A 115,343-nucleotide genomic window follows, 5' to 3' on the forward strand; every position below is an offset into this window, starting at 1 on the left:
AGCAAAACAGGTAAAAAAATCGAGTAGGGTACGGTTGTATTTGGAATCGTAAATATATGCCCCGTTACTTTTTTCCATATCATAGGTAAGGTCGAAACCATCAGCTAAAATATGTTTACTTAGCGCTTCGTTAACTTGATCTGCTGGTACTGTTAATTGGTACATAAATTTGGTTTTGATGTTTTTCAAATTTAGTTAAATGTGCCTAAAATCAAAATTTAAGCACTTTTTGTACTCATTGGAGAAAAATAGGTTTAAACTGTTTAAAGTATGATTTTGTCTAGAAATCAACAATTGCTTAAAATAATGTGGAAAACTTTTTCTCAGAAACGTTCCTAACAGCACTTTTTATTTGCGAAACGTTCAAAATAATTTGTTCGCATATTTTTTATTCATTGCCAATAGATTGAGTAAGATTAGCTCGCTCTCAGCACAGTTGAGAAGGCAGAAAAACCGTTAAGTGAGGTGTTTTTAAAAACATTGCTCGATTTTTCTTGTTCTACGCCCAAACAGTAATCAGATGAAAAATTTATACTTCATATTATTTGCGACTATTTTCTTAAGCTCGACTGTAATGGCGCAGGAGAAAAAAAATATTTATTACAATCTATTTCTTCCAGTTCCTAAAAAAGCGTTAAGGGAAATGGAAACCGACAGGCCTAATGTTACCGAGTCGCCGATAACGGTTGACGCTGGTCACTTTCAGTTTGAGAGTGATCTTTTTAGGCTAGACCGGGAAACAACAGAAAGCACTTTGAAAAATACTTATTTATTCAATCAAGCCAATTTAAAATTAGGGATAACCCATTCTACTGCTATTCAGTTAGTGGTTCAGAGTTTTGCTTATCAAACAGAAAAGTCTTTAGAGGATGGAACGATAGAACGCTCTCATGGATTTGGAGACCTTACCTTACGCATTAAACAGAATTTGATGGGAAATGATCATGGGAGCTTTGCGATTGCCATTCTGCCCTATGTTAAATTTCCAACCGCTGAGACAGAAAAAGACGAGCGCTATGAAGGCGGGCTTATTGTGCCGATGTCGCTAAAACTGCCGAGTGATTGGAAGCTGGGGATGCAGGTTGAGGCCGACCGCTTGCAGGATAGTGAGGGAAGTGGATTGCATACTCAATTGTTGCAATCATTAACCATCGGGCACAGCCTTATAAACCATGTTGATGGAATTGCGGAAACTTATTTTACTTATGATCTCAAACAACACCACTGGAATAATTTTCTCAATGCAGCGATCCAGATCGAGCTTGCAAAAGATGTAAAACTGGATGGTGGATTAAACTATGGAATTAAACAGGATGCCATGAAAAGTTACTTTCTAGGACTTTCATTTAGGCTTTAAGTAGGTGTTAATTAGCTTAATTTGCCTCAAAATCTAGTTCTAAATAGGCTCAAACGTTTCTTTTAAACTTGCTCAACATGCCATAGTGATAAAGCAAGATTCCCTTTTTTCAATTTTCCCATTTGACACTGCATAGGAATATTTCTTTGAGCCTTGTTTAACCCAATCTGCGCCTAGATCTTACGGCTTATTATTTCCTACTTCTTTCAGAAAATACATAAAAATTTTAAGTGAGGGTTACTTGCAAAAAAGTAAGCTGAGTTTTTTGCATCAGCTAAAATTAGCTAAAACTTAAATGCTTTTTCTAGGGTTCTAATTAGACTAAGAACAAACATCATCCATAATGAAAACAAAGCAGACCGGAAGCGATCCGAAATTCGCCACGAAAACTACCCCGCAGGATGCGCCTGCTCTGAATGAACTTTTTAAAGACTCAATTGCTGATTTATACTGGGCGGAGAACCACTTGGTAAAAGCACTTCCAAAAATGATATCGGCGGCAACGGCTCCTGAATTAAAAAATGCAATTGAATCGCATTTAGATGAAACCAAAACCCATGTAACAAGATTGGAGCAGGTTTTTGAGCATCTTGGTGTAAAGCCAATAGCGAAAAAATGCGATGCAATGGATGGGTTAACCAAAGAAGCAGAGGGAATTGTGGAGGAGACAGAGCCAGGTACAGCCACTCGGGATGTTGGAATTATACTGGCCTCACAAAAAGTGGAACATTATGAAATTGCAAGTTATGGCGGATTGTATCAATTGGCAACCACCTTGGGGCTTACAGAGATTGCCGACATTTTGGAACAAACCTTGGCAGAAGAGAAACTCGCAGATCGTAAGCTGACTGACATTGCAGAAAACGAGATCAACTATAAAGCAGCTGAAGAGGCTTAAATCTAAAAAAAATGGCTAAGAAAACATCAGATAAAAAAAATTCTCCCGCTCAGCAGGAAAATGATAAAACAAAAAAACTGGAATCCATCACTACAGATTCTGCCAATCAATTTATGACAACAGATCACGGGGTTAGGATTAACGACGACCAGAATTCGCTGAAGGCTGGAGATCGTGGCGCAACACTTCTTGAAGATTTTATCCTTAGGGAGAAAATTACACACTTCGATCATGAACGGATTCCCGAACGCGTGGTGCATGCAAGGGGTTCCGCTGCGCATGGTACATTTAAGGTTTATGAAGACATGTCTGAACTTACACGTGCAGCTTTTTTATGTGATCCTGGAGCAGAAACCCCAGTATTTGTTCGTTTTTCTACGGTTGCTGGCTCACGTGGCTCAAGCGATCTCGCTAGAGATGTGCGTGGTTTTGCTGTAAAATTTTATACTCAAGAAGGCAATTTTGATCTTGTAGGAAATAATATGCCAGTCTTCTTTATCCAAGATGCAGTTAAATTTCCGGATCTAATACACGCGGTAAAACCAGAGCCAGATAACGAAATGCCTCAAGCTGCATCTGCGCATGATACTTTTTGGGATTTTATATCTCAAATGCCTGAGTCTTCGCACATGGTGATGTGGGCTATGAGCGACCGTGCATTGCCGAGAAGTTATCGAATGATGGAAGGATTTGGCGTTCATACCTTTCGTTTTGTAAACAATAAGGGTGTTGCCAGCTTTGTAAAATTTCACTGGAAACCGCTTCTTGGAGTCCATTCGGTAGCTTGGGATGAAGCGCAGAACATTTCTGGTAAGGATCCCGATTTTCATAGAAGGGATCTTTGGGATGCAATCGAGGCAGGGGCTTTTCCGGAATGGGAACTCGGCGTACAAATTGTGCCTGAAGAGGATGAATTTAAATTTGAATTTGATCTGTTGGATCCTACCAAATTGATTCCTGAAGAGTTAGTGCCCGTACAGCGAATTGGAAAAATGACTCTGAATAGAAATCCAGAGAATTTTTTCTCTGAAACAGAACAGGTGGCCTTTCATGTTGGGCATGTGGTTCCGGGAATTGATTTTACCAACGACCCGCTTTTACAGGGTAGATTGTTTTCTTATACCGATACGCAACTTATTCGTCTCGGTGGGCCTAATTTTCACGAAATTCCAATTAATCGGCCTGTTGTTCCGGTGCATAATAACCAACGAGATGGTTATATGCGCCAAACGATAAATCGGGGTAAAACCAGTTATGGTCCGAATGCTATCGCAGCAAATGATCCTAAACAGGCCAAGGCAGATGAGGGTGGCTTTGTTAGCTATAATGAGCGGATAGATGCTAAAAAGATTAGGGCAAGAAGTCGGAGTTTTTTCGACCATTTTTCGCAGGCACGTCTCTTCTTCAATTCGCAAAGCGATCCCGAAAAAAATCACATTACCGATGCTCTAAGTTTCGAGCTTGGCAAGGTTAAGGCTATTGAAATCCGTGAAAGGATGCTTGCTTTGCTCTCGCAAATTGATAAGGGACTAGCTACAGAGGTTGCCTATGCGCTTGGGCTGCATATACCAAATATTGCCTTGGAGGATTTGAATAACAGCATTCCTGCAGATGCAGATAGAAGTGAATATGCATCATTAAACCCAAAAGGTAGTTTGGAAAAATCGGAAGCGCTTAGTATGGCTGGAACCATAAAAGATACCATTCAGACAAGAAAGATAGCCATTCTTGCTGCGGATGGGGTGGATGAAAAATCATTAAGTTCGGTAAAAGATATGTTGATTGCGGAAGGTGCGGTGGTGCACATCATAGCACCAAAGCTAGGGATGATAATTTCCAAAGGCAACAAACAAATTATGGCTGACGAAAGCTTTTTAACAGCTGCATCAGTACTATATGATGCTGTATATGTTCCAGGAGGAGGAAATGCCGTAGCAACACTAGAAGCAGAGGCAGATGCGATACATTTTCTTAATGAGGCATTTAAGCATTGTAAAGCTATTGCTGCGGATGAATCTGCACTTCAGGTGTTGGAATCTACCTATTTCTTCAAGAAACTTCCAGCAGAATATTCTTTGGAAACGGTTTTGCGTGAAGGTGTTTTAATCTCCTCCGATTTAAAACAACTCACTGAAACTTTTATTAAAATGATTGGAATGCACCGTTTCTGGGAACGTGAAAATCCCAGAAAGATTCCTGCATAATTTATTTATAATTTGAAATTTTGAGGTGAAGGTCCTTTTGGATAATGCAATTAAGTTGAGCCTTTATTGTGCTAAATATTTAACCATAAATGAACAATATGGACATAAGGATTAAAATCAGTTTTTATCTGTTCATATTTATGATTAAAAAAGCTTAACTTAATTTCCTTGCCACTTGGGCTTTTACTTTTCCTACTAAGATTTATGGAGAAACAAAGAGATTTAGGGATAATACCTGTTCAGTGTATCGGAAGCCAGATGGATGTGGTTGAAAAACGCATTTTCAAGGATGAAGCAGTTGCAAGAGTCAAGTTTGGAGGAATTAAAGAACGTTTGCTCGATGTTAATAACTGGGGAAAATATGCAGGAATTTCGGCTTTTCGATTAATGGATACTCATGGAATACGTGCAGAAAGATTGGCAATAAAAACAGATTTTATCCGCATTGATATCCCAGGACCAGGCACGCATGCAGGCATGGGGTATGATTGGGTTTTAATTGAGGATATTGAGGAGATTGAAAGTGAACAGGAGCGGATACTTTACATGCGGGTTAGGCCTTGTCCGCATCCCCTTTCTGGAACGCATGAAACGGCTCATTTTCTAAAACAAGATGCCACTTCAACTTTTATTGTTAGGCAATTGGGTTCTTATATTTATGCAGAGGAACATGGTAGAAATGAAATGCCCAATATTGCAGACGGAAGCTTTTATGATAAAGGTCGGAACTTTGTGGTAGGGATGGCGGCAAAATTTGGGCTATCCTACCCTCAATGGAAAAGCTTGGTTAAAGGGTTATTGGCCGATTGATGTAAATTAGGATTTTATTAGATCCATTCCAATTTCATTTCCCTGTAGTGCTGCAAATTCCAATGCACTTTGGCCACTTGTATCTAAAATTGTTCTGTCGGCGCCACTTTCCAATAATAACTTCAAAACGTCGTTTCTCCCAAACATTGCGGCAAACATCATTGCGGTTCCGCCGTTGCCATGTTGCAGATTTAGTTGAGCGCCTTGTGAAATTAAAAGTTGCACAATTTCCAAATAACCTTTAAAAGCGGCGCCCATTAGTGCTGTATTTCCACCGTTATCGGCTATGTTCAGATTAGCACCAGCATCAATCAGTAATTTGGCGGCCTCTACCTGATTGTTGTAACAGGCAATAATTAAAGCCGTATATCCTTTTTCGTCCCTATAATTTAAATCAACTTTCCGGAGAATAAGCTCCTTTAAAACTTCGATTTCGCCTTTTCTGGCTGCGGGAATGATCAGCTGATTAATATCCATAACGATACAACCCTTGTTTCGGGATTAAAGTTTTGAAGGATTTTTTTATCAGCATAAAGCCACAGTCTAACGCACATCTTTTAACAGACGATTGAATTTGCCCTTTTCCAGAAACAGCGAAGTATGCCTAAAGTATTTATCACCACCAGAAGCTATTGTTCTAATTGATGAGTCTTGAAGATGGCTCTGGTAATTATTGCGGTATTCTCTTTTAGTTCGTCCAAGCAACAATGTTTTATGCCGATTGGTACTGCGAGGCCTGCTATATCTTCGGTAAATTCCAGTAAGATATATCTTGATCCGCTAGGTGTTGTAGTTCCTTTTAGCAGCGTAAATAACTCTGTTGCGGTTTCCCTATTAGCACCAAGTTCAAAATTTCCGAATTCTTTTCTTCCAGTCGAAGTTTCTATTGTGATGTGCACAGAAAATCTGATTTCCATAACATTTCAAATTCTTAGGTTCAAAATTCCTTAAAGAAAAAATGCCGCCATTTGGCGGCATTCCCACTATTGAATCTCTATTTGTTTTGAAAATGCTCTGGATTCCTCTTTTTTTGGAATGCTAAGCTTCAGAATCCCATCTGCATAAACTGCTCTAATGTGCTCAATATCGCCACTTTCTGGCAGTGCAAATGTACGTGTGAATGCTGAATAACTGAATTCTCTTCGGTTATAGACTTTGTTTTGAGTATTGTCTGTTTGAGACTGCTCCGTAGCAATGGTCAACATCTCTCGGTCAACGGAAACCTTAAAATCCTCTTTCTTAAGGCCAGGCGCCGCAAGCTCGATGTGATATTCTTCGCTAGTTTCGGATATGTTAACTGCCGGAACGTTACTTACGCGACGGTCTGGAAAGAAAGTATCGCTAAGTACAGATTCGAAAATGTCATTAAAGCCTGGCAATAATGCATTGTTCTTTTTTTCTGGATTAAATTTAACCAATGTCATAGTGTTTTTTCCTTTTAATTTTTTGTTTTTAAATGGACTATAAATCAATTAATGTTTCTCGAGGGCTCTTATATCAACTGCCTCAGCTGTTAAATATCAACTCGTATGCCAATGGTTTTAATGCTCAATTGAGCTGGTTTTTTATGAAAAATTTTCATGTTTTATGAAAAATTTTCAGCGCTCTAACTGAAATTTTTTCAGTTATGGTTCTTCATGTCGGGTTTATATGCACAAATAATATCATACTATAGATTTAATTACGTGATAAAGTAGACTTATTAATACTACATGATTCCTAAAAATTGTAAGGTTTTTTAAACTGTATGCTAAGTCAAATGTTTATAAAGCATGTTATTTCGATTTAGATATTTGTTGTTTTGCCTTTCCATTCTATTGATGTTTATTAATGGATGTAAGAAGAGTATTTGTGGCAAAATTAAAATGGTTAGTCGCGATGTCGGCCCAATGGGTAAAACCCGAACCATCCTATATCTAGAAACTGGCGAACAGGTGGAAGTTGTTGAAACGGATCTAAATCCAGGTGATGTTTATTGCAATTAAAAAATAAATTCTGCAATCTCAATCCACACCAATCATATTCTTCTTATCAGAATTTATCAATCTTAAAAAAAAATGACTCAGAATACAAACCTAGTCAATCCAGAAAAACAAAATATTAATCTCAAAAATTTGCTTGAAAAGGTTAGGCGACTTAGGGGTTACGGAGATATGGATACCTACAAATTGGCTTTTATGAATGAAATATATACTGGACCAGATGGTCCTAAAAAAAAGCAGATCCTGTTTCAAGAATTCTCTGATCCAACAACTTATCATAAAGCAAAAAACAAATTGATATCTGAGCTAGAGGCACAAATTATAGAGTTGGAGTAATTGTTTTAGTTCAAACTTTCTTATCAATTTTCCTCCAGCTTGAGCAAATGTTTAATTATTGGAGAATAAGGTATCGCTAAATTTGATGTTCCAATTCTTGGTAGCCTTTTTGTAAGAGATAAATCGATTTAGAGTTTCAGAAAAGTAGTATATTGGTCTTTTACGCCTGATGGGTTTTTAAAATAATGACACCATGAAAAATACTAAGTACCTGATTCTTTTCCTAGCAGTAATCTTATTTGGCAGTTTCCCGCAAAATGTTTTCGCACAAACCGCAAAACTGCCTACAAAATGGACTAGAGAAGCCATGTCATCTGCTAATCCATTTCCAGATTATCCACGCCCCCAAATGGAACGCAAAGAATGGATGTCGCTAAACGGAAAATGGGACTACTTAGGCGGTGGGGATAAGGATAATGCCCTTGATCCTAAGAAACCGATAAATTTTACGGGAAAACGTGAATCGATTCTAGTTCCATATTGCCCCGAATCCGTGATTTCTGGCATTGAGCGCAAGCAGGAAATCAATATGTGGTACCGTAAAACTTTCGAGGCTCCCTTGGGCTGGAAGGGAAAGCAATTGATCATCAATTTTGAAGCGGTAGACCATGATGCGACCGTATTTGTAAACGGAAAAAAGGCTGGATCGCACTCGGGTGGATATGATTCCTTTTCTTTTGATATTACCGCTTTCTTGAAAGAAGGTAGCAATGAACTTATTGTGGCAGCACATGATCCAAACGATGGAAGAACCCCTTCTGGTAAGAATGGGCCACGAGGAGACTATACTTTCAGCTCGGGCATTTGGCAAAGCGTGTGGCTCGAACCTGTAAACGCCAGCCATATTAAAAATATTCGGTTACTACCGGATCTTGAGAACAATAGACTTAAAGTGATCGTTAATTCAGGTTCAGATGCTGTATCGGCGGTAGCTCTTGATGGAAAGAAAATTGTTTCGCAAGCACAGGGTCGGTCTGGAACCGAATTTTATTTACCCATGAGCAATCCAAAACTATGGTCTCCAGAAGAGCCATTTTTGTACGATTTAAAAATTACCCTCAAAAATAAAGACGGAAAGATTGTTGATGAAATTAGCAGTTACTTTGGGATGCGAGATATTAAACTGGGTAAAGTTGGAGGCGTAATCAGGCCCTTGCTAAATGGAAAGTTTATTATGCAGGTTGGGCTACTAGACCAAGGCTACTGGCCAGATGGTGTTCTAACTGCTCCGACAGAGGAAGCGTTAAAATCTGACATCGATTTCACTAAAAAGGCTGGTTTCAATCTGATTAGAAAGCACATGAAAACCGAACCAAAGCGCTTTTATTACTGGGCAGATCGGATGGGGATGCTTGTGTGGCAGGATATGCCAGCAATTTGGTATCAGCACGAGGATACAGCAAAAGTGCGTTCTGCTTTCCGAAAGGAACTAAAAGCAATTATGGACGACCATTATAATGCTCCATCAATTATCACTTGGGTACCTTTTAACGAAAACTGGGGTGCATTTGATGTGCCAGAAATTACAGATTGGGTGAAAAAATACGATCCCTCAAGGCTAGTTAACGGAAACTCTGGGTTCAACAACAACCCAGGCTACCAGAAAGCCGCAGGCGACCCAAAAAATGGTGACTTTGTAGATACTCATATTTATATAGGGCCATACGATGCCTCGACACCAGATCTTAAAAGAGCGGCTTCTTTGGGCGAGTTTGGAGGGGTGGGGCTTTTTGTAAGAGACCATATGTGGCCGGTAGAAAATAACGCTTATGCATACGAGCCTACCCGAACTGCACTGACAGACCGATACGTGCTTTTGATGAGCCAAGTAGAACAACTGATGAAGTATAAGGGCTTAAGTGTGGCTGTTTACACACAAACAACAGATGTTGAGCATGAGGTTAATGGTTTGCTGACTTATGACAGAGCGGTTGAAAAAATGGAGATAGAGCGGGTAAGAGAAATTAATAGAGCGGTTATTCTTGCTGGGGAAAAGCTCAAGCCCTAATCGGATTCTTCTTTTTTGATTTGCCTTTTGAGGGCTTTTGAACTGATTGATAAGGAGGAAAAAAAGAATTTTTTTACACTCTTGAATATAGAATTGCAGTCAAAATCCAAACTTCAAGATGTCTTCAGTATTTTAAAACATATTTACATCTAATGAAGATTCTTATCATCGAAGACGAGCCGGTGCTTAGACACAGCATTGCTCAATACCTTACCACTGAGGGTAATGTGTGTAGTTTGGCCTCTACTTATGCCGAATCTTTAGAAAGGCTGAATTTATACGAATACGATTGTATTCTTTTGGATTTGACCCTTCCAGATGGAGAAGGGCTCCAGCTATTAAACTATCTCAAAAGAATGAATAGGGCTGAAGGTGTAATAATCATTTCTGCGAGAAATTCTATAGATCAAAAAATAGAGGGATTAAGTCTTGGTGCGGATGATTATTTAATTAAGCCTTTTCATTTATCAGAATTGAATGCAAGGATACTGGCTGTGATGCGACGTAAAAGTGCACAAGGTGATCGCCATATCGAATTTAATGAGATTCGAATTGATATTGATGCAAAAGAAGTTACCATAAATGGTTTGGGAGTTTACATGACCAAAAAGGAATTCGACCTTTTGCTTTACTTTATTGCCAATAAGGGCAAGGTAATTTCAAAATCTGCCGCGGTAGAGCACATATGGGGAGATGATTCGGATATGGCAAACAGTTTTGATTTCATTTATACTCACATTAAAAATATAAGAAAGAAGCTCACTGATGCGGGTAGCAGAGATTATTTTCAATCAGTTTATGGTGTTGGTTACAAATTCACGAGCACATGAGGTTATTTACAAGGTATAATCGCATACTCATCATCATCAGTTTTTTTGGAATGATGATTATCGGATTTCTTTTTTACAGAATGTTGGTTTATTATCTGGATATGCAGATTGACCACGACCTAGTAGAAGAAATTATGGAAGTGAAAGAGTATTCGGATAAGAGTACCTTTTATGAACCGCACGAGTTTGAAGATTTAATTGTACAATATAAAAAAATATCGAAAGCCAATCCTTCCAGTAGCTACGCAGACACTGTATTTTATAACCCCGTAAAACACAGAACAGAAACTGCAAGATACCTTAAAACAGAACTTGAGCTAGTTGGACAACCCTATCAGATACTTGTTATTGCTTCAAAATTTGAACGACAAGAGCAGATTAGAAACATTTGCCTTATTATTCTGATACCTGTTATGATACTTTTTGCCGTGGTATTAATGGTGAATAGAATTTTACTAAAGAAAATATGGAAACCATTTGAACAGCTTTTACAAAATATTACTGCTTTTAATATCAACCATGAGCGCCCGTATGAACCTGTAGATATGCCTGTTGCAGAATTTAAACAGCTTAATCAGGTTTTGGTGGAGCTTTCTGGCAAAGTTAAATCGGATTATGACGAGATTAAGCTTTTTACCGAAAATGCTTCTCATGAGATGATGACACCCCTTGCCGTTATCAATTCTAAGCTTGATAATATGCTCCAATCTAATGTTTTGGGGAAGGAAGATGGCGAAACATTGGTCGAATTGTACAAGGCAACTTCTAGGTTAACCAAACTTAACCAATCACTTTTACTCTTGGTTAAAATAGATAATAATTTATTGCATGATGAGCAAAAGGTTAATATAAAAGCACTGATAGAAGAAAAAGCCGTTTATTTTCAAGAGCTTATTGGCGGCCGTAATCTAACCGTAGATTTAGAACTGGCGGATATCAGTATTTCTGCAAGTTTACAATTACTGGAAATGTTGATCAATAATTTATTCAGTAATGTAATTCGGCATAACTATGATGGTGGAAAAATTGAGATTAGATTGGATGCAGAGAAAATTGTGTTTTCCAATACAGGCCACAATCATGCTCTGGATCCAGAGAAAATTTTCGACCGTTTTTATAAAGACAGTGCATCAGAAGGTACTGGTTTAGGGCTTTCTATCCTAAAGCAGATCTGCAATCGCCAACATTATTTGTTAGCATATTCTTATAATCACGATCTCCATACTTTTACAATAACATTTAATAATTGAAACATTTATTATGGCAATTATAGAACCTACAAATCAAGATATCAACCAAAACGGAAAAGGTAAGAAGTATCCCAAATCAACCCGGATTTGGCATTGGATAAACTTTGTAATCATTACGGGTTCATTACTCACAGTACTAGTTAACTCAACTCTTTTTAATCGAAATCAGCGTGCTTTTGTTAAAAGCGAACTGTTGCATGCTGGTGCAACTATAAACGATAAGCAGGCAGGAGCGGTAACACATGGATTGGAAGATCAGGTATGGGGAATCCACATTTATTTCGGTTATGCCCTTGTTGCACTTTTTGTATTCAGGTTAATTGCAGAATTCTTTCTGCCGCCAGCGCAAAGAATTCTTCCAAAAATCAAAAAAGCTTATAACGCCTACTTTATTTTGAAAAAACAAAGAGAAATAGCAAAACACGAGCTTGTTGTAAAAGGGTTATATTTAATTTTTTACGTGCTTCTATCAATAATGGTGATTACAGGCTTATGCTTGGCTTTTGAAGATTATACCGGCATTCCTGAAAACATTAACCATAGCATTAAAGAAATACACGGTTTCTGTATGTATCTTATACTTGGCTTTATTATTCTCCATTTAGCAGGGGTATTTCTCGCAGAGCGTAAAGACGGAAAGGGAATTGTTTCAGATATGATTAATGGTGGAGATTTGTAATTCGAAATTAATTTGTAAATAATCGAATTAAGTTTTAATAGCGATTAAGTTGGATTCAACCATGTTTTTAAAAGAATTTAAACCCATATTAAATTTGCTAAAACAGATTAACCAGAATTGGGAACCTCAAAATTTTACTATTATAACTCATATAATTCAATAGTTATTGATATTTATCATTAAATGAGCATTTTTGCTGAAATTCTGTAGTATTAATTATATGTTTTATTATGTTTGTGCATGGAATCGCTCAATAAAGTTCAAATGTTAAATACCTTTCTTGCTAAAGTTAAGCAGTTGAGGGGTTTTGGTGATATGAATTCTTATTTCTTAGCCAGCCAATTTAAGGGTATTGATGAGAAAGTTCAGGAAAATGATGTAAATGAAATTATCACAGAATTTTCTTCTCCAGAAACATTTGATGTAGGTAAAACACATTTTATAAATGGCATTAACGCACTGCTAGCAGATATTTTACACAACTAGTGTACTTATCCTATCTATATAGAAAGCCCTTAGATTTTCGTCTAAGGGCTTTTTTGTGCTTATAATGTTTTAAAAAAATACTATAAAATTCCATTTGCGGTTTTAAATTGCAAATCGCTATACTCAACAACATTTTTGATTAGTTTCTGAGCAACCAGATTCCATTTTAATCCCGATTTTACGTAAATGTAAACCGTGCTCGGAAATCTGGGTACGCTTACCTGCAGATTTGGATTAGCTGTTAAATCATTAAGGTTGGAAAAAAATGTATAAATATTGAAATCCTTTTCACCAATTGAGTTATTGCTTATCCCTTGAGTTAAAGTTTTTCCTATTGAAACCTTTTCAGCTTTAGTTTTTCCCTTAAATTTTGAGGTCCAGTTTTGCGGGTCTTTAGGTACACAAACAATTTTACCATAGCCCTCATCTTTATTCTCATAAATAAACATGGGTACATTGCTAATTACTTTCTTAGCATCCTTAGATTGAAGAAAGCCAAGCCAAGCAATGTGAACGAATTTAGAATCTTTAAAAAAATCTCTATTAACCATAACAGCAGATTTTTTAACGTGATTTGGCGGATCAATATGCGTGGTAAAAAGCATAAGCATGCCTAGAAAGAATGATGGGATGTTCATTTTTGGTTAAAGATAATCGAGGGATATTTGATGCAAGTTATCACATAAAAACCCCTTTTTCATGCTCTGGTGGTATATTATGACACTATATAGATTATTGGGTATGTTTTATTATTTGAAGTGCATTTGTGAAAATACAGCACTGGTATCGAGACTGCGATCTTACTGTATTTCTTAAAGTTAATTTTTGAACTTTCGATTATACATCAACGTAGTTTTTTCCATTTCCTCTTGGATCAAAAGCAATAAACTGATAATTTTAAAGCTGATATCGGGCTAATTACTACTACAAGTTGTTGATTTTTTGTTTTTAAACTAAACATTATTTGCACTAAAACGTTTAAGTTATTATTAGAAAATTATTTTTCTTGTACAATTTCATTGTTTATTCTCGGTTCTTGTAGCAAGAATATCCATTGGATCATGTAATAAAGAAATCATTCAGCATCATTCTTATTGAGTAGATGCACGAGTTTAATTCTAAACTAGAAAAATGAGTATTTATGGCCATTAATTTAGGCAATTGTAATTTAATTAATGAATAAAGAATCCTTTTATACTCAACGTGATGCTTGCATGAAATTCTTGCTCACTCCTGAAGAATTTGTTGAAATATTACACGTACACGAAATGAGTCATATCAAAAAGGAGATTACATTATTAACAGCGCCAGATTCTTCTCTATCTAAGGTTGATGAAATCCATGTGGCTAAAAAGGATTTCGAATTGGCGCTTGAGATTTATAGAAATGAATTGAGTATTAGAAAATAGTCAATAGGATTCTGTAATTCTTATTTGGGAATAGTTCAATTAAATATTTTTTTTTAAAAAAGCAGCTTTAATTAGCTCTGCCCATTTTCTTTAAAACAAGATAATGAGATCTCAACGCTGCAGTAAAAGTTGTACTTTCATGATAAGGCATTCCATATTCCAGCGCAGTTTCTTTTACAATAACCGAGATTTGACCATAATGGATATGGCAAATTTTAGGGAAAAGATGATGTTCGATCTGTCTGTTAAGTCCGCCGAGAAAAAACGCCGCAAACTTGCATTGTGTGGCAAAATTAGCCGTGGTTCGCATTTGATGCTCGGCCCAGGCTTCTTCCATATTTCCATTAATGTTTGGTGAAGGGAAAATAGTGCCTTCAACAACGTGTGCAAGCTGAAAAACCAACCCCATTGTTAAGCCTTGAGCCAAATGAAGAAGCACAAAACCTATTGTAATCTGCCACCAAGCTACATCCATAATTAATAAAGGCAAGCCAATAAACATAAAGTAGTATAGTGCCTTGTAAAAGAAAAGATTGAAGTATTCAATTCTAGGATGTTTGTTTTCGCATGCGCCAACACTGGCCTGAAAAAATTTCTTATAATCTTTTCTGAAAATCCATGATAATGAAGCAAGGCTATATAGTGGAAAGGCATACCAATGCTGAAACCTTTGATGTGACTTAAGTTCATCTTCTTCCGAAATCCGAATTAAGCCAGGTGCAACTTCAATGTCCTCATCATGCCCAGGAATATTGGTATAGGTATGATGAACCACATTATGGGTTATGTTCCAAACATAAGGATTTGCCCCAACCATGTGAAACAAGAAACTGAAGAATTTATTTACAGATTTGTGTTTTGAAAAGGAATTATGAATGGCATCGTGACAAACATTAAAGCCAATAAAAGCAGAAGTAACGCCAAGTAAAATTGCTAAGCCAGTTAAAATGATCAGATTTAATGGGAGAAGTAAAATCGAAAAGTATAAACATAAAAATATAGTTAAAAACAAACTTGTTTTAAACCACATGGCAGTGTTGGCATGTGTACTTTTATTTTGATCTTTAAAATGAGCATTTACTTTCTTTCTAACTTCCGAATAGAATGTAGCTCCTGTGGAGCAAGGAAATTTTGCTTTTGACTTCATGGAATATTGGTGCTGTACTCATGTTCGCAGACCGTTAGTTCCAGGATCAGTAAGTTTATTTTACAATTACTTTGACTCGCAAGTTACACTTACAATTTTATAAACGGAAGTATTAAGATTTTGGTTTTCTCTATAAACGATTATAGCGTTATGTTTTAAGTTAGTCACCGCTAATTCATCTTTCATATATTTATAGAACTAAAGCCGAACATTTCTCGTATTTGCTGATATATAAGTACTTATTATAATTTACAATTGTAAGGTTTTACTTAACTCTACGACTAACGAGATATGAAAAAGATAAAATTATTAATCATTCCATTTTTGGCACTTGCATTAAATGCGTGTAGCCAAAATCCTTCCGCTCAAAAAAACGCCACAACTGGTAGTCGATCTGAGAATACCAAATTATATCCCGAAGCAAAGCCCAATGCTTACTGGAAAAAAATGCTTTCTGCCAATACTTACGAGATTATGGTAAACAGCGGGACAGAAACGCCATATAAAAATCCTTATTGGAATAATCATAAAAAAGGAATCTATGTAAGTGCTGCAACAGGAAAACCTCTTTTTTCTTCTGATACTAAATTTGAATCGGGAACAGGGTGGCCAAGTTTTTATCAGCCAATTGATGCAAAAGCAATTAAAGTTGTTCGTGATGCATCTGATGGAATGGTAAGAGATGAAGTAATAGAAACTAGTACAGGATTGCATTTAGGGCATGTTTTTGATGATGGACCTGAACCGACTGGAAAAAGATATTGTATGAATTCTTATGCTTTAAAGTTTATTCCCGCTAAATAATCTTAACAATTTATTATGAAAATATATAAAACATGGTTGCTTGCATTGGTTTTTTTAAGTGCATGCGCCAATGGTCAATCGACCAAAAATGAAAATGCTTTTGCAAAATTACCAGCTCCCCAAGCAGATGAAAAAGTAGCAACTTTTGCCGGAGGATGTTTTTGGAGTTTAGCGGAAGGGCTTAGCGAACTAAAAGGTGTTAATAAAGTAGTTGCAGGCTATGCAGGTGGAACAGTTAAAAACCCAACTTACGAAGAAGTTTGCTCTGATAATACAGGCCATGCAGAATCTGTTCAGGTTTATTATGATCCAAAAGTGATGACTTATGCGCAATTGGCCGAAGCTTTTTTCTACGCACATGATCCAACAACGTTAAATCGTCAAGGGCCAGATGAAGGAGAAGATTATCGTTCTGTAGCTTTTTATAGATCACCTGAAGAGCAACAAACTCTTAAAACTGTAATTGCTAAAGTTAATGCGAGTCACCATTATGGTGATCCAATTGTAACGCAGGTTGTTCCTTTTAAAGTTTTATATCCAGCAGAAAACTATCATCAAGGATATTATAAATTACATCCTAGCAGTTCATATATTCAAAGTGTATCTGCTCCAAAAGTTATGAAACTTAGAAAAAGCATGGGTAATTTAATTAAACCAGAGTTTAAAGGGAAATAGGATTGGGCTAAATAAATTATAGACCTGAGTAATAATCGTATCCTTGTTCGGCCCAATAATCTCTAGGTCGAGTATAGCTAAAAGACATGGTGCCAATTCTTTTAAGGTTTTTTATTCCATATTTTACTGGAACAATTAATCTTAATGGTGCACCATGATCATTTGAAATTGGCTGATTATTCATTTCATAGGCAAGCAAAGTTTGCGGATGAAGCACACATTCCATTTCTAGGCCAACATAATATTCTCCATTAGGCGTTTCCAAACCCATATATCGTTGCTTGGTTTGTTCGTTAAGTTTATAATGCTCTAAAAAATCACTCAGCTTTACTCCGCCCCAATGTTGAATTTGATCCCAACCTTCAACACACTTAAAATCAAATATGATTTCTGTTTTAGGGAGCGCTTTAATCTCTTCTATACTGATGTTTAAAGTTTTCTGATTTTGTAGCTTAATAGCCAACTTCCAGTTTGTTGGATCAAAATCTTCGTCATCTTCTATTCCAATTAAACTATTTACTCGAATGTTTTTTGCGGCTCTAGATTCTGGGTACGTTTTAACTAAATGATTATTGCTGAAAAAATTACGGAAGAAAAGTTCTGTTTTATTTAGCGCCCTTCTTAGCGGTGCTTTTGCATTTCCGGTAATCCCTGCAGTTTCATCAGGAGCATCTAAGAGCCATTTCCAGCCAGCAACTGCACTTCCACTCAGTGCAAAAAAAGCGCCAAAGGAAATAAAATTTCTACGTTTAATTTTCTGCTCTATAGTAAGCGGAACCTTAACTTTCTTTTGTTTATTTGTTTCCATCTTGTTCGTCGGTTTTTTCTACAGGTGAAGGTTCTGGTTTAATTTCTGTTTTGGTATTTATCACTTCGAAGCCAGAAATTACAGATCTAAAATTATTCCAGCCAGCGAGAATGACCTGAATAATGTGGATTACAAAGAAGAGGACGTATCCAATGGTTAACGTGAAATGAAGAATCCTAGCAAAATGGTAACCACCACAGAGCCAACAAAGCCAATAAAATTGAACAGGTTTATAAATGGCCAATCCGGTAAGAACAGAGCCAATTCCCATAACGATAATTGCTGTATAGGCAATTCGTTGGGCTGCATTATATTTTTTTTGGGGTGGAATTGTTTTTCGAATGTGAAGATCGTGAAGTAAGACTAGCCAAGCTTCTTTAAACGAATTCCGCTTAGGTATAAGTTCTCGCCATGCACCAGAGAAAATAGTATAAGCCAGATAAAGTAATCCATTAATAAAAAAGAACCACATAAATAAAAAGTGGTAGGCCATGCCTTCTGCCAATCTTCCAGGGATGTGAAAATAATCGTAAAACCACTGTGGGAAAAACTTAATCAGTGTAAAACCGAAAATAGAAATGCCATACGCATCGTTTGCCCAATAGATAAATAATCCGCTCCAAATCATGATGGTAAGCACAGGAAAATTAACCCAGTGTGTCCAACGCATCAGAAACGCATGTTTTTCTTTAATTATTTTCATTAGAGGCTGAATTATATTTTTATTAACGCAAAAGTTGGTTAGTTGGATTTAGCCGTTAAATTCTCACTTGCCGTGATATTTAATCTTGACGCTGCTGTTATGCGCCCTGTAGAATTGTTCTGCAAAAAAGCAATAATTTCTGAAACCTGCTCCTGCTTTGCATTTGTAACGGTGATGTTCGCAGATCCATTTGATTTCCCATTCAGATTTATGGTTTCAAACTGGCGGACAATTTGAATATGAGAAAGTGTTTTGCCCTTGTTTTCTCCCCTTAATATTTTGTTCGTTGCCATTGGACTCACCAAAGCAATAATTAAATTATATCCATCAGTTTTTTGATTGGTTTTATAGTTTAGGATTAACTTTTTTTCATCCGATTTATTTAAAGAAATTTCTAAATTATTTGTGTTAGGCTTTGCAAGCTCCGTCGAAATGCTTTTACGTAATATTTCTTCTTCTGAACCAACAAATTCTTTACTTCCGTTTACAACAATTTGAGGAGTATAAACTGTTTTTAAATTTAACCAATCTGCGTATTGGTTTTGTCTTGCAGAAAATTTCGCATCGCTGAAGGTATCTTTCCAACCTAATCTATCCCAATAATCTACATGATAAGCTAAAATGTAAATTGATTTTCCATCACTTTCTTTTTCGATTTTTGCAACAAGCGCATCTGCTGGTGGGCAACTGGAGCAACCCTCAGATGTAAATAGCTCAACGACTGCAAATCCAGTTTCTTTGGAATATATGTGATTGGGAGAAATTTTTCTATCTATATTAAAAGCTAAAGCTAAGCCAATTGCACAAATGGCAATAAGTGGCAATACCATTTTTTTGATCATGATTGTCATTTTAGGCTTAGTCGATTAAAGTTTAGAATCCTTACAGAAAATTGAAATAAATTAGAAAGAATTTTTATCGATGTTTCTTATTTGTAAAATGCTAATTACAAGATAAGTATAATTTATAAATTGGTTTGATTTTGAATTTGAAAGATGATTAATAAAAAAATAATTTTTTATGTAAGGTATTCAAATTCTTTGCGACTAAGTGGATATACAAAACTCATAAACATGAAAAATCAAATCTTAAAATCAGCAGGTAAGTTATTTCTTGCCACATTAGTTATTGCAAGTTTATCTTTTTCAACTTTCGCTTCCGTTGGCGGTCCTTTCCAGGAAAAAGATAAAATGTCGAAAATGAAATCCGACAAAATGGGTAAAAAGAAAATGGATAAGATGTCTAAAATGAAAACTGATTCAATGAAAAAAGCCAAAATGGAGAAATCTAAAATGGCAAATGACAAAATGTCTAAAAGCAAAATGTAAATTGTTTTGGCAGGAAGAACTGGTTTTTTCCTGCCAACTTTATTAGTGCCGTTTTCCTTTTATCACCTTAAATAAATGGAGCACTTGAGGGAAAAGTGCATCCATGCTTTCAGTTGCACCTTTTACTGATCCTGGAAAAGTCATCACCAAAGTTTCACCAATTAAGCCTGCAACACCTCTAGATAACATTGCGTAAGGCATTCTATCTTGGCCGTAACGCCTAGCCGTTTCCATTATTCCATCAATTGGTTTCTCAATTAATGGTAAAACGGCATCAGAAGTAACATCTCTCGGTGATAAACCTGTGCCACCTGTAAAAATTAAAAGCTGCACTTTTTCTGAAAGTAGTTTAACCTGACTTTGAATTAAATCAAAATCATCAGCAATAATTTCATAATAAATGGTTTCTATTCCAAAATATTCTAATTTAGAAACTATGGCCTTTCCTGATCTATCTTCGCCTTGTCCTGCAGAAATGGTATCCGAACAAACTACTACGCCAGCCTTCGAATCTGCATAATCTGCTTTGTTGAAATCTGTTTTACCACCCGATTTTTTTAACAATTTAACGGATTCTATTTCGACAGCTTTATCAATCGGTTTCAGCATATCGTACATGGTTAAAGCAGTAACCGCAGCGCCATGCATGGCTTCCACCTCCACACCAGTCTTATAAATTGTATGTACTTCAACAGAAATAACAATAGATAAATCCACTATTTGGTAAGTAATAGAAGTAAATTCTACAGGTAAAGGATGACAATCTGGAATAACATCACTGGTTTTTTTTACGCCTAATAATCCTGCTGCCCTTGCAAATTCAAAAACATCACCTTTCGGTACTTTTCTTTGTTGGATGGCTTCAATGGTTTCAATTTTTGATACCCGAACCGTTGCCGTAGCAATAGCGATTCTAAGTGTATTGGATTTATGCGTGATGTTAACCATATTATTTATTTTCTTTCCACTGATGTGATCCGTCTTCAAAAAGTTCTTTCCCCCAAATTGGCAACTCTGCTTTTAACCGTTCTACAACTTCTTCACAAGCATCAATTGCTGGCTTGCGGTGTGCCGATGAAGTGAAAACGAACAAGCAAATTTCTCCGGTTTTTACCGTTCCTAAAGATTGGTAAATATGCATGCAGGTTAGCGGATACTTTTCGAAAATATTTTCTCTGATTTCGTGCATTTTTTCTAATGCCAAATCTTCAAAAGCAGTATATTCTATCGCAGAAACTGATTTTCCGTCGATTTCGTCTTTTCTTACCTGACCTAAAAAAATACTGTGTCCACCAATTTCTGTTTTTGAACTGTGTTTGGCAATACTTTCAGCAATAAATGAAGGATCTATTGCGCCCTTTACAAATATATTTTTGATTTTTTTTTCGCTCATGATGCATTTGTAAAGTAGTTTTTCCAGCGGATAATGCCACCTTTCAAGCTGTAAATGTTTTTCTTTTGGCCATATTTTTCATGGAGATATTCAGCAGCCGCTAAACTTCTAATTCCATGCTGACAAAGCAAAATAATATTTTCTTCTTCAATTTCCTGATTCAGAAAACTCTCGAATATCGACATTGGCACTTGTTTATAATCTAATGGATTTAAAGCAGGAACTTCATAGGTTTCCCGAACATCTATAATTAAAGTAGAATCTTGGTTTTGTAGGTTTTGTAGTTCATCAATATCGATTTCCAATACTTGATTATGCTTTTTATCTAGAGTATTTCCGTAATTCATTTTCAAAAATTCATCTTTCCCTGCAGGTAATTTATAAGTTCTGGCAGGGGATGGAGTTATTGTTATTTCGTAAAATTGTTGATTTAAGAGGTTGTAATTTAAAATTTTGTTAACCAAGGATTCTCCAATTCCAGTAATTAATTTGATGGTTTCTGTCGCCATCATCGTTCCAATTATCCCTGGTAAAACCCCCAAAACGCCGTTTTCAGCACAATTAGAGATTTCTCCTTTATTTGGTTGAATAGGGAATAAATCGCGATAATTTGTTTTTTCGCCATTTTTATCTTCAATATTAAATATAGCCAGCTGACCTTCGAAACCTGAAACTGCTCCAAAGATTAAAGGTCTTTTGAGTAAAACACAAGCATCATTAATCAGATAGCGAGATTCAAAATTATCGGTTCCATCAATGATAAAATCATATTGCGCCAACATTTCTAAAGCATTTTCTTGCGTAATAAAATTTGGATAGATTTTAAGTTCAACTTCGGGATTTAAAGCGCTTAACCGTTGAGCTGCAACCTCAACTTTCAGTTTTCCAACATCAGTAGTCGTAAATAATATCTGCCGATGAAGATTGCTGAGAGATACAAAATCACCATCAACCAAACCAATTTTGCCAACTCCAGAAGCAACTAGATATTGCAACGCAGGACAGCCCAAGCCGCCAGCGCCTATAACCAACACTTTAGCTTTTGAGAGCTTCTGCTGAGCAACCTCTCCAAATCCCTTTAAAATTAACTGTCTGTTATATCTTTCAGTATCCATCTGTTACTATTTATCCTCCAGAAAAAGGAGGCATAATGGCAATTATTGCTTTGTTTTGAAGGATTGTATTTTCTTGAATAATTCGTTTATCAACTGCCAGTTTATATTTCATTTCACTAAGCTGTGGAAATTTATCTTCCAGGTGTTTTTTTAATCCATCCGTATCAGAAATGCCATCAAGCATGAGCCTTTTAACGGTTATAAATTCGGCTATTTTACCAAAGCTGAGTAATTCGATTTCCATTATACTAATTTACTTGAAGAATTGTGATTTTGCTCAATCCCTTCACAAACCGCCTTCCAGTTGCTTTATCGCTTGGCGTAATTAGGGCGATATTTCCTTTCTCAGTTTTTACCGGATCAGCATCAAAAGATGTCAAGATCAAAACATGATTTCCGGTTTCTGAGTTAAAAATTTCGTTCCAAGAATATACAACTTTATAGTTATCGGTTGCGGTACAAACGATGTAATATTCGCTCAATTTTTTTGGTGATTCTTCAGAAATTTGGATTTTAGAAAGCACATCCTTAAGCAGAACACCTTTAATATTTTTGATACTGCTTTTGCGTTGCTGAAGATGGTTGTAAATCACCATACTATCTAAACTAACACTTTTAAATGCTTTTAATGATTCCAAATTCACATCCAATGGCTTCGAAACTTTGCCTTCAATGATGAATTGTTTACTCTCTTGCGCCTGAACCTTTAAGCTAAAGAAAAGAATTACGATGATTAAATATTTCATGTTATGCATAAGTGAAAAGTAATTTATAAGCGGCTAATGCGAGTACACAAGCCAACACGTTTTTAAGTATAGTTTGAGGGAATTTTAATGCCCCGAAGTAGGCACCACATAAGCCACCAACAAAAGCAACAATAACATAAGCAATCATATCGCTATTAAAATTAATCCCTTTAACCAATTGTCCGCCCAAACCGGCAACGGAATTAACAAATATAAATGCTGCACTAATGGCTGCGGTTTGCTTTTGATCTGTCCATTTTAAGAGTAATAAAATTGGAGATAGGATTATGCCACCACCAATTCCGATCATGCCCGAAAGTAGGCCAATTATGCCTCCAATTAATAAGGATAAAGCAAAATTTGGGTGCTTAAAATCTTTAGAATCTGTGTTTTTAAAAAAGAAAAAACGAATTACAGGAATCAGCAACAAGGTGCCCAAAATCTTTTTATAAATATTGCTATCTATGGCCATTGTGCCACCAACGAACGAGAGTGGGATGGAGGCCAGCGAAAAAGGCCAAAACGTTTTCCATTTAAAATGCCCGCCTCTATAAAATTGGATAAATGAAACAGAAGACACAAAAAGATTTAATAATAAAGCGGTTGGCTTCATAACCAATGGCGAAATGGCAAAAATAGCCATGAGTGCTAAATAACCACTTGCACCACCATGCCCTACAGACGAATAGAGGAAGGCAACGATAAATAATAGACCGAAAAACAATAAAACTTCAGCTTGCATATGGGATTATTCGGGGATTAATAAAATGGTTACGATCTCGTCTTTTTCGAAGCGCTCAGTGTTTTCATCTAAACAGATTAAACAATTTGCGTAAGCGAAAGAGCTTAAACGGAAAGATTCCTGTGCGCTTAATGGGGTTGCAAAACCATCTTTACAGGTGCCTTTTAAAAAATGGGTTAATCCAGCTGACTTGTGGTATGCATCTGAAAGTTTTGCATTTATTTCCTTTACGGGATTATCTTTTCGAGCCATTTGATAAATTGCTGGAAGTACATAATTGTAAAAACAGCTTAATACAGATGATGGGTTTCCGGGTAATCCAAAAACAGGTTTACTGCTTTGCATCCCAAAGAAAAGTGGTTTACCGGGTTTCTGTTTTACTTTATGAAAAATCTGATCAACCCGACAAAGGCGAGAAGCCTCAAGAACGAAATCGTAATCGCCAACACTTACACCGCCAGTGAGTAAAACGACATCACTGTTTTTTAGGACATGTTCTAAAATTCCAGTCAAAATTTCAAGATCATCATCTGCGCTAATTACTTCAACTTCATAGATACCCGCTTGCTCCAATGCAGCTTTTAGTGAGTATGAATTGGATTCGTAAACCTGTCCAAAACCAAGAACTTCTCCTGGCGAACAAAGCTCTTTTCCGGTAACGATAATGGAAACACTTGGCATCGGGTAAACGGAAACTTCTGTAGTGCCAATACCAGCTAAGAAACCAATAGCCGCCGGACTTAAAAAACTGCCCTTGTGCATAGCCAAAGCATTGGTTTTAATTTCTGAACCGATTCCCCTAACATTTAGCCCGAGCTGAAGTCGATCATCTAAAATCGTTATTCTTCCATCATTTAAAGAAATCTTCTCTTGCATTACAACGGTATCGGCGCCCTCTGGAAGTGGGGCTCCAGTAAAAATTCTTGCGGTTTCTCCTTCTGCAATACTGAGAGCGGAAGAACTGCCTGCAACCATTTCTCCGTGAATTAATAGTGATAAATCTTTATCCTCGAATCGAAGCGCATAGCCATCCATAGAAGATTGTCTGATAGCTGGAATATTAGCAGTTGCAAAAATATCTTCAGCTAAAATATGTCTGTGAGCTTTTTGAATGGGTAATTTAATTGCAGTAAGTGTAGAAATATTTTTAGCAATTAAGGCTTTCGCTTCGGCTACTGTTATCATAGTTTCTTAAAAATTACCCACCAATGGTGATCATGCTTCTATTGGTCAATAATTCGGCATCTATATTTTCAAAATGTGTATGAAGTTGACCGCCAAGTTCTTTTTCTTTTGACCAAATGGAAGATTTAATCAATGGTAAAATATCTTCGCCAGCACGTAACGCAGTTAAAAGATCTGTTTCTCCTTTAGAGAATAAGCAGTTTTTAAGTTTGCCATCTGCAGTTAAACGCATGCGGTTACAAGTACTGCAAAACGGAGAAGTCATGGTGCTGATTACGGCAAAAGAGCCATCATGACCAGGAATCATAAAACTTTTAGCTGTATCATGTGGTGCTGCTTCAACAGGAAGAATGGTGTGTTCCTTTTCAATTACAGCCAAAATTTCCTCAAGCGAAAAAAGCTTATTGCTCGTCCATCGGTTTCCGCTAAAAGGCATAAACTCAATAAATCTAACTTGGATAGGATTATGTTTTGTCCAATCGATAAAATCTAAAATTTCATTATCGTTTAAACCTTTCATTACAACCATATTGAGTTTTACACCGATTTTATGTTGCAACAAAAGTTCTATATTACTTTTAACTTGATGGAAAACATCCCGTCGGGTAATCAGCATAAATTTTTCTGGCTGTAGCGTATCCAGACTGATGTTTATATTCTTAATGTTGGCCGCTTGTAAAACGGGTAACATTTCATGAATGCGTGTTCCGTTGGTAGTAATGTTTAATTCTACAGGCAGTTTGCCTAATGCTTCGATTATCTTCGCTGCATCTTTCCTAACTAGAGGTTCACCGCCAGTCAATCTAATTTTTTTTACCCCTTGAGCAACAAAAATTTCTGCCAATCGGATAATTTCATCGGTCTGCATCAATCTAGAAGCAGGCGTGAAATCATAATCCTCTTCTGGCATACAATAAAAACAGCGGAAATTGCAATTGTCCGTTAAAGAGATGCGCAAATAATCGTGTACCCTTCCAAATGAATCCTCTATCATACGCTTCCTTGCTTTTTATTGTTCTGTAAATTTAAGTAATCTGATTGAGTATCTATATCAAATTCCCCTTTTTCGAAAGGAACAGAAACAAGATCATTTGGATAAAGTTTAAGTATTTTTTTTGCTCCTTCATCACCAGTTAATGTTTTTAAATCGCCGAAATATTTTTTATCGAATAAAACTGGTGTGCCCATTATATTTTGATAAAAGCTGGCGACAATCCCTTTGCCTGATTTGTTTTTTGTGTTTATCAGTGAAGTAAATATTTCGCTTGTGATAAAAGGTTGATCGCAAACAGAAATAATAATATTTTCTATTTCATTATTGTAGTTAAGCAAAGCTGATAATCCTGCATTTATGCCAGAAGCCATTCCACTTTCCCAGTTTTCGTTATCTACAATTTGAACATTTTTATCCTTTATTTCCTGTCGGATAAAGTCTGAATTGGCTCCAATAATGACTATTATCGGATGGATTTTAGCTTCTTCAGCTTCGTCTATCACATGCGAGATTAATGTTTTTCCATTAAATTCCAACAGTTGTTTGGGTTGGCCCAATCTGGATGAATTGCCCGCTGCAAGAATAATTATTCCCGTTTCCATTAGCTTTCGAGTTTTTCTATAGCCACGTGAATCGGTGCATTTTTGTCTTTTAATGTTTTGCCAGATCTTCCTGCAAAAACGGCTCTAATTTCTGATACGATCGAAATCGCAATTTCCTCTGCAGTTTCCGCTCCGATATCAAGTCCAACGGGGCCATGAACGTGATCAAGGTTTCTGTTTTTTTCAATTTGGAGCTCATCAAACATTCTAAGTAGTTTTTTCTTAGGGCCAAGAACTCCAATATAAGGGGTTTTAATTTTCAATAATCCATCAAGCAAGGCCAAATCATAATTGTAATTGTGGCTCATTAACACAATCGATGTCCGATCATCTATTTCAATTTCCTTGAGCAATGCATCAGCTTTAGCAACCAAAATTCGATCCGCTTTTGGAAAACGTTGGAGCGTAGCATGCGTTTGTCGGCCATCAGCCACGGTAATTTGCCAGCCCAAAACCGATGCAATTTCTACAAGCGGTTGAACATCATTACCTGCTCCAGCAATAATAATTTGAATAGGTGGCGAAATAAATTCAAGAAAAGCTTCGAAGTTTTGGCCCTCTATAACATAAGTTTCAAATCTTGACATTTTAAGTTTTAATACATCAAATGCATCATTTTTTATTGAGCCTGAAACCTCATCAGCAACTTTCTCTAAATAATCCTTTTCTCTAAACATCATCACCGAGCCGGGTTGATTTTTATCATCAAGAGAAAAAAGTGTAGCAATTACGCAGTTTTCTCTTCGCCCGATGGCAGCTTTTAATAGTATAATCGGATTTAGATGATCATCCTTAAAAATAGGTTCGAACAGAATATGAACGATGCCATTGCAGCCAAGCTGAACACCAAATTTCGCATCGTCTTCATCTGTACTATCGTAGCTTACCAGACGGTTTTCTTGTTGATGGATAGCTGAAAGGGCTTTTCTAAGGGCATCGCCTTCTAAGCAACCACCACTTATTGCACCTGTTAATTGTCCATTTTCGCAAATTAACATTCTGGCTCCTGGCCGGCGATAAGAAGATCCTTCTACCTGTACAACAGTAGCGAGTGCAGTTTTTAAGCCTGCCTTTTCTGCCAGTTCGTAGCTTTTAATAATGTCCGTAATCTCTCTCATTCGGTTTGGGATGTTGTTAACCTTTTCTTAGTCGCAATTTAAATATAAAACTTACAAAAGTTTATCGAAATGGTTAGGGAATTAGATTAAAATTACAACGGATTTTAGTTTAAAATGTTTGTTCTATTGAAAACAAAGTGATTAGAAAAATTATCGAGATAAGCTTATATTCGTATATGGATGAATCTGAAAAATTGAATCGGATAATTGAGACGAGAATGAAACTGAAAGCTCGTTTTCAGGAAAAGATGGAGACTAGTCCATCAATAGCCGATGATAAACCCAAAGGAAGTGGCCCTATAAACCGACATGGGATGCCAAATTTACCAATCGGACAAACGGCTACTTATAAATGGCCGGTTTTGGATTTAGGTCGTCATCCTAAAATTCCTTTAGAAAAGTGGCGTTTGGCAATCGATGGGGCAGTAGAAAATCCTGTAAAATTAACTTGGAAGGAATTTTTAAACTTACCGCAAACTAAAGATACTTCTGATTTTCATTGTGTTACCACCTGGTCTAAACTAAATATGCATTGGAAAGGCGTAAGTCTGCTTGATCTTGCTGCACTTGTTCTTCCAAAGGAAAACGCAACCCACATAATGTGTTATGGTTATGATGGTTACAGTACAAATATTGCTTTGGAGGAAGCGCTAAAGCCAGATGTTTTATTGGTTCATACCTATGATGGGCAACCTTTGCCGATTGAACATGGTGGGCCTTTAAGAATGATTACGCCACAACTTTATGCATGGAAAGGTTCCAAGTGGATTAAAAGAATTGAATTTTTAACTGAAAACAAGATGGGTTTTTGGGAAGAACGCGGTTATTCTAATACGGCTTATCCTTGGCGAAATGACCGCTATGAAGAGTAGAGTGAATTAAATATACTGACCTTTTTCTAATAAACCGATTAGGTTAGTCTGCGTTTTTATAAACTGATCTTTGAGATCGATCATTTTATTTTTCTCTGCAATTAAGTGTTTTAGTCGTTCAATTTCCTGCGCTGATTTTTGCTTAGACTGGGTTTCAATTTTCGAAAAAGCTTTGCTATCCTCGTAATAATGAAAGAAATTATAGTTCAGGATTTCCGAAATGTTCATCAACAATTCCGTATCGATAGAAGCACTGTTTAAAATATCCTGCGTTCGAACTTTGCTTAATTTAAGTTCGTTAGCCAAAAATGAACTGGATAAATCCCGTTGTTTCATTTCTTTCCAGATCATTAAACCGATATGTACACTCATTGTTAGTTTTTTCTTTAATTCTATGAAATTAGGAAAAACAAAAGCGACTTATACTTTTTTTGTGGTAATGATAATTAGTCTAAATATATTATTGGTTCTAATTAGATTAAATATGAAAGCATTATTGTGCATGGTAATATTTGGCTCCGGAAACCAATTGGCTATCAAAGCATATCTTTTGCTCGATACAAATTATCCGTCGATTGCAAAATTTTATCTCTAAGCTTCGGGTTATAATTTGGATGTTGTTTTAAGAAATCACTTACAACCTGATACGCTTCTTTAGTTTGGTAACTTCCGAAAATGGCCGAAAGCCACGATTGCGGGAAAAAGATATCTCCTGTTTTTTGAATTTCTTCTAAAAGATTTAAGCTTTCTGGAAGATATTTTGCGGAAGTTTCTTGCCTTAAAGGATGATGGAGATACGCAAGCGCTGCGGTTACCCAAGCCTCTTTTTGGCGGTTTTTACGTTCGTGGAGGCTATAAAAGAAACTATCTCTTTCTGCAACATTTAACGATAAAGCTGGCATTAAGAAAACTAATCTATTTTTTCGATCGATATTGGTTGTGCGTTCTAACTGTTTTTTCAAAACGGTTGTAACCGTGTCTGATTTTAGTGCAATAGATAATGCCATAGAAGTATAATCATCATCAATCAGTTTTACTCCCGAAGGTGCCTGTTGTTTTTCCCAAATGGTGTAGATGTTTTTAGAGGCATCAGCGCTTAAATAAATATTCTGGTAAGTGCCAAATAGAATTTTTTTATTGTTCGGAAGCGTTTGGTTTTCCATTGATGTCCAAAGCGCTTTCTCTAAAGTTACACTGAAAGCAAGCCTATTTTTTGGCGAGGTAAATGTCCAATAAATATTTGTGATATAGCCAGTTAAAAGTCTAAGATTCATTTCGTTCTTTTCGATCCCGATGCCTTTAGTAAAAATCTTCAATAGTTCTTCGGCACTGAAAGATTTACCTGCCAAAACACTTTCGTAAGCATTAATATAAGCCGATGCCCTTTCCAATGGATTTTGCAAACGGAACACATTTTCCATCATGTTATTATCAATCGGGAACAATCCGTAACCCATTCCATCTGCATTAAAAAGGATGTAAATAGGCTTTTCTAAACCCTGTGCTAATTTTAAGTTTAGCGTTTCACCTTTAATATTTACAGGGATCGTTTTGCTAAAAGTAGGGTAGAATAATTTTATGCTGAATGCTTGTGGCCAAACTCTTTGAGCACCAATTTCAGGTTGTTGGTTTATCGATAAGCTACTTATTTTATTTCCGTTGTAGGCAATTTTGTAATCGAAAACTGGGCGACCGGGTTGATTGACCCAAACCTTATTCCACGCATAAAGATCAGTTGTGCTGTATTTGCTTAAAATAGAAATCAGATCATTCCATGTTGCGTTTTTGTAAGCGTATTTTTTCAAATATTCTCGAATACCTTTTTGAAAGTTATCTGCGCCCATTAATTGCTCCAGTTGGCGCATCATAATTGGCGCTTTATGGTAAATAATGTTGCCGTACATAGAACCTGCATCCTGAAGATTATCCAATTGCTGGCGAATTGGATTTGCGCCCTGAGTACGGTCTATTCCATAAGCTGCGGGATAATGATCTTGAAGGAATTTAAGGTCGAAGGTTTTTTTGCCCATCAATTTTTCCGTAACCTTATCGGCCATAAAATTGGCGAAAACCTCTTTCATCCAAACATCATTAAACCATTTCATCGTTACCAAATCTCCAAACCACATGTGTGCAGTTTCGTGAGAAATTAAAGTGGAACGAGAAATAAACTGATCTTTTGTTGCGCCATCATCTAGAAATAAGCTCGATGATTTATATTGAACTTCTCCGGGATGCTCCATACCTCCAAACTGAAAATCGGGAATCGCAACAAAGCCAACTTTTTGAAAAGGGAAGGGAATTCCAGTCCATTTTTCCAGAAAATTAATGGCATCGCTGTGCGCAATAAAAACTGAATCAACGCTGAGTTTAATTTTATTGGCATCAGTTTCTCTATGAAGAAACTCCATGCTTCGGTTGCCGATCTTTTGCTTTATATCAGTGTATTTCCGGCCGTAAAAGAGAAAAGATAGGTTGGTAATTTATCCGAATTGGCAAAATTGTACGTTGTACTGGCATCGCTAATAACAGAATCTTTATTGAGTCCGTTGGCCAATACTTTCCAATCTTTTGGAACGGTTAAGGTTAACAAGAAATTTGCCTTTAAATCCGGTTGATCAAAACAAGGAAATACAGTTCTGGCATGATCAGGAACAAATAAGGCGTATAAATAATCGTTATTTCTGTTTAAGGATTCGTTTCCAGCTATAAACTGAAGATCAACTTTATTGGTGGAAGGGCGGAGGTATTTTTGATCAATTATTAAATGCTCGTTTTTCCAGTTTACGGCTATTTTTGTTCCATTTATTAAAATGCTTTTTACATGTTCAGCACTTTGCTTAAAATCCAACTGCAAAGGTTGTTGAACGGAACTGAGATCAAAAGAAATCTGTTCGCTTGCCAGTATTTCTGAGTTTTTATCCGAAGGGATATTAAATTGAAGTTTGTATTGAATGTTCGAGATGATCGCACTGCGGAATGTAGCTAAATCTAAGGAAACACCAGCTTCAATAGTTATAGGTTTAGCGCTTTTTTGAGCAAATGTTGCAATGCTTAAAAATAAAATCGGGAAGAAAATTTTGAAGGATAATTTCATTTTAATTTTTAATAATGTTTTAAGGATGAAGCATTTGCATAATGGTTCCATAGCCCATCCAAATCATAATGGCAACAACCCCAGCGCCAGCAAGCGTTAACCATAACGGTTGTTTGTAAGTTGAAATAATTTTAGATCGATAAGCGGCGATAAGCATAACGCCTAATGCAATAGGTAAAATTAACCCATTTATAGCACCAACGGCCAATAAAATTTTAATCGGTTTGCCAATAAGTATAAAAATAAAGCAGGAGACCAAGATAAACACGATGATAATTTCTCTGTTGTATTTTAAAATTAAAGGGTGAAAACTTTTGATGAAAGATATAGAAGTGTAAGCCGAACCAACCACAGATGAAATTCCAGCAGCCCAAATTACAAGTCCGAATACTTTATAACCAAATTGACCGCTAGCCAATTTAAAAACAGAAGCAGCCGGGTTTGCAGGATCTAAATGTGCGCCCGTACTCACTACTCCAAGTGCCGCAATAAATAGGAGCAACCGCATTAAAGAAGCCAAACCTATTGCGCTTAATGCGCCACGATTTACCGCTGGAAGATTTTCGATTCCAGTTTGTCTGGCATCGAGTAAACGATGAGCGCCAGAAAAAGTAATGTATCCACCAACGGTCCCGCCAACTATGGTAAGCACTGCGGTAAAACTGAAATGTGTTGGGTTAACAGATCGAATTGCAGCCTCTGCCAATGGCGGATTACTGATGTAAGCAATAAAAAGGGCAAGAATTATTTTTAATAAGCCCATTGTCTTTGCGAAAGCATCCATCGCTTTGCCTGCTTCTTTATAAATAAATATTCCGATGGCTAAAATGGCGCTAATTACGGCACCTTGACCAACACTTATGCCAAATAAAACGTTTAATCCTAAACCTGCGCCAGCAATATTGCCGATGTTAAAGGCAAGTCCGCCTAAAAAAACCAGAAAGGAAAGAAAGTATCCTAATCCCGGAAAAACTTTGTTTGCAATATCTTGAGCAGGCTTATCGGCCACTGCAATAATTCGCCAGATGTTAAGTTGAGCAACAGCATCAAGGATGATAGAAAGTAAAATTACAAAAGCAAAACTTGCACCCAACTGCTCGGTGAAAACGGCTGTTTGAGTTAAAAACCCCGGACCAATGGCCGAAGAAGCCATTAAGAAAGCCGCACCGATTAATACACTCCAGTTGTATTTCTTTTTCATCGTTTTGGAGCTTTTATCTCAATCCCTTCAGCTTTTAGTTTTGCTGAAATATTCTTTGCAAAATCTACAGCGTGTGCACCATCGCCGTGTAAACAAAGCGTTTCAGCTTTGAGTGGAATCGTATTATTATTAACTGAGATCACTTGTTGTTGCTTTACCATCATTAAAACTTGGATAATGGATTCTTGCTCATTGGTTATTAAGGCATTTTCTTGGTTTCTTGGGGTTAAGGAGCCATCATCTTGATAACTCCGATCTGCAAAAACCTCTGAAGCGGTAATTATACCAATCTGTTTCGCCGCTTGAATCATTTCACTTCCAGCTAAGGCATACAAAATTAAAGTCGAGTCAAAATCATGCACTGCTTGTACAATGGCTTTTGCTAATGCGGCATCTTTTGCTGCCATATTATAAAGTGCGCCATGCGGTTTTACATGATTCAATTTTCCACTGGCGGCTTTAACAAAACCCGACAAAGCACCAATTTGGTACAACATAATTTGATAAGCCTCCTTTGGAGAAATTTTCATTTCTCTTCGTCCAAAGCCTTGAAGATCGGGCAGGCCGGGATGCGCACCAATGGCAACCCCTTTTTTAACCGCCATATTTACGGTATGTTGCATCACCTCTGGATCGCCGGCATGAAAACCGCAGGCAATATTTGCCGAAGTAATATAATCCATTAGAATATCATCATTTGGCATAGGGTAATTGCCAAATGCCTCGCCCATATCGCAGTTAAGATCTATGCTTTGCATCAAAAAAAGTTATTGTATGGTTAAAATCTAGAATTAATCGCAAGAGTAAGTCTAGCTAATTCTTTTTCTCGCTCAATATACAGGAATTCTGCCTCTTCTTTACTGATTTCTGAAAAACGAATGCTATTGCCAGGCTTTAATTGAGCACATAAAGGTAAATCTACCGAGGCAACTTGAGCAATTCGAGGGTAACCACCGGTTGTTTGGCAATCGGCCATTAATAAAACCAAATTTCCACTTCCTGTAACTTGAATTGTTCCCGGAAAAACTGCGGTACTTAATAATTCGTCTTTTTCAACTCGATTAATTTTATTTCCTTCTAAATGATATCCCATTCGATTGCTGTTTAAACCAATTGAAAAGGAATCGGAAAGAAATCCAATGATAGACTGACTATCAAACCACGTAAACTCTTTCGCTGGAAACACTCTTATCGTTTTACGATCTTGTGGCAACAATAGCGCTTTTGGGATATTCCATGATAAATATTTGATTTTATCGCCTTTTAGTTCTCTTAAAATTATACTTGAGGATTCACTTAAGTTTAGGAAACTTTTTAAATGATCTCCAGCCTTCAATGTTCTACCGCCGTAACCACCAAAACCTGCGGTTAAATAAGTGCTGTTACTTCCCAAAACTTCAGGTACGTTCCAACCACCGGCAACAGCTAAGTAAGTTCTTGCGCCATCAGGATTGTTAACTAATTTTATTACAGTTTCGGATGGAATAAAAATTGGTCGCTCTGCTTGAAGTTTTTCTCCGTTCACTGATAAAGTTGCACCATCACCAGCATAGGCAATTAAAATTTCGGTTTCTGCTTTAAATTCTGCAGCTGCATAAGTAAATTCTATAACGGCATCACTGTCCGAATTACCAACTGCCTTATTTGCAATTCGTGCCGAAAGTTGATCCATTGCGCCCGAAACGGGGATGGCTTGATCTAGATAATCCATTCGTCCAAGATCTTGAATGCTACTGAGCATACCGGGTTTTAAAATTTTGATCTCCATATTATTTCCCCAATAAATGATCAAACTCTTTCAACGTGATTGGCTTAAAAACTACTTCGTCGCCTGCTTTTAATAAGGAGGGTTGCTCGCGTTTTGCATCAAATAAAATAGCTGGTGTTTGTCCTATAATCTGCCAACCTCCCGGTGTGTCTAAAGGATACACTCCTGTTTGTTCGCCGGCAATTCCAACTGCACCAGCAGGTACAATCGCCCTTGGATGAGTTTTTCTCGGAGTTGTCAATCGATTATCCATTCCGCCCAAATAAGGAAAACCAGGAACAAAACCGATCATGTAAACTTTATAGGTTACCGAACTGTGAATTTTTATAATTTCCTCCTTACTGAGTTTTGTATGCAAGGAAACTTCGTCCAAATCAGGTCCAAAATCTCCGCCATAGTAAACAGGAATGGTGATGGTTTCTCCTTTATAATTAGATAAATCGATTTTGAATGTTTTGAGCTTATTTAAAAAAGTTGAAACTTTTTCGAAAATGCTAATGCCCTCTAAATCTGCAGAAAAGACTATAATTGGATCAAAAAAAACAGTGAGCGTAGCATAAGCCGGAACGGTTGTTTTGAAGCCTTTAAATGGGTTTTGATGTAAAATGTGATTAAAGCATCTAATTTGTTGTGCTAAAACTTCACTTATCTCCTTGCCAAAACTTAAGGTAACGGCTTGTTCACTTAAAGAATAAATCTCGAAATTTTTTATAATTAAAGGATTTGATATTTCAGCTTCCATATTATTCTATTCGAATCAGAAATTAGGATTGTTTTATGGGCATAAGATAGTCGTTATAATCTTCTTCTTTGATTAATTTTCTAAATTGCTTTTTTAGCAAAACAAAAGTAAGAGCAGGCTATCCAGCACTGCTCTTCATCATTAACTAAATTACTAAAATTAAATGCTGAAGGCCTTCTACCACCTTCAGTTTATTGTGATCTGTTATTTGAAAGAGATTAAACCGCTTTCAAGAGATTTTTTCTAATTTAAATTCGAGCGGTTATAGAATAGTCTTCCTTATTTTATAGGAATACTGAATTCTACGGTCTCTGGTGGCAAGCATTGTTTGTCGTTGCATACCATAAATTCTACACTGCCCTTTACCGGAACATTTTTGCCCTTGAGCTTAACTTTCTGTTGGAAGATTACCGAATTCTGGAAATAGCTTACATCCATTTTAAAGGTGGTTTCGAACTTGGTTATGGGTTTTGGTTCTATTGTTTTCCCAACCAATGTATATGTCTTTGATGCTGGAAAAGCAAAAGTTGTTTTTACCGGGCCACCATCTTTAACAGTCTGAGAGTAAAGGTGCCAGCCCTCATCGATAACGGCCTTGATGTAAAGAGTTGCTTCGGTTGCGCTTGTTTTTTTTGCCGCATAACTCCAGGTTACCGGTTTTAAAATCTGGCTGTAGGCATTTACGCTCAACAGTGTAGCGATGCAAAATAAGAATGTGGTTTTTTTCATTTGTGTAGTTTATGGGTTGATCTTTGTTAATGTAATCTGCTGAATGCCTGATAATCTACAAACTCGATATCTGGCGTTAAATAACCGGGTTTGATGGGTTCTATCCTCATCAAATCGGTACTTAAATACTTTTTGTTGCTATCAGAAAAGATGGTTACCACACAGCTGTCTGTGCCTAATTTTTGCTGAAGTTTTATGGCTCCGATCACATTTGCGCCTGATGAAATCCCCACAGCCAGGCCGAGCTTGCCTGCAAGTTTCTGTGCCATTAAAATAGCATCTCCATCGTTAACCTGAACAACTTCGTCCAGTTCCTTTAGTTTCACAATCTCTGGGATAAACTCATCAGAGATCCCCTGAATTCTGTGGCTGCCCACTTTATAGCCAGTTGTTAAGGTTGGCGATTCGGCAGGCTCCAAAGGATGGATTTTGATATCGGCATTTTGTTTTTTCAAGTAATTTCCTACGCCCATAATTGTTCCGCCAGTACCTACTCCGGCTACAAAGGCATCGGGACAAAGATTTTTCAACCGTAACTGCTCCCAGATTTCTTTTCCCGTAGTATGTTCGTGTGCTTCTGGATTGGCCGTATTTTCAAACTGTTTGGGCAGGAATATATTCGGATTATTTCTGGCCATCCATTCGGCAAGTTTTATGCTGCCGATAAAGCCACCTTCTTCCTTGCTCACCAGAACAATCTCAGCACCCAAGCTTTTTATAATATCAATCCGCTCCTTGCTGAGCCAGTTCGGCATGATGATTCTTACCGGATGGCCGAGCGCTTTACCAATTGCCGCAAAAGCAATTCCAGTGTTGCCGCTCGTTGCTTCCACGATTTCATCGCCAGGTTTAATCACACCTTCCGCATAGGCTTTCTTCAAAGTATAGAGCGCCATTCTGTCTTTTATACTTCCGGTTAGATTATAATGTTCGCATTTAACATAAATTTTCCCCTGCTTTCCCTGATAGTTATAAGTAAGCTCGAGCATTGGTGTATTCCCAACCAAGAGGGATAGATGCTCGAATTTTCCCTGTAGAGCAGTATTGATTTGACTGGAAGTTAAAGTTGCTATCATTGTGTTTTAAATCTTCAGACTAGGCTGATGTAAGTTGATTTATAATTTCGGTAAAACTCAGTATTATAAAGTTTTAGAGCAATAGAAGTTGTTTTTTACGTAAATTTTTTGCTTTTTTGATAATATTTTAGTTTTTATTTCGGATTTTAACTTTATAAAGAACAGTAATTATATTTTTTTTCATTCCACAGCCAATGACACACGGAGATTTAGACCAGGTAGACATAGAAATTCTGAAGCTTCTTCAGCATGATGCATCGTTTACCAATAAAGAAATTGCGCTTAAACTCCATAAATCAATCGCGACAATTCACGAAAGAATAAGGCGGTTAAAAGAGCAGGGATATATTAAAAGGATAGTGGCAATCTTGGATCGCAAAAAAATAAACCGGAATCTGATTGCATTTTCGCATGTTCTGTTAAAAGAGCACACTGCTTCCACGCTGATCAATTTCGAAACGGAGGTATCAAAGTTTAGTGAGGTGATGGAATGTTTGCAGATGACGGGGGCACACGATTTTATTCTCCGTATTGCCACTCAAGATATGGACGCCTACCACGAGTTTTTGAGAAACAAACTGGCAACTTTGCCGAACATTACAACAGTACAAAGTTATTTCGTACTTTCAGAACCGAAAAGTGAAACCGCTTATCCTTTGTAATGTTATTTTAAAATGGAATGAATTGCTATTCCAAATTCAAATGAAATCTCTAGGTGTTGAAAAATTTTATCTTAACTTTCCTTGCCGTTGCATTGTTGATTGGCAACATTTCTGCTAAAAAATCTTTTGATTTTTCAAAAAAAAAAGATACCATTTATCTGGCAGATCCAACTATATTCTTGGATCAAGGCATTTATTATTTATACGGTACGAGTAGCGAAAAGGGCTTTGAGGTTTATCAATCTACCGATTTAAAAAAGTGGACTGGACCTGTAGGGAAAAACAACGGATTTGCATTATCAAAGGGCGAAAGTTATGGCGATAAAGGCTTTTGGGCACCACAGGTTTTTAAAAATAAGGGAAAGTTTTACATGGCCTACACAGCAAACGAGCGTATTGCTATAGCCGAAAGCGATAGTCCGTTGGGCCCATTTAGGCAGAAAGAAATTAAATCTTTGCCCAGCAAGGGTTTGCAAATTGATCCATTTATATTTTATGATACAGATGGAAAAACGTACTTATATCACGTTAGATTAGGGAACGGAAACCGAATTTTTGTGGCAGAAATAAAATCCGATTTTTCTGATATTATTTCCGAAACGTTGAAGGAATGTATCACAGCAACACAGCCTTGGGAAAATACAGAAAAAACTGGCTGGCCTGTAACCGAAGGGCCAACGGTATTAAAAAAAGGAAATCTTTATTACTTGTTTTATTCTGCTAACGATTTCCGGAATCCAGATTATGCTGTAGGTTATGCCACATCTTATTCACCTTTGGGCCCATGGAAAAAATTTGAAGGCAATCCAATCATCAGCAGGAAAAATTTAGGCTATAATGGAACAGGCCATGGCGATTTCTTTGTTGATAAAAAAGGAAATCTCCAATATGTGTTTCACACGCACTATTCAAATAAACGCGTTTCACCAAGAGCCACCGCAATTATTTCTGCTAAATTTGTTAAGCAAAGCGATGGAAGTTTTGAAATGAAAGTCGATCCAACATCTATGAGATTTTTAAATAAATAACAGCTAAATTTTATGAAAAAATTATATTTCTTATTGTCTGTATTGATATTTTCATTAGGGATTACAAGAGCGCAGACTTTCAAAAATCCATTGCTTCCATCAGGAGCTGATCCATACAGTTATTATAAGGATGGCTTTTATTATTATACCAATTCTGCCGGAAATAGGGTAGAACTCTGGAAGAGTAAAACGCTTGAGGGCTTGAAAGACGCACCTCATAAAACCATTTGGAAAGCACCTTCTTCTGGTCCGTATTCCAGAAATATTTGGGCACCAGAAGTTATGTTTTTACGTGGAAAGTGGTACGCCTATTTTGCTGCGGATAATGGCAAAAACGAAAACCACAGAATGTATGTTTTAGAAAATTCATCAAAAGACCCGATGGAAGGTGAATGGGTTTTTAAAGGACAAATTAACGATTCGACAAATAAGTGGGCCATTGACGGCGATGTAGCTGAAATTAATGGAAAACTTTACATGATTTGGTCGGGATGGGAAGGTGACGTTAACGGCAAACAAGAAATTTTTATGGCTAAGCTTAAAAACCCATGGACAGTTGAAGGTGAGCGTTATAAAATATCTTCGCCGAAGTTTGAGTGGGAAAAAATTGGCGATTTGGGGAATTCTGAGCATGTTGATGTAAACGAAGGTCCTCAATTTTTGGTGCATAACAACAAGGTTTTTATTATTTATTCTGCCAGTGGCTGTTGGACAGATTTTTATGCATTGGGAATGTTATTTGCCGATTTAAAAAGTAATCTTTTAGATCCAAAATCATGGTCGAAATTTGATAAGCCAGTTTTTCAGAGATCGGTTGAAAATGGTGTCTATGCTCCAGGGCATAATTCGTTTTTTAAATCGCCAGATGGGAAAGAAGATTGGATTTTGTACCATGCTAATGATAAACCCGGGCAAGGCTGTGGTGGTTTCCGTTCGCCAAGGGCACAAAAATTTACTTGGAATGTGGATGGAACACCGAATTTTGGAATTCCTGTAAAAACAAGTCTAGAACTTGATGTACCATCAGAGAAAAATAAACTCAAATAATATTCGTTGATATTTTACCACTTGAGCTTATATTTTACTTATCTGTTGTGCATTTGCAGTAAAAAGACTAATTAAAAAGATTGCTAGTTGTTCCTCCTCGTAAAGTCGACAATACGAACGTCATTGCGAAGCTGGGTTTGTGTGAGCTGAAGCAATCTGTTGTTTTATGCAAAAAACTTCTACCAAATTCACAATTGGTCTTACTTACATTTCTTACATGGTTAATTTTGATCTGCACTAAATTTTCACCACCTAAGACATCTGAGTTAACCTTTGCTGGTTGGCTATTGGTGAGGAATCCCCTCATAGTTTTACAAATTGAATTTTACCACTTGAGCTTATATTTTAATCATATTTCTTATGGTCAATTATAATCTGCACTAAATTTTCACCACCTAAGACATCTGAGTTAACCTTAGCTGGTTGGCTATTGGTGAGGAATCCCCTCATAGTTTTACAAATTGCATTTTACGACAAGAGCTTATATTTACTTACATTTCTTATATGGTGAATTTAGATCTGCACTAAATTTTCACCACCTAAGACACTTGAGTTAACCTTAGCTGGTTGGCTATTGTTGAGAAATCCCCTCATAGTTTTACAAATTGAATTTTACCACTTGAGCTTATATTTCTTATATGGTGAATTTAGATCTGCACTAAATTTTCACCACCTAAGACACCTAAGTTAACCTTAGCTGGTTGGCTATTGGTGAGGAATTCCCTCATAGTTTTCCAACCTAACGTTATGTGTAACTTATATTTCTTATCTGGTGAATTAAAGTTAGATGCTCCAACCGTTTTACTCAAACGTTTGCGCAGTGTTATAATTTTTAAAGCAGATTGATTGCGCTAATTTTAGCTTTCGAGTATCAGATAGATATTTTTTAAACTAAGATCAACCAACAAAAACCAAAACTAAACACACAATGGAACGTAGAGATTTTATTAAAAATGGAGCAATGGCGGCGGCCGGATTTACCATCTTACCAACGGGAAGTCTTTTTGCATCAGACACAGGAAAAGTACGATTAGGTTACATTGGCGTAGGTGCAAGAGGCATGAGCCATATTTCTGAAGGCGCACTGCGTGATGATATAGAAATTGTAGCCATTTGCGATACACAGGAAAGTTCACTAAAAATTTGTAGATCATTCCTTTCGAAAAAAGGTCAGCCAGCACCGGCTGAATACACTGGAGGTGCCGATGCCTACAAAAAACTTTTAGATAGAAAAGATATCGATGCCGTAATTATTGCAACGCCTTGGCAGTTTCATAAAGACCAAGCAATTTATGCCATGAATGCTGGTAAATATGTGGGTTGTGAAGTTATCGCTGGACTTACAGTTGCTGATCATTGGGATATTGTAAATACATCAGAAAAAACTGGAATGCCTTACATGACGCTTGAAAATGTTTGCTACAGACGGGATGTTATGGCTGCGCTAAACATGGTTAGAAAAGGACTATTTGGAGAATTAATCCACTTAGAAGGTGGCTATCAACATAATTTAAGAAATGTGCTATTTAATGATGGCAAACAATATTATGGCGGTGGAGTAGAATACGGCGAAAAGGGGATCAGTGAAGCGCAATGGAGAACGCAATTTAACATCGATCGGGATGGAGATTTGTATCCAACGCATGGTGCCGGTCCGATTATGCAATATGCAGATATAAATAGAGGGAACCGTTTTACAAATTTGGTTTCTTTCAGCTCTAAAGCTCGGGGTTTATCTAAATATGTTGAGGAACAAGCGCCCGGCCATCCTAATGCCAAATTGAACTATAAAAATGGTGATGTAACGACAACGTTAATCAATTGCGCCAATGGAGAAACAGTTTTGTTAAGCCACGATACACATTTGCCAAGACCATATTCTATCGGATTTAGAGTGCAGGGAACAGACGGCATTTGGATGGATGTAAACAAATCTATCTACATTGAAAAACAAGCCAAAAATGATGATGCTTGGGAGCCAGTTAAAGAATGGTTCGATAAATATGATCATCCACTTTGGAAGAAGTACGAAAAGGAAGCTGTAGGAGCAGGACATGGCGGAATGGATTGGTTTGTATTTAATGGGTTTATCCAAGCGGTTAAGCAGAAAAAACAAACGCCTATTGATGTTTATGATTCGGTAACGATGAGCGTTATTGCACCACTTTCTACAAAATCGTTAAAGGAAGGAAACAAGCCACAAGAATTTCCTGATTTTACAAAAGGAAAGTGGAAGGATAGAAAAAATACTTTCGCTTTAGATGATAGCGGTTTTTAATCACAAAACAACGTTTTAAACCCTATTATTAATTATGGTAATCTATTTCCGAAGGTTTTTAAAATCGGAAATAGATTACGATTACAGCTCATTTTATGTTCCAAAATATTCTAAATTCTTACGGCTTGGATGCTGATCAATGTCTGATCGAACCTTTTGGTTCTGGTTTGATTAATCACACCTGGAAAGTTTCTTTGGCAGACGCCGAATACATTCTGCAAAGGATAAATAACAACGTGTTTAAAAATCCAGAGAAGATTGATGATAATCTATACCACATCAAAAAATATCTTCAGGCAACCGTACCAGAATATTTGTTTGCGGCTCCATTGGCTACATTGGATCATAAAACGGTGGTTATTAGTGATGGGGAATATTATAGAATGTTGCCTTTTGTTAAAAATTCGCACACGATAGATAACGTTACAAATTCTGATCAGGCTTACCATGCGGCCAAACAATTTGGTAAGTTTACGAGATTGCTGAATGATTTTGATCCCGAAAAACTAGGCTATACCTTGCCCGATTTTCATAACCTTTCGCTTAGGGTAGAGCAATTTAAAGAAGCTATTCAAAACGGAAATAAAGAACGGTTTAATCTCGGTAACGATGAGATTAAGGAAGTTATTCTCCACATGGATATTGCTGAAAAATATGCTCAGATCAAAAAGAAGAGGGAAATTCCGTTGAGGGTAATCCATCACGATACCAAGATCAACAACGTTTTGTTAGATGATAATGATGAGGGACTATGCGTAATTGATTTGGATACCGTGATGCCAGGCTATTTTATTAGTGATGTTGGCGATATGATGCGCACTTATTTATCTGAAGCCAATGAAGAAGAACAAGATGTAAAAAAAGTTAACATCCGTGAAGAAATTTTTACTTCCATTTACAAAGGTTACATGGAAGAAATGGATGGAATATTAACGCCAATAGAGAAGGATCTTTTTATTTACGGTGGCAAGTTTATGATTTACATGCAGGCAGTTCGGTTTTTAACAGATTTTTTAAATGGCGATGTGTATTATCAAACATCTTATCCCGATCATAATTTATCAAGAGCGAGGAACCAAATTGCTCTTTTAAAACAATATATCCGCTCTGAGCAGAATTTTAGGGAAACGATTGATGGCATGGAAATTAAAATTAACTGATTGAAACACAAGCAAAACAAACGTTTGCGTTCAGTTTGTTAAGAGTGACTGATTTGATAAGATTTTCTAATCAAACGCTCATAAAATTATAAGGGAGAAATTTATAGTATTTACCAAAGACTATTTCGCCCAAAACCTACAACCAAACAAATGAAAAAACTAACCATAATTTTATCGATGCTCGTGTTGTTTTTCTGCTTAGCAGATGCGCAACAATTGCCATCAGAATTGCAAACGCCCGAGGTGGTTTCTATAAATAGAATGCCAATGAGCGCTTCGGCTTTTGCCTTCGAAAACCGTGATCTCGCTAATAAAAAAGCAAAAGAAAAGTCTAGTTATTTTTTGTCGTTAAACGGAACCTGGAAGTTTAATTGGGTTAAAGATCCGCGTAAAAGACCAATGGATTTTTATAAAACCGATTTTAACGACGAAAAGTGGGATAACTTTAAAGTACCAGCGAACTGGGAACTTAATGGTTATGGAACACCAATCTATGTAAATCAACCTTATGAATTTGCTGGAAGGCAATTAACGGGCAATAGAATGAATCCTCCCTTTGATATTCCTGAAGACAATAATCCGGTTGGCTCTTACCGTAAGAAAATCAATATTCCAACTTCTTGGAAAAACAGGCAAATCTTTATCAGTTTGGGTGCTGTAAAATCTGCATTCTTTATTTGGGTTAATGGTAAAAAGGTTGGTTATAGCGAAGATAGTAAGCTTGCAGCGGAATTCGATATTACCAAATACGTAACACCAGGCGAAAATACAATCGCTTTGCAGGTTTATCGTTGGAGTGATGGAAGCTATTTGGAATGCCAGGATATGTGGCGAATCTCTGGAATAGAGCGTGATGTGTATTTGTATTCTACACCTAAATTGGATGTTCGTGATTTTAAAGCCATCGCTACATTAGATCCGACTTATACTAACGGAATACTTAATGTAGATCTTGCGGTTGATAATTATAAAATTGATCAACGTACCAACCATAGTCGGCCAGATAGTTTTTATGTTGCGGTTGATTTGGTAGATGCAAAGGGAACAACCGTTTGGAAGGATGCTACCGGAATGCAAAAAGTGCTTGGTAATTATAAAACCGATTTATCTTTTAAAACGCAGATTAGTAATGTAAATACATGGTCGGCAGAAATTCCATATCTCTATACTTTGTACATCACCTTGAAAGATAAAAATGAAAATATTATCGAGGTTATTCCACAGCGGATCGGTTTTCGTTCAGTCGAAATTAAAGGAAGCGATTTGTTGGTTAACGGCAAACGCATCTTTTTAAAGGGCGTAAATCGGCATGAGCACAATGCTACTCAAGGCCATACCTTAACACATGATGATATGCGGAAAGATATGGAAATGATGAAAAAGCTCAATGTAAATGCGGTACGTCACTCTCATTATCCACCAGATCCTTATTGGATGGAGCTTTGCGATGAATATGGATTATATGTGATTGATGAAGCAAATATAGAATCTCATGGCCGTTATTATAGCTTGGAAACCAGTTTTGCAAATGATAAACAATGGCGAATTCCACACTTAGAACGCATTCAAAGAATGTACGAAAGAGATAAAAACCATGCTTCGATAATTACTTGGTCTTTAGGAAATGAAGCTGGAAATGGTGTGAATTTTTATGAAGCTTATGAGTGGCTAAAGAAAAAAGATATCCGCCCTGTTCAATACGAACGTGCCGAAAATGATTTCAATACCGATATGATTGTTCCTCAATATCCAGATCCAAATTGGCTTATAAAATATTCGAAAGGTAAAAGTGAGCGACCTTTAATAATGAGTGAATATGCGCACATTATGGGCAATAGCTTGGGTAATTTTAAAGAATATTGGGATGCGATTGAAAATAATCCGAAACTTCAAGGTGGTTTTATTTGGGAATGGATTGATCAGGGAATTGATACGACAAAAAATGGAAAACGAATTTTGGCCTATGGAGGAGATTTCCCTCTATCGGGACCAGTTGACGAGAATTTCAGCGATAATAATTTCTGTGTTAAAGGTGTGGTTACAGCCTACCGTGGCTTAACGCCGATGGCAATTGAAGCGAAAAAGGTTTATCAATATGTTAAAACAGCTTATTTAGGTAATAACCAAGTGAGTATTAATAACAGTTATTTCTTTAAAGATCTTAGTAATGTGCAGTTAAACTGGCAGTTGCTAGAGGATGGAAAGGTTATTGAAAGCGGAATTTCTGCTGATTTGAAAGCTAGCCCACGCCAGAGCATAAACTTAACACTACCAATAAAAACTAAACCTAAAGTTGGCAGAGAATACTTTTTAACAATTAGATATCAACTTAAAAACGAAGAACCGTTTTTAGAAAAGGGTTATGAAGTTGCAACAGCGCAATTCGTTTATAATGGAACGGCTCCCAAATATGTTTCAGAAATTAAACCCGGACAGTTGAAAGAGGAGAAAACTACTGATCACGTTGTAATTACGGGAAAGGATTTTAGCGTTACTTTCGATTTAAAAAACGGTTTAATGAGTAGTTACAAGTTAAAAGGAGAGGAGTTACTTGCAAACGGCCCCCAACCTGGGTTTTACAGAGCGCCAACTGATAACGATATTGGTGCAGGTTTAAACACTTCTTTAAGAATGTGGCGAAATGTTTATAGCACGAGCAAACAAATTATAAACGTTTTCACTGGTTTAACTGAAAACAACAATTACAACCTAACTATTCGAGCCAAATTATTGGATGGAGATGAGGAAACCGAACAAACTTTCGATATTAAGCCAGATGGATCTATAAAGGTTGGCAATAAATTTATCGCTATAAAAGGCAAGTACAATGTATTGATGAGAATTGGAAATGATCTCCAACTGAATAAGAACTTCGGAACAATTCAATGGTATGGACGTGGGCCGGGAGAAAATTATTGGGATAGAAAGACAGCTTCATTGATTGGTACATACAAGCAAGATATTAAAGATCAGTATTTTGCCTATGCTCGTCCCCAAGAAAGTGGAAATAAGACTGATGTACGTTGGGTAAACTTTACCAATCCGAAAGGAAAAGGCATTAGGTTTGAATATGCGGATAGCCTGTTAAGCTTTTCTGCATTACCGTATACAGTTGAAGATTTAGATCCAGAGGCGGAGAAAAAACAGTATCATTCTGGTGAACTTATAGTTAGAGATAAAATTTATCTTCATGTCGATTTACTTCAACTTGGGGTGCAGGGTATAGATAGTTGGGGGTCTTTACCCCTAAAAGAATATCGAATTCCTTTTAAAAATCAAGAATACAGTTATTGGATTAAGCCACTTAAATAATAAAAAAATATCAGCCCAAATGTTAACAATGCAATGCCCCCAAAAAGTTAGACGCTTTATGGGGGCTTTTTCATTTAAGATTAAAAAGACAATGGTTCGTGGAGACACGAACCACGGCTGGGCGCCTGAATTATGAACTATTTACCCAACGCCTCGGTTCATGTCTCCACGAACAGAAATAATGAAGCTGCAGATAATGGTTCGTGGAGACACCAACCATGACTTAGCACCTGATTATTAGATATTTACCTAACGCCGTGGTTCGTGTCTCCACGAACAGAAATAATGAAGCTGCAGATAATGGTTCGTGGAGACACGAACCACGGCTGGGCGCTTGGTTATGATAAAACTATTTACCCAACGCCTCGGTTCGTGTCTCCACGAACAGAAATAATGAAGCTGCAGATAATGGTTCGTGGAAACACTAACCACGGGCTGGGCGCTTGGTTATGGATGATGAAACTATTTACCCAACGCCTCGGTTCGTGTCTCCACGAACTGAAAAAAACGTATTTTAAACTAAAAATATTAATTGTAAAACCGACAGTTAAAAATATTTGAAAAACCTATATTTAAGGACTAATCAAATTCCCATGAAACTGCGATTATTCACCATCTGCATCATCTTCTTATGCTTTAGCCAATCTTACGCAAACAAAATAATCCCTCTAACTACAATTAGTTTTGGCTTGAATAGTAAGCTGATTTACGATTTGAATGTCGGAACATATTCTGTTATCCAAGGGAAAAAAGTGATTGTTGCGGATGCATTTACTTCGTTTAAAAACCATGGTATTTTCACCAGTTCGAAAGAATATACTCAAAGACTGTATGAAAGAACCTCAATTTCAGATGAATTTGGAAAGGGCTTTAAACATGAAATTTCGATGTTGAAAAAGGGGCTTCCTACTATGAAACTTATTTTTTACACGCACCAAAAAGCTGAAGTAATAATTATTCAATTAGAGATTAAAGGACAAAATCTAGAAAGTAATTATTTAGTTCCAATGGATGCCAAATTAATGAATAGTGGCTTAGAGAAAGATTCAAGAACTTTATTTGTACCATTCGATAACGATACTTTTATAAAATACAATGCTAAAGAATTCGAAAATGATGTAGAGAATATTTCTTCAGAAGTTGGCGCTATTTACGATGATGTATCAAGAGCCGGAATAATTGCAGGTTCTATTGAGCACAAAATATGGAAATCTGCGGTAGAAACAACTCAGAAAAAGGAGAAAAGACGTTTAAAAATCTGGTCTGGATATACCTCAAAAGATGTTACGAGAGATCAGATTGAACATGCTTCTTTAAGTGGGAATAGCATTAAATCGGCAAAAATATTTTTTGGCTTATTTGCAGATTGGCGAACAGGTTTAGAAACTTATGCAAAAGCAAACCGTTTGGCAGAGCCACCAATTGTTTTCAAATGGAAAGAAGGAACACCTATTGGCTGGAACAGTTGGGGCGTTTTACAAGGAAAAATCAACTATGAAAACACAACAAAAGTAGTTGATTTTTTTGCCGATAGCCTTAAAAACTTTCGTAATGAGGGCATAGCTTATATTGATTTAGATTCTTTTTGGGATAATATGATTAAGGGAGGCTATGAGGGAGATTACACTCAGCTAAAAGCCTTTACCGATTATTGCAGGAAAAAAGGATTGAAGCCAGGTGCTTATTGGGCACCTTTTACAGATTGGGGCTTTGGTTCAGGCCCGAATAGAAGGGCAGAGGGTTCTAAATACACTTTTGGCGAAATGTGGACTAAAGTAAGGAAAGGTTATCATGATTTTGATGGTGCTAGGGCATTAGACCCAACACATCCAGGTACGAGAAAAAGAATAGATTTGGTGATTGGAAAACTTAAAGCGTTAGGTTTTAAAATGATCAAAATCGATTTCTTAGGGCATGCATCTGTAGAATCTACATCATTTTACGACCGGAAAGTGAAAACAGGTATGCAGGCCTACGCATCGGGAATGGAATATTTGCTCAAGCAGCTTAATGGTGAAATGTTGGTTTATGCCGCGATTTCCCCAAATCTGGCTTCAGGTAGATATGTGCACACAAGGAGGATTGCCTGCGATGCGTGGAAAACAATAAAAGATACTCAGTACACTTTAAACAGCGTTAATTATGGTTGGTGGCAAACGTATCTTTACGATTATATCGATGCCGATCATGTGGTTTTTGCCAAAGAAAGCTTCGGTGAAAATAAAGCTAGGCTGCTCTCGGCGGTAATTACAGGATCATTAATCCTAGGAGATGATTTTTCTATAAATGGACAATGGAAGGGAATAGCCAAGAAACTTTTAAGCAATCCAGAATTTTTGAAGATCGTTAAAAACGGAAAGGCTTTTCGTCCAGTGGATGGAAATACAGGTGATAAAACAAGCAATCTCTTTATCCGTAAAATAGGAACAAGTTATTATTTAGCTGTCTTCAATTATTCTAAAAAGGATCTGGATTTTGACACAAGCCTAAAAAGATTGAATATTACCGAAGGTAAATATCAGGCAATTGAAATATTTGATCAGAAAAAAATGGATTTTAAAAATGGCACAAAACTCAACGTTGGGAGTGAGAGCGCAAGCTTATTTAAAATCGGTGCAGTAAAATAAATTTAAAATTTATCTTTCATGCCGAACATTCCTAATAATCCGCCGGTATGAATAGCGAGTATTTTTTCATTTGCGCCAATTAAATTTTGTTTTTGGAGATCAATTATAGAAAAGAACATTTTTGCCGTATAAATAGGATCAATTAGTAATCCTGTATTTGTCGTAAATAATTTTATAAACTCGATTAACTCTGGCGTTGTTTTCGCATAGCCACCAAAATGGTAATCGAGGTGGAGTTCTAAGTGTTCTGAAAGCGGAGTGTATTTTTCAATTTCATCTTTAATAAAAGAACCACCCTTTAAAACTGGAATAATGTGAAGCTTGGATTTAAGATTATGATCCTGAATTCCTTTAAGTAATCCTGCTGCGGTAGTTCCGGTCCCGGCAACGCAGAAAATATGATCGTAATGTATAGCTAGTTCATTGATAATTTCTGAACAACCAATTGTTGCTTCTATTGATGCACCGCCCTCATCAATAAAAAAAGCCTGTTCGTCATCACCAAAATGTTTTTCGAATAAGCGTTTTTTGTCTTTATAACTTTCTCTATCCGTAAAAATAAGCTCCATACCAAAAAGGCTACAGAGCATTAACATTTCATTTTTAACAGATTCTCCACGAACAAAAGCGGTAGATTTTAATCCAGATCGAGAGGCAAAAGCTGCGGTTGCGACCAGATGATTAGAATATGCTCCGCCGAAAGTTATTAAACGAGTTTTATGCTCCTTTTGGGCTTTTAAAAGAATGTATTTGAGCTTTCGCCATTTATTTCCAGAAATATATGGATCAATTAAATCATCACGCTTCACAAATAAATTTGTAAAGGGTAGCAATTCTAATTTCTGTACAGGACTGTATATTTTTTCAAACACGTGTAAAAATAAAAAACACCTGATGATTTCAAGTGTTTTTTAAGCGTTTTTTCAGATTATAACTACTTAAAATAGATTTTCCTTACTAAATAGGGAAAAAAATTAAGTACAATTCTGACATTTGAAGTAAAATTTTTCATGGTATTATTATTAGGTATGATGAATTGTACAAATAACACGCCAAATATATTTTTTGTTCTATTTTTTAAAAAAAACTAACATTAAATTAATGTCGACATCTATTGCCCAATGCCCAATCCAATACCAGCATTAACCATACTATATTTAGCTGCGGTATAAGAGCCGTAAAATTTAAAGAAACCAAATTTTAACTGAAAACCTAAGCTTGCCCTTGCACCGTCAATATCGGTTTGTTTTACAGAAATTGGATCAACATAAGTTACGGATGTACCATTGCCAGTATCAAACTTATAAGTTCCCAAAGCCTTTAAATTTGTTTTTGAGGTTTGATAACCAACACTAGCAAAAGGTGTGAAGAAAAGGATTTTTTTAGAAATGATCGCATCAAAATTTACGCCGTTAAATTTTGCATCAATGTGCTGATCAGAATTTGAAGCATTGTTAACATTTAATGGTAAAGTATATTTGTATTGCGTAAAACCTCCTGCAATTGCAAGATCAAAAGGAATTAGTTTTTCGGTTTTTCCCATAAAAAGTGGCAATAATTCTATTTTGGCACCTACGCCAATCATAGATAAACTTCCCAGATCGTTACTTATTTTAATTTTCGGCATTGCCCTTAATGTAATATCGATGTTCTTTGGCAAACCCAATGTAGCCTGAATCTGTGCTGATGGAACCACATGAAAACCTACACCTTGTGGTAGATTAAAAAAGGTTGTTGTTGGAAGTCCACCACTTGTATAAACCTGCATTCTGCCACCTTCTTGGTCATTTCCAAAAGCTGTTGGTCCAATAGATGATGCTCCTGGAGCTGGTTTGATGTTGCTAAGTCCTAAAGCATTTACATCATAAGTTCTGGCCGATTGAGGTACAAATGCACCCGTTATCGAAACACGAACATCAAACTTTAATAAACCTTTTGATTTCGCCGTATTTGTCCATCCATCACTTAAGCCAACGCCCAATCCTTTGTAAAGTGGATCGAAATAAGCGTTTATAAGTTTTGTTGCATCAGCTGGGCCAGAAACAAACAGTCCGCCAACATCTTGTTGGGCACTTGCCTTTTTAATGTTAACAGTCAGAATTAGAGCAACTAGCGCTCCGAGTAAGTAGCATTTTCTCATGGGATATTTTTTTTAGGATGATTTACTATATCACATAAAGATAGACTGTTTTAATTAAACTAAAATCATTCCCAAAATCTTGAGCTTAAAAGTTTATTTTTGCAGTATGGAAAATTCGGTAGAATTGCAGGAATCAGAAGATCAGGAATTATATGAGCATTTAAAAATTATCGTTGATAAGGGTCAATCCTTGCTTCGGATCGATAAATTTTTAATGATTCGTGTAGAAAATGCTTCTCGTAACCGCATTCAAAATGCCATAGATGCGGGCAATGTTTTGGTAAATAAAAAACAGATAAAAGCAAGTTATAAGGTTAAGCCTTTTGATGAAATCTCTATTGTTTTACCTCATCCGCCACGCGATACTGAAGTTTACCCAGAAGATATTCCGATAGAAATTATCTACGAAGACAGCGATCTCCTTTTGGTTAACAAAACTGCAGGAATGGTTGTTCATCCGGGTTTTAACAACTATACAGGTACTTTGGTTAATGCTTTGGCATTCCATTTTGAAAAGCTACCGCAATTGCCAGGAAACGATGGGAGACCAGGTTTGGTGCATAGAATTGATAAAGATACTTCAGGTTTGTTGTTGATTAGCAAGAACGAAAAATCGATTACGCTTTTGGCTAGACAATTTTTTGATCACAGCATCACCAGAAAATACATTGCTTTGGTTTGGGGCGATATAGAAAACGATGGAACTGTTACAGGTTATATTGGCAGAAGTTTAAAAGATCGCCGTATAATGGATATTTACGATACCGAGGAAAAAGGTAAGTGGTCGGTTACGCATTATAAAGTTTTAGAACGTTTGGGTTACGTAACCTTAATCAGTTGCGAATTAGAAACCGGCCGTACGCATCAAATTAGAGCGCATATGCAACACATTGGGCACCCATTATTTAACGATGCAATGTATGGCGGTGATAAGATTTTAAAAGGAACTACGTTTAACAAATACAAACAGTTTGTAGAAAACTGTTTTGAACTGTTGCCTCGGCAGGCTTTGCATGCTCAGTCTTTAGGTTTTATTCATCCAACAACAAAAGAATACGTGCATTTCGAATCACCATTACCTCCAGATTTTAAAGCGGCCCTTACCAAATGGAGAAATTACATCGTTACATCATAAAATATGTCTCAACAGTACCTTTTATTTAACGATGAATTTCATGCAGTAGATGTGCCAATTTTAACAGCTTCTAACCGAAGTTTTAAGTTTGGTGATGGACTTTTTGAAAGCATGCGGATGATGAACAACAAACTTCAATTTGCAGATTTGCATGCCGATAGATTAGTTGCGGGAATGAAAGCGTTAAAAATTGAAGGTCATGCTTTGATGGACGATTACTTTTTGCGCCAAAAAACTGCCGATCTCGCGAAGCGGAACAAATGGAATGGAAATGTTCGCTTTCGTCTTTCTGTTTACCGCGAAGGCTCAGGTGTTTACACGCCAGAAATTAATAGGGCAGGTTATGTTTTGGAAGGAATTGCATTAAAAAGCAACCAGTACGATATAAATACTAAGGGATTGATTATTGATGTTTTCGATGAAATGACAAAGTCGGTAAACAAACTTTCCAATTTCAAAACTTCCAATGCACTACTTTATGTAATGGCTGGGATTTTTAAAAGCACCAATCGATTGGATGAAGCGATCATTTTAAATCAGCATGGTTTTCTATGTGAAAGTATAAGTGCAAATGTATTTGTAGTGTACGATAAAAAAATCTACACACCCGCTTTAACCGAAGGTTGTGTTGGTGGCGTGATGCGTACCGCCGTAATGGAACTTGCCAAGATGAATGATATTGCGGTAATAGAAGCACAAATTAATCCGGAAATTTTAAAAGAGGCCGATGAAGTTTTTATCACAAATGCTTCTCAAGGTATTCAATGGGTTATGGGTTACGGTAGAAAACGTTATTTCAACGAAATTTCGAAGTTTTTAACGGAGAAGCTTAATAGTTTTTAACAAAGATTTTTTTGAATAATTACGATTTTCTCATCGCTGGCGCACGCGTGTCGGGTGTGAGATATTAAAGTTGCATACACGACACGCGTGCACCAGAGTGGGATCCAGATTACAAATCCATAGACCAACACCATTATTTTTTGCCATTGTTGAGACTTTGTTTCCATGGTTCGTGTCTCCACGAACCATTTAATCGATGCTCTCTTTATCTAACCAATCAAGCTTTACAAGCGCACCCCTCGTAAAAAATCCTCGATAAGCATTCGTTTTTTACCTTCATATTGAATATCCAGCAGTTTAATAAATCCATCTTGGGTTGCAAACTTCAAGAAAGTTTTTCCATCCGTTAGAAAACCTCCAGATGCAATTCCAGGTTCTTTTTCTTCAAGCTCTGCTTTAAAAATTTTAAGTATTTTATCGTTTAACACCGTAAAAGATGTTGGATACGGACTTAAGCCTCTAATTAAGTTATAAACCTGTTGAGCCGAGTTATTCCAATCAATTTTGCAATCTTCTTTAAAAATTTTTGGAGCGTGTTTCAGCACATCACTTTGTGGTTGAGGTTGTTCAGAAAAATCTCCCTCAACTATTGCCGAAACTGTTTTAACCAAAAGTTTCGCACCAACGTGCATCAATTTATCATGCAAATCACCTGCAGTTTCATCATCTGCAATAGAGACGCTATCGCTTAAAATAATATCACCCGTATCAATCTCGTGTGTTAAGAAAAAAGTAGTTACTCCACTTTCTTTTTCTCCATTTATAATGGCATGGTTAATTGGTGCAGCGCCACGATATTGAGGTAATAATGAGCCGTGAAGGTTTATTGTACCTTTAGCGGGCATTGCCCATACAACTTCGGGAAGCATTCTAAAAGCGACAACAACCTGCAAATCGGCTTGATAAGATTTAAGTTCCTCAATAAATTCGGCATTCTTTAGTTTTTCTGGCTGTAAAACTGGAATTCCTTTTTCTACAGCATATTTTTTTACGGCACTTTCGCTTAATTTTTGACCACGACCAGCAGGTTTATCAGGAGCCGTAACCACCGCAACAACATCGAAATTAGCTTGTACTAAAGCATCTAAAGAAGCAACGGCAAAATCGGGCGTACCCATAAAAACTATTTTCATACAAAAGGTGTTGTGTTTCTAAAATAACGAGATTGAGCACGTTATGTTTTGCAAAATAACTAAAATTAAATCATCCTTATAGGTTAAAAAATGGTACAAGGCAAAGAAGTTGTTAAGGCGAGTGGATTGGTTTATGTAACGGATGCCATGCCAGGGATTTACCGTAAGGGTAAGCCAGGTAAATTTCATTACGAAGATAAGGATGGTCATAAAATTACAGAAGAAAAACACCTAGATAGAATAAAATCGCTGGTTATTCCGCCTGCTTGGCAACAAGTTTGGATTGCCAATAAACCAAACGCCTACCTCCAAGTTACAGGTATTGATGCAGCCGGTCGTAAACAATATAAATATCACCCAAAATGGACCAGTCGCAGATCTGATGATAAATATTATCGATTATTAGAATTTGGAAAAGCCTTGCCTGAGGCTAGAAAGAAATTAGAAAAAGATTTGAAGCGTAAAGATTTAGATGAAAGAAAGGTTCTGGCAATCTCAGTTGATGTGCTTCAAAAAACACTGATTCGGGTGGGTAATGAAAGCTATAAACAGCTCTACGGTTCTTTCGGGTTAACCACACTACGCGATAAGCATGTTAAAATTAATGGCAGTAAAATTACCATGGATTTTATTGGCAAAAAAGGTGTTAAACAAAGCCTCGAGCTTAACGATAGAACTTTGGCCAAGCTTGTTAAAAAATGTAGAGATATTCCAGGGCAAGAACTTTTTCAGTTTTACACCAATGGTAAAGAACATAAAGGAATAGATTCTGGCAAGATAAACAGTTATATAAAAGAGATAACGGGTAATGATTTTACAGCAAAAGATTTTAGGACTTGGGGTGGAACACTAGAGGCGCTTCGCCAGTTTGCTAAATGTAGTATTGATGATAGCGTTCAAATCAATTCGAAAAAAACGATTGTAAGTGTACTGGATTGTGTTGCTAAAAAACTCGGAAATACGAGAGCCGTTTGTAAAAGTTCTTACGTTTATCCACTTCTATTAACCGCTTATGAAAATGATGAGCTGGAGAAATATATGAAGAAAATGAACAATAAAAAAACCGTTGGAAAACTAGGATTAGAACATGATGAGAAAGTTTTATTGTCTTTTTTGAAAACTACAAGTAAGTAAAAAGGATGTTTCATGAAAGAAGGGCTTTAATATTAAGCCCTTAAATTTTTACTCTTTTGGTGCTTTTTTTATTGGATGCACAGGTTGCTCTTCATTTTCTCTTTGTTGAGCCGGATTATTGGTTTTTGGCGGTTTGTTCGGACTACTATCGTTTGCCTTTCTAACCGTTTTATGATCAACCGGTTCACGACCTTTGGGCACTTCTTCCTGATAATTACTTCCCGGTTTATCACTTGTTTCTTTAGGACCGCTCATAATGTTGCTGATTGAGTTTAAATAATGATTGAATTTTGAATGAGGGTATGATTGAATCTTACCTCTCAATGTAGAACAAAACACAATTGATTATTGTTTGAAAATGGGCTAGGTTATTCACTCAATCTCTCATTAATTATAAAGCACATATTTTTTTCGCATCGTTTTATAAGCACTTAATCCCGGTTGCCAGGTTGCTCTAATTTCCTTTTCGCTTTTGCCATCAATTATTTGTTGTCTAAAATCTGCAACACCAACCAATCTTTCAATAGTTCCCATTTCCTTGCTCAATTTGGTGTTAAAGAAATCTTCTTTTTTAGGTGAGGCATTATACAATTCAATAATCCAGCTTAAATTAATTTGTTTGGCCTTTCTAAGTTTAGAAACATCGTAAGTTCTTAAATCCAATCCATAACAAACCTGATCTTGAAATAAGGGCGTTTCAGACATACCCTTTATGCTTTTTGGAGTAAAACTGAAATCGAATTTTCCCTTTAAATAAGGAGCGCCAACAATTGTAAAGGGAAACATTGTGCCACGGCCATGATTTAAATAGGTGCCTTCAAACAAACAAGTTGTTGGATAAAGCATAATCGATTGTTGTGTATTCAAGTTTGGAGATGGTTTAACAGGCAAAGTATATTCCATATCATGGTTATAACTGGCATTTTTTATAATCGTGATCTTACATTTCACCTTATCCTTTAACCAACCTTCACCATTTAACATTTGAGCATATTCGCCTACCGTTAAGCCATGAGCAATTGGAATGGGCTGAACACCAATTCCAGATTTAAATTTAGGATCTAAAATCGGTCCGTCGATTAAATAGCCATTTGGGTTCGGTCTATCTAAAATTAGAAGCTCCTTATTATTAACTGCACAAGCCTCCATAACATGCTGTAATGTATTAATATAGGTATAAAAACGAACGCCCACGTCTTGAATATCAAAAATCATAATATCAATATCAGCTAAATCTTCAGCTGTTGGCGTACTGTGATTTCCATATAGTGAAATCGCTTTTATGCCTGTTTTGGTATCAACATCATCGTTAATGGTAACGCCAGCACTAGCATTTCCTCTAAAACCATGCTCAGGGCCGAATATTTTTTGAATTTTAACACCAAGTTTTAATAAGCTATCAACTGAGGTTTGGTTCCCGATAATGGAAGTTGGATTTACAACCATGCCAACACGTTTGCCCTTTAATAAGGGTAAATATTTTTCGGTTTGCTCTGCGCCAGTTTTAAATGCGCTGGGCACTTTAATGTTGTCTCTGATTAATAATTTACGCTCACTTTTGTTTTTACCAAGTTCTTCCGAAGGTTTTGGTTGTTGGCCACACGCAGATAGCGCAATTAAGCAAGTTAGGGTAAGGCAGATGTATGTTTTCATAATGGGAGGAATCCTTATTTAACATCAAGTATCAATAAAAACAACTGAACATTAAAACAATTCTCAAATTTTTTACATTAATAGATTAGATTATTTTTATTCATTTATCATTTGTTTCTAATTGACTGTTATTTTCTTGCGCATTTATATTGATAATTGCTAATTAGTTAATTCTTAAATAATGCCTTTTTTTAAAAGGATTTAAGCATTTTTGTCCACATAAATCCATCAATATTGAATTTCGAATATTTCATAGCCGGGCGAATCGCCATAAAATCAGAACGAACTTTTTCAAAGCTAATTGTGCGCATCGCGATAGCAGGTGTAATGCTGAGTTTGGCCGTTATGATTTTGTCTATTGCCATAATTAAAGGTTTTAAAACAGAAATTCAAGATAAAGTAAGAGGTTATTTGGGTGATGTTCAGATTACCCGTTATGATCTAAATAATTCTTTTGAGCACTCTCCATTTGTTTTTGATGCAGAAACCAATAAAAAGTTAGAGAACAATCCACAGATAGATTATTATTATCCTTTCGCAACAAAGCCGGCAATACTTTCTGCAAATAATGAAATTGAAGGCATAAATTTTAAGGGAATTGATAAAACCTATAATTGGGATTATATTAAAAAGCACATCATTAGCGGAACCATTATCGATTTCAGAGATAGTACGGCCGCGATGCAGGAACTCCTGATTTCTAGTTATACAGCGAATAGATTGAAACTAAAAACTGGTGACGATTTCATCATGTATTTCGTTCAAGATCCTCCACGTAAGCGAAAATTTAAAATTGTAGGGATTTACGATATCGGAGTTGAGGATATTGATAAAGGTTTCGTTCTTGGCAATTTAAATATCGTTAAACGCCTAAATAACTGGAAACCGAATGAAATAGGAGGAGTCGAAATTAAAATTAAGGATTTTACAAAATTAAAGATTGTTGCAGATGATATTTTTGATAATCTGCCACCAACACTTCGTTCTTATTCTATTAAAGAAAACTTTCCAAACATATTTACTTGGTTAGGATTGCTCGACGTGAATACCAAAGTACTCTTAATTTTGATGCTCATAGTTGGCGTAATTAATATGGTTACAGCACTGTTAATCATGATTTTGGAACGCACCAATATGATCGGCATGCTTAAAGCATTTGGAGCCAACAATTTCAGTATTATGAAAATTTTCCTTTACAATGCTGCTTATTTAATCGGTATTGGATTAATTCTAGGAAATATTTTAGGGTTAGGATTAGGTTTTCTCCAACAATCAACCCACATCTTTAAGCTCGATCAAGGCTCTTACTTTCTAGCGTATGCACCCATAGAGTTTCATTTTATGGATGTTTTTCTCCTTAATTTGGTAACGGTGGTTGTTTGTTTAACTGTTCTCGTAATCCCATCACTATTAATTAGTAAGGTATCTCCGCTCAAGGCGATTCGATTTAAATAATCTATTACAGACTAATTCTTTGTTAAAATATATTGATAAGTGATTACTGCGTAGGATACAGCAGGATTAACTGGTTGAGTAGGCTTAAATTGCTTGGTTAGCATTAAATTATTACCTGAAATTTCTATCGTGTATTCGCCATTCAGAATTAAATTCCAATCGAAGTCTGCTGTGTAAACATTCGAATCGGTAAAGTTAGCTGTGCCATCTTTGCTCGAATACGTACCTGAACCAGTTGCTGGTTTACGTGTTGGATCAGGAATAACTGCAAACTTTTCGTTATTAAAAGAAATAGAAATTGGAATGGTTGTCGGCATTTTATAAACGGATGATGAAACTTTAATTACTCCAGAATATGTTCCGTTAGCAATACTAGGTTGTGTGCTTGACTTTTTACAGCCAGATAAAATGATTAGAAAGGCAGTAAAAATAAGTAGATATTTTTTCATGGAGTTGATATTTTATTGCTAAAACGTAGCCAATAAGAAAAACGCTACACCGAAAGCCATTCTGTTCCTTGGGTATCGGTTAAAAATTCTGTTTTGGGTTCAAGGTTTAAATATGGGTAAGTTACTTTAGATAAAAATAATCCTGTTGGATGTGCTGGAAGCAAAATTTTAGGCCTTTCAGCATCGTTTAAATAACTTTCAAACTCATCTGCACTCAGTTCTCCTTTTCCAACCAATAATATTTTGCCCATTAAAATACGAATCATTTTACCCAAAAATCGATTGCTTGCAATGTGAAATCTAATTCTGTTTTCCTTTGCATTAACGAATAAATCGGCTTCCATTACATTACACTTCGTGTGGTCGTACTTATCTGGGTGTGTGCAAAAATTACGATAATCCTTATAGTTCGGTAATAAACTTACAACCTGTTTCATCTTCTTGAAATCAAGATTATGTTCATGATAATAAGAGCTTTGAGTGCCTAAAAAGGGATCCTTGTAGGTGTGGGTAAAGTAATCATATTTTCGCTGTACAGCATCAAAACGGGCATGAGGTAAGCCTTCCATTTTTATAATATCAAAAACGGCAATACTATGTGGTAGTGATTTGTTTAATATGAAAAACAAGTCAAAATCAAATTCAGGCTCAATATCTGCATGGAAAAAAAACTGACTTGCATGTACCTGAGCATCTGTTCTACCACATCCAAAAATTGGGATAGTTTGCTTAAAAATCTTCGAAAGGGAATCTTCAATAGCTTCTTGTACGCTTTTTACGCCAGGCTGTCTTTGCCAACCACTAAAATGCTGACCTTGATATGCGATGTGGAAAAAATATCTCATTTGTTTCGACTGCAATTTTACACAAATTTTAGCACCGGGAATATTAAATCATACTTTTGTTCCAAAGTAAAGCCATCAAAGCTTTTCAATTTTATCATGAATTTAACAAATTGTCCTTGTGGAAGTGGATTGCAATTTTCTAATTGTTGTCTGCCATATCATTTAAAAACCAAAGTAGCACCAACTTCGGAGGCTTTAATGCGTTCTAGATACTCGGCATTTGTTGTTGCAAACGCAGATTATCTTTACGAAACAACCCATATAAGCAAAAGGAATAATAACTCTAAAAGTGCTTACTTAAAAAGTGCTAAAAATACCAAATGGGTAAAATTAGAAATTGTTTTTTCTGCTTTTGATGTGGTTGAGTTTAAAGCTTATTACTTTAATAAAAAGTTTGGAACAGAGGTTTTGCATGAAAAATCAAACTTCAAATTAGAAGATGGTAAATGGTATTATGTTGATGGTGAGTTTTACTCAGAGTAGAAACTCACTAATATTGTCTGGTGTAATTATTTTTGTTTCTACTTCCTTATAAGCGTCTAAAAATGTTTTAGGAAATTTTGCTTTTGATTTAGAATTCCATTTAATTTCATAAGCACTCATTACTCCATTTCTTTCTTCAATATAGTCTATTTCCTGCTGTGCATGGGTTCGCCAGAAATATTTGTTGCAATTAATCTGTCGATAGGCGAGAAATTTTACCCGTTCGCTAATTACAAAATTTTCCCAAAGTGCACCTATATCCTGTCGTAGCGTAGCAGGACTAAACTGATTGATAACTGCATTTCTGATTCCATTATCGTAAAAATATATTTTTCTACTTTTCTTTAGTTCATTTCTTAGATTTCGGCTTAAAGAGCCTAATCTGAAAACAATGAAAGCTTTTTCCAACAGATCAATATATTTTTCTGTAGTTTGATTATCAAGGCCTGTTATTTGTCCAAGCTCATGGTAAGAGACCTCGTTTCCAACTTGAAAGGCTAATGCCTGTATCAGTTTTTCCATCTTATCTGGCTTCTGAATTTTCTCCCAAGTTAAAATATCTTTATACAAATAGCTATCCGAAAGCTGTTTTAACCTTGATTCTTCCTCACCTTGATTATTAACTATTTCTGGATAATAACCATAAACTAAACGATGATTCAGTAGCCTTTTTTCCGTTAGCAATCCATGTTCCTCAACCATTTCCCCAAAAGAAAAAGGAAATAAGTTGTACTCCCATTTTCTTCCAGTTAGCGGCTCATTAATATGATTGGCTAACTCAAAAGCAGATGAGCCAGTCGCAATCACTTTAACATCTTTTAATTGATCGATAATTAGTTTGATAGATAAACCTATATTGTCTATCCGTTGTGCTTCATCGATGATTAGCGTTTTCGCTTTGCCTAATAACGAGCGAAGAGCTGTAGAAGTTGTATTTGATAAAATTGTTCTAATATCAGCATCATCTCCATTCCACCAAATTATGGGTGCCTCAAATTTTGAAGACAGTTGTTGTAAAAGCGTACTTTTACCAACCTGCCGAGGGCCTAAAAGTATTATTGCTTTCTCATCTTTTAGATGCTTTTCAATAGAATTGGATATAGCTCTTGAAATCATAATCGCAAATTTAATATAAATTTTGCGAATGCAATCGCAATTTTAATATCAATTTTGCGATTTTAGTCTCTTTTTACAATTTTTTCGCCTCATTCCAGTACACATCCATTTCAGCAAGTGTCATATCGGCTAAGGCTTTTCCATTGTCTTTAGCTTTACTTTCTAAATATTGAAAACGCTTTATGAATTTTTTGTTCGTTTTTTCGAGTGCATTTTCAGGGTTGATGTTAATGAAGCGGGCATAATTAATGAGCGAAAAAAGCACATCACCAAATTCTGATTCTGCCTTTTCTACATCTATAGCTGTATTATCAACAACATTAAATTCGGCCTTAAATTCCTGTAATTCCTCTTCAACCTTTTCCCAAACCTGATTTTTATCTTCCCAATCGAAACCTACACCACGAGCTTTTTCTTGAATTCTCGAAGCCTTAACTAATGCTGGTAGTGAAGATGGAACACCAGCCAAAACCGATTTATTCCCTTCTTTAAGTTTTATCTGCTCCCAATTACGTTTTACATCTGCTTCGTTTTCAACCACAACATCACCATAAATGTGCGGATGGCGGTTTACCAATTTATCGCAAACGCCATTCAAAACATCCGTAATATTGAAATCGTTGGTTTCAGAAGCAATTCTCGAATAAAAGACTAGATGCATCATCACATCGCCAAGTTCCTTTTTTATTTCGTTTAAATCTCCTTCTAGAATTGCATCAGATAGCTCATAAGTTTCTTCAATGGTTAAATGACGCAAAGTTTCCATCGTCTGTTTTTTATCCCACGGACATTGAGTTCTTAGCGTATCTAAAACAGTAAGTAAGCGTGTAAAAGCATCAGCTGGGTTGTGAGCACTTTCGGGAATTGGATTATTCGGCATGTTCTTTTAATGATTGTGATATTGTTGCAAATTCTGAATGCAAAAAGCATTGGCTAAAATACCAATCTTGCATTTAGTAAACAATAAGAATAATGTAGCAAATATTGTTTCAAACTATTTATTTACAGTCTGTAGAGGTTTGAAAAACCTGTTTAAGTTTATTAAACCCAATTTACGCGGTAGCGACCAAATTTTTTTCTAATTGGGCCTACAATCGAAAAGCTCCAAAGGAGTTATTTTGGAACAGGGCTGAAATAACCTAAGTTCTTCAAGCCCTGCTTTTTTGAAAATTTTTATATGTTTTATTACTCCCTCTCCTTCGAAAAGGGTTGTGGTGAGGCTTTTTAATTGTTAATCAATCGATTTGCACAAATGAACAAATGACTAATAAACTATTGAACTAACCTAATTATTCATCATTTTAATAAAAGCACCCAATTTAGCTTTCATGGCTCTTCTATCTACGATAAAATCTAGAAAACCATGTTCCAAAACAAATTCTGAAGTTTGAAAACCTTTTGGTAAATCTTTTTTAATGGTTTCTTTAATAACTCTTGGGCCAGCAAAGCCGATTAAAGCGCCTGGTTCTGCAATGTTAATATCACCAAGCATAGCATAAGATGCTGTAACACCACCCGTTGTTGGATCTGTTAGCAAAGAAATGTATGGAATTTTAGCCTGACCCAATAAAGCAAGTTTCGCCGATGTTTTGGCCATTTGCATTAAAGAGAACGCTGCTTCCATCATTCTTGCACCACCTGATTTTGAAATCATCAGGAATGGAATTTTGTGTTTTATACTATAATCTATTGAGCGGGCAATTTTTTCTCCGACAACTGAACCCATAGAACCGCCGATAAAAGCGAAATCCATACAGGCAATTACTAAATCTTGACCCTCTATTTTACCAACTCCTGCACGGATTGCGTCTTTTAAGCCTGTTTTAGCTTGGCTTTCTATTATTCTATCCGTATAAGGTTTATTATCATTAAAGTTTAAAGGATCGCCAGATGTTAGGTTGGCAAAAAGCTCTTTAAACTCATTATTATCAAATAAAACTTCGAAATATTCTTTAGACCCTACTCTTAGGTGGTAATCGCAGTAATGGCAAACGTATTTGTTTTCCTGAAGTTCTGCCTGATGTAGCGGTTTTTTACAATTTGGACATTTATTCCACAAGCCATCTGGTGCTTCTTTTTTCTCTTCTGTTGTGGTAATGATACCTTTATTCTCTCTCTTAAACCAAGCCATATAATTTTTTAAAGAATTGGATTGCAAAGAAACGAAAAAAATATTTAAGTCAAGTATTTCTATTTAGTGTAAAAAGTACACGATGGATAATGTAGATTTTACACTAAATACGCCTTATTTGGTTGTTAAACAAATAAATGTATTGTTATAAAAGTATAAAATGTTATTTTTTTTTATAACTTCGGACTTAATAAAATTAACAAGAAATGAGTTTAAAAGGCTACAAAGGCGTAATTTACGGAGATGCCGTTCAAGAATTGTTTGAGCAGGCTAAAAAACATCAGTTTGCATTACCAGCAGTAAACGTAACCGGTACAAATACGGTTAATGCGGTATTGGAAACTGCTAAGGCAGTAAATTCGCCTGTTATGATTCAATTATCTAATGGTGGTGCCCAGTTTTATGCGGGTAAAACTTTAGATAACGAGAAATTGCAAGCATGTATTTTAGGTGCTGTATCGGCAGCTAAACATGTACATTTATTGGCAGAGCATTATGGTGTTGCCGTGGTTTTACATACAGACCACGCCGCTAAAAAATTATTGCCTTGGATTGATGGCCTTTTAGACCATGGAGAAAAATTCTTCGCTGAAACCGGAAAACCTTTGTTTTCATCGCACATGTTGGATTTATCGGAAGAACCGATTGAAGAAAACATGGAAATTTCTGCTAAATATTTAGCTCGTATGGCTAAAATGAATATGACTATCGAAATCGAACTTGGTGTGACAGGTGGTGAGGAAGATGGCGTAGACAACAGCGATGTAGATAGCTCGAAATTATATACTCAACCAAGTGAGGTTGCTTATGCTTACGAAGAATTAAGTAAAGTTTCTCCTCGTTTCACAGTTGCAGCTGCTTTCGGCAATGTTCACGGCGTGTATAAGCCAGGTAACGTTAAGTTGCAACCGGTAATTTTGAAAAATTCTCAAGATTTCGTTAAAGAGAAATTTGGATTAACTGCAGAGAAACCAATTAATTTTGTTTTCCATGGTGGTTCAGGTTCATCTCAGGAAGAAATTAGAGAAGCAATTTCTTATGGAGCAATTAAAATGAATATCGATACTGATATGCAATGGGCATTTTGGGAAGGTATTTTAGAATATTATAAAAAGAACGAAGCTTATCTTCAAGGTCAAATTGGTAACCCTGATGGTGATGATAAACCAAACAAAAAATATTATGATCCTCGCGTTTGGTTACGTAAAGGTGAAGAAACTTTTGTTAAGCGTTTAACTAGTGCTTTCGAAGATTTAAACTGTATCAATGCTAACGATAAGTTGTAATAATTTTTGATTTTTAAAATGAATTAATTATTAAGTCATTCAAAAATCATTCATCTAATAATTTTATAAAAGCGCCATAGGTTGTAAAACTTATGGCGCTTTTGTTTGTTTTATGCTATATTTAAGCAAACAAATTGTGATGACAAAATCTAAATCTGATACCAAAAAAAATAATTTTTTTGAAAAGTTTGCCAATGCTGCAACCAAGTTTACTGGAAGTTCTGTTGCTTTTATTTCTGCGACTGCCATAGTACTAATTTGGGCTGTAACTGGTCCGCTATTTAATTACTCTGAAACTTGGCAATTGGTAATCAATACAGGGACAACAATTATTACTTTTTTAATGGTTTTCTTAATTCAGAAAGCACAGAATAAAGATGGTAAAGCCATTCAGTTAAAGCTGAATGAACTTATAGCGGCTCAACAGGGCGCAAGCAATAGAATGGTTGATATTGAAGATTTAAGCGAAAAAGAGTTAGATCAGTTACATAAATTTTATGTTACAATTGCTACACTTGCCAAAAAAGAGGCCGATATTCATTGCTCTCATTCCATTGATGTTGCAAAGGAACTAAATGAAATGAAATTGAAAACGAATAAACATTTTAAACACCATAAATAATGAGTCTGCTAGTCCAAAAAGTTAACCACCCCGAAGATTTAGATAAAGTATTTGCGATCCGTAAAATTGTATTTGTAGAGGAGCAGAATTGTCCCCCGGAGTTAGAATGGGAGCATGAAGATGAATCAATACATTTTCTTGCAACCAACAATGGCCAGCCTTGCGGTGCTTGTAGATGGCGTAAAACGGATAATGGTTATAAACTAGAACGTTTTGCTGTACTTAAAGAATTTAGAGGTCAAGGTGTTGGCCGTGCTTTAATTGCAGAGGCCTTGTCTGATTTGCCAGAAGATGCACATTATATTTATTTGAATTCTCAGTTAGATGCCATGAGCTTGTATGCTAAGTTTGGTTTTGTTGCCGAAGGAGATCAGTTTGAAGAAGCTGGAATTCAGCATTTTAAGATGGTTAAGAGTGTTTAAACAAAGTTGTCGTCATTGCGAGGCAAGCGTTTGTTATTAAAAGGATTCATTCAAAATTAATTCCCACTCATCGTTGTAGGATTGCTTCGTGCCTCGCAATGACGACCGTTGCAAAATACTATTAGGTCGAATAAGCAATTTCAAGATATATAAAAGTTTAAAAAGACACAAGATGGAAAGAGGTGGTTGCGTTTACATCATGACAAACTCCTTTAACACTATTTTTTATACTGGAGTAACTTCCGAGTTAGAAAGTAGAATTTGGCAACATAAAAATAACGAATATCCAAAGAGTTTTACTTCAAAATACAAGTGCTTTAAGCTGGTGTATTTTATGTTTTTTCCAACAATTGAAGATGCTATAGCTGAAGAAAAAAGAATAAAGGGCGGAAATCGTCAGCAAAAAATTGATTTAATTATCAGGTTAAATCCGAGTTGGAAGGATTTATATGATGAATTGAATTAGGCTCACGTCATTGCGAGGTACGAAGCAATCTTAATGCGTTCGCTTGTAAAAAGAGTTCCAGTGAAATTAATTCCCACCCAAAGTAGTAGGAATGCTTCGTGCCTCGCAATGACGATTCTCGTTAATAAAGTAAAAAAATCTTATCCAAATATCTTCCCTGATAAAGCTATCGCCTCATTCCACTTCTCCATATTAATCTCTAAATTTTCTCCCCTGCTATTCAAATAAGCAATTACATCTTCAGTTGCAATATTTCCTGTTAAATCATCAGCAGCCATTGGGCAACCACCAAAACCTTTTAAAGCAGAATCTATTCGCTTAACACCAGAGTTGTAGGCTGCCTCAATTTTTTCAAAGCGTTCATGAGGAGCAGAGTGTAAATGAACACCAATTTCAGTATCCTTAAATCTATCGATCAAATTTGGCAGAATATTTTCTATCTTTTCCGGAGTAGAAACACCAACGGTATCCGCTAAAGAAAGAATTTCTACACCTTTGCCTACTAAAGCATCGGCCCATTTTTCTACAATTTCATAATTCCATTCATCACCATAATGATTTCCGAAACCCATTGATAGGTAAATAACTGCTTTTTTATTGTTTTTATCGCAAAGAGATAGCATTTCTTCTACTGTATTTAGAGATTCTGATATGCTAGAATTTGTATTACGTTGCTGAAAAGTTTCCGAGATTGAAAACGGAAAACCGAGGTAGTGTATCTGTTTATGTTTTACAGCATCTTCTACACCTCGTAAATTAGCTACAATAGCTAAAAGCTTTGTTGATGTACCGCTCAAATCAAGATTATCTAAAACCTCTGCTGTATCTGCCATTTGCGGAATAGCTTTAGGCGAAACAAAACTGCCGAAATCAAGCGTATCAAATCCAACTTGCAGTAATAAATTTAGGTATTCCGATTTAAGCTCAGTTGAAATAAAATCATGTAATCCCTGCATCGCATCACGTGGACACTCTACTAATTTGAATTCTTTTTGACTCATTTTTCCTTTGATTTACAGGCAAGTTGGACAAAGTTTTTCACAAAGAAGAAAATAAAACCTAAGAAAACAATTGTCAAGATCTAGAGTTGCCTTAATAACTAATAACTAATAACTAATAACTAATAACTAATAACTAATAACCAATAACCAATGACCAATGAACCTAATGAACTTCTTTAACTGCAGTCACCTCTTCTCGGTAATCTATGCTTCTGTCTTTTGCAAAAGTTCTGATAATTAATCTTGTACCACGATCATAACTAAAGTAGCTCCAAAGCCAATTTATGAAAACAATAATTTTGTTCCTAAAGCCAACTAAAGTCATTAAATGCACAAACATCCAAGTAAACCAGGCAAATACGCCTTGAAAGCGAATTTTACCGATATCTACAACTGCCTTGTTTCTTCCCACTGTCGCCATAGAACCTTTATCGAAATATTTAAATTTTTCTAAGGGTTTGTTCTCAACAATATTGATTAAATTTTTAGCCAATTGATGACCTTGCTGAATTGCTGCTGGCGCAACACCTGGATGGCCGTTTGGTGTCTCTTCGGTAATAATGGCAGAAACATCTCCAATAGCATAAACGTTAGGATAACCAACTACTAAGTTCTGAGTATCGGTTTTTAATCTTCCACCACGAACTATTTCAGCTTTATCTAAGCCTGCCAATACTTCTCCCTTTACGCCTGCGCTCCAAATCACGGTAGCGCTTAATATCGAAGGTTTATCTTGAAGCGTAAGGGTATGGCCATCATAACCCAAAACTCGTGTTTCATTCATAACCTGAACACCCATTTCAGTTAAGAAATCTTTAGATTTTTGCTGTGCTTGAGGAGACATTACGCCGAGAAGTTCGGGTGAGTTTTCGACTAAATATATATTAACCTTGCTCAAATCCATCTCTGGATAATCATTTGGAATAACATGTTTTTTAAGCTCTGCAATTGCACCAGAGGTTTCTACACCGGTTGGTCCTCCACCTACAACTACAAAGTTTAGTAGAGCACTTTTTTTATCCGCATCAGTTTCGATTAATGATTTTTCAAAATTTTGCAGAATTAAGCTTCTTAAGTCTAATGCCTCAGGAATAGATTTCATTGGCATTGAATTGGCTTCAATTTCTTTATTGCCAAAAAAATTACTGGTAGAGCCTGTTGCAATAACTAAATAGTCATAATTAATTTTGCCAATATCTGTAAGCAAACAATTTTCGGCAGCATTAACTTCAGTCACTTTTGTAACTCTAAAAATTAAATTTTTCTGCCCCTTAAAAATCTTCCGTAAAGGGAAAGCAATGGAATCTGCCTCTAAACCCCCTGTAGCTACCTGATAAAGTAAAGGCTGAAAAGTATGATAGTTATGCTTATCTAACATAACCACTTGAAAGGGTTTGTTTTTTAATCTCTTAGCTAATTCTATCCCACCAAATCCACCGCCAACTATTACTACTCTTGGGTATTCGCTTTTCGGAAGTTGTAAATCCATTTTCTATTGGTTTATCTGTTGCTAATGTAACAAAAAGATAGCCAAAAGGTTTAAGAATCGAGGTTTTGTCAGTCTTCAAATCGAATAATACTTAAGATATAACGGTGATGTGACGGAAAGGGTTTTTGATAGTTTTAAAGGAGAAACTTTGTTAAATAAACCTGATGGGAGCGAGCATGAAAGCCTCACCCTATGAATGGTTATGCTTTGGCAATGGCATCTCAATCCCTCTCCGGGAGAGAGGGAAACAAAGAAATGTGGTTTGAACCCTTGGGTTGAAAGTACAGTCTGCCGAAACCCTCTCTTCTGGAGAGGGCTGCTTCAATACTCGCCTTACTTCTGCCTCTCAAAGGGTGAGGCCTCTTCACTTTTGGAAAGGGTTATCACAAAATCCACCCTACTGCTTTCTTTCAAAGGGTGAGGTAAAAAAAAACGCCCTCCCAATTTATTGGGAAGGCGTTCAAAATATTTTCAAGATTTTGAAATCTTATTTTTTCTCTGCAGAACTACCTAAATCGATTACGATAGGAGTAGAGATACATAATGATGAGTACGTACCAATGATACGACCGATTAACAGTGCGAAGATAAATCCGCGGATGCTATCGCCACCGAAAATAAAGATTACCAATAACACGAAGAATACAGTTAATGAAGTCAAAATGGTACGACTTAATGTACTGTTCAAAGCGAAGTTGATTAAGTTGTTACGCTCTTCGCCATGTAAATCTTCTTTGCCAGATTCTTTTAGTTTCTCACGGATACGGTCAAACACAACCACTGTTTCTGTCATGGTGTAACCCATAACGGTTAAGATAGCTGCGATAAAATCTTGACCAATTTCTAGTGAGAATGGCATAATACCATCTAAAATAGTGTAGAAAGAAAGTACCATTAAAACATCATGGAATAATGCGATAACCGCACCTAAACCATATTGCCATTTTTTGAATCGTACTACGATATAGATAAACATGAATAAACATGAGATCAATACTGCGTAGAAAGCACCATTTACAATATCGCTAGCGATAATTGGCGTAACTTTTTGCGAGCTTACAACCTCATATTTAGAACCGGCCAAACCTTTGTTCAATGCATCTTCAACAACTTTGTCCGTTTTAATATCTTGATCTTCGATATGGAAAGTAGTTGTAATTTTTACTTGGCTATCTTCTCCAGCAGTTTTAACCTCTGGTGTTTCGTTACCGAATACAGGGTTTAATTTTGCTTTTAAATCTTCTGTGTTAACAGCTTTATCGAAATGAACCAAATAAGTTCTACCACCTTTAAAATCTACACCTAAGTTTAAACCGCCATTTTTGAAATACATACCGATACCAGCAATAATAATTATGGTAGAGATGATGTAGTATATTTTACGACGGCCTACAAAGTTGAATGATAAGTTTTTGAAAGCATTACGTGTAAAGTTATTATCGAAACTGATATCTACTTTTCTACTTAATAATGATTCAAAAACAACTCTCGAAATTGCTACAGCAGCAAATAATGAAGAAAGAATACCGATACATAAAGTGGTTGCAAAACCTTGAACTGGACCGCTACCGAAAACGTAAAGGATTGCACCTAATATAAATAAGGTAACGTTTGAGTCAATGATTGATGGCATTGCATGTTTAAAACCTTCTTTAATTGCAGTTGCCGTATTCTTGCCATGCGCAAGTTCTTCACGTACACGCTCAAAAATTAGGATGTTCGCATCTACCGATAAACCGATGGTTAATACGATACCAGCGATACCAGGCAATGTTAAAACTGCACCTAATGATACCAAAATACCAATGATGAAGAATAAGTTGATTAACAACGCAAAGTTAGCAACCCAACCTGCACGGTGATAATACAATGCCATGAAGATTAAGATTACGATAAACGCAATTACGAACGAAATTAAACCATCGTGGATCGCTTGAGCACCTAAAGTTGGACCAACTACATAGCTACCAGCAATACGAGCAGGAGCAGGTAATTTACCAGCTTTTAAAATGTTTGATAAATCTTTTGTATCTGCTTGGGTAAAGTTACCAGTGATTGATGAAACACCTCCAGCAATTTCATTCTGAACCGTAGGCGCAGAATAAACCATGTTATCCAATACAATTGCAATAGATTTTTTATTGTTTGCATCAGCAGCAGCTTCCGCAGTAATTTTTTTCCATTTCGCAGCACCTTCACTGGTCATGTACATGGTTACTTCTGGTTTGCCTTTTTGGTCAAAGTCTGCACGAGAATCACTAATTGCTTCACCACCTAAATCTGGTTTGCCATCAGCACTAACAACCTTAATTGCATATAGTTCGAAAACTTTAGAACCTTCTCTTGGCTTAACGCTCCACATAAACTTCATTGTAGAAGGAATTGCAGCAACAACTTCTGGAAGTTTTAAGTAAGCATTAACTTTAGCCGTATCTTTTTGCAACGACATACCAACAACCGCACCTGGCATAAGTTGTTGTTGTCCGTTTTCGCCTTGATAAATTGGTAAGTTTAAAACTGCGTATAGTGGGTTAGATTTTGCCAACTCAGCTCTTACAGCAGTAGAATCTTTTTTACCTAAGCCAGCAAGTTTGCCACCTTTATCTGTACTATCTTTAGCCGAAGCTTTTTCTAAACCAGCTAATTTACCGCCTTCAGCAGTTTTCGCTGTTGTATCTGTTTTAGCAGGAATTGCAACTTTTAAAGTTGCCGCTAAGGTTTTGTTTATATTTTCTAGTAAAGGCGCAACCTCTTGTACTTGGTAAACTTGCCAAAATTGTAATTCGGCAGAACCTTGTAAAAGTTTAGCAATACGATCTTTATCCTGCACACCTGGCATTTCGATTAAGATACGATTACTGCCTTCTTGTTTTTGCATGTTCGGACTCACAACTCCGAAACCATCAATACGAGAACGCAAAACGGTAAACGAACGGTCGATAGCACTTGTTGCTTCTTTCTCTAAGAAAGATTCTACATCGCTATTGCTTGCGCTTGCTTTTAACTGAGAAGCATTGTCTTGGTTAGAAAAGTAATCTGCAAGTTTTACACCTGGGCTTAATTTTTCAAATTCATCAACAAATATTTTGATGTAATCTTTACCACCAGCGTTTAGTTGGATCTGAGCATTTTGAATTGCTTTGTTAAAGTTAGCATCAGTAGGGTTGCCCGCTAAAGATTTAACCAATTCAGCTAACGATATCTCCATCGTTACGTTCATTCCGCCTTTTAAGTCTAAGCCTAAATTAATCTCTTTCGCTTTAACCTCTCCGTAAGTAAATCCAACAACTGGATAAACTTTCTCAGTACTCATCGAATCTAAGTAAGCCTTCTCTTTGGCTAAATCACCTTTCGCATAGTTTTTTGCGTCTTTTTCTACGCTGGATGCTACCAGAGTAAAAGAAAGTGCATACGCACAAACGATAGCTAATACTATCGCTATAAACTTAATAAAACCTTTTCCTTGCATTGTTTGTTTAAAATAATTTGTCTTTCGCTGTTTTTTAACAAGTCGGCAAATCTAATTAAATTTTTAAATTATAGAACCCCTTAATTGATAATTTATTAACATTAATTTTTATAGGGTAATAAAGCTGCTTTTGTTACGCAGAACTTGCTTGAGCTTTTTATTTTAAACGTTAAAATTATTTGGAAAGCAATTACGGTAGCTTTTGGCTTTGGTTCGGTCCCGCTAACCGCTGTAGCTCCGATGAATCCCGATAACTATCGGGACGGAGGCTGTCGCTAATATCGGGTTTAGGTAGCAACTTTAGGCTATAGTCCATTGCGAGGCACGAAGCAATCTTAATGCGTTTGCTAAAAACCCGTTGAAGTAAGATTGCTTCGTGCCTCGCAATGACGACTTTTCAATTTACTTCCTCTTTAAAACCTCGAAAGTATAATCATATTTATTCTTTTCATCTGCTTTATGAGCGTCAGAACTAATCAATTCCCACTCATTCCTATCAATCGCAGGGAAGAAAGTATCTGCATCGAAAGTATGGTGTATCGTAGTTAGATAAAGTGTACCCGTTTTTGGTAAAGCCTGACGGTAAATTTCGGCACCACCAACAATGAATACCGGTTTTTCTTCGTTTTGAGTAATTTCCAAGGCCTCATCCAAACTATTCACAACCTCAACGCCATCAATTTTTAACGCGGAATCTCTTGTAATCACAATATTTCTGCGATTTGGTAATGGTCTGCCAACAGAATCAAAAGTCTTACGCCCCATAACAACCGTATGACTGGAAGTGGTTTGCTTAAAGAATTTTAAATCGGCAGGCATATGCCATAAAAGCTGATTGTTTTTTCCTATTGCAAAATTTTCGCCTACGGCAACGGCTATGCAAAGCGAAGGGCTTTTTGGTTCATTGGTCATTAGTAAAATAAGTTGTTGATTTTTAAAATAAATCGGAGTGAGTTCCTAATCTATCTAGGTAGATTTCTTTTTTTATATCGTTTTGAAGCCAAGTCATTAACCAATCTCCTTTTATATGGCACTCCCAAAAACCATCATAATTTCCGCTCAAAATATGAGGTTTATATTTTGGTGGTAGTGCACCATTTTCTCTTAGGATTTCAAGAACGACCTCCAAAAGAGTAATATCATAATTTCGTTTTACGGAGCGTTTATAATCTTTCTTAAATTGATTTGAAAAAGATATATCGTACATATTAAGAATTCAACTTTTGCATTAAATCAGCATGACTAGAAGATTTGGTCAAATCTTTGCCTTTACTGGTTTTATCCATTGATGATAGAGTCGTTTTATTAGGACTTTTTTCCAGTTCGGCATTAATTACAACACCCAACTCTTTTAAAAGTTGCTTAACTAAACTAGTTTTTTTCTCGGGTACACTAATTAAAAAAGTTTCCATACACAAATATACTAATTACTCGGTTACACTGCCACTATTCCTTTAATATGTGGATGCGCCTCATAATTCTCCAAAGTGAAATCTTCAAATTTAAAATCGAAGATGCTTTTCACATCAGGATTAATTTTCATTGTTGGCAAAGATTTTGTTTCTCTACTTAATTGTAAATGTGCTTGTTCGATGTGATTGTTATACAAATGCGCATCGCCTAAAGTATGTACGAAGTCGCCAGCCTCCAGACCGCAAACCTGAGCAACCATCATGGTTAACAATGCATAGGATGCGATATTGAAAGGAACACCCAAGAAAATATCGGCACTGCGCTGGTATAGTTGCAAACTAAGCGTACCTTTTGTTTCCCCCTTCAGGGGGTTAGGGGGTGCTACATAAAACTGAAAAAAAGCATGACAAGGAGGCAATGCCATATTCTCTATTTCTGCAACGTTCCAAGCCGAAACAATGATTCTCCGCGAATCAGGATTGTTTTTTATGGTGTTGATTATATTGGTAATCTGGTCGATGGACTGTCCATCAGGTGTTGGCCAACTTCTCCACTGCGAACCATAAACCGGACCTAAGTTCCCATCTTCGTCAGCCCATTCATCCCAAATGCGAACGCCATTATCTTTTAGGTATTTAATGTTGGTATCGCCAGTTAAAAACCATATTAGTTCATGAACTATAGATTTTAAATGCAGTTTCTTCGTCGTAACCATCGGGAAACCTTCCTGCAAATTAAATCGCATTTGATAACCAAAAACGCTGATGGTTCCTGTTCCTGTACGGTCGTGTTTTTGTGCTCCGTTATCCAGCACATGCTGCATTAAATCTAAATATTGTTTCATATATGCTAAACCCTTAAAAGGGCTTTTAAATTGTGGATAAATTATTAGTTACAAATATCTAAAATTACTGAAATCCTAAGGTGCCTTTTTATCCACACTAACCATTTTCTAACTTTGTTCTGATTGTTGTATGTTTGCATCAGCAATGTATTTGGCTTTGAGGGGAAAAATCTCAAATCTCAAATCTCAAATCTCAAATCTGCATGTTATCCTTTCCAAACGCAAAAATAAATCTGGGTTTAAACATTACTGAAAAACGAGCAGATGGTTACCATAACCTCGAAACTGTTTTTTATCCAATTGATATTAAGGATTCAGTTGAAATTACCGATGCTGAATTTACTTCCTGTAAAATTCATGGCATTGATATTCCTGGTAATGCTAATGATAATTTATGTGTAAAGGCTTACAATCTCGTTAAACGAGATTTTGACATTCCTGCACAACAAATTAATTTATTGAAAAATATCCCAGTTGGAGCAGGCTTAGGAGGAGGTTCGGCAGATTGTGCTTTTCTAATCAAATTATTGAACGATAAATTTAGTTTAGGTTTATCTATAATTCAAATGGAAGACTATGCCCGTCAGCTTGGTGCAGATTGTGCTTTCTTTATCGAGAATAAACCAGTTTATGCATATAATAAAGGCGATGAATTTGAGAAATGCGAAGTAGATTTGTCAGCTTGGTTTAAAGTTTTGATAAAACCGCCTGTACACGTAAGTACGGCTGATGCTTATGCACTTGTAAAACCTCAAAAGCCTTTGCAATCCTTAAAAGAAATCATACATTTGTCGCCAACAACATGGAAAAATAAGGTTATCAACGATTTCGAAATCTCGGTTTTCGCAAAGTATCCCCAAATTCATCAAATAAAAACCAGTTTATACGATGCAGGCGCAACATTCGCTTTAATGAGTGGTAGCGGTTCGTCGGTTTTTGCAATTTTTAACGAACCCGTTAAACTGCCTGAACTGGAAAAAAACAACTTAGTATTCTACAACATTTAGGTTGCTTAGCGCATGGCGCTTGGAGCATAGATGTGGAGAATTTAATTTATATGGTTAGTTAATGGCCTTGATGCTCGATACTAACTGCTTAATACTAATAATAATTTAAACGACTTGTACTCCCTCCTCTCTGGGGAGGGTTGGGGAGGGGCTAAAATGAACATAAATCTGATCCGCAAAAGCGGAAAATTTAATTTTGAAGCAGAAAATGAGAGCGGTTTTACTGTCGAATTAGATGCGAAAGAAGCCATTGGTGGCGAGGGCAAAGGCTTTAGGCCAATGGAAATGCTTTTAATTGGCCTCGGTGGTTGTAGCGGAATTGATATGGTTAATGTACTCACTAAACAGAAAGAGCCACTAAATGATATTAAGATCGCGATTAATGCAACACGTAAAGATGAAGAGATGCCTCCAATTTTTGATGTGATTAATATTCATTTCGATTTATTCGGCGATTTAAGCACAGCAAAAGTAGAGCGAGCCTTATTCATGACTTTCGATAAATATTGCTCCGTATCGAATATTTTAGGTCGGTCTGCAAAAATTAATTTTACTTACAAAATAAATAAGGTTTAGGGTAAAAGGCTTATGGCTTAAGGTCTGGAATCTCCTATCACAAATCTCAATACTCATATCACAAACAAAATGAAATCCGAAAATTTTGAAACCATAGCAATCCGCACTCAAGTAGAACGTAGTTTACATAAAGAGCATTCTTCTCCAATTTATTTAACATCAAGCTACAAATTTGATGATGCTGAAGAAATGCGTGCCTTATTTGCAAATGAGAAAGAAGGAAATGTATATAGTCGTTATGCAAATCCCAATACATCAGAATTTATAGAAAAAATGTGCTTATTAGAAGGTGCAGAAGATGGTTTCGCTACAGCAACAGGAATGGCGGCCATTTTTACAACTTTTGGTGCTTTCCTAAAAAATGGCGATCATATCGTTTCTAGTCGCTCGGTTTTTGGTTCTACACACCAATTGCTTACCAATGTTTTTTCTAAATGGGGCGTAACTTTTGATTATGCAGATTTGGATAAACCAGAAGATTGGGAAGGATTAATCAAACCAAATACTAAAATGATTTTTGTTGAAACACCATCAAACCCTGGTATCGACATTATCGATTTAGAATTTTTGGGAAATCTTGCAAAGAAACACAATCAGCTTTTGGTGGTTGATAATTGTTTTGCAACGCCATATTTGCAGCAGCCAATTGCTTTGGGCGCTCATATTTCAATTCACTCGGCTACAAAATACATCGACGGACAAGGGCGTGTATTGGGTGGGGTGATTTTAGGAAGAAAGGATTTAATTACAGAAGTAATGAACTTTGCCCGCCATAGCGGTCCTTCTTTATCTCCTTTTAACGCATGGATTTTATCAAAGAGTTTAGAAACATTGGCTGTTCGTATGGATCGCCATTGCGAGAACGCTTTAAAAGTTGCAGAATATTTAGAAAGCCACCCAAAAATTAAATTGGTTAAATATCCGTTTTTGCCATCGCACCCTCAGTATGAAATTGCCAAAAAGCAAATGAAACAAGGTGGAGGAATCGTGACCATTGTTGTTGAGGGTGGAGTGGAGGGCGCCAGCAAGTTTATGGATGGACTAAAAATGTTCTCTATCTCGGCAAACTTAGCCGATACACGTTCAATCGCAACGCATCCGGCAACGAGTACGCACAGTAAACTAACTGAAGAAGAACGCAATATTGTTGGTATTGAACAAGGTTCTATTCGTTTATCAATAGGATTGGAGCATATAAATGATATTCTTGCTGATATTGAGCAAGCGCTAAAAACCCCCTAGCCCCCTAAAGGGGAATTACAGGCGAGGTGGAAAAGCAAGTTTGTTTTTCCACCTCGCTTTTTTTTTGCCCTATAATCTTGAAAATCCTTTAATCCATAAATCCTGGTATTACTTACCCTACATCAATGCACAGGTTCTCCAGCTGCAGTAAATTTGTATCATAAACAAGAAAGGAAATTTATGTCACAGTTTATTTTGCACAAAGAAAACACCAGAGGCCATGCAAATCATGGTTGGTTAAACGCTCACCACTCATTCAGCTTTGCTAACTATTACAATCCTGAAAGAATGCACTTTGGAGTTTTAAGGGTTTTAAATGATGACTTGATTGATGGTGGAATGGGTTTTGGAACTCACCCACACGATAATATGGAAATCATTACGATTCCATTAGCTGGAGCCATTGCTCACAAAGATAGCATGGGCAATTCAGCAGTAATTAAAAGCGGAGAAATCCAGGTTATGAGTGCCGGTACAGGTGTTAGCCATAGCGAATATAACGCATTGGCGGATGAGCAATTGAATTTATTACAGATTTGGTTATTCCCTAACAAGAAAAACGTTACACCACGTTATGATCAACAAACTTTAGACGTTGAGGCTATGCACAACAACTTTCAGCAAATTTTATCGCCAAGTGCAGATGATGCAGGCGTTTGGATTCAGCAAGATGCATGGTTTTCATTGGGTAAGTTTGATGAAGGTTTTGAAACTGAATACAAAATCAAAAAAGCTGGGAACGGTGTTTATGCTTTCGTAATTAGTGGTGAAGTTACCATTGATGGACAAACATTAAGCAAAAGAGATGGTTTAGGTATTTGGGATACTGATAGCATCAGCTTTAAAGCAAATACTGCAGATGCGCAAGTGTTGTTAATGGATCTTCCAATGGAATTGAATTAATAATTAATTTTTTTACCAAACCTCGTAGGTTTTTAAAACCTACGAGGTTTATTTATTTTAAAAATATGCAAACCACCATACTTTATATCGGCAGAGATACAGAAATTACCATTGTGATGAATCGCTTGCTCAATGCCCGACCAGAATGGAAGGGTATTTGTGTTTGTACAGATGAAGAGGGGATTTCGATTTGCAAGGAGCAAGAAATTGATTTAATATTACTTGGTAACGGAATAAATCAAGAAGAAGAAACTCAATTAAGAAACAAGCTACTTGCTTTAAGGCCCAAAGTGAAAATCATTCAGCATTACGGTGGTGGAAGTGGTTTGCTTTATGGGGAAATTATGACTGCTTTAGGTTAAGTATATAAGCTTTGACAACTTTAATAGCACAAGAGAAAGAAAGTTGTCAAAACTAAAATCCTGTAGGTTTTTAGGTATCTCGCCAAGGAAACTCAAATAGTAGCAGTTTTCTTGTTTTCTAGACGGGATTGCAGCGATATCCTTTTAAAATTAGCAGCAACTTTGTTCACGCTGTCATTCTGAGGCACGAAGAATCCTCCTCCGATGAAACAGATACTTTATGCATTTGCATAACGGAAGTTTTTAAAAGATTTAGCGTAAAGCCAGACTAACCATTAATTAAAGTCTAGGCTTTGCTTTCCAAAAAAAACATTCAGAAAATCCGACAACACTAGGAGATGTAATCCCTATCCTTATCACTCAATTCCTTTTTATTAGAAACTGGTTGATTTTTTTCAATCTCATCATCATAACTGCTCACGGTTTTTCTTGGTCGGCCAACTGTAAAACCGATAATAAAACCAATGATGATGCAAATTCCAATAACTAAAAGTTTAGAAACGGCAACGGTTGTAACTAAGAAATCGAAATCGACTGGCTCAGTATTCACCATTAAAAATATAGTTAATAAGGCTGTTAGGATGATGATGAAGATGGTTTTTCCGCTCATAGTTGTTTAATTGAGTATTTTTGTGTTAAAAGCTATAGTTAAATGAAAACTCTAATATCGGGTTTTGATTGTAAATTTGGTTAACAAAAACAAGTCTCGCCCCAACATCAACAACAGGTTGATACCTCAAAATGTTTAAACTACTGTTCAATTCTACGCCGTAAGTTTTAGGTTGACCGATGTTTGTATCTACCCCAATGTTTTCATAATGGCAAAATAAACCCGCTCTAAAATTGCGGACGTACGCCAAAGAACCGAGTTCCCAATCTGGAAAAGCAAATGGAAAACGGTAATTAAAAAGTAAGCTATTCTCTAATTTACTCTTTGCTAAAATGTTATTGTAGCCATAAACGGTGGCAATTTCGGTTGCATACTGATTTACGCCATTTGCCTTTTGATAATTAAAACTGGCCAAAAAAGAATGGTTTTTTGCAAATCCTGGGAAATAAAGAAAACTTTCTAAGGCAAGAATTTCACCTTTTAAATTTTTATCGAAAGGCTGGTTATCATAAGTTACTCTAAAAACCTGTGCCCATTTCGGCGCAATATCTCTTTCTGTTGTACGAACACTGTGATTAAAAGTGAAATTATACTCCATAGGGAATTTGAGCGTGGTAATGAAGTTGCTCGGCATATTCTCCGCCATATATCGTTGCGTAAAACTTGTGGCAACATTAAGCGCAAAAGAGTAGTTATGGTTCATGGCGTTAAATGAAACTGGAACGGAAGCATTTAGCTTGGTATAGTTCTCTCTCCAGTCCCCTTGTTTTACGCCAGTTTTAGTATTGTAGAACGTTCGTTTCGGCCTGTTCCTATATGCAACGCTTAATACAGGGTAAAGTGCCTTATAACTCACGTCTGCCGTGTATTCGAATCTAGCCAAATCTCGATGGTATTTAGCGCCTGCATAAAAATCCATGGTGTTGAGCAAATTGTTAGATTGAAGCTCAAGACCAAAGCTGTACTCATCATCAATTACTGGGATAATGCTGTGTAAACTAAAAAGATTTAATCCTTGATGATAGCGTTTCGATTCAAACTTATTTTCTGGAACCTTTTCAAAAACATTACCCACATTTTCTTGCTTCTCGGCTGTGGATGCGAAATCTATAAACTCATTTTTTCCTACGCTTTTTTCAATGAGGGCTTTCTCGGCTATCTCATAGCCATCAATTTTATAATTGTTAAAAGTGATTTTGCCATCGGCAGTTTCCGTTGGATTAAATGCGCCGTATTTTGAATCGCTTAGAGCACTTATTTTCTTCGAGGCGATGTCAACGTCGTAAATATTATCAATCCCGTTATAGTGCGCATTAAAAGCGATTTTAGAGCCAATAAAAATTGGGCGACTTAATTGCTGTCTCGTATCTGGAATTAGCTGTGTTTTTTTTGTGCCCTCAATTAGCCACAAACTTTTTCCTTTTTCGCTAAGGCTGATGTAAGCAATTTTATTCCCCCAGCTGTCGAAGGTTGGTGTTTGAAGAATTTGATTTTCTAAGTTAGGGTAAGTTTTCAAAATCTCGCCAGTTGATGTTTCAATTTCGACCAAGTTAAACTGGTTACTCAAATCGACTTTTACGGCCACCAATTTTTTTCCATCGCCAGAAAGGCTGGGAGAGAAGAGGCGACTTTTACTGCTTAGTTTTTTAAACTTTTTTGTTTTGAAATTGTAAGAACAAATTACGCTATAACTTTGCTGTTTGTATCTAGGGTCGTACCGGATTTCATCCCAAACCAACACGTCGTTTTTTAAGCTAAACCAAGGCTGTTCCTGATAACCAATTCCGAATAATTTTTGCTCTGTTTTATCAGCGTTTATGATGACAAAATATCGTGCATCCTGCTTGCTTTCTTTGAGCGCTAAAATCTGATTTTTGTTCAACCTAGCCGGAAGGAAATAGTTAGTTGCAAGCGCTGGTTTAGCATTCAAACTTTCATAGTTTTCTGATGGTGACTTCTGATCTTGAAGTTTCCATTTTTCTTCGAGTTTGGTTTGAGTGGCAAGAAAATATTCTTTCGTGTTTTTGTCTGTAAATTTTTTCAAGCTTTGCGAAAATGGATAAAGTCTAAACGGGCGTTTTCTGATGTCTCCAAGCAAACTATCTGAAATGAATTTTCCATACTTTTCCTTCATGTCTGCAACCATCAAATAGCCCGTTTGGTAATAACCTGGAGTTACATTTTTATTCGATCCAAAATAAGCTTTGCTGTAGGAGAATTTTTTGCCTTCTAAAATTGAAGCTCGAATAGGCATGATCCAATTGGGCTGTCTGCCTCGTCCTGAATAAGTCAAAGCAGTTTCGTTAACAACGGCATCACCTTCAAAAAACCAAGTTGGAATGCCAGCTCCGAAATAAGCAAAGTAAACCAGCTCGGGGAAAGGGTGCGCTTGGTTTCCTGTCAATTTGTCAAATTGGGCAACATGCCTTAGCTCGTGTACAGCTAGGTTGTTTAACCAATCTTGACTATCAAAATACTGTGGAGGTGTAGCATAGAATTCAGACTTCTTTGGTGCAAGCTGAACGAAGCCATTTGCTAAGGTTCCACGGTTCTGAAGCACTAGCGGAATCGAAGTTTTTTGTTGCCTTAAACCTAAGCCAACCTTTGGGTATATGTAGGGTAGGGTATTGGCCATTCTTTGTGCTTCTTTTTCAAGCTCCTCTGGATAAATGATTTTAAACCCGCCAGAGTTTATATAGTTCCATTTTACACTAAGTGGGTTCTGTTCAGTGCTGAATATTTGCCCAAAAACGGTTAGTGAAATAAAACTTAAAGTAATCGTGCTTAAGTATCTGATAAATTGATGTTTGTTGTGTTTATGTGTATGCATCTAAATGGTTTGCTAAAATATTTAGTTTTATTGTTTTTGAGTGTATCAATAATTATTGATTATTAATTTAAGTAAGATATTATAAGTAATTGATTTTTAAATTAATATGATATTTATATAAATCAGTTAAAAGTTGATTTTTAAGAGTTTAAAACTAGTTATTAGGATAAAAATATATGGTTTTTGCCCTTTTCAGATCCTTGTATTATTACGGCATTAATGTACACTAATTAATTGATTTTCTTGAAAAATTTTCACTCCATTTTTGAGTGTTGTATAGGTTTTCTAAGGGATTTTAATTGAAAATTTCATCTAATTATCTTCAATATTTCGTTGAATTACTCAAGATTCTTAGTGGTAAATTCGTAGAAAAAATCAAAATTGAGCGGCTTTATTTGTCGTTTTTGGAGATTAATTTTTGCTATTTATCTAAGGTTTTATGCTCTGATTTTGCTAAAATTTTTGTTGAAAATTATTAAGGTTTTTGATGATTTTATTGTTCATTTGGTTTTTGGATTGACTAAAGATATTCCAGTAAAACTGTGATGTGTGACAGGATGTCGCTTTTTATGGCCGTTCATATTGGTGTTATTTTTTATGAATAACTGTAATGTTTTCTCAAAACCCAAACTCCAAATAATAAAATCTTGACCTTTTATAAGATTTAAACAGAGGGCATTTTTGTGAAAAACACTGATGTTTTTCTTGAGTTTTTAACATCAATCTCTCTTTTCTTGTATAGGGTTTTAAGATTTTTTGGCCTATTACGCCTATGAAATTGCGATGATAATGCAGAATATAGCGTTTATTTAGTGTTGGGAAGCCTTAAATTTACTTTTATGGGATTTTTTTTAAATGGTGGTAATATCTATGTTCAAGCATGCTTAAAGGCAGTTTTTTAAGTTTTATCGAGTTTTGTTTTACGAAATGCATTTTACAGGATCAGCAATAACATATTGCCTATTTACAGTTGTTTTTCCGCTTTACAGGCTTCTTCACCTTATGGAATATCTTAGAATCTGCCCGTATTTTTATACCATTTTCTTATTCTAAATTATATGATTTAAGAACTAAAATAGATGTTGTTTAGTCTCATTTTATCCTTAAAGATGAGCCCTAACTAGATGTTATAACCCTCTTCAGTAGGCACTAAGCAATGATGATTTACGGCTAGATTGGATAGCGTTTAAGCCCAAATATTAAACAAATTTCGGGATTAAAATGAATCTTTATTTAGGAGATTTTCGGTAGAATGTTGTAGGCTTAAATATCAAAATTACAGCTGATTTTTTCTCTTTTTATAGATGGGGTAAAGAAAAATTGTGGTTAAAATAATCACCGCTCCAATGTAAAATCCGCCCGTCATTTGCTCTTTGTTTTTGAAGAAAATGAAGGCTAAAATGATTCCGTAAACAGGTTCGAGATTGGTTACCAAAGCCACACGAAAAGCAGATAAAGTTCGCATTACAGATACACCAGCAACGTAGGCAACAGAGGTGCAAAATGTTCCTAAAACTACAAGGAAAATCCAATCTTTTGTGCTTAAATTAAAGTGCATATTAAGTAGGGATCCATCGTATAAGCGGTATAAGGTAATCCAAAATAAGCCGCCAACAAGCTCATAGAAACCGATAATAGAAGCTTCACTTTTATGAATAAATGTAGAGTTGATGGTCGAAAATAGGCTAGCTGCAAAGGCTGCTAAAAGGCCAAATATGATACCCAAAGTGTATTGCCCTTCGAACTTAAAAATCATATAAATGCCAAAGATGATGATCAAGCCAACCAAAATATCACCTAAATGAAGGGGTTGTTTTTTAATTAAAGGTTCTAATATTGCAGTAAATAAAGTGAAGGACGAGAGGCATACCAAGGTTACTGAAACCGTGGAAACTTTAATAGCATGAAAGAAAAAGATCCAGTGAATGGCTACAATTCCGCCTGTTAAAAAGAACTGCATAAACTGTTTTTTACTAACTTTTATGTTGGTTTTTGTAATCAGAAAATAGGCGAAAAGTGTCGATGTAGCAATTAAAACTCGGTACCAAACCATCGGGACTGCATCTATAGAAATCACTTTTCCAAGCACTCCAGTAAAGCCCCAAATTAATACAGTAAGGTGAAGAATCAGGAGGTTCTTTTTATTTGCTTCCATTATTTTGGTGCTCTTTTAAGTAGGTACAAACCTAAAAGACCGAAGAAAATAGTTGGCGCCAATACCGCAATAAATGGCGGTAATCCGCCCTTGGTAGAAAACATTTGCGTAAATTGATTAAATACGATGTATGCAAAGCTTAAGAAGATTCCTATCCCCAATGATACACCAACGCCACCGCGAACCTTTCTTGATGATAACGCTACGCCGATTAAAGTGAGTACAAAGGCAGATAATGGATGTAGATAACGTTTATACTGCTCAAACATTAAATCGTTCATAATTCCTGTTCCACGGGTTCGTTCCTTCCTAATTTTCTCTGCCAGCTCTTTGGTTGTCAGGTTCTGAACAACATTATCATAAGCCGAAAAATCATCCGGACGCATATCTAGAATGGTATCTTTAAGTTTACCGTTTCCATAAATCATAGACTCTTTCAGTCCGTCAATTTTGCGGATAGAATAATTAGATAATTGCCATTTACGTTTTAATGAATCCCATTTAATGTTATCTGCAACAATCTTTTTGGTTAAAACATCACCATTAAAATTATCCAATGAAAACCTGTATCCAGAATTGGTTTTATTGTCAAAACTTTCTATGTAAATGTAAGTTTTGTCATCCAATTTCATATGGATATTCTGTTTTGTAGAAGGATCGTTTCGCTTTACGTAAGTATTTTCGAAGTTGTTTTTAAGCGTATTTGTGTAAGGGAGAATGTAAAGGTTGGATACTAAATTGGCTGAAAATATAATGGTTGCAGAAACCAGATACGGGAATAAAAAGCGATTAAAACTAACGCCTCCGCTTAGTATAGGCACAATTTCAGTTTGATCAGCCATTTTTGCAGTAAAGAAAATTACGGCAATAAAGTTGATTAACGGAGAAAGCATATTAACATAGAATGGGATTGACCCTGCATAATATTTTGTTAAAATGCCCCAAAAGCTTAATCCACTGCTTAAAAAATCATCTAGTTTTTCTGATAAATCGAAAACAACAATAATAATTACAAAAATTGCCAGAGTATAAATAAATGTACCCAAGTATTTTCCGATAATATATCGGTCGATAATTTTAATGTTCCCTTTGATTATGCTCATTTTATAGCTTGTTCCCTAGTATTTTAACCATTTTGTTTTTCCATTCATAAAACTCTCCGGTTAATATTTTCTCTCTGGCCTGTTTAACCAACCAAAGGTAGAAATGTAAATTATGGAGTGTTGCAATTTGTGCGCCAAGCATTTCCTTACTGTGCACTAAATGCCTTAAATATGCTTTACTGGTTACTAAATCTGCATGTAAATCGCTTTCGGCATCTAAAGGAGAAAAATCATCTGCCCATTTTTTGTTTCTAATGTTAATAATGCCATTTCTAGTAAATAACATTCCGTTTCGGGCATTTCTAGTTGGCATTACGCAATCAAACATATCAACTCCGAGTGCTATATTTTCCAAAATATTTATTGGTGTACCTACACCCATTAAATAACGTGGTTTTTCGTATGGTAATATATCACATACAACTTCTGTCATTGCATACATTTCTTCGGCAGGTTCGCCAACTGATAATCCACCAATGGCATTTCCTTCACGATTCATGCTGGCAATAAACTCTGCTGATTTTATTCTAAGATCTTTATATACAGAGCCTTGAACGATTGGAAAAAGAGTTTGATCGAAACCGTATTTGGGTTCAGTGGTATCAAACCGCGTACAGCACCGTTTTAACCATCGATGCGTCATCTTGATAGACTGAGCTGCATAGTTATAATCGCAAGGATAAGGGGTGCATTCATCAAATGCCATAATAATATCGGCACCGATTGTGCGCTGAATATCCATTGCATATTCTGGCGTAAATAGATGTTTAGATCCATCAATGTGCGAGTGAAAAGTAACGCCCTCTTCTTTAATTTTACGAACTTTACTTAAAGAGTACACTTGGTAGCCACCACTATCTGTTAAAATTGGCCTATCCCAACCAATAAATTTATGTAAGCCACCAGCGCTTTCTAAAATATCAAGTCCTGGTCTTAAATATAAATGGTAAGTATTGCCAAGAATAATTTTGGCGTCAATATCGTCTTTAAGTTCTCGTTGGTGTACAGCTTTTACGGTTCCGGCAGTTCCTACGGGCATAAAAATAGGTGTCTGTATTTCGCCGTGCGCAGTTGTAATGGTTCCTGCTCTGGCTTTTGAAAGCGGATCGTTAGCTTGTAAACTAAATTTCATATGGTATTTTTTCTCGTCAAAAATCTGCCAAAAATAGCAAAAATTGAGGGCATATTTTTGTTTAATTTTTTATCAACATAAAAGGGGATTACAGATTAAAAATGAGAAATTTGCGCCTATTTATTTTATCATCGTGATCTTAACTCTACCCGAAATTTGTTTGTTCGCTGCCTTTGCTTTTTGCTTAGTGGTGCAACTATATTATGTTTTATTTGTTCACCTAAAATTAGCACGCACTAAGGTTGAGGATATTCCCAAAACTGTAGGTAAGCCAATGAGTGTTATTATCTGCGCCAGAAACGAAATTGCTAATCTTAAACAATATTTGCCAACTGTTTTAAATCAGAATTACCCTGATTTTGAAGTAGTTGTAGTTAATGATAGATCATGGGATGGAACGGAAGAATTTTTAGAAGACCTTGAGAAACATCATCAAAATTTAAAAGTTGTTAAGGTTTTAGATAATGATAAATTTATCGCTGGGAAAAAATTTGCCGTAACAATGGGTATTAAGGCGGCTAAATACGATTGGTTGGTTTTTACTGATGCAGATTGTACGCCAGCTACAGAAAACTGGTTAATGGACATGCAGCAGCCTGAAGATGAAAATATTGAGATCCTTTTAGCGTACTCTCCATACCTTAAAAAGAGAGGTTTATTAAATGCACTTATCCGTTTCGAAACTTTTTTTACTGCTGTTAATTATTTGTCTTTTGCCTTGAAAGGTATGCCTTACATGGGCGTGGGACGGAATATGGCTTATAAGAAAACATTGTTTTTTAAAAACAAGGGTTTTGCAGCGCATATGCATATTCCATCTGGTGATGATGATTTATTTGTTAATGCACATGCAAATCGTAATAATGTAATTGTAAAACTGAATAAAGAAAGCCATGTGTGGAGCGAACCAAATAAAACATGGGGTGGCTACCTCAGACAGAAAAAGCGTCATTTTGGGGCTGGGAAGATGTATAAGTCGAAGCATAAATTCATTTTAAGCGTTCAAATTATTTTTCAGTTTTTGTTTTATGCTTTCTTCGTCGCTTGTATGTTTTTTAGTAGAGAGGCGCAGTATTTAGCCTTAGGCGTGTTGGGTTTAAGCATAACGATAAGATGTTTCGTTTATCCTAAATTATTGAAACGTTTAAACTATAGCGATTTACGTTGGTGGTTCCCAATATTAGATATACTTTTGTTCTTCTTTTTAACCTTAAATGGATTTTTAGCCATGTTTGGAAAGAAAAAAGTAAATTGGAAGTAATTCGTAATTCTTAAAGAAATAATAAAGTTATGCTTGATGTTAAGCCCGATATCGTTTTAAAATATTTTCCTGATTTAACTGAGAAACAGATTGCTCAGTTTGCTCAACTCTTTGAATTATATAGCTTCTGGAATGCCCAGATCAATGTAATTTCGAGAAAAGATATCGAAGAACTTTACGAAAGACATGTTTTACACTCTTTGGGGATTGCTAGAGTATGTACTTTTAAACCGGGAGAAAACGTATTGGATGTAGGTACTGGAGGAGGTTTTCCAGGTATTCCTTTAGCAATTTTATTTCCAGAAACCCAGTTTCATTTGGTAGATTCTATTGGGAAGAAGATCAAAGTAGTTAAAGAAGTAGCTTCTGCATTAGGTTTAGAAAACTTAAAAGCAGATCATTTAAGAGCTGAACAGATTAAAGACAAATTTAATTTTATCGTTTCGAGAGCCGTTACACGTTTGGGCGAATTTTATCCTTGGATTCAAGGAAAATTTAAGAAAGATGCGATAAATGCCATTCCAAATGGAATTCTTTATTTAAAAGGTGGCGATTTAGATGAAGAAATTAAAGAATCAAAACTGAAAGCAGAACTTTATCCACTTTCAGCTTATTTTGAGGAGGAATTTTTTGAAACTAAATATGTGGTTTACGTGCCACAATAGTTACATGAGTGTAATATAACCTCTAATAATTTTTGATTTTGCTCCATTTCCTTGAGTAATAATTAGCTCGTATGAATAATTTCCTTCAGGTAATGGCTTTTTTGTAAAGGAATTAATTTTTCCATCCCAATCATTTTTATAATCTGAGGTAATAAAAACCTTCTCGCCACGAGTGGTATAAATTGAAATTGATTTTTTCCCTTTTTCGGTTGCTGGACTCACTAATTTTTCTCTTTCTGATCGATTCATTACAATATCTATATTATATGGTTTATTAAGATTATTGTTTTTAATATCAATTGGAGGCGGAGGGGGCAATAAAACAGTTTTTTCAAGCGTTCCTATCTTTTGATTTTCCTTGTTTGGTGGAGGTTTAGGAAAGTCTTTCAAAACTTCAATGTTTTTTCCAGAAAGCTCAATAGCACCATATTTTGCTCCGTAACCGTACTTCTTAGTAGCTTCTTCCGCACTAAGCTCTGTTTTTTTATCATAATTTGCAGCTGCGAAAAATTTATTGTTATCCTCGATTTTTTCGCCGTTGATGATTATTAATCGTTTTTCTCTTGATGTTTGTTTATTTCTTTGTGCATTAACCGATACCTCAGTTGTGAATAACTTAGAATTCTTATCTAAATTTTTCATAGTAGTGTATTTAATTTTGCTCGTGTCTTGAGTAGATTTAATATTCTTTGGGAATAAATCTACTAGACCGTAATCTTTGGTAAATGCCATGGTAGATAGGCAAAGTATCCCTCCAATGATTGGTAATGCAAATAGTAATTTGAGCCTAGCCCATTTTGCTGATTTTTTTTGATTTAACATGCTAATTCTTCTTTTTAAAATTGATGAACTAAATATTTGATTGGTGAGCGCTAAATCTTGAATTCCAGTTGAATTTTTGATCAGAAAGAGTGCATAGTCGTACTTTTCAACATCATAATTGGTTATTTCCTCATCGGCTAGATATTCGTGTATTAGCTTTACATCTTCTTTAATGAAATATGTAATGGGGTTGAACCAATTTATAATTTGGAGAATTTCGAAAAACATCACATCTACGCTATGTTTTTGTTTAATATGAACGAACTCGTGTTTAAGGATGGTGCATTTTTCAGGAAGCAAAGGATCGAGGAAGAGCAAATTGAAAAACGAAAATGCTACTTTAGATCCTTTTAAATCTATTAGTTTAACGCCATTTTCTAAAATTTTGAATTCACCTTTTTGCATCCGCATTATCTTATAAATGCTAAATATGAACTTAAATAGGAATAAGATTGCTACAGCTGAATAAATTGTAATTAATGTATTATTAAGCGTAAAAATAGATTCATTGGGAGCTTGTAACTTTGAAAATTGAACATTTAGTTGATCAATTTCTTGAATAGGAGCATAATTAATTTCTAAAACCTCAGGCTTTTTGAAATAGCTTACCTGCATAATTGGAAGTATAAAAGCCAGCAGGCTAGTTGCCAATAAGTAAAATCTGTTTACGGAATAGAATGTTTCTTTGTGCAAGAATAATCTGTAAAACCCGTAAAATAAAATCAGGTATAGGTTTGCTTCGAGTAAATAATAGAACCAATTCATCATTTATCTTTTTTAAGTTTTTCTGCCAACTGAATAATCTCATTAAGTTCTTCATTAGTCAAGCTCTTTTCCTTTACAAGAAACGAAACCAAACTTTCATAAGAGTTTTCGAAATAATTGTTCATCACCTTATCAAGCGCAAAACGCTTGTAATCAGTTTCTTTTACAATAGGGAAGTAGATGTAGGTATTCCCAATAGCCTTATGATCTACAAAACCTTTAGTCTCCAAAACCCTTATAACAGTTGATACCGTATTATAGGCAGGTTTAGGTTCATTCATCTTTTCAATTACGTCTTTAACCAAAGCTTCTCCCATGTCCCAAAGGATTAGCATAACTTGTTCTTCTGCTTTTGTTAGTTCTTTTACCATTGTAACTATTTTTGTAGTTTGCTTAATTGAAGATACGACTATTTTTATAGTTTAAAAACTATTTTTGTAGTTTAATTTTAATTATATGTAAATCAGTGAATTAAAATTAATTTAAAAATATTTGGGCATAAAAAAACCTGTCTGGATAGGACAGGTTTAATTTTAATGGAGACTTTAATTAATTTTTCATAATCATTTTGTCTTTTAATGTTTTTTGTAAGCCAGTTTGGTTATCTATGCTTTTAACCACCTCTAAAACTGCATTGGCAGCATCGCTAAAAAAGGGTTTAGTAATAGTAGAATATTCATCCGTGGCTTTGTGATAGTCTTTATGATCTTCCACACCGAAGTATAAAAATGGGATGTTTTTAGCATTAAAAGCACCTTGATCACTTTGATTGGTCCAGTCATCATGACCCAGTTTAGGATCATCATGCCCAAATAGCACTTTAATATTAGAGTTATTATTAACTACGTATTTTTTCAGATCAGGATATTTAAAGGTGCCACAAACATATAATTCAGCTTTATCACTGTGACTAATCATATCCATATTTAAATCAATAGAAATTGTGTTGATTGGAACAGGAGGGTTTGATACAAATGCTTTGGCGCCTTGCAAACCCATTTCTTCTGCATCGAAAGAGGCAAAAATAATGGTATTGTTTGGCTTATTTTTAGAAAAAAAAGCAGCGATTTTTAAAAGTCCTGCTGTACCTGAGGCATTATCATCTGCGCCGTTAAAAACTTCATCTTTAATTACGCCTAAATGATCATAATGCGCAGAAACCACAATTACATTGTTTCCCTTGCCGGGGATGTAGCCAATAATATTTGTTCCATTTACATCTGCACCTCTCGATTTAAACTTAAATTCTTGAGCATAATTAACGTTTTGAGGATAAGACTTCAACCCCAGTTTTTGAAAGCGCTCTATAATATATGCTCGTGCCATTTCTGCACCTTTTGTGCCAGTTTTTCTTCCTTGATATGCATCAGATGATAATATTTCTACATCTTTTAACAACTGCGTATCTAATTTTCCTGATACTATAGAACTTTGTTTTTTAACTGATGAACAGCAACTTAGCATGATGGCTAATGGAAGAATATAGAGGATTTTCATATTTTTTCTTTTCGTCATTGCGAGGCACGAAGCAAACTTAATGCTATGACAGGATTGCTTCGTGCCTCGCAATGACATGATATTTAAATTATGCTTAAAGATATTAATTATTGGGATATTGAAAGGAAAACATAGTTTCTTTTGCTGTAAGCGTTGTTAAACATGATGGAAATGAATTAATGGACAGCAGGGCAGAGGACCGCCAAATGTTTTAGCTTTCATTTTCTAAATAGATTGCTTCGTTATTTAAAAAAGCCTCCTATTTAATAATTTAAAAAACTACTGTTTTCGCTTTAGTCTTTAAGCTTTAACCTTTTGCCTAAGCCGCAACCTCCCTTAAATCGACAGCTACTACCCTCGAAACGCCTTGTTCTACCATAGTTACGCCATAAATAATATCCGTACTTGCGATGGTACGTTTGTTATGAGATACAATAATGAACTGCGATTGATCGGAAAATTTGCGGATTATATTGTTGAATTTATCAATATTGGTATCATCTAAAGGCGCATCAACCTCATCGAAAATACAGAAAGGCGCAGGTTTTAAAAGATATAGTGAAAATAATAGGGCAGTTGCTGTAAGGGTTTTTTCTCCCCCCGATAACTGGTTGATAGACAAGGGTCTTTTGCCTTTAGGACGAGCAATAATATCAATATCAGCTTCCAGTGGATTGTTAATATCAGAAAGAATCAAATCACAGCTGTCTTCTTCGTTAAATAACGAACGGAAAACAACAATAAAATGTTCGCGTGCCTGGGTAAAAGCCTGCATAAATTTATCTTTTGCCGTATCATCAATTTCTTTAATGGTTTGCAAAAGATCAGTTTTGGCTGCGTTGAGATCTTTTTTCTGGTTTTGAATAAAAGTATAGCGTTCTTCCATCTCTTGAAAAGCCTCCATTGCCATCGAGTTAATTGCGCCAAATTCATCTAGTTGGCGCTTCATTTTTTCTACTTTTTGGCGTAATTCGAATTCACTTTCCAATACTTCAATTTCTGTATCGCTGTCTAAAAGATCATTGATATCAATATTAAACTCCACTGCTAAACGTTCTTTTAAAGCATTTAAATCAATTTTAAGTGAATTCTTTTTATCCTTAATTTCAGTTAAAATAAAATCTGTTTCCTCCCTATTTTTGCGGATGGACGTTAGATTATTTTCAACCTCATTGATATTGCCTTTACTACTAAAATAAGTCTGTTCTGCTTCAGCTAAACCTTTTTCCATTTCCTCACGCTGTTGATACATCTCTAAAAGCGTATCGTCATTTAAATCAGTGTGCTGCAAAGTTTCAGTAATTTGCATCAACGCTTCCTGAAGCTCTTTTTCATTTTGAACTATGCGCTTATTCAGCGCTTCTTCTTGAACGAAACGGTAATCCAAATCTTTTTCTAAGCTGGATAATTTGTTTTGTTGTTGATGAAAACGAATGTTATCTTGATTGTATCTGCCAGCACTGTCGTTAACATGATCGGCAATTTCTTGGTAATTAAGCTGTTGCTCTTGTAAATTTATATGTGCCTCTTGCTGATCCTTTTGCATAGCTACAAGTGCGGGAAGTTTTTGAGATAAAGCTTTTTCAATGGATAAAATCTTCTGTGCAATATCTGCCTTTCTGTTTTCGCTAGTGGTAATAAATTCGTGGTATTGATCTCTGCGGGTTTGTACCGAAATATGTTCGTTGTTTAAACGATTTAATTCTTGTTGGAAAGTATTAATCTGATGAATTTTTGAAGCTTCTTTGAGGTTGAAAATCTGATCAGTTTCAGAAGAAATTGCTGTATTATATTGACTAATTAGGGTTTCGGAAGCTTTGATTTCTTTCGCCAGATTTTCTAAATTCTTTGCCCGACCAATTCTCTTCCCTTCAAATAAACCTACTGAACCACCTGATAAAGTGAATTTGGTTTGTGCGTATTTTCCATTTTTAGCTAAAATGGTTAGGCTTTCGGTTGGCGTTTCCTTAAACAAATGCTCTTGATCGGCAATGGCGATGTACACATTTTGCAAAAGCAAATTGCAAAGATTTTGATATTTTTTATCAACTTCGATAACCGATAACGCCGATACTAGGCCATCATAATTGCCAAGAGTTGGGTTTTTATCCGGAACATTTTCTAAAATAAAAAAGTTTGCCCGTCCACGACTTGCATCCGTTAAAAGGTTAATTGCTAGAAGTGCATCCGTATACTGATCAACAACATAATGGTTCATTACAGGTTCTAGATAATTTTCAATTGCAATGCGATAATCCTCATTGCAGAACAAAATATCAGATAGGAGTAGCGCGTTTTTTGCAAAGGCACTATTCTTTTTAAGAAAACGAATCGATTCTGGAAAGCCTTCCAAGCTATCTACAAGTGATTTTGTAAGATTATATTCGTTTTGCTTAGCATCTTTTTTACGATTTTCTGCTGTAAGCTTTTCTTTGTTAGAGCTTAAGTTTAATTCCGATTCTGCAAGCTTTTCTTTTAGAATTTCTTCGGCTTCGGTAAGTTGCTTAATGTTGCTTTGCTTCTCTCTAACTCGAATATCAAGTTCTGCCAAAGCATGATCGAACGCTTTTAATTCCAGCGTTTTTGTTTCAGTGTCATCAACATTTCTATTGGTTTCTTGTACTAGGGCATCCTTTTGAATGTTTAGGATATCGATTTCCTTTTGCGATTGATATACTTGATTTTGTAACTCATTAACTGACTTTACTAAATTATCGGCTCGATTTTTTTCTGTCTGCTGTTGTTCGCGTAAGGTATCAAGTGTAGTTTTAAGTGATTTTAGATCAGATTCTAAACGATTAAAAACTTCCGTTTCGGTTAAAACTTCTTCGTTTAAACGCTTAATATTATATTTTATGTGGTTAATCTGATTTCTATCTTTTTCCAATTCACCAGATAAACGCGCTTCCTTCTCTTGTAGAAAACGCATTTGTTCGTTCTTAACTTTCTTTTCACTTTCATAAGCACGAATTTTAGCAACAAACTCATTAGTTGCTTTTTGCTGAACAGAAAGATTTTTTTCTTGATTAATGCTTTCTAGCTTAAATTTTTGTAAGTCAGCTTCTTGTCTATCAATCTTTGTGCTCAATTCAGTTCTAGAAACCTGTTGGTTTTGTTCTTGAGTTTCAAGTGCACTTAAATCGGTACGAAAAAAAGCAATTCTGTGCGTGGCCAATTGAACGCTAAGTTCTCGATATTGTTCTTTTAGTTTATAGTAGCGTTCGGCTTTTCGAGCTTGATTTTCAAGCGTTTTTAAATTTTTCTCGATTTCGAAAAGTAAATCCTCAACGCGTTCTAAATCTGCTTCTGTATCCTTTAGTTTATTAAAAGTTTGTTTTTTGCGAAGTTTATACTTTGAAATTCCAGAAGCTTCTTCGAACAATGACCTACGACTATGTTCTTTGTTTGTGATAATCTCATCCACCATTTTCAGCTCAATAATAGAATAACTATCCGAACCTATTCCCGTGTCGAGGAATAAATCGGTAATGTCTTTTAAACGGCATTGAACATCATTTAAGCGATATTCGCTATCTCCATTTCGGTACAGTTTTCTGGTAACGGTAACCTGCGAATATTCTGTAGGAAGAATGTTTTTGGTGTTATCGAAGCTCAAAGAAACTTCGGCTAGTTGAGCTTGTTTCCTGTTTTTTGTTCCGTTGAAAATGATGTTTTCCATCTTTTCAGATCGAAGTGCTTTGGTGCTTTGTTCGCCTAAAACCCAACGCATAGCATCAATTACATTCGATTTTCCACAACCATTAGGGCCAACAATAGCCGTAACGCCCTCATTAAAATTGATGGTAACCTTGTCGCCAAAGCTCTTAAATCCTTTAATTTCTAACCGAGTAAGTTGCATGGTTTTTTAACGGGAGAACCGAACCCAATAATAAGGATTATTTTGGGGTTTTTCAAACTTGAGTTTAGAGTTAACCGTAAAGGGCGCAAAGAGATTTTAACACAGAACAAACACAGATTTCAAAGAGAATATTAAAGTTTTGTTTGCAAGGGCCTCACCCTTTTAATGGCAGAAGTATGGCAAATGTTGTAGCCTCCCTCTCCTGAAAGAGAGGGTTTAAGGCTCAGTACTTTAAACCCTCTGGTTCAACCCACAATTCTTTGTTTCCCTCTCTTCTGGGAGAGGGACTGCACAAAAGAAGATAAACCGCTACCATTGAAAGGGTGAGGCTACAACCACTGATAGGGTGAGGCCACTGCCGTTGAAAGGCTTGGGCTTTTTTTACTTCACAATCATCAGTTTCGCAAATTTTAATAACAATTGTTTGTTACCCAAACCTTGGAAAAACACAGTTGCTTTAACATCAGGCAGTGTTCCTTCTAAACTTATAATCTTCCCGAAGCCAAATTTTTCATGCTCTACTTCCATACCACCTTGAAATTCATGAGGTAAAGAAGGTGTAAAGCCGGGCGTTGGAATATGTGCTTTTGCTAATAATGTTGTTGTTTTAGGGCGAACGGCTGGTGCGGAGGTTGTACTTGCAGGTTTAGGTTTGCTGAAAAAATCACGAGGTTGAGAGGTCCAGGTTTTACGTTCATCATCAAAATTACCCTCAATAACATTACTTTTTGCAGGCTTAACATCCAACTCCAAATATTTCGGATTGATTTCGTTAATAAAACGACTTGGCTCACAGTTGGTTAGCGTGCCCCATCGGTAACGAGAGGTAGCATAGGTGATTGTTAATTTAATTTCTGCCCGAGTAATAGCAACATAAAATAAACGGCGTTCTTCCTCTAAATCCGTTCTATTGGTAAGCGACATTTGGGAAGGAAAAAGATTCTCTTCTAAACCCACAATAAACACATTTTTAAACTCCAAACCTTTAGCCGAGTGAATCGTCATTAACGAAACCGTGTCTTTGTTTTTATCGCCATCCTTGTCATCATTGGTTAAAAGGGCAACGTCCTGCATAAAAATATCCAAGCCTTTCTCTTCAATATCTTCACGTTCTGCAAACTCTTTAATACCATTTAACAACTCCTGAATGTTTTCGTAACGGCTTCGGCCTTCAACGCTATCATCAGTATATAACTCCTTTAAAATTCCAGCATGCTGAGCAATGAATAGGGCTGTATCGTAAGCATCAAGCTTCTTTGCTTCGGCTTGGAAACTCTGAATCATCATCGAGAAATCGTTCAATTGATTGGCCAAACGACCATCAACATACATATGGGCATTGGAAATTACTTCCCACATGGTTTTGTCGTGCTGATCTGCAGCAACAATAATTTTATCGATAGAAGTATCTCCAATTCCACGTTTTGGATAATTAATTACGCGTTTAATGGCCTCTTCATCTTTCGGATTGAAAGTTAAACGGAAGTAAGCAATTAAATCTTTAATCTCTTTGCGTTGATAAAAAGACTGTCCGCCATAAATTCGGTAAGGAATATTCAGCTTCCGTAAACCTTCCTCCATGGCTCTACTTTGCGCATTTGTACGATACAAAATGGCAAAATCGCTGTGCTGATAACCCTTCGTACTACGTTCTTGAATAATGGCTTCGGCAACTAATTTACCTTCTTCGTTATCGGTAAAAGCTCTAGAAACCTTAATCCGATCGCCTTCAGCATTTTCAGAAAATACATTTTTTTCCAGCTGATTTTTATTGTTGGCGATGATACTACTTGCAGCATCAACTATATTTTGTGTAGAGCGATAGTTCTGCTCCAGTTTGTAAACTTTTAAGTCTGGATAATCGCGTTCAAAATTCAAAATGTTCTGAATATTGGCACCACGGAAAGCATAAATACTTTGTGCATCATCACCCACAACGCAGATATTCTGATAGGCAGCAGCTAATTTTTTCACAATAGTATATTGCGAAAAATTGGTATCCTGATACTCATCTACCATTAAGTATTTAAATTTTTGCTGGTATTTATTCAGAACGTCAGGATGTTCTTTTAATAAAATATTGGTTTTAAAAAGCAAGTCATCAAAATCCATTGCCCCAGTTCTGAAACAGCGTTTTGCATAGGTTTCGTAAATCTGCCCAATTAATGGACGCTTATTTTGATTGTCTTCAGATTGAATCTGATCATTTGCTTGATATTCGCCCCAAGAAATTAGGTTGTTTTTTGCGCTAGAGATTCTATTGAAAACAAAATTGGCTGCATATAATTTATCATCCAGTTGCATTTCTTTCAAAATGGCACGGATCACACTTTTGCTATCGTCCGTATCGTAAATGGTAAAGTTGCTCGGATAACCAATTTTTTCTGCCTCAACTCGCAAAATTTTTGCAAAAACAGAGTGGAAAGTACCCATCCAAATATTTTTCGCTTCAGCACCTACAACCTTGCCAATCCGCTCACGCATATCTTTACTCGCTTTGTTGGTAAAAGTTAAAACTAGAATATTAAAGGGGTCGGTTCCCGTTTGAATCAGGTGTGCAACGCGATAGGTAATTACTCGGGTTTTGCCCGAACCAGCACCCGCAACAATCATTACCGGTCCTTTAGTGTTCTCTACTGCTGCTCTTTGTTGTGGGTTTAATCCTTCTAAATAATCCAAATCGGCTCCTGTTTTTTTGAGGCTCAAAAATAAGAATTCCTTAAGGCTTTTGCGAAAAATGTTAGTAAATAGTTATTGCATTTAATTGTGTAGTTTCATTTTTAGGGAAAGCTAAACCTGTATTTTATAGGAATGTTAGTCCTTTGCTTTGCTAAACCCGAAGAAATCCCGATAGCTATCGGGAACGGGGTACCGCTTCGCCAAGGTTTAGATAAATTAAGTTTGTACCACTATTGAGGGTTAAAACCCATTAGCGAATAATTATAATAAAAAGGAATTTAAGAAAATGTAAAGCTAATTCTTAAACTGTCGTAATGCTAAGAGGTCAATTTTCCTTAAAGCATATAAATTAAGAGATGATAAGCGTTAAGTTTTATGTGTTAGTAATCTAACTATCAAAATGATACTATTTGTAATGATAGGCGAGAAATCGACTAAGGGTTGCGTTTAGCTTCACCACCTCGTCATTGCGAGGCACGAAGCAATCTTACTACGATGGGTAGCCTAGCAAGCGTTTTAAGATTGCTTCGTGCCTCGCAATGACGACCGTTCGTGTATGTGGTTTTAGAAAATTAAGTATCAATGCTTTTCAAATATTGTCATTAGTAACTTACAGATGTAAATGGGTACAAGTTGTTTCAGAATCTTTTGAGCCATCAAAAATTTTCAGTTTTCCTCCACCAAACCTTATATTTATGCCAAAATTACATACCGCTCATTTAGGAATAGAATTTGATATGTTTTTGCCATGGAAGATAATAATATTGAATTTACTGATATTCCTGAGGGAGCAAGTACAGATATTTACGCTAATTTAAAAGAGAAGTTAGAAACCGTGGAGAAATTTCCGGGCATTTATAATTTCAAGTTTATTATAACAGGAGGGATTGATAAAGTACAAGAATTACGCAAGATTTTACCAGATGATAAATTTATAGAGCAACCATCTAAAACGGGTAAATATGTATCCATTACCGTTAAAAAGGAAATGCAAAATGCTGATGAAGTAATTGCGGTTTATAAGCAAGTTGCTACCATTAAAGGTATTATGATGCTTTAGTTTTTTTGATGGACTTGATTTAAATATTTCATATAAAAAATACCATATAAGAAGTTTAGTTTAAGAACCAGCTTACATGAACTTATATTTCTTATATGGTAAAAAAACTCCTAATGTTGTTGGTAGATTTTTGCAAGTTGATCGATGGGTTCATAAACTCAATGTTGCAAGCTTCCCAGCACAATTACATCCAATCTTCGTTGCCACTCTCTATCTGATAGAGCCAATAATTTACCAGTTGCTTAATCTCAGTATAATTTCCATATTTAAAATGGATTTGCCCAGCTGCAGTATGTAAACTTAAGTGGCCAACATCAACGCCTTTGTGCCAAGGGTATTGAAAAGTGGTAATTGCCTGGATTTTACTTGGTGCTACAATCTCATTTGAAAGATCCCAGATTCCACTTTTCTTAATAATAAACTCTTGATTAACCGTTAATCGATGTCTCCGATAGCTTATATAAATCATTAAAATTCCAATGCATAAATAAACTCCTGTAATAAATATATAGGGTTTAATCTGAGGAATATTAAAGGCTAAAATCAAGAAAATAATAACCGGAAGCACCATTTTAAAGAAAATTGGTAAATTCAAAAATCGCCAATCGGGGATAAATGTTTTTCCAATGGGAGGGACTTTTCCTAAAATCATTTTTAATAATTCGTCTCGTTCTAAAGGATTACACCCAGGAATTTCTAAGGTATTTCCCTGCATTTCGTGCCCTTTTTTGTTTTTGCCAAAATGAGCCTGTCGCAAACTCATATTTAACATATTCATTTTCTTTTGGAAATAATTCTGACTGTATTTTGTAATCTGAACTTTATTTGGGCTTACTAAAGTATTTTTCTTTGCAATCAATCCCGAAGAAATCAATAAGGAATGTTGGTGCCGACTAATCTCTAGTTCAAAGTATTTATAAAAAGTCCTAACCAAGTTAATAACCAGCAAAACAATTAATAATGCCACAACCAGAATGGCCACCGAAACTAAGGTTACCATGCCTTTTACAGTGTTTTGAATTTGGTTTTTGTCTACTTCGAAAGCATCTAACAGCTGTCTTCCCTCATAAATTACAGTGTAAAAGAAGGCTGCTAAAAGTGCCAAACTTTGACCGTAGTTGGAAGTCAATCCAACTTTAAATAGAGTTCCGGCACTTATTTTTAAAAATGGAGTTTCCTCACTTATTGCATTATTTACAACAAACTCTGGTTTTTCGGCAAGAATATTTGCTCTGCTTAATAAATGCTCTTTTAAGTTATATGCTGATGTTTCATCTATAGCCTTAATACTAACTTCATCTCCATGAGCACCTGCAGTATCGATCTTTAGTCCATAAACACCAATTATTTTTTGAAGAATATTCTGGTTAATATTTACCTGCTGAATTTTATCCAATTGAATGGTTACTTGATCTCGACTAAAAATGCCTTTATTGACTATAAATTCTTGTTTTTCCTTATCCAGAAAGAAAGTGAACTTTAGGTACCACAAATAGGCGAAAAGAAAACTTATTAAGGTGATTGCAACTATACCTAATATAAGGTAGACAAAGTAAGTGCTTTGCATTTTTACAAAGGCAAGTACAAAAAGAAAAATCGTTGCTTTAATTAATTTAAACGTGGTGTGGGCACCCATTACGATAATTCCGTAAGCAGATTGGCGCTGTGGTTTGCTAAAATCGCTATTCATGACCTTCAATTTCAGCAGTTTGATTTTCAATTATATCAAGTTTTTTCAATAACAAATCACGGATACCTTGTGCAACATCAATTGGAATTCCGGCGATATGTAAATGCCCGGTTTGCCCACCAGCAGTAAAAATCTGCAACGAGCCGAGATTATAAATTCTTGAAAAAATACCTTCATTTAATTCAATATGCTGAATCCGATTTAGAGGCACGATAGTAGTTGTTTCTGCAATGATGCCACTTTTGTAAATTACATCATGCGCTCTTACTGCATACCCACGCTTTTTAAAACTTGCCCTAAAAAGGAGGAATAAAATTAAAGTTAGAGCTAAGTAGACTCCAATAATAAGAAATGCCTGTGCTCTAATTTCTTCAACAAAACATATTAAGATTATTGCTCCAATGCCTATTATTCCAAAAAAAATAAGCAAGTTAATACAAATGATTTTCCAATAATCAGCATGTGGTTTTTGAAGTTGAATATCCTCAAACTTAGGGAGTGAATCTAAATCGACAATTTCATTGGTGAAGGATTGCATTTGTTTACGGGTTTTGGATAAAGATATAAAACATATTAATCCACTATGTGACTAATATTGAAATCTTTTGTTACCTCGCTACAATGAATTTTTTAGCGGCAGAGTACTGGCCCGAATCTGAAGATACTTTAAAGAAATAAATTCCTGGTACAAAAGTCGTGGTGTTAATTTCCAGTGTGTGTTTGCCGGTATTTAAATATTCGTTAACCACAGTTTTAACCAATCGGCCCATTAAATCGAAAATCTGAATATTAATTTTATCTGTTTCTGGTAACACAATATCAATATAAGTTTGTGTAGAAGCTGGGTTTGGATAGTTTTGGGTAACTACAAACTTTAAAAACTTATCAAATATCGCCTTGTTAATTGCATCAAAAATTACATAACTTACTAACCTATAACCTCGTGCATTTGGGTGAAAAGCATCTTGATAAAGCGAAAAATCGCGACGCATCGCGGCGTTTACATCAGCAAGATAAATTTTGTATTCGGTAGCAAGTTTTCTATAAATTGTATTTATTGCTCTAATATTAGTATTAACAGGAACTAAGTTTGCGGTAGTTCTATCATCCACATTTTGAAGAGTGCAAAGTATTGGAACAAGTTTTTGCCTAAGACTCGTTTCAATAATTACTCGCATATTCGATTCGGTATTTGCTACCGTCTGCTTTTTATCTCTAATTGCAACGGCATCATTAATCCCCATATCAATTACAATAAAGCCTGTTCGATCTCTAATTGCATTATCAATCCGAAGTAAACCTTGAAAAGTGGTTTGGCCGCCAATACCATGATTAGTAATGTCTACAACTTTATTGGCATAACAGTTTTGGAAATTGCTCAATAACATCGGTTGGAAACCCACACCGCCAACACCTTCTACAGTACTGGCACCAAAAGTTACAATGTTAATACTGTCTTTAGCATAGAATTGTGCTGCTTCTGGGCAACTTACACGAGTTGAATTTTGAGCAGATGCAAAATCAACAAAACCAAAACATAAAAGCAACAGCAAAAAAGGGTGTACTATTGCACTTAATTTCATCACTAAAGTTCTTTCAGACAGGATTTAAGGATATCTTATAAAAGTCGCAATTTACTAAAAATTAGATTGAACTTCCTAGTCAGTTTTTCTTTTTTAATTCCTTTATAGCAATTTTAAAGCAATCTTTTATTTCAACCCAATAGTTCGGTAAGTTTTGGTTCTAAAACGTGATGCGAGCAAATTTTTTATGATTTTCTGCACTTCTTCTACCAATTAATTTATTAATTAATAGAATATTTATTTCAATCTACCTTTTAGCCTTAATTTTATGGCGTTTATTTGGTAAAGCCTATATTTGCCCAAATTTATTTTGTTATGCAAGAGATTAAAAATTATGTAGAAACACACAAACAACGTTTTTTAGATGAGTTGTTTGAGTTATTACGTTTTCCATCGGTAAGTGCCGACCCAAAATATAAAGCTGATGTGCTAAAAACGGCTGATTATGTTGCGCAGAAATTAAAAGATGCTGGCGCAGATAAAGTTGAAATATGCTCAACGGCTGGTTATCCGATTGTTTATGGCGAAAAAATTGTTGATGCTTCTTTGCCAACAGTATTAATTTATGGCCATTACGATGTTCAGCCTGCAGATCCTTTAGAACTTTGGAAAACCCCACCTTTCGAGCCAACCGTTCGCGATGGTAAAATTTATGCTCGTGGCGCTTGTGATGATAAAGGACAGTTCTACATGCATGTTAAAGCATTCGAATTAATGATGGAAACCAATACTTTGGCTTGCAATGTTAAGTTTATGATCGAAGGCGAGGAGGAAGTAGGCTCTGCAAATCTTGGTATTTTTGTAAAAGCAAATGCAGAGCGTTTAAAAGCTGATGTGGTTTTAATTTCTGATACTTCAATGATCAGCATGGAACACCCATCTATAGAAACGGGTTTACGTGGCTTAGCCTATATGGAAGTAGAAGTTGTTGGTCCGAACCGCGATTTACACTCTGGTGTTTATGGTGGTGCAGTGGCTAATCCGGCTACTATTCTTTGCAAAATGATTGCTTCCTTGCATGATGAAAATAACCACATTACCATTCCTGCTTTTTACGATAAGGTTATCGAATTAACTGATGAAGAGAAAAAAGCCTTAAACTCTGCTCCTTACGATGAGGCAGAATACACAAAGGATTTAGATATTGAAGAAGTTTGGGGTGAAAAAGGTTATTCGACTTTAGAGCGTACCGGAACTCGCCCAACTTTAGAGGTTAATGGAATTTGGAGCGGTTATATTGGTGAAGGTGCTAAAACGGTATTGCCAAGTAAAGCAAATGCTAAAATTTCAATGCGTTTGGTGCCGAGTCAAAGCTCAGAGGAAATTGCAGAAATTTTTACCAAACACTTCGAAAGTATTGCACCTAAAAACGTTAAGGTTAAAGTTACAGCTCATCATGGTGGCGAGCCGGTGGTAACGCCAACAGATAGTATTGCTTACCAAGCTGCGGAAAAAGCAATTGAAGATAGTTTTGGTAAAAAAGCCATTCCAACTCGTGGTGGTGGTAGTATTCCAATTGTTGCCCTATTTGAAGATGTTTTGGGTATTAAATCTGTGCTCTTCGGTTTCGGTTTAGATAGCGATGCACTGCACTCTCCGAATGAGAAATACGATATCTTCAACTATTATAAAGGCATAGAAACTTTGCCATTATTCCACAAATATTTTGCAGAATTGAGTAAATAGTATTCTATAAAAGATTCATTTATCCCTGTTTAGTTTTTTTCTAGACAGGGATTTTTTTTGAAAATGAACGTTTAGTTTTTCATTGGTGCTGTAGTCCCGCCGTTCGCTTTACTTCGCTGTTAACCGCAAGGGTTAACGCTATGTGTTCGCTACTGTCTGGTTTATTAACTAAGGTTTGTTTTCCATTTGATAAGCCTGTTCCTGCAAAGTTCGTAATTAATAGCCTATTAAACCTCAATTTGCTTAAAATGGTATGGCTATTTGCAAGCTTAAATAATTTTCCTCACTGCGCCACCTAAACCCGACCGAAGTGTAAAATCCTTTTCTGGTTTTTTTTATCAGAAAAGATTTGGAACGGGGGCGGGACTGCATCAACCGAAAAGTGCTTGAATTGCTTTCCAAAAAAAGAAAATCAAATCATTTCAGTTTTTTAACCACAGATTTTTTTATAAATTGTACCCATGAAATACCTATTCTCATCTCTTTTACTTTTAGCTGGTCTTGCTTCTCTTGCTCAAGATAGTAAAACGATTAAGCAGTCTGGAAACCCAATTTTTAAAGGTTGGTACGCCGATCCTGATGTAGCAATTTTTAACAACAAATACTGGGTTTATCCTACATACTCTGCAAAATATAAAGAGCAGGTATTTTTGGATGCCTTTTCATCAGATGATCTCGTGACTTGGAAAAAACACGAACACATTGTAGATACTTCAGCAATTAAATGGGCTAACAAAGCCATGTGGGCGCCAGCAATTGTTAAAAAAGATAAAAAATACTATCTGTTTTTTGGAGCGAACGATATTCAAAGCGATAATGAAATTGGCGGAATTGGTGTAGCTGTAGCCGATAAACCTGAAGGGCCGTACAAAGATCATTTAGGAAAGCCTTTGGTAGATAAATTTCATAACGGTGCACAACCAATCGATCAGTTTGTTTTTAAGGATAAGGATGGCCAATATTATTTAATTTACGGTGGTTGGAGACATTGCAACATCGCTAAGTTGAATAAGGATTTTACTGGTTTTCTTCCTTTTGAAGATGGAACAATTTTTAAAGAAATTACTCCAGATAATTACGTTGAAGGACCATATATGTTTATTAGAAACGGTAAATATTATTTTATGTGGAGCGAGGGTGGCTGGACAGGACCAGATTATTCTGTGGCTTATGCAGTTAGCGATTCGCCTTTCGGGCCATTTAAAAGGGTTGGGAAAATATTAAAACAAGATGCTTCAATTGCAACAGGAGCAGGGCATCATTCGGTAATTATCAACGAGAAAAAAGGAGCTTATTATATTGTTTATCACCGTCGCCCTTTAACAGAAACTGATGGAAATCATCGGGTTACCTGCATTGATGAAATGAAATTTGATACAGAAGGAAATATTCTTCCTGTAAAAATTACAAACGAGGGTGTTAAAGCTCAAAAGGTAAAATAGTTCAGCTTCAGCTGGAAATTATATTAATTTCCAGCTGAAGTTAATTTGTCTCCAAAGCAAATTTAACTTGCTTCTTGTTCAATATGCTAAATCCCCAAGCACACAATAGAAGCATAAGTGCAAGCCCCATCCAAAGCGTATTATAGCCTAAATTTTTGGCAATAAAAAAGCCAGCCAATGGTCCAATTAACTGTGCGCAAGACCAGCTTAAAGTGTATCCTGCTGCGTACAGGCCTCTATTATGCTCGTTACTTCTGTTAATTACAATAGTGTTTATAAAAGGTAAAGCAAACATTTCGCCACCGGTAAAAACAACAATAGTAATTATTGCCATGGCAATGTGAAAGCTAAATGGTGCACTGAGCATAATGTATGAAGTAGCGAAAAAGACTGCTCCAATTATAATGAAAAACATAGGAGATCGTTTAGCTTCAATTTTATTGATCATAATCATTTCAAAAAGAGCAATTACGAGTCCATTTAAACCAATTATTAAGCCTATTGCAAATTCATCTATGTGCCATTGTTCTTTAAAAAAAACAGGTACAATTCTAAACATTAAAAATGCACAGGTAATAAAAACCGTTGTTAATAATATAAACTGCATATAAAATGCATCTTGCCAAGGTTTCATAATCATCATTTTACTTGCATTTTCCTTAGCCTGTTTCATAAAATCCTTCACCTTCGGTAAGAAAGATAAAATTAAAATTCCAACAATAATGCTTACGCCACCTTCTACAATAAAGAGAAGTTTGTAATTAATTGATGCAATAATTCCAGCTAAACTAATCCCGACAGACCACCCAATGTTTACAGCAAGTCTGTTTAGGGAGTAAGATCTTGTTATGGTTCCTTCTTGAGCATAATGAGCAACGGCGGTAAAATTAGCCGGACGAAAAGCTTCAGAAAAGAAGCTAATGACTACAGCTAAAACACATAACGTTGAAAAATGTGTAATGGTAGAAAATAAAATGAAAAGCAAGCCACCAATAATAGATGATAAAATTTGAACGGGTCTAAAACCAATCATATCAGTTAGTTTGCCACCCATTGCTGATCCCATTATGGAACCCACACCAAATAAAGTGATAATTAAACCCGCATCCATTTCTGTTTTGTGCAAACTTTGAGTAACGTAAAGCCCCATAAACGGCACCGCCATACTTCCACATCTATTAAACATCATTACAATACTTAAAAGCCAAGTTTCTCTGCTTAGGCTACTAAAAGAAGTTTTATAGGTGTTTAATATAAGTTGGAACATGTTTTGGTTTCGAGAAGCAAAAATAGAAATTTATCACCTATACTGGAGCGGTATTTTTGCTTAGAATTGGATTAATGCTTAATTTTTTCTGCGTTGCAACGCACTGATTTGTTTCAAAAACGCTTGTGGAAATATCAAGATGAAGGTAACTTGTGCGCTGAAATTCCCTTAATACTAAATCAATTATTTGCCAGTAATAAATTTACGGTGTTCTAACCCCCAGTCTGTAAGGTTATTGATGATTTTTTTTAATGTCATACCATATTCCGTTAATTGATATTGAACTGATATAGGCTGAGTTTCTAAAACCGTTCGATTGATCAACTTATTGAGCTCCAATTCTTTTAACTCTTTACTCAACATTTTATTCGATATTCCATCTACATCATTTAAAATGTCAGAAAATCTTCTTTTACTATAATAGCAGATAGATGAAATGATGGATATTTTCCATTTTCCGCTTAGCACATCCATCGCATCGTGGACAGCCATGATTTCTTTTTTGTGCCCTAATTGGCATTCATTTTCAGTCATAAGTTACTTTGTTACCCGAAAGTTACTGTTACTTTTCGTTACAAAGTAACTTAAATAAATTGATTCACCCTAACTTTACGGCTTAAACAATTAAAAAAATCATGGACTTTACAGATAAAAACGTCGTTATTACAGGAGGAACTACCGGAATTGGATTGGCAACAGCCAAAGCATTTGTTAATGCTGGTGCAAACGTTTGGATAACCGGTAGAAATGCCAACAATCTCCAAAAGGCATTTGCAGAAATAGACAACCCAAAATTAAACACGGTAGTATCAGATACTTCGAAGCTTTCGGAGATTTCAATCCTTGAAAAAGTAATTCAAGATAGCGGGAAAAAAATAGATGTTCTTTTCCTAAACGCGGGAATTGCGACATTTGAGCCCATAGAAAAAGTAACTGAGGAAAATTTTGATGCACAATTTAATACCAATGTTAAGGGGCATTTCTTCACACTGCAAAAATTACTTCCTCACTTGGCCGACGGAGCTGCGGTAATTTTCACTTCATCAACGGTTGCCACAGCTGCAAATTTGGGTGCTAGCGTATATTCTGCAACTAAAGGGGCCGTAAATAAAATTGCCCAAATTGCCGCTAACGAACTGGCAGGAAGAAAAATCCGAGTAAATATCGTTAGTCCAGGCCCAGTTTTAACCCCAGATTTGGAAAACGCAGTGCCAGCAGAAGCTAAAGAGTTTTTGGCTTCTGCTACAGCTTTACAAAGGTTAGGTGATCCTGCTGAGATTGCAAAAACAGTATTGTTTTTAGCTTCTGATGCTGCAAGTTTTATTACAGGAACAGAAATTGTTGCAGATGGTGGTTATCTCAATTTTGCGTTAAAATAATCTGCCTTTTTTAAACTTATTTGAAAGCGGCAAATGCCGCTTTTTTTGTTTTTATTAATTAATCAATGCTAGTTTTTTACTGAATGATTGAGTCTTGTTTAAAGATATAATGTCGGAGAACATTTCTTTGTCTTTAATGTTTATTGGGGTATTCACTATCTTTATCCGATAAATAAACAGCTATGAAATCATTTTTAGGAATGGGCCTTTTGGGTTCGAATTTTGTTAAGGCGATGCTTCGTAAAGGGGAACAGGTGCAGGTTTGGAACAGAACTGCATCGAAAGCGGAAGCGCTTGTGCATGATGGCGCAATCGCCTTTGCCAATGTAGCCGATGCGGTTAAGGGCGCAGATATTGTCCATCTTACGCTTAAAGATGATGCTACAGTTAATGAGGTATTGGAAGCCGCCAGTAGCGGTTTTTCGCCGGGAACAATTATTATAGATCACACTACAACTTCGGCTGAGGGTGCTGTTGAAAGAACTGCAACTTGGAAATCAAGGGGATTTATTTACCTACATGCGCCTGTATTTATGGGGCCACCAAACGCACTGGAAAGTTCTGGGAGTATGCTGGTATCTGGTGATCAAGAGGTAATCGCGAAGGTTGAACCAGAACTGTCGAAGATGACGGGAAAGCTCCTCAATTTTGGTTCGGAAGAAGGAAAGGCAGCTGGGATAAAATTGATTGGTAATTTATTTTTAATATCAATGACCGCCGGACTTTCTGATGCACTTGCACTTTCGAAAGCTTTAAGTATTGATTCAGCAGATATTGCTACACTTTTTGCTTCTTGGAATCCTGGAGCTGGAGCACCAGCCAGACTTGATAAGCTAAGAGCAGGGGATTTCAGCAAGCCCTCATGGGAGCTGGACATGGCAAGAAAGGATGCAGGTTTGATGATGAGTGCAGCAAACAAAAGTGATGTGAAACTTACAGTTTTGCCAGCAGTTGTCGCAGAAATGGATGCTTGGATAGAAAAAGGTCATGGCTCGGATGATTGGAGTGTGATTGCAAAAGATAATGTTTAGTTTAATTAACAGAACAAACATTGAAGATTTATCTATTTTAAACTTGATAAAACATTTTTGGGATATCGACGTTTAATAATTGAGAGCGTTAATTTAGATGAGCGGGAAGAGCCTTTGGTTTTTCCCGCTTTCTTTTTTAATTTATTGTCGGTTGGTTATAGTATCGCAAAAGAATAAAGTACTTCCTCTTAGAAAAAGCAAAGAGCATTCAATTAAGGCAAATTTTTTATTTCCCTACATTTTTCCTCAACTTAGCAGGATCAAATAAGCTATGCCACCAGAGAAAAGAAAGCCTGTTATTCGAAAAACTCCAATCCGAAAACCATCTACGCGTAAAAAGAAGTCGAAGCCTTTTCCGATAAAATGGAAAATTGCAATTGCCGGCTTGTTGTTAATTCTGCTTTCTCCTTTTTATTATGGTTACATTTTGAAAGGTTTTGTTGGAACGTGGCGATGGGTAAAGGATTGGGGGCAAGACCCAAACTATAGAACATACGAGAGCTTTAATATTAAAATTCCAAAACAATATGACATTCATGGAATCGATGTATCTTATTATCAAGGCAAAATAAACTGGCAAAAGGTGAAGGAGATGAAAGAAGACGAAGTAAAGATTAGTTTTGCTTTTATAAAAGCTACTGAAGGTATTTTGCAGGTAGACCCTTACTTTCAACGAAACTGGAGAGAGGCGCCCAAAGCTGGAATAATTTGTGGAGCATATCATTTTTTCAGACCAAAGCGTGATGGGAAAACACAGGCCAAGTTTTTTCTCCAAGTTGTAAATATTGAAAAGGGAGATTTGCCTCCAGTTGTGGATATTGAAACGCTTGATGGGGTTTCGCCATTAAGAATGAGACTCGAACTTTCAGATTTTTTGACTTATGTTGAAATGAAGACGAAAGTGAGGCCAATTATTTATACTGGTTTGAAGTTTTATGAAGATAATCTTCAAGGAAAACTTGATGAATATCCCTTCTGGATCGCACATTATTACCAACCAAAACTGCGCTTAGATAAAAGCCGGTGGAAGTTTTGGCAACATTCTGACAAAGCTAAAATTAACGGGATTGGCCATATCGTCGATTTTAATGCTTTTAATGGAGATAGTACTGCGCTTGCAGAAATGCTTGTAAAATAGTTCATTGGTTTATTGGTCATTGGTTCATTTGTAATTATTCAAATCGCATTAAATAAATCCATACTAATTTTCCTAATGAACCAATGACTAATGAACTTTGCTGTTGCATCCAAACTATTTTCCTAATGAACCAATGACCACTGAACTATATCGTCCAATTTTCGCAAGTTTTTAGAAAATCTTCATCTGGTTCGGCGCCAATTCCATATGATTCAGGAACATCTAAAAAGAACCCATTATAGGTTAAGCCACCAATTACAGGATCAACCAAATGGCCAAGTAAAGCTGTATCTAAATCGAAAAATTCTACATTAGGGCTTGCTAGTGCAAAATGTAAGTTTGCACTCAATGCAATTCTAGTCTCTAGCATACTGCCAATCATGCATTTAACGCCTTTTTGCAGGGCTTCTTCATGAATTTTTTGCGCTTCTAGAATACCTCCAGATTTGGAAAATTTTATATTTAAATAGGTCGTAGATTGACTATTAATCAGTTTCCTTGCATCATGATGATTATAACAGCTTTCATCAGCCATCAATTTTATTGGAGAATTGATGTTTAATTCGGGTAACTTATCATCATACCAAGTGCGCATCGGCTGTTCGCAGAATTCGATGTTGTATTTTTCAAGTTCACCGAGTGCAAATAAAGCATCATCAAAATTCCATCCTTGGTTTGCATCCAGACGGAGTGTCATTTCCCCGCCCACAGCTTCTCGAATGTGTTTTACGCGTTCAATATCGTCGTTAACTTTTTTTCCCAGCTTTATTTTTATAATGCTACAACCTTGGCTTTTATATTTTAAAGCGGTTTGGGCCATACCTTCTGGAGTATCAATCCCTATAGTCATGTCGGTTTCTATTGTTCGTTTTTGACCGCCCAAGAATTGATACAATGGGAGTTTGGCATGTTTTGCAGAAATATCGAACAGAGCCATATCAAAAGCACTTTTGATTGTGCTGTTATGATCTGCATAACCCAATAAATCATTCATCCGCTCCGGAATTTCGAGCGGATCTTTACCAATCCAAATAGAGGCAAAATCTTTCGCCATGGCAATGCAGGTATCTTGAGTTTCACCAACAATCATCGGGAAGGCAGAACATTCTCCAATGCCATGAATGCCAGCATCAGTATGCACTCTAATTAATACATTTTGCGCAAAGTGCATGGTGCCAGTCGCAATAACAAATGGTTCCATTGGGATGCTAAAGCGGAATATTTCTGTATGGGTGATTTTCATGGTTTATAAATTATCTAATTCGAAACGTTGCCTGTCTTGTTCTATAATTGCTTTTAATTCTTCTTCTTTTGGTAAGTACAATAAATATTTGCTTGCAAATAATTGATTTTTATCATTAAGAACTGAATATTTTACGATTGTTTCATCTTTCTCTGTACATAATAATAAACCGATTGTTGGGTTATCTCCATCATTTCTCTTTAAATCATCATACATTCTAACATACATATCAATCTGCCCTATATCTTGATGGCTCAAACTTGTTGTTTTAAGATCGATTATAACAAAGCATTTTAATATGTAATTGTAGAAAACTAAGTCTATAAAAAAGTCTGATGTATCTGTTACAATGTGTTGTTGACGAGCCACAAATGCAAACCCTTTTCCAAATTCAAGTAAGAATTTTTGTAGATGATTGATAATTGCTGATTCTAAACCTCTTTCTGTATTTTTAACATCTGGATTTAGACCAAGGAATTCAAATATATATGGATCTTTAATATAATCTTGAATATTAGGTTTTAGTTTGTTTTCTTTAGGTTCCGTTAAAGCTCTTTCGAATGATAACGAATTAATTTGTCGCTCTAATTCTCTGCTATTCCAATTTGAAACAATACTTTCATTAATGTAGAAAGTTCTTTTTTCTTCTGAATCAAGCCTTGATAATAGGCGGTAATGTGTCCAACTCAATTCGTGACGCAATGCGTCACGAATTGGAAATGCGGTGTAAAAAGATCTTATATTTCGAAGGTTACTGTCATCAAATCCTTTCCCAAACTCTTGAGTTAAATGCTTAGATAGGTTTTTTAAAGTTTCTTTTCCATAATCAGCTCTTAATTTTCCCTGTTGTTCATCCTCAACAATCAACTTTCCAATTTGCCAATAAGATTCAAGTAAAGCAGAGTTTGCCACTCGAAATATCCTCAAACGAGACTGAACAATAATCTCTTTTATGGCACTAAATAAATCGTTTCTGGCTATTTCCATCAATTGTTAAGATTTCCAACTAAAGTATAAAAACAAAAACTAAAACGGAACAGCTTTGTAGATAATTTATAGCTTTACTATTTCTATTATAATATATCTAAAATTCATGTCAAACATACACTCAGAGCCTAATAATTTAATTAAGGCTTCTTCACCTTATTTGCTTCAACATGCTCATAATCCTGTAAATTGGTACGAATGGGGAACTGAGGCGTTAGAAAAAGCAAAGGCAGAAAATAAATTGATATTGGTTAGTATTGGTTATTCGGCCTGCCATTGGTGCCACGTGATGGAACGCGAAAGCTTCGAAAATTTTGAAGTGGCTGAAGTGATGAATAAACGTTATATCTGCATTAAGGTAGATCGAGAAGAACGCCCAGATATCGATCAAATTTATATGTATGCCATCCAATTAATGACAGGAAGCGGTGGATGGCCACTAAATTGCATTTGCTTACCAGATCAAAGACCAATTTATGGAGGAACATATTTTAAGAAGACCGATTGGATTAATATTTTAGAAAACGTTGCTGGACTTTGGGCAAACGAACCAGAAAAGGCCATTCAATATGCAGAAAGATTAACTTCCGGAATCCGCGATAGCGAAAAAATAATTCCCGCAATTAAAACAGAAGATTATACGCTTGAACATTTATCAGAGATTGTAGAACCTTGGAAACGCCACTTCGACATCAGTTTCGGTGGCTACAATCGTGCTCCAAAATTTCCGTTACCAAACAATTGGGTGTTCCTATTAAGATATGGATTTTTAAAAGATGATGAATCTGTCTTTACACCTGTTTGTCAAACTTTGGAAGAAATGAGTAGGGGTGGAATTTACGATCAGATTGGGGGTGGTTTCGCTCGTTATTCTGTTGATGATAAATGGCATGTACCACATTTTGAAAAAATGCTTTACGATAATGCACAGCTGATCAGTTTATATGTGGAAGCATATCAATGCACTAAATTCGATTCTTTTAAACAAACTGCAGTAGAATGTATTGATTGGGTTTTTAGTGAAATGACTTCGCCTGATGGCTTATACTATTCGGCTTTAGATGCGGATAGCGAAGGTATTGAAGGTAAATTTTACGTTTGGGATAAGAAAGAATTTGACCAAATTTTAGGAGAAGATTCTGCTTTAATTGGCGAATATTATAATGTTACAGAAGATGGGAATTGGGAAGAGGAGCAAACCAATATTCTACGAAAAACCCAAAGCGATGATGATTTAATTTCCAAATACAAGATTGATGCAGAAAAACTTTATGATAAAGTAAAGCTTGCAAAAACAAAATTACTCCAAGAGCGGAGCAAAAGAGTTCGCCCTGGCCTTGATGATAAATGTTTAACGGCTTGGAATGCCATGATGATTAAGGCTTTGGCGGATGCTGGTTCTGTTTTAAGTCATGATTTGTACTATGAAAAAGCTTCAGCTTCTGCCCATTTTATTCTAAATAATCTTAAAGCTGAAAATGGTGGATTGTATCGCAATTACAAAAATGGAAAAGCCTCTATAACAGGATTTTTGGATGATTATGCTTTTATGATTGAAGCACTAATTGCACTTTATGAAGCAGATTTTAATGAAGACTGGTTGAATGAGGCGAAAGGTTTAGCAGATTATGTTCTAACTAATTTTATAGATCCAGATTCTCCTATGTTTTTTTACACCTCGGCAGAAAGTGAAGGATTGATTGCCCGGAAACATGAAGTTATGGATAACGTAATTCCGGCCTCAAACTCAGTTATGGCGCAAAATCTTAAAAAACTTGGGTTATTTTATGATTTGGAAAATTATACAGAAAAAGCTTCTGAAATGTTGGCTTCGGTACAATCGAAAATTCAGAATTATGGTTCTGCCTATTCAAATTGGTCTATCCAACTTTTAAATGAAGTTTACGGAATAAATGAAATTGCGATAACAGGTTTAGAAACAGATTTGATTAAGCTGGAGTTAAGTAATCATTACATTCCGAACAAAATTACATTAGGCGGAACAAAAAGTAACTTGCCACTGTTAAAAGGTAAGCAAAGCAATGAAACAAAAGTTTATATTTGCCGAAATAAAGTATGCCAGTTACCGGTTAGTTCTGTTGAGGAAGCATTAGAGTATTTACAATAAAACAATTTAAATGAATATTTCACCAAACTCAGTAGTATCATTAACTTACGAATTGCATACTACTAACGAAGAAGGACAACAAGTTTTTGTTGAAAAAGCTGATGAGCAAAATCCTTTAGTATTTTTATATGGCGTTGGCATGATGTTGCCTAAGTTCGAAGAGCATTTAACTGGTTCAAAAGCTGGTGATGAGTATAGCTTTGAATTATCGGCCGTAGATGGCTATGGAGAATTAGATCCAGGAGCATTCGCAGATTTGCCAAAATCGATGTTTACAGAGGCTGGTGGCGAAGTGCCTGCTGTTGGCGACGTAATTCCTTTGCAGGATAATAACGGAAACCAATTTAGAGCTGGTGTTACTGCTGTACATGATGAAACTGTAGCTGTAGATTTAAACCACCCAATGGCTGGTAAAAATCTTATCTTCAGCGGAACAATTTTAAGTGTTCGCGAAGCTACTCAGGATGAGTTGGCTCATGGTCACGCACACGGTGCAGATGGTCA

109 protein-coding genes (2 of these 109 cut by a window edge) are annotated in these 115,343 nt (G+C 36.0%); 47 read left to right on the forward strand and 62 right to left on the reverse strand.

Annotated features, from left to right (window positions below; all coding sequences use genetic code 11):
- Window positions 1–165 carry the 5' end (the start) of an L-lysine 6-transaminase gene (gene lat / locus H7U22_RS13390; RefSeq protein WP_187071860.1) on the reverse strand. 1,167 nt of this gene lie to the left of the window's left edge, so the window shows 165 of its 1,332 coding nt (coding positions 1–165); it begins with the start codon at window positions 163–165; the stop codon falls past the left edge of the window.
- A 355-nt stretch (window positions 166–520) separates the two neighbouring features.
- On the opposite strand from lat, the gene H7U22_RS13395 reads away from it, so the two are divergent.
- The 4 genes from H7U22_RS13395 (at window position 521) to H7U22_RS13410 (ending at window position 5,269) form a co-directional block, all read left to right on the forward strand.
- Window positions 521–1,357 (forward strand): transporter, encoded by an 837-nt coding sequence (locus H7U22_RS13395; RefSeq protein WP_187071861.1) that lies wholly within the window; start codon window positions 521–523, stop codon window positions 1,355–1,357.
- Window positions 1,358–1,700: 343 nt separating this feature from the next.
- Window positions 1,701–2,255 (forward strand): YciE/YciF ferroxidase family protein, encoded by a 555-nt coding sequence (locus tag H7U22_RS13400; protein WP_187071862.1) that lies wholly within the window; start codon window positions 1,701–1,703, stop codon window positions 2,253–2,255.
- Window positions 2,256–2,266: 11 nt separating this feature from the next.
- Entirely contained in the window at window positions 2,267–4,459 is a 2,193-nt protein-coding gene (locus H7U22_RS13405; protein ID WP_187071863.1) for a catalase, read from the forward strand.
- 204 nt (window positions 4,460–4,663) lie between these two features.
- Window positions 4,664–5,269, forward strand: coding sequence for a hypothetical protein (locus H7U22_RS13410; protein WP_187071864.1), 606 nt, complete (start codon window positions 4,664–4,666; stop codon window positions 5,267–5,269).
- Between the two features lie 6 nt (window positions 5,270–5,275).
- Here H7U22_RS13410 and H7U22_RS13415 read toward each other — a convergent pair whose 3' ends face one another.
- The 3 genes from H7U22_RS13415 to H7U22_RS13425 form a co-directional block, all read right to left on the reverse strand.
- Window positions 5,276–5,746, reverse strand: coding sequence for an ankyrin repeat domain-containing protein (locus H7U22_RS13415; RefSeq protein ID WP_187071865.1), 471 nt, complete (start codon window positions 5,744–5,746; stop codon window positions 5,276–5,278).
- Window positions 5,747–5,898: 152 nt separating this feature from the next.
- Window positions 5,899–6,186: a hypothetical protein gene (locus H7U22_RS13420; RefSeq protein WP_187071866.1), complete on the reverse strand. Its 288-nt coding sequence runs from the start codon at window positions 6,184–6,186 to the stop codon at window positions 5,899–5,901.
- Between the two features lie 66 nt (window positions 6,187–6,252).
- Entirely contained in the window at window positions 6,253–6,693 is a 441-nt protein-coding gene (locus H7U22_RS13425; protein WP_187071867.1) for an Hsp20/alpha crystallin family protein, read from the reverse strand.
- Between the two features lie 633 nt (window positions 6,694–7,326).
- Here H7U22_RS13425 and H7U22_RS13430 point away from each other — a divergent pair.
- The 6 genes from H7U22_RS13430 (at window position 7,327) to H7U22_RS13455 (ending at window position 12,840) form a co-directional block, all read left to right on the forward strand.
- The gene (locus tag H7U22_RS13430) at window positions 7,327–7,587 is read left to right on the forward strand and encodes a hypothetical protein (RefSeq protein ID WP_187071868.1); all 261 of its coding nucleotides are present in this window, start codon (window positions 7,327–7,329) and stop codon (window positions 7,585–7,587) included.
- Window positions 7,588–7,780: 193 nt separating this feature from the next.
- A complete protein-coding gene (locus H7U22_RS13435; protein WP_187071869.1) occupies window positions 7,781–9,595 on the forward strand; it encodes a glycoside hydrolase family 2 protein in 1,815 nt (604 codons plus the stop codon).
- 152 nt (window positions 9,596–9,747) lie between these two features.
- Window positions 9,748–10,425: a response regulator transcription factor gene (locus H7U22_RS13440; protein WP_187071870.1), complete on the forward strand. Its 678-nt coding sequence runs from the start codon at window positions 9,748–9,750 to the stop codon at window positions 10,423–10,425.
- Complete coding sequence (locus H7U22_RS13445; RefSeq protein WP_222621864.1) at window positions 10,422–11,675, forward strand: sensor histidine kinase; 1,254 nt, start codon at window positions 10,422–10,424, stop codon at window positions 11,673–11,675. Before H7U22_RS13440 ends, H7U22_RS13445 begins: the two co-directional genes overlap by 4 nt.
- A 10-nt stretch (window positions 11,676–11,685) precedes the next feature.
- A complete protein-coding gene (locus H7U22_RS13450) occupies window positions 11,686–12,354 on the forward strand; it encodes a cytochrome b/b6 domain-containing protein (protein WP_187071871.1) in 669 nt (222 codons plus the stop codon).
- 240 nt (window positions 12,355–12,594) lie between these two features.
- Window positions 12,595–12,840 (forward strand): hypothetical protein, encoded by a 246-nt coding sequence (locus tag H7U22_RS13455; RefSeq protein ID WP_187071872.1) that lies wholly within the window; start codon window positions 12,595–12,597, stop codon window positions 12,838–12,840.
- 80 nt (window positions 12,841–12,920) lie between these two features.
- Here H7U22_RS13455 and H7U22_RS13460 read toward each other — a convergent pair whose 3' ends face one another.
- The gene (locus H7U22_RS13460) at window positions 12,921–13,478 is read right to left on the reverse strand and encodes a hypothetical protein (RefSeq protein WP_187071873.1); all 558 of its coding nucleotides are present in this window, start codon (window positions 13,476–13,478) and stop codon (window positions 12,921–12,923) included.
- Window positions 13,479–14,015: 537 nt separating this feature from the next.
- On the opposite strand from H7U22_RS13460, the gene H7U22_RS13465 reads away from it, so the two are divergent.
- Entirely contained in the window at window positions 14,016–14,249 is a 234-nt protein-coding gene (locus H7U22_RS13465) for a hypothetical protein (protein ID WP_187071874.1), read from the forward strand.
- Between the two features lie 67 nt (window positions 14,250–14,316).
- On the opposite strand, the gene H7U22_RS13470 is transcribed toward H7U22_RS13465, so the two are convergent.
- Complete coding sequence (locus H7U22_RS13470; protein WP_187071875.1) at window positions 14,317–15,396, reverse strand: fatty acid desaturase family protein; 1,080 nt, start codon at window positions 15,394–15,396, stop codon at window positions 14,317–14,319.
- Window positions 15,397–15,687: 291 nt separating this feature from the next.
- On the opposite strand from H7U22_RS13470, the gene msrB reads away from it, so the two are divergent.
- Both msrB and msrA read left to right on the forward strand, forming a co-directional pair.
- Window positions 15,688–16,200, forward strand: a complete 513-nt coding sequence (gene msrB / locus H7U22_RS13475; protein ID WP_187071876.1) for a peptide-methionine (R)-S-oxide reductase MsrB — start codon at window positions 15,688–15,690, stop codon at window positions 16,198–16,200.
- Window positions 16,201–16,215: 15 nt separating this feature from the next.
- A complete protein-coding gene (gene msrA / locus H7U22_RS13480; RefSeq protein WP_187071877.1) occupies window positions 16,216–16,875 on the forward strand; it encodes a peptide-methionine (S)-S-oxide reductase MsrA in 660 nt (219 codons plus the stop codon).
- A 16-nt stretch (window positions 16,876–16,891) separates the two neighbouring features.
- On the opposite strand, the gene H7U22_RS13485 is transcribed toward msrA, so the two are convergent.
- The 3 genes from H7U22_RS13485 to H7U22_RS13495 are packed head-to-tail and all read right to left on the reverse strand — an operon-like array spanning window position 16,892 to window position 19,228.
- The gene (locus H7U22_RS13485; RefSeq protein WP_187071878.1) at window positions 16,892–17,683 is read right to left on the reverse strand and encodes a molybdopterin-dependent oxidoreductase; all 792 of its coding nucleotides are present in this window, start codon (window positions 17,681–17,683) and stop codon (window positions 16,892–16,894) included.
- Window positions 17,670–18,386, reverse strand: a complete 717-nt coding sequence (locus H7U22_RS13490; RefSeq protein ID WP_187071879.1) for a cytochrome b/b6 domain-containing protein — start codon at window positions 18,384–18,386, stop codon at window positions 17,670–17,672. Before H7U22_RS13490 ends, H7U22_RS13485 begins: the two co-directional genes overlap by 14 nt.
- 38 nt (window positions 18,387–18,424) lie before the next feature.
- Window positions 18,425–19,228, reverse strand: coding sequence for a DUF1223 domain-containing protein (locus H7U22_RS13495; protein ID WP_187071880.1), 804 nt, complete (start codon window positions 19,226–19,228; stop codon window positions 18,425–18,427).
- A 231-nt stretch (window positions 19,229–19,459) separates the two neighbouring features.
- On the opposite strand from H7U22_RS13495, the gene H7U22_RS13500 reads away from it, so the two are divergent.
- Complete coding sequence (locus H7U22_RS13500) at window positions 19,460–19,714, forward strand: hypothetical protein (protein ID WP_187071881.1); 255 nt, start codon at window positions 19,460–19,462, stop codon at window positions 19,712–19,714.
- A gap of 42 nt (window positions 19,715–19,756) precedes the next feature.
- Here H7U22_RS13500 and moaCB read toward each other — a convergent pair whose 3' ends face one another.
- Genes moaCB through H7U22_RS13550 form a run of 10 tightly spaced genes read right to left on the reverse strand, consistent with a single transcriptional unit; the run spans window position 19,757 to window position 27,609 of the window.
- Window positions 19,757–20,662, reverse strand: coding sequence for a bifunctional molybdenum cofactor biosynthesis protein MoaC/MoaB (moaCB, locus tag H7U22_RS13505; protein WP_187071882.1), 906 nt, complete (start codon window positions 20,660–20,662; stop codon window positions 19,757–19,759).
- Between the two features lies 1 nt (window position 20,663).
- Window positions 20,664–21,107, reverse strand: a complete 444-nt coding sequence (locus H7U22_RS13510) for a molybdenum cofactor biosynthesis protein MoaE (RefSeq protein WP_187071883.1) — start codon at window positions 21,105–21,107, stop codon at window positions 20,664–20,666.
- Window positions 21,104–22,222, reverse strand: coding sequence for a HesA/MoeB/ThiF family protein (locus H7U22_RS13515; RefSeq protein WP_187071884.1), 1,119 nt, complete (start codon window positions 22,220–22,222; stop codon window positions 21,104–21,106). The genes H7U22_RS13510 and H7U22_RS13515 overlap by 4 nt, the downstream gene beginning before the upstream one ends.
- A gap of 10 nt (window positions 22,223–22,232) precedes the next feature.
- Entirely contained in the window at window positions 22,233–22,466 is a 234-nt protein-coding gene (locus H7U22_RS13520) for a MoaD/ThiS family protein (protein WP_187071885.1), read from the reverse strand.
- A gap of 4 nt (window positions 22,467–22,470) precedes the next feature.
- Entirely contained in the window at window positions 22,471–22,968 is a 498-nt protein-coding gene (locus tag H7U22_RS13525) for a molybdopterin-binding protein (RefSeq protein ID WP_187071886.1), read from the reverse strand.
- 1 nt (window position 22,969) lies between these two features.
- Window positions 22,970–23,710, reverse strand: coding sequence for a sulfite exporter TauE/SafE family protein (locus H7U22_RS13530; RefSeq protein WP_187071887.1), 741 nt, complete (start codon window positions 23,708–23,710; stop codon window positions 22,970–22,972).
- Window positions 23,711–23,716: 6 nt separating this feature from the next.
- Window positions 23,717–24,895, reverse strand: coding sequence for a molybdopterin molybdotransferase MoeA (locus H7U22_RS13535; RefSeq protein ID WP_187071888.1), 1,179 nt, complete (start codon window positions 24,893–24,895; stop codon window positions 23,717–23,719).
- 13 nt (window positions 24,896–24,908) lie between these two features.
- On the reverse strand, window positions 24,909–25,889 hold the full coding sequence (gene moaA / locus H7U22_RS13540) for a GTP 3',8-cyclase MoaA (RefSeq protein ID WP_187071889.1): 981 nt from the start codon (window positions 25,887–25,889) through the stop codon (window positions 24,909–24,911).
- A complete protein-coding gene (locus H7U22_RS13545; RefSeq protein WP_187071890.1) occupies window positions 25,886–26,491 on the reverse strand; it encodes a nucleotidyltransferase family protein in 606 nt (201 codons plus the stop codon). Before H7U22_RS13545 ends, moaA begins: the two co-directional genes overlap by 4 nt.
- On the reverse strand, window positions 26,491–27,609 hold the full coding sequence (locus tag H7U22_RS13550) for an XdhC family protein (protein ID WP_187071891.1): 1,119 nt from the start codon (window positions 27,607–27,609) through the stop codon (window positions 26,491–26,493). The genes H7U22_RS13545 and H7U22_RS13550 overlap by 1 nt, the downstream gene beginning before the upstream one ends.
- Before the next feature lie 218 nt (window positions 27,610–27,827).
- Here H7U22_RS13550 and H7U22_RS13555 point away from each other — a divergent pair, with 218 nt between their 5' ends.
- Window positions 27,828–28,481: a sulfite oxidase-like oxidoreductase gene (locus tag H7U22_RS13555; RefSeq protein ID WP_248284750.1), complete on the forward strand. Its 654-nt coding sequence runs from the start codon at window positions 27,828–27,830 to the stop codon at window positions 28,479–28,481.
- A gap of 6 nt (window positions 28,482–28,487) precedes the next feature.
- Here the strand turns inward: H7U22_RS13555 and H7U22_RS13560 are convergent, their stop codons facing one another.
- The 9 genes from H7U22_RS13560 to H7U22_RS13595 form a co-directional block, all read right to left on the reverse strand.
- Window positions 28,488–28,853: a hypothetical protein gene (locus H7U22_RS13560; protein ID WP_187071893.1), complete on the reverse strand. Its 366-nt coding sequence runs from the start codon at window positions 28,851–28,853 to the stop codon at window positions 28,488–28,490.
- A 164-nt stretch (window positions 28,854–29,017) separates the two neighbouring features.
- On the reverse strand, window positions 29,018–30,892 hold the full coding sequence (locus H7U22_RS13565) for a M1 family aminopeptidase (RefSeq protein ID WP_248284751.1): 1,875 nt from the start codon (window positions 30,890–30,892) through the stop codon (window positions 29,018–29,020).
- 23 nt (window positions 30,893–30,915) lie between these two features.
- Window positions 30,916–31,578 carry a gluzincin family metallopeptidase gene (locus H7U22_RS23100; protein ID WP_248284752.1) on the reverse strand — a complete coding sequence of 221 codons (663 nt, stop codon included), beginning with the start codon at window positions 31,576–31,578 and terminating at the stop codon, window positions 30,916–30,918.
- Between the two features lie 19 nt (window positions 31,579–31,597).
- On the reverse strand, window positions 31,598–32,779 hold the full coding sequence (locus H7U22_RS13570; RefSeq protein ID WP_187071894.1) for an NRAMP family divalent metal transporter: 1,182 nt from the start codon (window positions 32,777–32,779) through the stop codon (window positions 31,598–31,600).
- Complete coding sequence (locus H7U22_RS13575; RefSeq protein ID WP_187071895.1) at window positions 32,776–33,537, reverse strand: LamB/YcsF family protein; 762 nt, start codon at window positions 33,535–33,537, stop codon at window positions 32,776–32,778. The genes H7U22_RS13570 and H7U22_RS13575 overlap by 4 nt, the downstream gene beginning before the upstream one ends.
- Window positions 33,538–33,557: 20 nt before the next feature.
- On the reverse strand, window positions 33,558–34,547 hold the full coding sequence (locus H7U22_RS13580; RefSeq protein WP_187071896.1) for a 5-oxoprolinase subunit C family protein: 990 nt from the start codon (window positions 34,545–34,547) through the stop codon (window positions 33,558–33,560).
- A 1-nt stretch (window position 34,548) separates the two neighbouring features.
- Window positions 34,549–35,289, reverse strand: a complete 741-nt coding sequence (gene pxpB, locus H7U22_RS13585; RefSeq protein WP_187071897.1) for a 5-oxoprolinase subunit PxpB — start codon at window positions 35,287–35,289, stop codon at window positions 34,549–34,551.
- 279 nt (window positions 35,290–35,568) lie between these two features.
- Window positions 35,569–36,018, reverse strand: a complete 450-nt coding sequence (locus H7U22_RS13590; protein ID WP_187071898.1) for a protein-disulfide reductase DsbD domain-containing protein — start codon at window positions 36,016–36,018, stop codon at window positions 35,569–35,571.
- Window positions 36,019–36,044: 26 nt separating this feature from the next.
- Window positions 36,045–37,094, reverse strand: a complete 1,050-nt coding sequence (locus H7U22_RS13595) for a PLP-dependent cysteine synthase family protein (protein ID WP_187071899.1) — start codon at window positions 37,092–37,094, stop codon at window positions 36,045–36,047.
- A 194-nt stretch (window positions 37,095–37,288) separates the two neighbouring features.
- Here H7U22_RS13595 and H7U22_RS13600 point away from each other — a divergent pair, with 194 nt between their 5' ends.
- The 8 genes from H7U22_RS13600 (at window position 37,289) to H7U22_RS13635 (ending at window position 49,208) form a co-directional block, all read left to right on the forward strand.
- A complete protein-coding gene (locus tag H7U22_RS13600; protein ID WP_187071900.1) occupies window positions 37,289–37,756 on the forward strand; it encodes an Lrp/AsnC family transcriptional regulator in 468 nt (155 codons plus the stop codon).
- A 56-nt stretch (window positions 37,757–37,812) separates the two neighbouring features.
- Entirely contained in the window at window positions 37,813–38,784 is a 972-nt protein-coding gene (locus tag H7U22_RS13605; RefSeq protein ID WP_187071901.1) for a glycoside hydrolase family 43 protein, read from the forward strand.
- A 12-nt stretch (window positions 38,785–38,796) separates the two neighbouring features.
- On the forward strand, window positions 38,797–39,831 hold the full coding sequence (locus H7U22_RS13610) for a glycoside hydrolase family 43 protein (RefSeq protein ID WP_187071902.1): 1,035 nt from the start codon (window positions 38,797–38,799) through the stop codon (window positions 39,829–39,831).
- A gap of 928 nt (window positions 39,832–40,759) precedes the next feature.
- Window positions 40,760–42,109, forward strand: coding sequence for a Gfo/Idh/MocA family protein (locus tag H7U22_RS13615; RefSeq protein WP_187071903.1), 1,350 nt, complete (start codon window positions 40,760–40,762; stop codon window positions 42,107–42,109).
- A gap of 95 nt (window positions 42,110–42,204) precedes the next feature.
- The gene (locus H7U22_RS13620) at window positions 42,205–43,269 is read left to right on the forward strand and encodes a phosphotransferase enzyme family protein (RefSeq protein WP_187071904.1); all 1,065 of its coding nucleotides are present in this window, start codon (window positions 42,205–42,207) and stop codon (window positions 43,267–43,269) included.
- Window positions 43,270–43,419: 150 nt separating this feature from the next.
- A complete protein-coding gene (locus H7U22_RS13625) occupies window positions 43,420–46,581 on the forward strand; it encodes a glycoside hydrolase family 2 TIM barrel-domain containing protein (protein WP_187071905.1) in 3,162 nt (1,053 codons plus the stop codon).
- Between the two features lie 285 nt (window positions 46,582–46,866).
- Complete coding sequence (locus H7U22_RS13630) at window positions 46,867–47,142, forward strand: hypothetical protein (RefSeq protein ID WP_187071906.1); 276 nt, start codon at window positions 46,867–46,869, stop codon at window positions 47,140–47,142.
- 32 nt (window positions 47,143–47,174) lie between these two features.
- Window positions 47,175–49,208, forward strand: coding sequence for an alpha-amylase family protein (locus tag H7U22_RS13635; protein WP_187071907.1), 2,034 nt, complete (start codon window positions 47,175–47,177; stop codon window positions 49,206–49,208).
- Window positions 49,209–49,210: 2 nt separating this feature from the next.
- Here H7U22_RS13635 and H7U22_RS13640 read toward each other — a convergent pair whose 3' ends face one another.
- The gene (locus tag H7U22_RS13640) at window positions 49,211–50,080 is read right to left on the reverse strand and encodes a 1-aminocyclopropane-1-carboxylate deaminase/D-cysteine desulfhydrase (protein WP_187071908.1); all 870 of its coding nucleotides are present in this window, start codon (window positions 50,078–50,080) and stop codon (window positions 49,211–49,213) included.
- A 239-nt stretch (window positions 50,081–50,319) separates the two neighbouring features.
- A complete protein-coding gene (locus H7U22_RS13645; protein WP_187071909.1) occupies window positions 50,320–51,348 on the reverse strand; it encodes a DUF6588 family protein in 1,029 nt (342 codons plus the stop codon).
- A gap of 106 nt (window positions 51,349–51,454) precedes the next feature.
- Between H7U22_RS13645 and H7U22_RS13650 the strand changes: the two genes are divergently transcribed.
- Window positions 51,455–52,483, forward strand: a complete 1,029-nt coding sequence (locus tag H7U22_RS13650) for an RluA family pseudouridine synthase (protein WP_187071910.1) — start codon at window positions 51,455–51,457, stop codon at window positions 52,481–52,483.
- 3 nt (window positions 52,484–52,486) lie between these two features.
- The gene (locus tag H7U22_RS13655) at window positions 52,487–53,326 is read left to right on the forward strand and encodes an aminotransferase class IV (protein ID WP_187071911.1); all 840 of its coding nucleotides are present in this window, start codon (window positions 52,487–52,489) and stop codon (window positions 53,324–53,326) included.
- A gap of 224 nt (window positions 53,327–53,550) precedes the next feature.
- On the opposite strand, the gene fmt is transcribed toward H7U22_RS13655, so the two are convergent.
- A complete protein-coding gene (fmt, locus tag H7U22_RS13660) occupies window positions 53,551–54,459 on the reverse strand; it encodes a methionyl-tRNA formyltransferase (RefSeq protein ID WP_187071912.1) in 909 nt (302 codons plus the stop codon).
- 90 nt (window positions 54,460–54,549) lie between these two features.
- On the opposite strand from fmt, the gene H7U22_RS13665 reads away from it, so the two are divergent.
- On the forward strand, window positions 54,550–55,593 hold the full coding sequence (locus H7U22_RS13665) for a DNA topoisomerase IB (protein ID WP_187071913.1): 1,044 nt from the start codon (window positions 54,550–54,552) through the stop codon (window positions 55,591–55,593).
- A 48-nt stretch (window positions 55,594–55,641) separates the two neighbouring features.
- Here H7U22_RS13665 and H7U22_RS13670 read toward each other — a convergent pair whose 3' ends face one another.
- Complete coding sequence (locus H7U22_RS13670; protein ID WP_187071914.1) at window positions 55,642–55,848, reverse strand: hypothetical protein; 207 nt, start codon at window positions 55,846–55,848, stop codon at window positions 55,642–55,644.
- 132 nt (window positions 55,849–55,980) lie between these two features.
- Window positions 55,981–57,246: an exo-beta-N-acetylmuramidase NamZ domain-containing protein gene (locus H7U22_RS13675; RefSeq protein WP_187071915.1), complete on the reverse strand. Its 1,266-nt coding sequence runs from the start codon at window positions 57,244–57,246 to the stop codon at window positions 55,981–55,983.
- Window positions 57,247–57,480: 234 nt separating this feature from the next.
- On the opposite strand from H7U22_RS13675, the gene H7U22_RS13680 reads away from it, so the two are divergent.
- A complete protein-coding gene (locus tag H7U22_RS13680; RefSeq protein WP_187071916.1) occupies window positions 57,481–58,701 on the forward strand; it encodes an FtsX-like permease family protein in 1,221 nt (406 codons plus the stop codon).
- Between the two features lie 11 nt (window positions 58,702–58,712).
- Here H7U22_RS13680 and H7U22_RS13685 read toward each other — a convergent pair whose 3' ends face one another.
- Both H7U22_RS13685 and truA read right to left on the reverse strand, forming a co-directional pair.
- A complete protein-coding gene (locus H7U22_RS13685) occupies window positions 58,713–59,150 on the reverse strand; it encodes a hypothetical protein (RefSeq protein ID WP_187071917.1) in 438 nt (145 codons plus the stop codon).
- Window positions 59,151–59,194: 44 nt separating this feature from the next.
- Complete coding sequence (truA, locus tag H7U22_RS13690; protein ID WP_187071918.1) at window positions 59,195–59,995, reverse strand: tRNA pseudouridine(38-40) synthase TruA; 801 nt, start codon at window positions 59,993–59,995, stop codon at window positions 59,195–59,197.
- Between the two features lie 96 nt (window positions 59,996–60,091).
- Between truA and H7U22_RS13695 the strand changes: the two genes are divergently transcribed.
- Window positions 60,092–60,478 (forward strand): YchJ family protein, encoded by a 387-nt coding sequence (locus tag H7U22_RS13695; RefSeq protein ID WP_187071919.1) that lies wholly within the window; start codon window positions 60,092–60,094, stop codon window positions 60,476–60,478.
- Here the strand turns inward: H7U22_RS13695 and H7U22_RS13700 are convergent.
- The 3 genes from H7U22_RS13700 to accD all read right to left on the reverse strand — a co-directional run bounded on the left by H7U22_RS13700 (window position 60,470) and on the right by accD (window position 63,725).
- Window positions 60,470–61,594: an ATP-binding protein gene (locus H7U22_RS13700; protein WP_187071920.1), complete on the reverse strand. Its 1,125-nt coding sequence runs from the start codon at window positions 61,592–61,594 to the stop codon at window positions 60,470–60,472. The genes H7U22_RS13695 and H7U22_RS13700 overlap by 9 nt on opposite strands.
- A 73-nt stretch (window positions 61,595–61,667) precedes the next feature.
- Window positions 61,668–62,474, reverse strand: a complete 807-nt coding sequence (gene mazG / locus H7U22_RS13705) for a nucleoside triphosphate pyrophosphohydrolase (RefSeq protein WP_187071921.1) — start codon at window positions 62,472–62,474, stop codon at window positions 61,668–61,670.
- Between the two features lie 405 nt (window positions 62,475–62,879).
- A complete protein-coding gene (gene accD, locus H7U22_RS13710; protein ID WP_187071922.1) occupies window positions 62,880–63,725 on the reverse strand; it encodes an acetyl-CoA carboxylase, carboxyltransferase subunit beta in 846 nt (281 codons plus the stop codon).
- Between the two features lie 206 nt (window positions 63,726–63,931).
- On the opposite strand from accD, the gene fbaA reads away from it, so the two are divergent.
- The 4 genes from fbaA (at window position 63,932) to H7U22_RS13730 (ending at window position 66,521) form a co-directional block, all read left to right on the forward strand.
- A complete protein-coding gene (gene fbaA, locus H7U22_RS13715) occupies window positions 63,932–65,011 on the forward strand; it encodes a class II fructose-bisphosphate aldolase (RefSeq protein WP_187071923.1) in 1,080 nt (359 codons plus the stop codon).
- A gap of 139 nt (window positions 65,012–65,150) precedes the next feature.
- Window positions 65,151–65,633, forward strand: coding sequence for a low affinity iron permease family protein (locus H7U22_RS13720; protein ID WP_187071924.1), 483 nt, complete (start codon window positions 65,151–65,153; stop codon window positions 65,631–65,633).
- Window positions 65,633–66,055, forward strand: coding sequence for a GNAT family N-acetyltransferase (locus H7U22_RS13725; protein WP_187071925.1), 423 nt, complete (start codon window positions 65,633–65,635; stop codon window positions 66,053–66,055). Before H7U22_RS13720 ends, H7U22_RS13725 begins: the two co-directional genes overlap by 1 nt.
- A 172-nt stretch (window positions 66,056–66,227) precedes the next feature.
- Window positions 66,228–66,521, forward strand: coding sequence for a GIY-YIG nuclease family protein (locus H7U22_RS13730; protein WP_187071926.1), 294 nt, complete (start codon window positions 66,228–66,230; stop codon window positions 66,519–66,521).
- A gap of 140 nt (window positions 66,522–66,661) precedes the next feature.
- Here H7U22_RS13730 and H7U22_RS13735 read toward each other — a convergent pair whose 3' ends face one another.
- From H7U22_RS13735 to H7U22_RS13765, 7 genes are all read right to left on the reverse strand, one after another.
- The gene (locus tag H7U22_RS13735) at window positions 66,662–67,522 is read right to left on the reverse strand and encodes a hydroxymethylglutaryl-CoA lyase (RefSeq protein ID WP_187071927.1); all 861 of its coding nucleotides are present in this window, start codon (window positions 67,520–67,522) and stop codon (window positions 66,662–66,664) included.
- Between the two features lie 163 nt (window positions 67,523–67,685).
- On the reverse strand, window positions 67,686–69,011 hold the full coding sequence (locus H7U22_RS13740; RefSeq protein ID WP_187071928.1) for an NAD(P)/FAD-dependent oxidoreductase: 1,326 nt from the start codon (window positions 69,009–69,011) through the stop codon (window positions 67,686–67,688).
- Window positions 69,012–69,498: 487 nt separating this feature from the next.
- Window positions 69,499–72,480, reverse strand: a complete 2,982-nt coding sequence (gene secDF, locus H7U22_RS13745; protein ID WP_187071929.1) for a protein translocase subunit SecDF — start codon at window positions 72,478–72,480, stop codon at window positions 69,499–69,501.
- 402 nt (window positions 72,481–72,882) lie between these two features.
- Window positions 72,883–73,392, reverse strand: coding sequence for a dihydrofolate reductase (locus H7U22_RS13750; protein ID WP_187071930.1), 510 nt, complete (start codon window positions 73,390–73,392; stop codon window positions 72,883–72,885).
- A gap of 22 nt (window positions 73,393–73,414) precedes the next feature.
- A complete protein-coding gene (locus H7U22_RS13755; protein WP_187071931.1) occupies window positions 73,415–73,687 on the reverse strand; it encodes a type II toxin-antitoxin system YafQ family toxin in 273 nt (90 codons plus the stop codon).
- Window position 73,688: 1 nt separating this feature from the next.
- Window positions 73,689–73,892 carry a hypothetical protein gene (locus H7U22_RS13760; protein WP_187071932.1) on the reverse strand — a complete coding sequence of 68 codons (204 nt, stop codon included), beginning with the start codon at window positions 73,890–73,892 and terminating at the stop codon, window positions 73,689–73,691.
- A gap of 23 nt (window positions 73,893–73,915) precedes the next feature.
- Window positions 73,916–74,737, reverse strand: a complete 822-nt coding sequence (locus H7U22_RS13765; RefSeq protein ID WP_187071933.1) for a thymidylate synthase — start codon at window positions 74,735–74,737, stop codon at window positions 73,916–73,918.
- A gap of 203 nt (window positions 74,738–74,940) precedes the next feature.
- Between H7U22_RS13765 and ispE the strand changes: the two genes are divergently transcribed.
- From ispE to H7U22_RS13790, 5 genes are all read left to right on the forward strand, one after another.
- On the forward strand, window positions 74,941–75,744 hold the full coding sequence (ispE, locus tag H7U22_RS13770) for a 4-(cytidine 5'-diphospho)-2-C-methyl-D-erythritol kinase (protein ID WP_187071934.1): 804 nt from the start codon (window positions 74,941–74,943) through the stop codon (window positions 75,742–75,744).
- A 156-nt stretch (window positions 75,745–75,900) separates the two neighbouring features.
- Window positions 75,901–76,320: an OsmC family protein gene (locus H7U22_RS13775; RefSeq protein WP_187071935.1), complete on the forward strand. Its 420-nt coding sequence runs from the start codon at window positions 75,901–75,903 to the stop codon at window positions 76,318–76,320.
- A gap of 69 nt (window positions 76,321–76,389) precedes the next feature.
- A complete protein-coding gene (locus tag H7U22_RS13780; RefSeq protein WP_187071936.1) occupies window positions 76,390–77,562 on the forward strand; it encodes a trans-sulfuration enzyme family protein in 1,173 nt (390 codons plus the stop codon).
- Window positions 77,563–77,742: 180 nt separating this feature from the next.
- On the forward strand, window positions 77,743–78,465 hold the full coding sequence (locus H7U22_RS13785) for a pirin family protein (protein WP_187071937.1): 723 nt from the start codon (window positions 77,743–77,745) through the stop codon (window positions 78,463–78,465).
- 65 nt (window positions 78,466–78,530) lie between these two features.
- Window positions 78,531–78,827: a hypothetical protein gene (locus H7U22_RS13790; protein ID WP_187071938.1), complete on the forward strand. Its 297-nt coding sequence runs from the start codon at window positions 78,531–78,533 to the stop codon at window positions 78,825–78,827.
- A 331-nt stretch (window positions 78,828–79,158) separates the two neighbouring features.
- On the opposite strand, the gene H7U22_RS13795 is transcribed toward H7U22_RS13790, so the two are convergent.
- From H7U22_RS13795 to tgt, 5 genes are all read right to left on the reverse strand, one after another.
- Window positions 79,159–79,437 (reverse strand): LapA family protein, encoded by a 279-nt coding sequence (locus H7U22_RS13795; protein ID WP_187071939.1) that lies wholly within the window; start codon window positions 79,435–79,437, stop codon window positions 79,159–79,161.
- 25 nt (window positions 79,438–79,462) lie between these two features.
- A complete protein-coding gene (locus H7U22_RS13800) occupies window positions 79,463–82,267 on the reverse strand; it encodes a hypothetical protein (protein ID WP_187071940.1) in 2,805 nt (934 codons plus the stop codon).
- Window positions 82,268–83,543: 1,276 nt separating this feature from the next.
- Window positions 83,544–84,422, reverse strand: coding sequence for a DMT family transporter (locus H7U22_RS13805; protein ID WP_187071941.1), 879 nt, complete (start codon window positions 84,420–84,422; stop codon window positions 83,544–83,546).
- Window positions 84,422–85,525, reverse strand: a complete 1,104-nt coding sequence (locus H7U22_RS13810) for an LptF/LptG family permease (protein ID WP_187071942.1) — start codon at window positions 85,523–85,525, stop codon at window positions 84,422–84,424. Before H7U22_RS13810 ends, H7U22_RS13805 begins: the two co-directional genes overlap by 1 nt.
- Window position 85,526: 1 nt before the next feature.
- The gene (gene tgt, locus H7U22_RS13815; RefSeq protein ID WP_187071943.1) at window positions 85,527–86,657 is read right to left on the reverse strand and encodes a tRNA guanosine(34) transglycosylase Tgt; all 1,131 of its coding nucleotides are present in this window, start codon (window positions 86,655–86,657) and stop codon (window positions 85,527–85,529) included.
- Window positions 86,658–86,931: 274 nt separating this feature from the next.
- Between tgt and H7U22_RS13820 the strand changes: the two genes are divergently transcribed.
- Both H7U22_RS13820 and rsmG read left to right on the forward strand, forming a co-directional pair.
- Window positions 86,932–87,918, forward strand: a complete 987-nt coding sequence (locus H7U22_RS13820) for a glycosyltransferase (RefSeq protein ID WP_248284753.1) — start codon at window positions 86,932–86,934, stop codon at window positions 87,916–87,918.
- Window positions 87,919–87,947: 29 nt separating this feature from the next.
- Window positions 87,948–88,583 (forward strand): 16S rRNA (guanine(527)-N(7))-methyltransferase RsmG, encoded by a 636-nt coding sequence (rsmG, locus tag H7U22_RS13825; RefSeq protein ID WP_187071944.1) that lies wholly within the window; start codon window positions 87,948–87,950, stop codon window positions 88,581–88,583.
- Here the strand turns inward: rsmG and H7U22_RS13830 are convergent, their stop codons facing one another.
- The 5 genes from H7U22_RS13830 to H7U22_RS13850 all read right to left on the reverse strand — a co-directional run bounded on the left by H7U22_RS13830 (window position 88,584) and on the right by H7U22_RS13850 (window position 98,205).
- The gene (locus tag H7U22_RS13830) at window positions 88,584–90,173 is read right to left on the reverse strand and encodes a M56 family metallopeptidase (RefSeq protein WP_187071945.1); all 1,590 of its coding nucleotides are present in this window, start codon (window positions 90,171–90,173) and stop codon (window positions 88,584–88,586) included.
- A complete protein-coding gene (locus H7U22_RS13835) occupies window positions 90,170–90,541 on the reverse strand; it encodes a BlaI/MecI/CopY family transcriptional regulator (RefSeq protein ID WP_187071946.1) in 372 nt (123 codons plus the stop codon). Before H7U22_RS13835 ends, H7U22_RS13830 begins: the two co-directional genes overlap by 4 nt.
- A gap of 178 nt (window positions 90,542–90,719) precedes the next feature.
- Window positions 90,720–91,667, reverse strand: coding sequence for a M28 family peptidase (locus tag H7U22_RS13840; RefSeq protein ID WP_187071947.1), 948 nt, complete (start codon window positions 91,665–91,667; stop codon window positions 90,720–90,722).
- A gap of 319 nt (window positions 91,668–91,986) precedes the next feature.
- Complete coding sequence (gene smc / locus H7U22_RS13845) at window positions 91,987–95,526, reverse strand: chromosome segregation protein SMC (protein ID WP_187071948.1); 3,540 nt, start codon at window positions 95,524–95,526, stop codon at window positions 91,987–91,989.
- Between the two features lie 381 nt (window positions 95,527–95,907).
- Complete coding sequence (locus H7U22_RS13850) at window positions 95,908–98,205, reverse strand: ATP-dependent helicase (RefSeq protein WP_187071991.1); 2,298 nt, start codon at window positions 98,203–98,205, stop codon at window positions 95,908–95,910.
- 748 nt (window positions 98,206–98,953) lie between these two features.
- Between H7U22_RS13850 and H7U22_RS13855 the strand changes: the two genes are divergently transcribed.
- Window positions 98,954–99,265 (forward strand): DUF493 family protein, encoded by a 312-nt coding sequence (locus tag H7U22_RS13855; protein WP_187071949.1) that lies wholly within the window; start codon window positions 98,954–98,956, stop codon window positions 99,263–99,265.
- A gap of 184 nt (window positions 99,266–99,449) precedes the next feature.
- Here H7U22_RS13855 and H7U22_RS13860 read toward each other — a convergent pair whose 3' ends face one another.
- From H7U22_RS13860 to H7U22_RS13870, 3 genes are all read right to left on the reverse strand, one after another.
- Window positions 99,450–100,955, reverse strand: coding sequence for a PH domain-containing protein (locus H7U22_RS13860; protein ID WP_187071950.1), 1,506 nt, complete (start codon window positions 100,953–100,955; stop codon window positions 99,450–99,452).
- Window positions 100,948–101,493, reverse strand: a complete 546-nt coding sequence (locus H7U22_RS13865) for a PH domain-containing protein (RefSeq protein ID WP_187071951.1) — start codon at window positions 101,491–101,493, stop codon at window positions 100,948–100,950. The genes H7U22_RS13860 and H7U22_RS13865 overlap by 8 nt, the downstream gene beginning before the upstream one ends.
- A gap of 70 nt (window positions 101,494–101,563) precedes the next feature.
- A complete protein-coding gene (locus H7U22_RS13870; protein WP_187071952.1) occupies window positions 101,564–102,538 on the reverse strand; it encodes an SGNH/GDSL hydrolase family protein in 975 nt (324 codons plus the stop codon).
- 315 nt (window positions 102,539–102,853) lie between these two features.
- Here H7U22_RS13870 and H7U22_RS13875 point away from each other — a divergent pair, with 315 nt between their 5' ends.
- Complete coding sequence (locus tag H7U22_RS13875) at window positions 102,854–104,224, forward strand: dipeptidase (protein WP_187071953.1); 1,371 nt, start codon at window positions 102,854–102,856, stop codon at window positions 104,222–104,224.
- Between the two features lie 461 nt (window positions 104,225–104,685).
- Window positions 104,686–105,666 (forward strand): glycoside hydrolase family 43 protein, encoded by a 981-nt coding sequence (locus H7U22_RS13880; RefSeq protein WP_187071954.1) that lies wholly within the window; start codon window positions 104,686–104,688, stop codon window positions 105,664–105,666.
- A gap of 40 nt (window positions 105,667–105,706) precedes the next feature.
- Here H7U22_RS13880 and H7U22_RS13885 read toward each other — a convergent pair whose 3' ends face one another.
- Together H7U22_RS13885 and H7U22_RS13890 are read right to left on the reverse strand one after the other, a co-directional pair.
- Window positions 105,707–106,933, reverse strand: coding sequence for an MFS transporter (locus H7U22_RS13885; protein WP_187071955.1), 1,227 nt, complete (start codon window positions 106,931–106,933; stop codon window positions 105,707–105,709).
- A gap of 183 nt (window positions 106,934–107,116) precedes the next feature.
- The gene (locus H7U22_RS13890; protein ID WP_187071956.1) at window positions 107,117–107,467 is read right to left on the reverse strand and encodes a winged helix-turn-helix transcriptional regulator; all 351 of its coding nucleotides are present in this window, start codon (window positions 107,465–107,467) and stop codon (window positions 107,117–107,119) included.
- Window positions 107,468–107,568: 101 nt separating this feature from the next.
- Here H7U22_RS13890 and H7U22_RS13895 point away from each other — a divergent pair, with 101 nt between their 5' ends.
- From H7U22_RS13895 to H7U22_RS13905, 3 genes are all read left to right on the forward strand, one after another.
- Window positions 107,569–108,312, forward strand: coding sequence for an SDR family oxidoreductase (locus H7U22_RS13895; protein ID WP_187071957.1), 744 nt, complete (start codon window positions 107,569–107,571; stop codon window positions 108,310–108,312).
- 182 nt (window positions 108,313–108,494) lie between these two features.
- Window positions 108,495–109,343, forward strand: a complete 849-nt coding sequence (locus H7U22_RS13900; RefSeq protein ID WP_187071958.1) for an NAD(P)-dependent oxidoreductase — start codon at window positions 108,495–108,497, stop codon at window positions 109,341–109,343.
- A 271-nt stretch (window positions 109,344–109,614) separates the two neighbouring features.
- Window positions 109,615–110,481 carry a glycoside hydrolase family 25 protein gene (locus H7U22_RS13905; protein WP_187071959.1) on the forward strand — a complete coding sequence of 289 codons (867 nt, stop codon included), beginning with the start codon at window positions 109,615–109,617 and terminating at the stop codon, window positions 110,479–110,481.
- A gap of 145 nt (window positions 110,482–110,626) precedes the next feature.
- On the opposite strand, the gene H7U22_RS13910 is transcribed toward H7U22_RS13905, so the two are convergent.
- A complete protein-coding gene (locus H7U22_RS13910) occupies window positions 110,627–111,724 on the reverse strand; it encodes a mandelate racemase/muconate lactonizing enzyme family protein (RefSeq protein ID WP_187071960.1) in 1,098 nt (365 codons plus the stop codon).
- A 3-nt stretch (window positions 111,725–111,727) separates the two neighbouring features.
- Window positions 111,728–112,711, reverse strand: coding sequence for a PDDEXK nuclease domain-containing protein (locus H7U22_RS13915; RefSeq protein WP_187071961.1), 984 nt, complete (start codon window positions 112,709–112,711; stop codon window positions 111,728–111,730).
- A gap of 106 nt (window positions 112,712–112,817) precedes the next feature.
- Here H7U22_RS13915 and H7U22_RS13920 point away from each other — a divergent pair, with 106 nt between their 5' ends.
- Together H7U22_RS13920 and H7U22_RS13925 are read left to right on the forward strand one after the other, a co-directional pair.
- Window positions 112,818–114,839: a thioredoxin domain-containing protein gene (locus H7U22_RS13920; RefSeq protein WP_187071962.1), complete on the forward strand. Its 2,022-nt coding sequence runs from the start codon at window positions 112,818–112,820 to the stop codon at window positions 114,837–114,839.
- A 10-nt stretch (window positions 114,840–114,849) separates the two neighbouring features.
- On the forward strand, window positions 114,850–115,343 hold the 5' portion of the coding sequence (locus tag H7U22_RS13925; protein WP_187071963.1) for an FKBP-type peptidyl-prolyl cis-trans isomerase. It continues 13 nt past the right edge of the window; only the first 494 of its 507 coding nucleotides appear in the window; it begins with the start codon at window positions 114,850–114,852; its stop codon lies off the right edge, out of view.

This window comes from Pedobacter fastidiosus (assembly GCF_014306625.1).
Taxonomy (GTDB): domain Bacteria; phylum Bacteroidota; class Bacteroidia; order Sphingobacteriales; family Sphingobacteriaceae; genus Pedobacter; species Pedobacter fastidiosus.

Excerpts from the sequence above, each read along its gene's own strand:
- H7U22_RS13395 (WP_187071861.1), top strand. The coding sequence starts at position 521 with ATGAAAAATTTATACTTCATATTATTTGCGACTATTTTCTTAAGCTCG.
- H7U22_RS13400 (WP_187071862.1), top strand. The coding sequence starts at position 1,701 with ATGAAAACAAAGCAGACCGGAAGCGATCCGAAATTCGCCACGAAAACT.
- H7U22_RS13405 (WP_187071863.1), top strand. The coding sequence starts at position 2,267 with ATGGCTAAGAAAACATCAGATAAAAAAAATTCTCCCGCTCAGCAGGAA.
- H7U22_RS13410 (WP_187071864.1), top strand. The coding sequence starts at position 4,664 with ATGGAGAAACAAAGAGATTTAGGGATAATACCTGTTCAGTGTATCGGA.
- H7U22_RS13415 (WP_187071865.1), bottom strand. The coding sequence starts at position 5,746 with ATGGATATTAATCAGCTGATCATTCCCGCAGCCAGAAAAGGCGAAATC.
- H7U22_RS13420 (WP_187071866.1), bottom strand. The coding sequence starts at position 6,186 with ATGGAAATCAGATTTTCTGTGCACATCACAATAGAAACTTCGACTGGA.
- H7U22_RS13425 (WP_187071867.1), bottom strand. The coding sequence starts at position 6,693 with ATGACATTGGTTAAATTTAATCCAGAAAAAAAGAACAATGCATTATTG.
- H7U22_RS13430 (WP_187071868.1), top strand. The coding sequence starts at position 7,327 with ATGACTCAGAATACAAACCTAGTCAATCCAGAAAAACAAAATATTAAT.
- H7U22_RS13435 (WP_187071869.1), top strand. The coding sequence starts at position 7,781 with ATGAAAAATACTAAGTACCTGATTCTTTTCCTAGCAGTAATCTTATTT.
- H7U22_RS13440 (WP_187071870.1), top strand. The coding sequence starts at position 9,748 with ATGAAGATTCTTATCATCGAAGACGAGCCGGTGCTTAGACACAGCATT.
- H7U22_RS13445 (WP_222621864.1), top strand. The coding sequence starts at position 10,422 with ATGAGGTTATTTACAAGGTATAATCGCATACTCATCATCATCAGTTTT.
- H7U22_RS13450 (WP_187071871.1), top strand. The coding sequence starts at position 11,686 with ATGGCAATTATAGAACCTACAAATCAAGATATCAACCAAAACGGAAAA.
- H7U22_RS13455 (WP_187071872.1), top strand. The coding sequence starts at position 12,595 with ATGGAATCGCTCAATAAAGTTCAAATGTTAAATACCTTTCTTGCTAAA.
- H7U22_RS13460 (WP_187071873.1), bottom strand. The coding sequence starts at position 13,478 with ATGAACATCCCATCATTCTTTCTAGGCATGCTTATGCTTTTTACCACG.
- H7U22_RS13465 (WP_187071874.1), top strand. The coding sequence starts at position 14,016 with ATGAATAAAGAATCCTTTTATACTCAACGTGATGCTTGCATGAAATTC.
- H7U22_RS13470 (WP_187071875.1), bottom strand. The coding sequence starts at position 15,396 with ATGAAGTCAAAAGCAAAATTTCCTTGCTCCACAGGAGCTACATTCTAT.
- msrB (WP_187071876.1), top strand. The coding sequence starts at position 15,688 with ATGAAAAAGATAAAATTATTAATCATTCCATTTTTGGCACTTGCATTA.
- msrA (WP_187071877.1), top strand. The coding sequence starts at position 16,216 with ATGAAAATATATAAAACATGGTTGCTTGCATTGGTTTTTTTAAGTGCA.
- H7U22_RS13485 (WP_187071878.1), bottom strand. The coding sequence starts at position 17,683 with ATGGAAACAAATAAACAAAAGAAAGTTAAGGTTCCGCTTACTATAGAG.
- H7U22_RS13490 (WP_187071879.1), bottom strand. The coding sequence starts at position 18,386 with ATGAAAATAATTAAAGAAAAACATGCGTTTCTGATGCGTTGGACACAC.
- H7U22_RS13495 (WP_187071880.1), bottom strand. The coding sequence starts at position 19,228 with ATGATCAAAAAAATGGTATTGCCACTTATTGCCATTTGTGCAATTGGC.
- H7U22_RS13500 (WP_187071881.1), top strand. The coding sequence starts at position 19,460 with ATGAAAAATCAAATCTTAAAATCAGCAGGTAAGTTATTTCTTGCCACA.
- moaCB (WP_187071882.1), bottom strand. The coding sequence starts at position 20,662 with ATGGTTAACATCACGCATAAATCCAATACACTTAGAATCGCTATTGCT.
- H7U22_RS13510 (WP_187071883.1), bottom strand. The coding sequence starts at position 21,107 with ATGAGCGAAAAAAAAATCAAAAATATATTTGTAAAGGGCGCAATAGAT.
- H7U22_RS13515 (WP_187071884.1), bottom strand. The coding sequence starts at position 22,222 with ATGGATACTGAAAGATATAACAGACAGTTAATTTTAAAGGGATTTGGA.
- H7U22_RS13520 (WP_187071885.1), bottom strand. The coding sequence starts at position 22,466 with ATGGAAATCGAATTACTCAGCTTTGGTAAAATAGCCGAATTTATAACC.
- H7U22_RS13525 (WP_187071886.1), bottom strand. The coding sequence starts at position 22,968 with ATGAAATATTTAATCATCGTAATTCTTTTCTTTAGCTTAAAGGTTCAG.
- H7U22_RS13530 (WP_187071887.1), bottom strand. The coding sequence starts at position 23,710 with ATGCAAGCTGAAGTTTTATTGTTTTTCGGTCTATTATTTATCGTTGCC.
- H7U22_RS13535 (WP_187071888.1), bottom strand. The coding sequence starts at position 24,895 with ATGATAACAGTAGCCGAAGCGAAAGCCTTAATTGCTAAAAATATTTCT.
- moaA (WP_187071889.1), bottom strand. The coding sequence starts at position 25,889 with ATGATAGAGGATTCATTTGGAAGGGTACACGATTATTTGCGCATCTCT.
- H7U22_RS13545 (WP_187071890.1), bottom strand. The coding sequence starts at position 26,491 with ATGGAAACGGGAATAATTATTCTTGCAGCGGGCAATTCATCCAGATTG.
- H7U22_RS13550 (WP_187071891.1), bottom strand. The coding sequence starts at position 27,609 with ATGAGAGAGATTACGGACATTATTAAAAGCTACGAACTGGCAGAAAAG.
- H7U22_RS13555 (WP_248284750.1), top strand. The coding sequence starts at position 27,828 with ATGAAACTGAAAGCTCGTTTTCAGGAAAAGATGGAGACTAGTCCATCA.
- H7U22_RS13560 (WP_187071893.1), bottom strand. The coding sequence starts at position 28,853 with ATGAGTGTACATATCGGTTTAATGATCTGGAAAGAAATGAAACAACGG.
- H7U22_RS13565 (WP_248284751.1), bottom strand. The coding sequence starts at position 30,892 with ATGGAGTTTCTTCATAGAGAAACTGATGCCAATAAAATTAAACTCAGC.
- H7U22_RS23100 (WP_248284752.1), bottom strand. The coding sequence starts at position 31,578 with ATGAAATTATCCTTCAAAATTTTCTTCCCGATTTTATTTTTAAGCATT.
- H7U22_RS13570 (WP_187071894.1), bottom strand. The coding sequence starts at position 32,779 with ATGAAAAAGAAATACAACTGGAGTGTATTAATCGGTGCGGCTTTCTTA.
- H7U22_RS13575 (WP_187071895.1), bottom strand. The coding sequence starts at position 33,537 with ATGCAAAGCATAGATCTTAACTGCGATATGGGCGAGGCATTTGGCAAT.
- H7U22_RS13580 (WP_187071896.1), bottom strand. The coding sequence starts at position 34,547 with ATGGAGATCAAAATTTTAAAACCCGGTATGCTCAGTAGCATTCAAGAT.
- pxpB (WP_187071897.1), bottom strand. The coding sequence starts at position 35,289 with ATGGAAGCTGAAATATCAAATCCTTTAATTATAAAAAATTTCGAGATT.
- H7U22_RS13590 (WP_187071898.1), bottom strand. The coding sequence starts at position 36,018 with ATGAAAAAAACCACATTCTTATTTTGCATCGCTACACTGTTGAGCGTA.
- H7U22_RS13595 (WP_187071899.1), bottom strand. The coding sequence starts at position 37,094 with ATGATAGCAACTTTAACTTCCAGTCAAATCAATACTGCTCTACAGGGA.
- H7U22_RS13600 (WP_187071900.1), top strand. The coding sequence starts at position 37,289 with ATGACACACGGAGATTTAGACCAGGTAGACATAGAAATTCTGAAGCTT.
- H7U22_RS13610 (WP_187071902.1), top strand. The coding sequence starts at position 38,797 with ATGAAAAAATTATATTTCTTATTGTCTGTATTGATATTTTCATTAGGG.
- H7U22_RS13615 (WP_187071903.1), top strand. The coding sequence starts at position 40,760 with ATGGAACGTAGAGATTTTATTAAAAATGGAGCAATGGCGGCGGCCGGA.
- H7U22_RS13620 (WP_187071904.1), top strand. The coding sequence starts at position 42,205 with ATGTTCCAAAATATTCTAAATTCTTACGGCTTGGATGCTGATCAATGT.
- H7U22_RS13625 (WP_187071905.1), top strand. The coding sequence starts at position 43,420 with ATGAAAAAACTAACCATAATTTTATCGATGCTCGTGTTGTTTTTCTGC.
- H7U22_RS13630 (WP_187071906.1), top strand. The coding sequence starts at position 46,867 with ATGAAGCTGCAGATAATGGTTCGTGGAGACACGAACCACGGCTGGGCG.
- H7U22_RS13635 (WP_187071907.1), top strand. The coding sequence starts at position 47,175 with ATGAAACTGCGATTATTCACCATCTGCATCATCTTCTTATGCTTTAGC.
- H7U22_RS13645 (WP_187071909.1), bottom strand. The coding sequence starts at position 51,348 with ATGAGAAAATGCTACTTACTCGGAGCGCTAGTTGCTCTAATTCTGACT.
- H7U22_RS13650 (WP_187071910.1), top strand. The coding sequence starts at position 51,455 with ATGGAAAATTCGGTAGAATTGCAGGAATCAGAAGATCAGGAATTATAT.
- H7U22_RS13655 (WP_187071911.1), top strand. The coding sequence starts at position 52,487 with ATGTCTCAACAGTACCTTTTATTTAACGATGAATTTCATGCAGTAGAT.
- fmt (WP_187071912.1), bottom strand. The coding sequence starts at position 54,459 with ATGAAAATAGTTTTTATGGGTACGCCCGATTTTGCCGTTGCTTCTTTA.
- H7U22_RS13665 (WP_187071913.1), top strand. The coding sequence starts at position 54,550 with ATGGTACAAGGCAAAGAAGTTGTTAAGGCGAGTGGATTGGTTTATGTA.
- H7U22_RS13670 (WP_187071914.1), bottom strand. The coding sequence starts at position 55,848 with ATGAGCGGTCCTAAAGAAACAAGTGATAAACCGGGAAGTAATTATCAG.
- H7U22_RS13675 (WP_187071915.1), bottom strand. The coding sequence starts at position 57,246 with ATGAAAACATACATCTGCCTTACCCTAACTTGCTTAATTGCGCTATCT.
- H7U22_RS13685 (WP_187071917.1), bottom strand. The coding sequence starts at position 59,150 with ATGAAAAAATATCTACTTATTTTTACTGCCTTTCTAATCATTTTATCT.
- truA (WP_187071918.1), bottom strand. The coding sequence starts at position 59,995 with ATGAGATATTTTTTCCACATCGCATATCAAGGTCAGCATTTTAGTGGT.
- H7U22_RS13695 (WP_187071919.1), top strand. The coding sequence starts at position 60,092 with ATGAATTTAACAAATTGTCCTTGTGGAAGTGGATTGCAATTTTCTAAT.
- H7U22_RS13700 (WP_187071920.1), bottom strand. The coding sequence starts at position 61,594 with ATGATTTCAAGAGCTATATCCAATTCTATTGAAAAGCATCTAAAAGAT.
- mazG (WP_187071921.1), bottom strand. The coding sequence starts at position 62,474 with ATGCCGAATAATCCAATTCCCGAAAGTGCTCACAACCCAGCTGATGCT.
- accD (WP_187071922.1), bottom strand. The coding sequence starts at position 63,725 with ATGGCTTGGTTTAAGAGAGAGAATAAAGGTATCATTACCACAACAGAA.
- fbaA (WP_187071923.1), top strand. The coding sequence starts at position 63,932 with ATGAGTTTAAAAGGCTACAAAGGCGTAATTTACGGAGATGCCGTTCAA.
- H7U22_RS13720 (WP_187071924.1), top strand. The coding sequence starts at position 65,151 with ATGACAAAATCTAAATCTGATACCAAAAAAAATAATTTTTTTGAAAAG.
- H7U22_RS13725 (WP_187071925.1), top strand. The coding sequence starts at position 65,633 with ATGAGTCTGCTAGTCCAAAAAGTTAACCACCCCGAAGATTTAGATAAA.
- H7U22_RS13730 (WP_187071926.1), top strand. The coding sequence starts at position 66,228 with ATGGAAAGAGGTGGTTGCGTTTACATCATGACAAACTCCTTTAACACT.
- H7U22_RS13735 (WP_187071927.1), bottom strand. The coding sequence starts at position 67,522 with ATGAGTCAAAAAGAATTCAAATTAGTAGAGTGTCCACGTGATGCGATG.
- H7U22_RS13740 (WP_187071928.1), bottom strand. The coding sequence starts at position 69,011 with ATGGATTTACAACTTCCGAAAAGCGAATACCCAAGAGTAGTAATAGTT.
- secDF (WP_187071929.1), bottom strand. The coding sequence starts at position 72,480 with ATGCAAGGAAAAGGTTTTATTAAGTTTATAGCGATAGTATTAGCTATC.
- H7U22_RS13750 (WP_187071930.1), bottom strand. The coding sequence starts at position 73,392 with ATGACCAATGAACCAAAAAGCCCTTCGCTTTGCATAGCCGTTGCCGTA.
- H7U22_RS13755 (WP_187071931.1), bottom strand. The coding sequence starts at position 73,687 with ATGTACGATATATCTTTTTCAAATCAATTTAAGAAAGATTATAAACGC.
- H7U22_RS13760 (WP_187071932.1), bottom strand. The coding sequence starts at position 73,892 with ATGGAAACTTTTTTAATTAGTGTACCCGAGAAAAAAACTAGTTTAGTT.
- H7U22_RS13765 (WP_187071933.1), bottom strand. The coding sequence starts at position 74,737 with ATGAAACAATATTTAGATTTAATGCAGCATGTGCTGGATAACGGAGCA.
- ispE (WP_187071934.1), top strand. The coding sequence starts at position 74,941 with ATGTTATCCTTTCCAAACGCAAAAATAAATCTGGGTTTAAACATTACT.
- H7U22_RS13775 (WP_187071935.1), top strand. The coding sequence starts at position 75,901 with ATGAACATAAATCTGATCCGCAAAAGCGGAAAATTTAATTTTGAAGCA.
- H7U22_RS13780 (WP_187071936.1), top strand. The coding sequence starts at position 76,390 with ATGAAATCCGAAAATTTTGAAACCATAGCAATCCGCACTCAAGTAGAA.
- H7U22_RS13785 (WP_187071937.1), top strand. The coding sequence starts at position 77,743 with ATGTCACAGTTTATTTTGCACAAAGAAAACACCAGAGGCCATGCAAAT.
- H7U22_RS13790 (WP_187071938.1), top strand. The coding sequence starts at position 78,531 with ATGCAAACCACCATACTTTATATCGGCAGAGATACAGAAATTACCATT.
- H7U22_RS13795 (WP_187071939.1), bottom strand. The coding sequence starts at position 79,437 with ATGAGCGGAAAAACCATCTTCATCATCATCCTAACAGCCTTATTAACT.
- H7U22_RS13800 (WP_187071940.1), bottom strand. The coding sequence starts at position 82,267 with ATGCATACACATAAACACAACAAACATCAATTTATCAGATACTTAAGC.
- H7U22_RS13805 (WP_187071941.1), bottom strand. The coding sequence starts at position 84,422 with ATGGAAGCAAATAAAAAGAACCTCCTGATTCTTCACCTTACTGTATTA.
- H7U22_RS13810 (WP_187071942.1), bottom strand. The coding sequence starts at position 85,525 with ATGAGCATAATCAAAGGGAACATTAAAATTATCGACCGATATATTATC.
- tgt (WP_187071943.1), bottom strand. The coding sequence starts at position 86,657 with ATGAAATTTAGTTTACAAGCTAACGATCCGCTTTCAAAAGCCAGAGCA.
- H7U22_RS13820 (WP_248284753.1), top strand. The coding sequence starts at position 86,932 with ATGAGTGTTATTATCTGCGCCAGAAACGAAATTGCTAATCTTAAACAA.
- rsmG (WP_187071944.1), top strand. The coding sequence starts at position 87,948 with ATGCTTGATGTTAAGCCCGATATCGTTTTAAAATATTTTCCTGATTTA.
- H7U22_RS13830 (WP_187071945.1), bottom strand. The coding sequence starts at position 90,173 with ATGATGAATTGGTTCTATTATTTACTCGAAGCAAACCTATACCTGATT.
- H7U22_RS13835 (WP_187071946.1), bottom strand. The coding sequence starts at position 90,541 with ATGGTAAAAGAACTAACAAAAGCAGAAGAACAAGTTATGCTAATCCTT.
- H7U22_RS13840 (WP_187071947.1), bottom strand. The coding sequence starts at position 91,667 with ATGAAAATCCTCTATATTCTTCCATTAGCCATCATGCTAAGTTGCTGT.
- smc (WP_187071948.1), bottom strand. The coding sequence starts at position 95,526 with ATGCAACTTACTCGGTTAGAAATTAAAGGATTTAAGAGCTTTGGCGAC.
- H7U22_RS13855 (WP_187071949.1), top strand. The coding sequence starts at position 98,954 with ATGGAAGATAATAATATTGAATTTACTGATATTCCTGAGGGAGCAAGT.
- H7U22_RS13860 (WP_187071950.1), bottom strand. The coding sequence starts at position 100,955 with ATGAATAGCGATTTTAGCAAACCACAGCGCCAATCTGCTTACGGAATT.
- H7U22_RS13865 (WP_187071951.1), bottom strand. The coding sequence starts at position 101,493 with ATGCAATCCTTCACCAATGAAATTGTCGATTTAGATTCACTCCCTAAG.
- H7U22_RS13870 (WP_187071952.1), bottom strand. The coding sequence starts at position 102,538 with ATGAAATTAAGTGCAATAGTACACCCTTTTTTGCTGTTGCTTTTATGT.
- H7U22_RS13875 (WP_187071953.1), top strand. The coding sequence starts at position 102,854 with ATGCAAGAGATTAAAAATTATGTAGAAACACACAAACAACGTTTTTTA.
- H7U22_RS13880 (WP_187071954.1), top strand. The coding sequence starts at position 104,686 with ATGAAATACCTATTCTCATCTCTTTTACTTTTAGCTGGTCTTGCTTCT.
- H7U22_RS13885 (WP_187071955.1), bottom strand. The coding sequence starts at position 106,933 with ATGTTCCAACTTATATTAAACACCTATAAAACTTCTTTTAGTAGCCTA.
- H7U22_RS13890 (WP_187071956.1), bottom strand. The coding sequence starts at position 107,467 with ATGACTGAAAATGAATGCCAATTAGGGCACAAAAAAGAAATCATGGCT.
- H7U22_RS13895 (WP_187071957.1), top strand. The coding sequence starts at position 107,569 with ATGGACTTTACAGATAAAAACGTCGTTATTACAGGAGGAACTACCGGA.
- H7U22_RS13900 (WP_187071958.1), top strand. The coding sequence starts at position 108,495 with ATGAAATCATTTTTAGGAATGGGCCTTTTGGGTTCGAATTTTGTTAAG.
- H7U22_RS13905 (WP_187071959.1), top strand. The coding sequence starts at position 109,615 with ATGCCACCAGAGAAAAGAAAGCCTGTTATTCGAAAAACTCCAATCCGA.
- H7U22_RS13910 (WP_187071960.1), bottom strand. The coding sequence starts at position 111,724 with ATGAAAATCACCCATACAGAAATATTCCGCTTTAGCATCCCAATGGAA.
- H7U22_RS13915 (WP_187071961.1), bottom strand. The coding sequence starts at position 112,711 with ATGGAAATAGCCAGAAACGATTTATTTAGTGCCATAAAAGAGATTATT.
- H7U22_RS13920 (WP_187071962.1), top strand. The coding sequence starts at position 112,818 with ATGTCAAACATACACTCAGAGCCTAATAATTTAATTAAGGCTTCTTCA.